Source organism: Enterobacter cloacae complex sp. SHL021 (genome assembly GCF_049237765.1).
Lineage (GTDB): Bacteria > Pseudomonadota > Gammaproteobacteria > Enterobacterales > Enterobacteriaceae > Enterobacter > Enterobacter cloacae.
Map to the genome: position 1 here is coordinate 56,970 of NZ_JBMKJG010000001.1, position 115,343 is coordinate 172,312.

Annotated in this window: 91 protein-coding genes and 1 pseudogene (1 of these 92 only partly in view); 59 read left to right on the plus strand and 33 right to left on the minus strand. The window is 55.2% G+C overall.

What is annotated here, in order from left to right:
* The first annotated feature begins 4 nt into the window (after window positions 1-4).
* The 13 genes from gspE (at window position 5) to ACOTZF_RS00340 (ending at window position 13,634) form a co-directional block, all read left to right on the plus strand.
* Window positions 5-1,483: a type II secretion system ATPase GspE gene (gspE, locus tag ACOTZF_RS00280; RefSeq protein ID WP_013097351.1), complete on the plus strand. Its 1,479-nt coding sequence runs from the start codon at window positions 5-7 to the stop codon at window positions 1,481-1,483.
* On the plus strand, window positions 1,483-2,691 hold the full coding sequence (gspF, locus tag ACOTZF_RS00285) for a type II secretion system inner membrane protein GspF (RefSeq protein ID WP_020689910.1): 1,209 nt from the start codon (window positions 1,483-1,485) through the stop codon (window positions 2,689-2,691). The genes gspE and gspF overlap by 1 nt, the downstream gene beginning before the upstream one ends.
* A 2-nt stretch (window positions 2,692-2,693) precedes the next feature.
* The gene (gene gspG, locus ACOTZF_RS00290) at window positions 2,694-3,143 is read left to right on the plus strand and encodes a type II secretion system major pseudopilin GspG (RefSeq protein WP_013097349.1); all 450 of its coding nucleotides are present in this window, start codon (window positions 2,694-2,696) and stop codon (window positions 3,141-3,143) included.
* The gene (gene gspH / locus ACOTZF_RS00295; RefSeq protein ID WP_020689911.1) at window positions 3,143-3,628 is read left to right on the plus strand and encodes a type II secretion system minor pseudopilin GspH; all 486 of its coding nucleotides are present in this window, start codon (window positions 3,143-3,145) and stop codon (window positions 3,626-3,628) included. Before gspG ends, gspH begins: the two co-directional genes overlap by 1 nt.
* Window positions 3,621-3,995: a type II secretion system minor pseudopilin GspI gene (gspI, locus tag ACOTZF_RS00300; protein ID WP_038984447.1), complete on the plus strand. Its 375-nt coding sequence runs from the start codon at window positions 3,621-3,623 to the stop codon at window positions 3,993-3,995. Before gspH ends, gspI begins: the two co-directional genes overlap by 8 nt.
* The gene (gene gspJ, locus ACOTZF_RS00305) at window positions 3,992-4,663 is read left to right on the plus strand and encodes a type II secretion system minor pseudopilin GspJ (protein WP_038984449.1); all 672 of its coding nucleotides are present in this window, start codon (window positions 3,992-3,994) and stop codon (window positions 4,661-4,663) included. The genes gspI and gspJ overlap by 4 nt, the downstream gene beginning before the upstream one ends.
* Window positions 4,660-5,676, plus strand: coding sequence for a type II secretion system minor pseudopilin GspK (gspK, locus tag ACOTZF_RS00310; RefSeq protein ID WP_013097345.1), 1,017 nt, complete (start codon window positions 4,660-4,662; stop codon window positions 5,674-5,676). The genes gspJ and gspK overlap by 4 nt, the downstream gene beginning before the upstream one ends.
* Before the next feature lie 15 nt (window positions 5,677-5,691).
* Complete coding sequence (gene gspL / locus ACOTZF_RS00315) at window positions 5,692-6,822, plus strand: type II secretion system protein GspL (RefSeq protein ID WP_038984452.1); 1,131 nt, start codon at window positions 5,692-5,694, stop codon at window positions 6,820-6,822.
* Window positions 6,819-7,304, plus strand: a complete 486-nt coding sequence (locus ACOTZF_RS00320; protein ID WP_013097343.1) for a type II secretion system protein M — start codon at window positions 6,819-6,821, stop codon at window positions 7,302-7,304. The genes gspL and ACOTZF_RS00320 overlap by 4 nt, the downstream gene beginning before the upstream one ends.
* Window positions 7,301-8,098, plus strand: a complete 798-nt coding sequence (locus ACOTZF_RS00325) for a prepilin peptidase (RefSeq protein ID WP_038984454.1) — start codon at window positions 7,301-7,303, stop codon at window positions 8,096-8,098. The genes ACOTZF_RS00320 and ACOTZF_RS00325 overlap by 4 nt, the downstream gene beginning before the upstream one ends.
* 263 nt (window positions 8,099-8,361) lie before the next feature.
* Entirely contained in the window at window positions 8,362-11,064 is a 2,703-nt protein-coding gene (locus ACOTZF_RS00330; protein WP_038984456.1) for a glycosyl hydrolase family 18 protein, read from the plus strand.
* A gap of 138 nt (window positions 11,065-11,202) precedes the next feature.
* On the plus strand, window positions 11,203-11,655 hold the full coding sequence (iagB, locus tag ACOTZF_RS00335) for a type III secretion system invasion protein IagB (RefSeq protein ID WP_038984458.1): 453 nt from the start codon (window positions 11,203-11,205) through the stop codon (window positions 11,653-11,655).
* A gap of 137 nt (window positions 11,656-11,792) precedes the next feature.
* The gene (locus ACOTZF_RS00340) at window positions 11,793-13,634 is read left to right on the plus strand and encodes a glycoside hydrolase family 19 protein (protein WP_013097339.1); all 1,842 of its coding nucleotides are present in this window, start codon (window positions 11,793-11,795) and stop codon (window positions 13,632-13,634) included.
* A 96-nt stretch (window positions 13,635-13,730) separates the two neighbouring features.
* Here ACOTZF_RS00340 and ACOTZF_RS00345 read toward each other — a convergent pair whose 3' ends face one another.
* From ACOTZF_RS00345 to poxB, 4 genes are all read right to left on the minus strand, one after another.
* A complete protein-coding gene (locus tag ACOTZF_RS00345; protein WP_013097338.1) occupies window positions 13,731-14,744 on the minus strand; it encodes an NAD-dependent epimerase/dehydratase family protein in 1,014 nt (337 codons plus the stop codon).
* Window positions 14,745-14,836: 92 nt separating this feature from the next.
* Complete coding sequence (locus ACOTZF_RS00350; RefSeq protein ID WP_038984460.1) at window positions 14,837-16,273, minus strand: SDR family oxidoreductase; 1,437 nt, start codon at window positions 16,271-16,273, stop codon at window positions 14,837-14,839.
* Between the two features lie 10 nt (window positions 16,274-16,283).
* Complete coding sequence (ltaE, locus tag ACOTZF_RS00355) at window positions 16,284-17,285, minus strand: low-specificity L-threonine aldolase (RefSeq protein ID WP_038984462.1); 1,002 nt, start codon at window positions 17,283-17,285, stop codon at window positions 16,284-16,286.
* 38 nt (window positions 17,286-17,323) lie between these two features.
* Window positions 17,324-19,042, minus strand: a complete 1,719-nt coding sequence (gene poxB, locus ACOTZF_RS00360) for a ubiquinone-dependent pyruvate dehydrogenase (RefSeq protein WP_023622154.1) — start codon at window positions 19,040-19,042, stop codon at window positions 17,324-17,326.
* Window positions 19,043-19,194: 152 nt separating this feature from the next.
* Between poxB and ACOTZF_RS00365 the strand changes: the two genes are divergently transcribed.
* The gene (locus ACOTZF_RS00365; RefSeq protein ID WP_029883004.1) at window positions 19,195-19,629 is read left to right on the plus strand and encodes a DoxX family protein; all 435 of its coding nucleotides are present in this window, start codon (window positions 19,195-19,197) and stop codon (window positions 19,627-19,629) included.
* A gap of 90 nt (window positions 19,630-19,719) precedes the next feature.
* Here the strand turns inward: ACOTZF_RS00365 and hcr are convergent, their stop codons facing one another.
* The 4 genes from hcr to aqpZ all read right to left on the minus strand — a co-directional run bounded on the left by hcr (window position 19,720) and on the right by aqpZ (window position 24,248).
* Complete coding sequence (gene hcr, locus ACOTZF_RS00370) at window positions 19,720-20,688, minus strand: NADH oxidoreductase (protein WP_038419017.1); 969 nt, start codon at window positions 20,686-20,688, stop codon at window positions 19,720-19,722.
* A gap of 10 nt (window positions 20,689-20,698) precedes the next feature.
* On the minus strand, window positions 20,699-22,351 hold the full coding sequence (gene hcp, locus ACOTZF_RS00375; protein WP_023622157.1) for a hydroxylamine reductase: 1,653 nt from the start codon (window positions 22,349-22,351) through the stop codon (window positions 20,699-20,701).
* A gap of 144 nt (window positions 22,352-22,495) precedes the next feature.
* Window positions 22,496-23,395, minus strand: a complete 900-nt coding sequence (locus tag ACOTZF_RS00380; RefSeq protein ID WP_013097331.1) for a lysine exporter LysO family protein — start codon at window positions 23,393-23,395, stop codon at window positions 22,496-22,498.
* Window positions 23,396-23,552: 157 nt separating this feature from the next.
* Entirely contained in the window at window positions 23,553-24,248 is a 696-nt protein-coding gene (gene aqpZ, locus ACOTZF_RS00385) for an aquaporin Z (RefSeq protein ID WP_013097330.1), read from the minus strand.
* A gap of 371 nt (window positions 24,249-24,619) precedes the next feature.
* Here aqpZ and ACOTZF_RS00390 point away from each other — a divergent pair, with 371 nt between their 5' ends.
* Window positions 24,620-26,278, plus strand: a complete 1,659-nt coding sequence (locus ACOTZF_RS00390) for an ATP-dependent endonuclease (RefSeq protein ID WP_013097329.1) — start codon at window positions 24,620-24,622, stop codon at window positions 26,276-26,278.
* Here the strand turns inward: ACOTZF_RS00390 and ACOTZF_RS00395 are convergent.
* A complete protein-coding gene (locus ACOTZF_RS00395) occupies window positions 26,275-27,231 on the minus strand; it encodes a VirK/YbjX family protein (RefSeq protein ID WP_038419018.1) in 957 nt (318 codons plus the stop codon). The genes ACOTZF_RS00390 and ACOTZF_RS00395 overlap by 4 nt on opposite strands.
* A 159-nt stretch (window positions 27,232-27,390) precedes the next feature.
* Here ACOTZF_RS00395 and macA point away from each other — a divergent pair, with 159 nt between their 5' ends.
* Together macA and macB are read left to right on the plus strand one after the other, a co-directional pair.
* Window positions 27,391-28,506, plus strand: coding sequence for a macrolide transporter subunit MacA (gene macA, locus ACOTZF_RS00400; protein ID WP_023622163.1), 1,116 nt, complete (start codon window positions 27,391-27,393; stop codon window positions 28,504-28,506).
* The gene (macB, locus tag ACOTZF_RS00405) at window positions 28,503-30,443 is read left to right on the plus strand and encodes a macrolide ABC transporter ATP-binding protein/permease MacB (protein ID WP_020689930.1); all 1,941 of its coding nucleotides are present in this window, start codon (window positions 28,503-28,505) and stop codon (window positions 30,441-30,443) included. The genes macA and macB overlap by 4 nt, the downstream gene beginning before the upstream one ends.
* Window positions 30,444-30,513: 70 nt before the next feature.
* On the opposite strand, the gene cspD is transcribed toward macB, so the two are convergent.
* The gene (gene cspD, locus ACOTZF_RS00410) at window positions 30,514-30,735 is read right to left on the minus strand and encodes a cold shock-like protein CspD (RefSeq protein WP_008499993.1); all 222 of its coding nucleotides are present in this window, start codon (window positions 30,733-30,735) and stop codon (window positions 30,514-30,516) included.
* 267 nt (window positions 30,736-31,002) lie between these two features.
* Between cspD and clpS the strand changes: the two genes are divergently transcribed.
* The gene (gene clpS / locus ACOTZF_RS00415) at window positions 31,003-31,323 is read left to right on the plus strand and encodes an ATP-dependent Clp protease adapter ClpS (protein ID WP_006174393.1); all 321 of its coding nucleotides are present in this window, start codon (window positions 31,003-31,005) and stop codon (window positions 31,321-31,323) included.
* Window positions 31,324-31,350: 27 nt separating this feature from the next.
* On the plus strand, window positions 31,351-33,630 hold the full coding sequence (gene clpA / locus ACOTZF_RS00420) for an ATP-dependent Clp protease ATP-binding subunit ClpA (RefSeq protein WP_023622164.1): 2,280 nt from the start codon (window positions 31,351-31,353) through the stop codon (window positions 33,628-33,630).
* Between the two features lie 288 nt (window positions 33,631-33,918).
* On the opposite strand, the gene infA is transcribed toward clpA, so the two are convergent.
* From infA to trxB, 5 genes are all read right to left on the minus strand, one after another.
* The gene (gene infA, locus ACOTZF_RS00425; RefSeq protein WP_002211347.1) at window positions 33,919-34,137 is read right to left on the minus strand and encodes a translation initiation factor IF-1; all 219 of its coding nucleotides are present in this window, start codon (window positions 34,135-34,137) and stop codon (window positions 33,919-33,921) included.
* A 284-nt stretch (window positions 34,138-34,421) separates the two neighbouring features.
* Window positions 34,422-35,126 carry a leucyl/phenylalanyl-tRNA--protein transferase gene (gene aat, locus ACOTZF_RS00430; protein ID WP_013097324.1) on the minus strand — a complete coding sequence of 235 codons (705 nt, stop codon included), beginning with the start codon at window positions 35,124-35,126 and terminating at the stop codon, window positions 34,422-34,424.
* 45 nt (window positions 35,127-35,171) lie between these two features.
* Complete coding sequence (gene cydC / locus ACOTZF_RS00435) at window positions 35,172-36,893, minus strand: heme ABC transporter ATP-binding protein/permease CydC (RefSeq protein ID WP_129252571.1); 1,722 nt, start codon at window positions 36,891-36,893, stop codon at window positions 35,172-35,174.
* Entirely contained in the window at window positions 36,893-38,659 is a 1,767-nt protein-coding gene (cydD, locus tag ACOTZF_RS00440; RefSeq protein WP_129252573.1) for a heme ABC transporter permease/ATP-binding protein CydD, read from the minus strand. The genes cydC and cydD overlap by 1 nt, the downstream gene beginning before the upstream one ends.
* Before the next feature lie 114 nt (window positions 38,660-38,773).
* Window positions 38,774-39,742, minus strand: coding sequence for a thioredoxin-disulfide reductase (gene trxB, locus ACOTZF_RS00445; RefSeq protein WP_013097321.1), 969 nt, complete (start codon window positions 39,740-39,742; stop codon window positions 38,774-38,776).
* Between the two features lie 545 nt (window positions 39,743-40,287).
* On the opposite strand from trxB, the gene lrp reads away from it, so the two are divergent.
* The 10 genes from lrp to ACOTZF_RS00495 all read left to right on the plus strand — a co-directional run bounded on the left by lrp (window position 40,288) and on the right by ACOTZF_RS00495 (window position 54,305).
* The gene (lrp, locus tag ACOTZF_RS00450; RefSeq protein WP_000228469.1) at window positions 40,288-40,782 is read left to right on the plus strand and encodes a leucine-responsive transcriptional regulator Lrp; all 495 of its coding nucleotides are present in this window, start codon (window positions 40,288-40,290) and stop codon (window positions 40,780-40,782) included.
* Between the two features lie 135 nt (window positions 40,783-40,917).
* Window positions 40,918-44,604, plus strand: coding sequence for a DNA translocase FtsK (locus ACOTZF_RS00455; RefSeq protein ID WP_129252575.1), 3,687 nt, complete (start codon window positions 40,918-40,920; stop codon window positions 44,602-44,604).
* A gap of 129 nt (window positions 44,605-44,733) precedes the next feature.
* The gene (gene lolA, locus ACOTZF_RS00460; RefSeq protein WP_013097319.1) at window positions 44,734-45,345 is read left to right on the plus strand and encodes an outer membrane lipoprotein chaperone LolA; all 612 of its coding nucleotides are present in this window, start codon (window positions 44,734-44,736) and stop codon (window positions 45,343-45,345) included.
* 9 nt (window positions 45,346-45,354) lie between these two features.
* Complete coding sequence (gene rarA, locus ACOTZF_RS00465; protein ID WP_062729156.1) at window positions 45,355-46,698, plus strand: replication-associated recombination protein RarA; 1,344 nt, start codon at window positions 45,355-45,357, stop codon at window positions 46,696-46,698.
* 92 nt (window positions 46,699-46,790) lie between these two features.
* The gene (gene serS / locus ACOTZF_RS00470) at window positions 46,791-48,083 is read left to right on the plus strand and encodes a serine--tRNA ligase (protein ID WP_008499983.1); all 1,293 of its coding nucleotides are present in this window, start codon (window positions 46,791-46,793) and stop codon (window positions 48,081-48,083) included.
* A 210-nt stretch (window positions 48,084-48,293) separates the two neighbouring features.
* Window positions 48,294-50,738, plus strand: a complete 2,445-nt coding sequence (gene dmsA, locus ACOTZF_RS00475; RefSeq protein WP_013097317.1) for a dimethylsulfoxide reductase subunit A — start codon at window positions 48,294-48,296, stop codon at window positions 50,736-50,738.
* Window positions 50,739-50,748: 10 nt separating this feature from the next.
* Complete coding sequence (gene dmsB, locus ACOTZF_RS00480; protein ID WP_029882994.1) at window positions 50,749-51,366, plus strand: dimethylsulfoxide reductase iron-sulfur subunit DmsB; 618 nt, start codon at window positions 50,749-50,751, stop codon at window positions 51,364-51,366.
* 1 nt (window position 51,367) lies between these two features.
* On the plus strand, window positions 51,368-52,231 hold the full coding sequence (locus tag ACOTZF_RS00485) for a dimethyl sulfoxide reductase anchor subunit family protein (protein WP_058682858.1): 864 nt from the start codon (window positions 51,368-51,370) through the stop codon (window positions 52,229-52,231).
* Window positions 52,232-52,505: 274 nt separating this feature from the next.
* A complete protein-coding gene (locus ACOTZF_RS00490; RefSeq protein WP_038981312.1) occupies window positions 52,506-53,654 on the plus strand; it encodes an MFS transporter in 1,149 nt (382 codons plus the stop codon).
* Window positions 53,655-53,777: 123 nt separating this feature from the next.
* Entirely contained in the window at window positions 53,778-54,305 is a 528-nt protein-coding gene (locus ACOTZF_RS00495) for an anti-virulence regulator CigR family protein (RefSeq protein ID WP_040022911.1), read from the plus strand.
* A gap of 36 nt (window positions 54,306-54,341) precedes the next feature.
* Here ACOTZF_RS00495 and pflA read toward each other — a convergent pair whose 3' ends face one another.
* From pflA to ycaO, 4 genes are all read right to left on the minus strand, one after another.
* Window positions 54,342-55,082 carry a pyruvate formate lyase 1-activating protein gene (gene pflA / locus ACOTZF_RS00500; protein WP_014831281.1) on the minus strand — a complete coding sequence of 247 codons (741 nt, stop codon included), beginning with the start codon at window positions 55,080-55,082 and terminating at the stop codon, window positions 54,342-54,344.
* Between the two features lie 198 nt (window positions 55,083-55,280).
* Window positions 55,281-57,563: a formate C-acetyltransferase gene (pflB, locus tag ACOTZF_RS00505; protein WP_013097311.1), complete on the minus strand. Its 2,283-nt coding sequence runs from the start codon at window positions 57,561-57,563 to the stop codon at window positions 55,281-55,283.
* Between the two features lie 51 nt (window positions 57,564-57,614).
* Window positions 57,615-58,472, minus strand: a complete 858-nt coding sequence (gene focA, locus ACOTZF_RS00510; protein WP_102752528.1) for a formate transporter FocA — start codon at window positions 58,470-58,472, stop codon at window positions 57,615-57,617.
* 406 nt (window positions 58,473-58,878) lie between these two features.
* A complete protein-coding gene (ycaO, locus tag ACOTZF_RS00515) occupies window positions 58,879-60,639 on the minus strand; it encodes a 30S ribosomal protein S12 methylthiotransferase accessory factor YcaO (protein ID WP_129252577.1) in 1,761 nt (586 codons plus the stop codon).
* Window positions 60,640-60,767: 128 nt separating this feature from the next.
* On the opposite strand from ycaO, the gene ACOTZF_RS00520 reads away from it, so the two are divergent.
* The 13 genes from ACOTZF_RS00520 to ACOTZF_RS00580 all read left to right on the plus strand — a co-directional run bounded on the left by ACOTZF_RS00520 (window position 60,768) and on the right by ACOTZF_RS00580 (window position 75,694).
* The gene (locus tag ACOTZF_RS00520) at window positions 60,768-61,460 is read left to right on the plus strand and encodes a DUF421 domain-containing protein (protein WP_013097308.1); all 693 of its coding nucleotides are present in this window, start codon (window positions 60,768-60,770) and stop codon (window positions 61,458-61,460) included.
* Between the two features lie 162 nt (window positions 61,461-61,622).
* Entirely contained in the window at window positions 61,623-62,711 is a 1,089-nt protein-coding gene (gene serC / locus ACOTZF_RS00525; RefSeq protein ID WP_045902750.1) for a 3-phosphoserine/phosphohydroxythreonine transaminase, read from the plus strand.
* A gap of 68 nt (window positions 62,712-62,779) precedes the next feature.
* The gene (gene aroA / locus ACOTZF_RS00530; RefSeq protein ID WP_013097306.1) at window positions 62,780-64,063 is read left to right on the plus strand and encodes a 3-phosphoshikimate 1-carboxyvinyltransferase; all 1,284 of its coding nucleotides are present in this window, start codon (window positions 62,780-62,782) and stop codon (window positions 64,061-64,063) included.
* Between the two features lie 185 nt (window positions 64,064-64,248).
* Window positions 64,249-64,932, plus strand: coding sequence for a (d)CMP kinase (cmk, locus tag ACOTZF_RS00535; protein ID WP_013097305.1), 684 nt, complete (start codon window positions 64,249-64,251; stop codon window positions 64,930-64,932).
* A gap of 111 nt (window positions 64,933-65,043) precedes the next feature.
* Entirely contained in the window at window positions 65,044-66,717 is a 1,674-nt protein-coding gene (gene rpsA, locus ACOTZF_RS00540; RefSeq protein WP_008499966.1) for a 30S ribosomal protein S1, read from the plus strand.
* A 170-nt stretch (window positions 66,718-66,887) separates the two neighbouring features.
* Window positions 66,888-67,175 carry an integration host factor subunit beta gene (gene ihfB, locus ACOTZF_RS00545; RefSeq protein WP_003858233.1) on the plus strand — a complete coding sequence of 96 codons (288 nt, stop codon included), beginning with the start codon at window positions 66,888-66,890 and terminating at the stop codon, window positions 67,173-67,175.
* Between the two features lie 214 nt (window positions 67,176-67,389).
* Window positions 67,390-69,654, plus strand: coding sequence for a ComEC family protein (locus ACOTZF_RS00550; protein ID WP_129252579.1), 2,265 nt, complete (start codon window positions 67,390-67,392; stop codon window positions 69,652-69,654).
* Between the two features lie 36 nt (window positions 69,655-69,690).
* Window positions 69,691-71,439, plus strand: coding sequence for a lipid A ABC transporter ATP-binding protein/permease MsbA (gene msbA, locus ACOTZF_RS00555; protein WP_023621029.1), 1,749 nt, complete (start codon window positions 69,691-69,693; stop codon window positions 71,437-71,439).
* The gene (lpxK, locus tag ACOTZF_RS00560) at window positions 71,436-72,413 is read left to right on the plus strand and encodes a tetraacyldisaccharide 4'-kinase (protein ID WP_038981307.1); all 978 of its coding nucleotides are present in this window, start codon (window positions 71,436-71,438) and stop codon (window positions 72,411-72,413) included. The genes msbA and lpxK overlap by 4 nt, the downstream gene beginning before the upstream one ends.
* A 44-nt stretch (window positions 72,414-72,457) precedes the next feature.
* Window positions 72,458-73,687: a winged helix-turn-helix domain-containing protein gene (locus ACOTZF_RS00565; protein WP_013097301.1), complete on the plus strand. Its 1,230-nt coding sequence runs from the start codon at window positions 72,458-72,460 to the stop codon at window positions 73,685-73,687.
* 45 nt (window positions 73,688-73,732) lie between these two features.
* Entirely contained in the window at window positions 73,733-73,915 is a 183-nt protein-coding gene (ycaR, locus tag ACOTZF_RS00570) for a protein YcaR (RefSeq protein ID WP_013097300.1), read from the plus strand.
* Complete coding sequence (gene kdsB, locus ACOTZF_RS00575; RefSeq protein WP_013097299.1) at window positions 73,912-74,658, plus strand: 3-deoxy-manno-octulosonate cytidylyltransferase; 747 nt, start codon at window positions 73,912-73,914, stop codon at window positions 74,656-74,658. Before ycaR ends, kdsB begins: the two co-directional genes overlap by 4 nt.
* Window positions 74,659-74,800: 142 nt before the next feature.
* Window positions 74,801-75,694, plus strand: coding sequence for a YcbJ family phosphotransferase (locus tag ACOTZF_RS00580; RefSeq protein ID WP_013097298.1), 894 nt, complete (start codon window positions 74,801-74,803; stop codon window positions 75,692-75,694).
* Here the strand turns inward: ACOTZF_RS00580 and elyC are convergent.
* Entirely contained in the window at window positions 75,671-76,450 is a 780-nt protein-coding gene (elyC, locus tag ACOTZF_RS00585) for an envelope biogenesis factor ElyC (RefSeq protein WP_062934908.1), read from the minus strand. The genes ACOTZF_RS00580 and elyC overlap by 24 nt on opposite strands.
* 124 nt (window positions 76,451-76,574) lie before the next feature.
* Here elyC and cmoM point away from each other — a divergent pair, with 124 nt between their 5' ends.
* From cmoM to ACOTZF_RS00620, 7 genes are all read left to right on the plus strand, one after another.
* The gene (gene cmoM, locus ACOTZF_RS00590) at window positions 76,575-77,354 is read left to right on the plus strand and encodes a tRNA uridine 5-oxyacetic acid(34) methyltransferase CmoM (RefSeq protein ID WP_013097296.1); all 780 of its coding nucleotides are present in this window, start codon (window positions 76,575-76,577) and stop codon (window positions 77,352-77,354) included.
* A gap of 3 nt (window positions 77,355-77,357) precedes the next feature.
* The gene (gene mukF, locus ACOTZF_RS00595; protein WP_013097295.1) at window positions 77,358-78,680 is read left to right on the plus strand and encodes a chromosome partition protein MukF; all 1,323 of its coding nucleotides are present in this window, start codon (window positions 77,358-77,360) and stop codon (window positions 78,678-78,680) included.
* Window positions 78,661-79,365 carry a chromosome partition protein MukE gene (gene mukE, locus ACOTZF_RS00600; protein WP_013097294.1) on the plus strand — a complete coding sequence of 235 codons (705 nt, stop codon included), beginning with the start codon at window positions 78,661-78,663 and terminating at the stop codon, window positions 79,363-79,365. The genes mukF and mukE overlap by 20 nt, the downstream gene beginning before the upstream one ends.
* The gene (mukB, locus tag ACOTZF_RS00605; protein WP_062934907.1) at window positions 79,365-83,813 is read left to right on the plus strand and encodes a chromosome partition protein MukB; all 4,449 of its coding nucleotides are present in this window, start codon (window positions 79,365-79,367) and stop codon (window positions 83,811-83,813) included. Before mukE ends, mukB begins: the two co-directional genes overlap by 1 nt.
* 179 nt (window positions 83,814-83,992) lie before the next feature.
* On the plus strand, window positions 83,993-85,816 hold the full coding sequence (gene ldtD / locus ACOTZF_RS00610) for a L,D-transpeptidase (RefSeq protein WP_038981304.1): 1,824 nt from the start codon (window positions 83,993-83,995) through the stop codon (window positions 85,814-85,816).
* Window positions 85,817-85,990: 174 nt separating this feature from the next.
* Window positions 85,991-86,542 (plus strand): YcbK family protein, encoded by a 552-nt coding sequence (locus ACOTZF_RS00615; protein ID WP_013097290.1) that lies wholly within the window; start codon window positions 85,991-85,993, stop codon window positions 86,540-86,542.
* Window positions 86,543-86,562: 20 nt separating this feature from the next.
* Window positions 86,563-87,210: an MBL fold metallo-hydrolase gene (locus ACOTZF_RS00620; RefSeq protein WP_013097289.1), complete on the plus strand. Its 648-nt coding sequence runs from the start codon at window positions 86,563-86,565 to the stop codon at window positions 87,208-87,210.
* Between the two features lie 58 nt (window positions 87,211-87,268).
* On the opposite strand, the gene ACOTZF_RS00625 is transcribed toward ACOTZF_RS00620, so the two are convergent.
* The 4 genes and pseudogenes from ACOTZF_RS00625 to pncB form a co-directional block, all read right to left on the minus strand.
* Window positions 87,269-88,459: an amino acid aminotransferase gene (locus tag ACOTZF_RS00625; RefSeq protein WP_029882979.1), complete on the minus strand. Its 1,191-nt coding sequence runs from the start codon at window positions 88,457-88,459 to the stop codon at window positions 87,269-87,271.
* Window positions 88,460-88,643: 184 nt separating this feature from the next.
* A pseudogene (locus ACOTZF_RS00630) lies at window positions 88,644-89,732 on the minus strand (porin).
* A 605-nt stretch (window positions 89,733-90,337) separates the two neighbouring features.
* On the minus strand, window positions 90,338-91,738 hold the full coding sequence (gene asnS / locus ACOTZF_RS00635; RefSeq protein ID WP_129317739.1) for an asparagine--tRNA ligase: 1,401 nt from the start codon (window positions 91,736-91,738) through the stop codon (window positions 90,338-90,340).
* Window positions 91,739-91,903: 165 nt separating this feature from the next.
* The gene (gene pncB / locus ACOTZF_RS00640) at window positions 91,904-93,106 is read right to left on the minus strand and encodes a nicotinate phosphoribosyltransferase (protein ID WP_029882976.1); all 1,203 of its coding nucleotides are present in this window, start codon (window positions 93,104-93,106) and stop codon (window positions 91,904-91,906) included.
* Between the two features lie 255 nt (window positions 93,107-93,361).
* On the opposite strand from pncB, the gene pepN reads away from it, so the two are divergent.
* Window positions 93,362-95,974 (plus strand): aminopeptidase N, encoded by a 2,613-nt coding sequence (gene pepN / locus ACOTZF_RS00645; protein WP_058661619.1) that lies wholly within the window; start codon window positions 93,362-93,364, stop codon window positions 95,972-95,974.
* 51 nt (window positions 95,975-96,025) lie between these two features.
* On the opposite strand, the gene ssuB is transcribed toward pepN, so the two are convergent.
* The 5 genes from ssuB to ssuE are packed head-to-tail and all read right to left on the minus strand — an operon-like array spanning window position 96,026 to window position 100,266.
* Complete coding sequence (gene ssuB, locus ACOTZF_RS00650) at window positions 96,026-96,796, minus strand: aliphatic sulfonates ABC transporter ATP-binding protein (protein WP_129252581.1); 771 nt, start codon at window positions 96,794-96,796, stop codon at window positions 96,026-96,028.
* Entirely contained in the window at window positions 96,793-97,584 is a 792-nt protein-coding gene (ssuC, locus tag ACOTZF_RS00655) for an aliphatic sulfonate ABC transporter permease SsuC (protein ID WP_095452837.1), read from the minus strand. The genes ssuB and ssuC overlap by 4 nt, the downstream gene beginning before the upstream one ends.
* Window positions 97,585-97,593: 9 nt before the next feature.
* Window positions 97,594-98,739 carry an FMNH2-dependent alkanesulfonate monooxygenase gene (gene ssuD, locus ACOTZF_RS00660; protein WP_058661615.1) on the minus strand — a complete coding sequence of 382 codons (1,146 nt, stop codon included), beginning with the start codon at window positions 98,737-98,739 and terminating at the stop codon, window positions 97,594-97,596.
* Window positions 98,736-99,698, minus strand: a complete 963-nt coding sequence (locus ACOTZF_RS00665; RefSeq protein ID WP_129252583.1) for a sulfonate ABC transporter substrate-binding protein — start codon at window positions 99,696-99,698, stop codon at window positions 98,736-98,738. Before ACOTZF_RS00665 ends, ssuD begins: the two co-directional genes overlap by 4 nt.
* Window positions 99,691-100,266, minus strand: coding sequence for an NADPH-dependent FMN reductase (ssuE, locus tag ACOTZF_RS00670; protein ID WP_129252585.1), 576 nt, complete (start codon window positions 100,264-100,266; stop codon window positions 99,691-99,693). The genes ACOTZF_RS00665 and ssuE overlap by 8 nt, the downstream gene beginning before the upstream one ends.
* 249 nt (window positions 100,267-100,515) lie before the next feature.
* Between ssuE and pyrD the strand changes: the two genes are divergently transcribed.
* Both pyrD and zapC read left to right on the plus strand, forming a co-directional pair.
* Entirely contained in the window at window positions 100,516-101,526 is a 1,011-nt protein-coding gene (gene pyrD / locus ACOTZF_RS00675; RefSeq protein ID WP_013097269.1) for a quinone-dependent dihydroorotate dehydrogenase, read from the plus strand.
* Between the two features lie 165 nt (window positions 101,527-101,691).
* Complete coding sequence (gene zapC / locus ACOTZF_RS00680) at window positions 101,692-102,234, plus strand: cell division protein ZapC (protein ID WP_013097268.1); 543 nt, start codon at window positions 101,692-101,694, stop codon at window positions 102,232-102,234.
* Here the strand turns inward: zapC and ACOTZF_RS00685 are convergent.
* Window positions 102,231-103,340, minus strand: coding sequence for a YcbX family protein (locus ACOTZF_RS00685; protein ID WP_048972448.1), 1,110 nt, complete (start codon window positions 103,338-103,340; stop codon window positions 102,231-102,233). The two genes, zapC and ACOTZF_RS00685, sit on opposite strands and share 4 nt — an antisense overlap.
* A 100-nt stretch (window positions 103,341-103,440) precedes the next feature.
* Here ACOTZF_RS00685 and rlmKL point away from each other — a divergent pair, with 100 nt between their 5' ends.
* From rlmKL to rmf, 6 genes are all read left to right on the plus strand, one after another.
* A complete protein-coding gene (gene rlmKL / locus ACOTZF_RS00690; protein WP_038419040.1) occupies window positions 103,441-105,549 on the plus strand; it encodes a bifunctional 23S rRNA (guanine(2069)-N(7))-methyltransferase RlmK/23S rRNA (guanine(2445)-N(2))-methyltransferase RlmL in 2,109 nt (702 codons plus the stop codon).
* Between the two features lie 12 nt (window positions 105,550-105,561).
* Window positions 105,562-107,469, plus strand: coding sequence for an ABC transporter ATP-binding protein (locus tag ACOTZF_RS00695; protein ID WP_029883226.1), 1,908 nt, complete (start codon window positions 105,562-105,564; stop codon window positions 107,467-107,469).
* 13 nt (window positions 107,470-107,482) lie between these two features.
* Window positions 107,483-108,736 carry a membrane integrity-associated transporter subunit PqiA gene (pqiA, locus tag ACOTZF_RS00700; protein WP_028027912.1) on the plus strand — a complete coding sequence of 418 codons (1,254 nt, stop codon included), beginning with the start codon at window positions 107,483-107,485 and terminating at the stop codon, window positions 108,734-108,736.
* Between the two features lie 4 nt (window positions 108,737-108,740).
* On the plus strand, window positions 108,741-110,381 hold the full coding sequence (gene pqiB / locus ACOTZF_RS00705) for an intermembrane transport protein PqiB (RefSeq protein WP_013097263.1): 1,641 nt from the start codon (window positions 108,741-108,743) through the stop codon (window positions 110,379-110,381).
* The gene (gene pqiC, locus ACOTZF_RS00710; protein ID WP_020689691.1) at window positions 110,378-110,944 is read left to right on the plus strand and encodes a membrane integrity-associated transporter subunit PqiC; all 567 of its coding nucleotides are present in this window, start codon (window positions 110,378-110,380) and stop codon (window positions 110,942-110,944) included. Before pqiB ends, pqiC begins: the two co-directional genes overlap by 4 nt.
* 256 nt (window positions 110,945-111,200) lie before the next feature.
* Window positions 111,201-111,368: a ribosome modulation factor gene (gene rmf / locus ACOTZF_RS00715; protein ID WP_013097261.1), complete on the plus strand. Its 168-nt coding sequence runs from the start codon at window positions 111,201-111,203 to the stop codon at window positions 111,366-111,368.
* 72 nt (window positions 111,369-111,440) lie between these two features.
* Here rmf and fabA read toward each other — a convergent pair whose 3' ends face one another.
* A complete protein-coding gene (gene fabA, locus ACOTZF_RS00720) occupies window positions 111,441-111,959 on the minus strand; it encodes a bifunctional 3-hydroxydecanoyl-ACP dehydratase/trans-2-decenoyl-ACP isomerase (protein ID WP_000227926.1) in 519 nt (172 codons plus the stop codon).
* 68 nt (window positions 111,960-112,027) lie between these two features.
* Window positions 112,028-113,788, minus strand: a complete 1,761-nt coding sequence (locus tag ACOTZF_RS00725; protein ID WP_038985584.1) for an AAA family ATPase — start codon at window positions 113,786-113,788, stop codon at window positions 112,028-112,030.
* A 186-nt stretch (window positions 113,789-113,974) separates the two neighbouring features.
* Here ACOTZF_RS00725 and matP point away from each other — a divergent pair, with 186 nt between their 5' ends.
* Window positions 113,975-114,427: a macrodomain Ter protein MatP gene (gene matP, locus ACOTZF_RS00730; RefSeq protein ID WP_013097258.1), complete on the plus strand. Its 453-nt coding sequence runs from the start codon at window positions 113,975-113,977 to the stop codon at window positions 114,425-114,427.
* A 63-nt stretch (window positions 114,428-114,490) separates the two neighbouring features.
* On the opposite strand, the gene ompA is transcribed toward matP, so the two are convergent.
* On the minus strand, window positions 114,491-115,343 hold the 3' portion of the coding sequence (ompA, locus tag ACOTZF_RS00735) for a porin OmpA (RefSeq protein ID WP_028027914.1). It continues 203 nt past the right edge of the window; the window shows 853 of its 1,056 coding nt (coding positions 204-1,056); the start codon falls outside the window, past its right edge — the gene reads right to left on this strand; the stop codon is at window positions 114,491-114,493.

Sequence of the window (115,343 nt, forward strand, 5' to 3'; positions counted from 1 at the left end):
ACGCGTGGATGAACTGACGAAACAGCTTTGCACCAGCGGCTTTGCGAAGGAGAACGGCATCCTTTTCTGGAACGACACGGTCTATATCCGTGATGACGTCCCCGCGTTTGCGCTACTGGAGATGCGCCGGGTACTGGGGCGCGCCTTTGTGCCCCAGACGCTGAGCGCGGAGGCGTTTGATGAGATGCTGGCCAAAATCTGGCAGCAGAACAGCGGCGTTTCGCAGCAACTGGTGGACGATATGGATGCGGATATCGATCTGATGGCGTTAACCGAGGAGATCCCGGACAACGAAGATCTACTGGATAACGACGAAAACTCGCCGGTGATCCGCCTGATCAACGCCATTCTCGGCGAAGCGGTAAAAGACGGTGCATCGGATATCCATATCGAAACCTTTGAACGCACGCTGAGCATCCGTTTCCGCGTTGACGGCGTGCTGCGCCCGGTGCTCCAGCCCGCACGTAAACTGGCCCCGCTGCTGGTCTCGCGTATTAAGGTCATGTCGAAACTCGACATCGCCGAAAAACGACTGCCGCAGGATGGCCGTATCTCCCTGCGCATTGGCCGCAAGGCGATTGACGTGCGTGTCTCGACCATTCCGTCGCAGTACGGCGAGCGCGTGGTCATGCGTCTGCTCGACAAGAGCAACCTGAAACCGGATATCAACAAGCTCGGACTCATTGATGAAGAGCTGGAAAAACTGAAAGGGCTGATTAACCGCCCGCACGGCATCATCCTGGTCACCGGGCCGACAGGCTCCGGTAAAAGTACCACCCTGTATGCCATTCTGTCGGCCCTGAACGGACATGAACGCAACATTCTGACCGTCGAAGATCCGATTGAGTACGAACTGGAAGGGGTGGGGCAGACGCAGGTCAACCCGCGCGTGGACATGACCTTTGCCCGCGGCCTGCGCGCCATTTTGCGTCAGGATCCGGACGTGGTGATGATCGGGGAAATTCGTGACGGTGAAACCGCGCAAATCGCGGTGCAGGCGTCGCTCACCGGTCACCTGGTCATGTCTACGCTGCACACCAACAGTGCGGCGGGGGCCATCACCCGTCTGCGGGATATGGGGCTGGAGTCCTTTTTAATTGGTTCGTCGCTACTCGGCGTCATTGCCCAGCGTCTGGTGCGTCGGCTGTGTCCGCACTGCCGTACCACCAGTCCGCTGGATGACAATGAAAAAGCGCTGTTTAGCTTTATGGATAAGCCACCAAAGGCCATCTATCGCGCCGTTGGTTGCGACCAGTGCCGCCAGAGCGGGTATCAGGGACGCGCGGGCATTCACGAGTTTCTGGTGGTCGACAGCGCCATGCGTCGCGCCATTCATGAAGACAAAGATGAGATGTCCATTGAGACCGAGCTGTTCAAACAGGCCTACAGCCTGCGCGAAAACGGGCTGATGAAGGTCATCAGCGGTATCACGTCCCTTGAAGAGGTGATGCGCGTGACCGCCGAGCGTGGAGGCGATGAATAATGGCTTTCTACGCGTGGACCGCGACCGATGCCGCCGGGAAAACCCAGCGCGGCACGCTGCAGGCGGAAGGACCTAAGCAGGTGCGCCAGTCGCTGCGTGAGCAGAAGCTGATGCCGCTCACCATCACCGAAACCCGTGAAAATGCGGCCAGCGCTAAAGCCAAAACCGGCGCCAGACTCTCTGTGCCGGTGCTGTCGATGTTCACCCGTCAGCTGTCAACGCTGGTTAACGCGTCGCTGCCGCTGGAAAGCGCCCTGAAGGCCATTTCAAAGCAGACGGAAGACAAAAAGCTGGCGGCTATGGTGACGGAGATCCGCGAGAAAGTGGTGGAAGGCCATACGCTGTTTGATGCCTTCAGCCAGTTCCCGCGCACCTTTGACAAGCTGTACTGCACGCTGGTGATGGCCGGGGAAAAAACCGGCCACCTCGGCGATGTGCTGGAGAAGCTGGCGGAGTACAACGAGCAGCGCCAGAAGATGAAAAGCAAGCTGACGCAGGCGATGGTCTACCCGATCACCCTGACGGTGGTTGCCGTGGCGGTGATCAGCATCCTGCTGGTGGCGGTGGTGCCGCAGGTCATCGAGCAGTTCGTGCACATGAAACAGCAGCTGCCGATCACCACCCGCACGCTGATTGCGGTGAGCGATTTTCTGCAGGCGTACGGGATCTACATTGCCGGGGGGCTGTTCGGTGCAATCGTGGGCTTTAAGACGTGGGTGAAGAAAACCACAAACCGCTTTCGCTGGCACAGCTGGCTGGTGAATGGCTCGCCGATTAAAAAGCTGGTTTGCGCCATCAACAGCGCCCGCTATATCCGTACGCTCAGCATACTGCAGGCCAGTAGCGTCCCGCTGCTGGAGGGGATGTATATCGCGATGGACGGGATCGAAAACCTCTATGCCCGGCAGGTGCTGGAGCAGGCGGCGGATACCGTACGTCAGGGCGCTTCTCTGTATAACGCGCTGGACCAGGCGAAGCTCTTTCCGCCGACCATGCTGTACATGATTGCCTCCGGCGAAGAGAGCGGGGAATTAGGTTCATTGATGGATCGCGCCGCGGAAAACCAGGAATCGGCATTACAGCATCGAATTACGTTAACGCTGTCGGTATTTGAACCGGCACTGGTGGTGACAATGGCGACAGTGGTTTTATTTATCGTGCTGTCAATATTACAACCGCTTCTTCAGCTCAATAATATGGTGGGTTAAATATGTCTTTAAAACGAAATAGCCTGAAAGGTCAGGCTGGCTTTACCTTGCTCGAATTAATGGTGGTGATCGTTATTCTCGGTGTGCTCGCCAGTATGGTGGTACCAAATTTAATGGGGAATAAAGAAAAAGCCGATGCCCAGAAAGCAACCAGCGATATTGTGGCGCTGGAAGGTTCGCTGGATATGTACAAGCTGGATAACCACCGTTACCCCACGACGGAGCAGGGGTTGCAGGCGCTGGTCACCAAACCTGATATCGCGCCAATCCCGAAAAACTACCGTGATGATGGCTATATTCGCCGCCTGCCGGAAGATCCGTGGGGCAATGATTATATTCTGGTTAGCCCGGGCGAACATGGCGCAGTGGATGTTTTCTCTGCGGGCCCGGATGCCGAAGCGAATACCGCGGATGATATTACCAACTGGTCTTTAGATAAAAAAGAGAAGTAATGAATAAGCAACGTGGGTTTACCTTGCTGGAAATTATTCTGGCGCTGGTGATATTTGCCTCCTGCGCCATGATGGTGGTGTCGACAATCCCCTCGCGCAGCGGCGCGGATATTTTCGGTCAGCAGTTAAAAGCCCTCGTTGAATATGGTTCAGACCGTGCAGTAATGGACGGAAATATCGTTGGGCTGGTGATCACCACCTCAGAATATCAGCTGGTGACCTGGGCCGAAAAAGAGGGCGAACGACACTGGGAACCCTTAACCGCCGGGCGCATTGTCACCCATGGCCAGTTCCCGGAAGAGATGCACGTGTCGCTGTCACCGCAGCGCATTGCTGCCACAACCGACGCCACGCCGCAGATTGTCTTTTTGCCGGACGGGGAGATAAGCCGCTTCACGCTGTCCCTGCAGAGTTTCGATAAAAAGCAGCGCTTTCGCGTGGTGTCGCAGGGGGCATCACCGGTTTCGGTAGAGAACGATGACTAAACGCAAAGAACAGGGGATGACCCTGCTGGAAGTGATGGTCGCTCTGGTCATCTTCTCCACCGCCGCGCTGGCGCTGATGAACTCCGTCTCGCTGAACGTGCGCTTTACCCATGGCCTGGCCGATTCGCTGCAGGCGAGCTGGGTGGCGGAAAACCAGCTGGCGGAAGCAAAGCTGAGCAACACGCCGTTCCCGGATGCCCTGCAGACAGGTACAGAAATCATGGGGGGGCGAAGCTGGATCTGGCGCAAGCAGCGGGTGAAAACCGCCGAAAATCGCTTTGCCGATGAAGTGCAGGTGTACGCCGAGGATGATGAAGACAAACCGGTGTTGACCCTGCAGATACCGGAACCCGGAGAGGTGAAATGAGTAAGCACATTCAGCGTCAGCAGGGCTTTACGCTGCTGGAGATCATGATTGCGCTGACCATCTTCGCGGTTATCAGCACGCTTGCCTGGCAAATTCTGGACGGGGCGATGCGCACCTCGAACGCCACCGACGTGGCGGCGACTCAACTCAACCAGCTTCAGCGCGCCTATAACCTGCTGGAGCGGGATTTCTTTCAGCTTCAGGCACGCGCGCCACGCAACGAGCCTGACGTATTTGTCCAGCACGACGATGCGCTGGAGCTGACCACGCTGAACGGCGTGAGCGGTCAGGTCCAGCTGGAGCGCGTGCGCTGGCGGCTTGAGGACAAAAAACTGTGGCGCGATATCTGGCCGGTTATCGACAGCCCTGCCGATGTGAAGCCGGAAGAGGTGCCGATCCTCAGCGATGTCAAAGAGATGACGTGGCGCTTCTGGAAAGAGGGCTGGCAGGACAAATGGACCGACACGGCGCATCAGCCGGACGGCGTAGAGCTTCTGCTGACCATGGAGAATGGCGATACCTGGCGCTGGGTATTTACCACGCCGGGTGATATGCCGGTCGCCCCGGCGGCTCCAGCAGAACAAACGCCTGGGCCATCGGGGGATGCGGCCACGCCAGCGCAGCCACAACCGCAGCCGGTGCCCGCTCCGTCAGGAGAGAACAAATGAGCGGAAAATCGGTTCGAAAACAGCGCGGTGTCGCGCTGCTGGTGGTGCTAATTTTGCTGGTCATGATGTCGGCGCTGGCGGCCAAAATCAGCCAGCAGTTCTGCCGCAATCTGCAGAAAACCCGTTATCAGGTAAGCCAGCAGCAGCTGCGCTGGGCCATTCAGAGCCAGCAAAAAACCATTGAAGGTCTGCTTCAGACCTACGCCAGCGGTGACAGCCAGGGGCTGTCGCCCAAAGGGGAGTGGACAGAGCCGGTGGAGACAGAGGGTGAACACTACACCGTGGTGAGCCAGATTGAGGATGCCCAGACCTGCTTTAACGTCAATAACCTGCTGGCGGCCGATCCGACCCCCGCGGTACAGACCGCAGGGGCGCTGCCGGAAAAACCGGTCAAAGCGCGCATCGTTGAGCAGCTTCTGACCGACAGCGGCATTTCCGCCGGTGACGCAGAAGAGATTTACCAGCAGCTGATGGACTATCTCGACGGTGATACCACAACGGCAAAAGAGGGGCTGGAGACAGATGCCTGGGCCGGCGTTGAGCCCGCGCGGCTGCCTGCGAATCAGATGATGCGCACCCCGGGCGAGCTAAAGCTGCTGCCTGCGTTTCCGGTGGCGGCCTACGGCAAGGTCAGTAAAGTGCTGTGCGCCTTACCCGACACCGCCAGCAAGGTGGATGTCAACACCCTGACCGAAGAACAGGCACCGCTATTGGCAGCCCTGTTTATCGGCTCGCTGAGCGAGGACGAGGCCGCCCGTCTGATCGCCTCCCGCCCGGAAGAGGGCTGGGAGTCGATGGAGGCATTCCAGAAAGAGCTTGAGACAAATTATCCGCAGACCAAAGACGCCCTCAAGCAGGTTCAGGCGTTTCTTGCGGTAAACAGTCACTATTTCCGGGTCAACAGTACCGGCAATACCGATGATTTAACGCTGCGCGTCGTCAGCCAGCTTCATGTTGATAATGAAGCCGGGAAGGTGATTACCTGGCAACGTCGCTACCGAATGGTTGAATAACACAAGACGAATTCTATGAAACAGGTGCTTTTTATTCGTCCCGACACGCATGAGGACGGGAACATAATGTGGTGCGAGTCCGGTAGCGACCAGGTGGAACAGCGTCAGGGCGGGGCGTCACTGGCGGCGCTTGCCGGTCACGCGTTAGCCGCACGCGTCTGCCTGCTACTGCCGGCCAGCGAAATGATCTTCCGTCGCTTCACGTTGCCCAAAAAAGGCAGCGTTGAGTTCTCCTGGCTGGCAGAAGAGACGCTGATTGGCGATGTGGACACGCTTCACTGGACGGTGCTCAACAAGAAGGGGCGGGAAGTGGATGCGGTGGCCATTGATGCGGCGCGTCTGCAGTACTGGCTGGAGCGCTGTGCCGATGCCGGGCTGACGGTGGTGCAGGTGCTGCCCGATGCGATCCTTCTGCCGGTAACCGAAGGCGGCAGCACGCTGGTCTCCACCGACAGCGGCTACTGGATGCGCTATTCGCCGTTTGGCGCCTGTGAAACCGACGCCGCCCTGTTGCCGCTGCTGTTGAGCCAGCAGTGCGCCGGTAACCTCGTCTGTTACGGCGATGCGCCAGCGGACGTGCAGGTGGATGAGCAACGGGCCTGGCAGCATCCGCTGGTGCTGATCCAGCCGCAGTGGAAAAGCAGCAAAGCAAACCTGCTGCACGGCGTTTTTAGCGCCACGGGTGCACAGACCGGTTTCCGTTATGCGAAACCGGCCCTTGCCGCCATGGCGGTGCTGAGTCTCGGGTTGCTGGTTGGCCCTCGTATCGGCATGGCCTGGATGCTCTCTAACCAGGAAAACCTGGCCCAGCAGCAGATGGTGGAATTGGCCCAGCACTATTTCCCCACGCTGCGCCAGACCACCAACCTGAAGTACCACTTCGGGCAGAACATCAAGAAAGAGAAGAAAGGGATCTTTCTTCAACTGGACGCACTGGAGCAGGTCAAGCAATCGCTCCCGGCGGTCGAACTGAGTGAAGTGGGATACGACGACACCCAGAATCAGCTCACGCTGAACATCCGTTCGATGGATCCCACGGCGTTGCAGGCGTTCGTCAATAAGGCGAGTGATACCTTCGACTTTACGCTGCAGCCGGTCTCCAGTGAAGCGCCTTATACCGCTATCATCACAGGGAAATATAAATGAAAGAGAAAATTGGACAATTAAAAGCACGCTATTTGCGTTACAGCCCGCGCGAACGAACGCTGATTAAACTCTGTGGTTCGGCGCTCTGTTGCGCCATTATCTGGTACGGTGTGATGACCCCGCTGGATAATATTATTAAAAATGAGAAAGCCACGCTGCAAAAACAGAAACAGACCCTGAACTGGATGCGTGCAGAAATTAATAAAAATCACCTTCAGGCGAAAGTCTTAAAAACCAGTAACCCGAGAAGCGTGGTGGAAGAGAGCGCCAAAGAGATCCACGTTGCGCTGAGTAATATCCAGCAGGACGGGCAAACCCTGACGTTTAATATTGATCGGGTCAACGTCTATGAGCTTAAAAACTGGCTTCGGGAGGTGAATTTAACCACCGGGGTTCGTCTGGAGAAAATGGATCTCACGCCGGTTGATCACCTTAGCGATGTAAAGGCCCAGATTAAGCTCTCCTGGGCGAAAGTGGCATGAACTCGCTGACGCTGCTTCAGGGCAGCCAGATGTCCGCCCTTTGCCTGCTCAGCGGCACGCTTGGCGGCATTATCGGCAGCTTTCTGGGGGTGGTGGTCGAACGCATTCCCCCGCTCATTAAAGAGGAGGAGGGCGCCGGAAACCTGCTGTTTCCGGCCTCCCACTGTCCCGCATGCTCCCACACGCTCGCCTGGTGGGAAAATATCCCGGTTCTGAGCTGGTGTTGCCTGCGTGGTCGCTGCCGCTGCTGCCAGACCGCGATCCCGCTGCGTCTGCTGTTGCTTGAACTTTCCAGCGCCCTGTTTTTTGCCCTGACGGCGGCGTACGCCCCGTCTGCGGCCGCATTGATGTCGCTATGGGTGCTCTGGTGTGGACTGCTGCCGCTGGCGACGATAGACGCAAAACACATGCTGCTGCCGGACTGCCTGACGCAGCCGCTGCTGTGGGCGGGCCTGCTGAATCATGCGCTTTTTCATACCTTACCGTTGTCGGATGCCCTGTTTGGCGCAGCGGCGGGCTACCTGTCGCTGTGGCTTCTCTACTGGGCCTTTCGCCTGACAACAGGACGCGAGGGATTGGGCTACGGTGATTTTAAGCTGCTGGCTGCGCTGGGCGCGTGGTGCGGCTGGCAGGCGTTACCTTCGTTATTGCTCGCGGCGGCATTAAGCGGTATCGCATTGTATTTTGTTTTTTATAAAGCGGTTAAAGAAAATAGCGTTATTCCGTTTGGCCCTCTGTTGTCACTCGCCGGTTTGGTTATTTTTATTCTGCAGACCTTGCAATTCACATTCTGATTTATGTGGTCAAGTTTTTTTTGAAATTATTTCGCTGAGGGAATAAAAGGACATCAATTAATTCCCGGAGTATTGTAAGAAACATAAGCTGTAAGGATTGCCGCTCATGTCTTTTTATGGAGGGTATATTAGCACTATACATGGTTAGTAAAATTAAATTGGGTTTGTGGTTTTAATTAAATAGCTTATTCAGTACTCGCCCATGTTATATGGAATACATGGTCCTTTTCATTTATCAAAAATAAGATTATCAGGAATTAATAATGAAATTTATGAAGCCAACCTATCTGGCACTCTTTGTCGCAGCCGTTTCCGGCTCTGCGTTCGCCGCAGCGCCAGGTACGCCTTCAATCAGCAGCGGTAACGATAAATTTGCCATCGTTGAAGTGGACCAGGCCGTAGTGGACTACGGTAATCTTGTTAAGGTTCATAACGACGGTGTCGACGTAAAAGTCGAGTGGAACGTCTGGAGCGGCGACGCGCCGACCTCCGGTAAAGTGCTGCTGGATGGCAAGACCGTCTGGTCCGGTGCTGCCGGTGCATCCGGTTCTGCCACCTTTAAAGTGAAAAAAGGCGGTCGCTACCAGGAGCAGGTTGAACTCTGTAACAACAGCGGCTGTACCAAAAGCGCAAGCAAGCTGATCATCGTGGCGGATACTGACGGTAGCCACCTCCTGCCGCTGAATGCGCCTCTGCAGGAAAACAACAAAACCTTCGCAAAACATACCGATAAAGTGGTTGCCGCCTACTTCCCTGAGTGGGGCGTTTATGGCCGTAACTTCCCGGTCGATAAAATCCCTGCCGCTAACCTGAACCACATCCTGTACGGCTTCATTCCAATCTGTGGCGGCGACGGCATCAACGACGGCCTGAAAACCGTTGAAAACGGCAACAGCTTCGCCAACCTGCAGAAAGCCTGTGCTGGCCGTCCTGACTACACCGTGGCGATCCACGACCCGTGGGCTGCGCTGCAGAAACCACAGTCCGGCGTATCTAACTGGGACGACCCGTACAAAGGTAACTTCGGCCAGTTGATGGCGCTGAAAAAAGCCCATCCTGACCTGAAAATTCTGCCATCCATTGGCGGCTGGACCATGTCCGATCCGTTCTATCACATGAATGATTCCGCGATCCGTGCACGTTTCGTGGCCTCTGTTAAAGACTTCCTGAAAACCTGGAAATTCTTCGACGGCGTGGATATCGACTGGGAATTCCCGGGCGGCGGCGGTGTGAACGAATCACTGGGTAACCCGCAGCAGGATAAGGCAACCTATACTGCCGTGATTCGCGATCTGCGTACCATGCTGAACGAACTGTCCGCTGAAACCGGACGCACCTATGAACTGACCAGCGCCATCGGTGCCGGTAAAGATAAGATTGAAGACGTGGATTACACCACGGCGCAGCAGTACCTCGATCACATCTTCCTGATGAGCTACGACTTCTACGGCGCGTGGAGCATGACCGATCTGGGCCACCAGGCTGCGCTGCATGCACCAGCATGGCGTCCGGACACCAACTACACCACCGAAAATGGCGTTAACGCGCTGCTGGAGCAGGGCGTACAGCCAGGCAAAATCGTGGTGGGTACCGGCATGTACGGTCGTGGCTGGACTGGCGTTCACGGCTATACCGGCAACAACCCGTTCACCGGTACCGCGACTGACGGCGTGAAAGGCACCTGGGAACCAGGCGTTGTTGACTATCGTCAGATTGTGAACGAGTACAAAGGCAAGCCAGGCTGGGAATATGGCTATGACGCAGACGCTGAAGCGCCATACGTCTTCAACAAATCCACCGGCGAGCTGATCTCTTATGAAGATGCCCGTTCCGCAACCGCAAAAGGTAAGTACGTTCTGGCGAAAAACCTGGGCGGCCTGTTCGCGTGGTCTATCGACTCCGATAACGGCGATATCCTGAACGCGATGAACGAAAGCCTGCTGGGCAGCTCCACGCCAGATCCGGTAGTGACCAACCATGCGCCGGTTGCTTCTGCGGCGGATCAAACCGTGACCGGCCCTGCGACCGTGACTCTGGATGGCTCTGCCTCCACCGATCCTGATGGCGATGCGCTGACCTACAAATGGACCCAGATCTCTGGCCCAAGCGTTACCCTGACCAACAGCACCAAAGCGAAGGCGACCTTCTCCGTTGGCGCTGTGACCAGCAACCAGACCCTGGCATTCCGTCTGACCGTGACCGATCCAAAAGGTCTGAGCAGCACCGCTGACGTACAGGTTCTGAACAAAGCGCCGAAAGCCAACCAGGCCCCTGTGGTTAACCAGATGCAGAACGTCACTCTGGAAGCCGGTCAGACCTACGCCCTGAACGTGCAGGCAGCGGATCCAGACGGTGATGCACTGACCTACGCCTGGAGCGTACCATCTGATATGCACGCGACCGGTACTGATACCTCCAGCGTACAGATCACCGCGCCGGACGTTACAACTGACTCAACCTACACCCTGAGCGTTGTCGTAAGCGACGGTAAAACCAGCGTACAGTCTAACGTACAGGTTACCGTAACGCCGAAAGCCACCCCGGTTGTGCCTGATGAAGACAATACCCCGTCTGACGAAGGCAACACGCCATCTGATGAAGGTAACACTCCATCTGATGAAGGCACTGCAACCGGCAGCTGCGATAACCCGGTAGATGCCAATGCCAGCAAATACGCGGCATGGGAATCCAGCAAAATCTACAACAACGGCGACATGGTCAGCTCCGATAATCTGGTATGGAAAGCGAAGTACTGGACTCAGGGCAACAAACCTGGCTTTAACGCCGATGCATGGGAACTGGTCAGCCAGGTGAAAATGAACTGGCGCTCCGACATGGTCTACAACGGTGGTGACAAGACAACCTATCAAGGTTTCGAGTACCGCGCGAAATGGTGGACAAAAGGTGACAAACCAGGCAACAGCGATGTATGGGTGAAAGAAGGCGCGTCAGCAGACTGCAAATAATCTTCTGAGCTTGAAATTGTGGGTGTGATATCAGCCCACAATCACTGGTCACACCCCGCTTCGGGTGTGGCCAGTACCTTCCACTAATTTAACAGGACGTGTTTGAGGAGAATAAAAAAACGGCCACGCAGGTGAAGAATGAAAAGGTTTCTGTTTTTGTTATTGATATTAAGTCATAGCACATTTGCAAATTGCTGGAATAAAGCGGCGCATTATTATCATATTGATCCGTTTTTACTTTATGCCATCGCGAATGTGGAATCGAGAATGAACCCGTACGCCATTGGCATCAATCATGACGGAACGCGCGATGTCGGATTAATGCAAATCAACAGCTCGCACTTTCCTGAACTTGAACGCAAAGGCATTAATGAAAACCGTCTGATGACAGAGCCCTGCACCTCTATTATGGTCGGCGCCTCTATATTGTCAGGCATGATTAAGGTTTATGGATACAACTGGGAAGCGGTAGGTGCGTATAACGCCGGGCTTAAAAAAGAAAATTACCCTAAGCGCATGGTCTATGCCCATAAGGTCTGGAAAAAGTATCAGCAGTTAAAATTAGCCGCCCGCGACAGAACCAACTGGTGAGTTTTTTTGTTTTTTGAAGAGTACCCACCCGTATTCTTCAGAAAATGAAAAGCAGCTGTCTGAAGTTTATTTATTAACGGATTAATAAATGAATTTAGATTTATTTAACTTTATCGAAATTAACAGGAATAACCGAGATGAATAAAAGGACATTACTGAGCGTGCTTATTGCCGGTGCCTGCGTAGCGCCGGTGATTGCTCAGGCCACCATGCTGAAGGCGGAAAGCAGTGTGCCTTACACCATGAAAGCCAGCGATCTGGCTAAAAAGGAAAAAGAGCTCACCGATTTCCCACTGATGAAATCCGTGAAGGATACCATCCGTACGCTGGACAACGCTCAGGTCGAGCAGATTGAGCCAGGCCGTGCAGCCAACCCGGTAAACGTGAAACGCGTTGAAGGGATCCTTAAAGAGAGCGACTGGGAATACCTGTTCCCGCTGCGCGCGAAGGATTACAGCTACAGTAACTTCCTGAAAGCTGTGGGTAAATTCCCGGCGCTGTGTGATACCTACAACGATGGCCGCGACAGCGAAGCTATCTGCCGTAAAGAGCTGGCAACCATGTTTGCTCACTTCGCACAGGAAACCGGCGGCCACGAAAGCTGGCGTCCGGAGCCGGAATGGCGTCAGGCACTGGTCTATGTGCGTGAGATGGGCTGGAGCGAAGGCCAGAAGGGCGGCTATAACGGGGAGTGTAACCCGGACGTCTGGCAGGGTCAGACCTGGCCGTGCGGTAAAGACAAAGATGGCGACTTCCTGAGCTACTTTGGCCGCGGCGCTAAGCAGTTGTCTTACAACTACAACTACGGTCCATTCTCTGAAGCAATGTACGGCGATGTCCGCACGCTGCTCGACAAACCTGAGCTGGTGGCCGACACCTGGCTGAACCTGGCGAGCGCCATCTTCTTCTTCGCTTATCCACAGCCGCCAAAACCAAGCATGCTTCAGGTTATCGACGGCACCTGGCAGCCGAACGACCACGATAAAGCCAACGGTCTTGTCCCTGGCTTCGGCGTGACCACCCAGATCATCAACGGCGGCGTAGAGTGCGGTGGCCCGACTGAAATTGCCCAGTCTCAGAACCGTATCAAATACTACAAAGAGTTCGCTAACTACCTGAAAGTCCCTGTACCGGCTGACGAAGTGCTTGGCTGTGCCAACATGAAGCAGTTCGATGAAGGTGGCGCAGGCGCCCTGAAGATCTACTGGGAACAGGACTGGGGATGGAGCGCGGATACCCCTGATGGCAAGACCTACGCTTGCCAGCTGGTGGGTTACCAGACGCCATTTAGCGCGTTCAAAGACGGCGACTACACCAAGTGTGTACAGAAGTTCTTTAACGTGAACATCGTTAACGACGACGGTTCCGCGGTCGTGCCGGATGAAACACCGGCTCCTGCTCCAGCCCCGTCTGAAGATGAGACGCCAGCGCCGACACCAACACCGGATGAAACCCCGGCACCTGTGCCAGACGACATCCCGGCGGTGGTAAACCATGCGCCTGTAGCGCAGATTGCCGGTCCGATCGGTGCGGTTGAAGCCGGTGCGCAGGTCTCCCTGAGCGCAGAAGGCTCTACCGACGAAGACGGCAACAAGCTGACCTACACCTGGCGTTCCCAGGACGGCCAGACCGTTACCGGCGACGATAAAGCGGTAGTGACCTTCAACGCGCCTGAAGCCGCGACGGCGCAGCAGTATGAAATCAGCCTGACCGTCAGCGACGGCGAGCTGAGCAGCACCACCACATACCTGCTGAACGTAAAAGCCAAAGCAGCCACCCCGTCTCAGGACGAAGGCACTTCCGGCTCTTACCCGGCGTGGAGCGCGAACAGCAAGTACAGCGCAGGCGATATCGTGAACAACCACGGTAAACTGTTCCAGTGCAAACCGTTCCCGTACAGCGGCTGGTGTAACAACGCACCAATGTACTATGAACCAGGCGCAGGTCTGGCATGGTCTGAGGCCTGGACGGCATTATAAACAGCAAACGGCAACCGAAAGGTTGCCGTTTTAATCTTTACTCCCTCTCCCTGTGGGAGAGGGCCGGGGTGAGGGCATCAGGCCGCACCCAATTAACTACCGATGCAACTTCCCATGGTCCCGCAGCCACGCCGCGGTGCGCACAATCCCTTCATCCAGCGTCACAATCGGCTTATACCCCAGCTCATTCTCCGCGCGCGAAATATCCAGCGTGAAATCAAAATTCAGCTTCGACACGCCGTAATGCGTCAGCGCAGGCTCTTTGGCGGTTTTGCTGCCAAAACGCTCCATGCTGCGGGCAATCATATCCAGCATGGGATAAGGCACCGAGCGAATGCGGCAGTCGATGTGCAGCTCGTCGATCAGGCGCTGCACAATGGTGCGAAGGCGGCAGGGTTCGCCGTTGGTGATGTTATACGCGCGACCGGACGCCAGTTTATCGCTGTCCGGCTGGCTCGCCAGCCACATGGCGTACACGGCATTTTCGTAATAAGTCATGTCCACCAGCGCATCACCGCCGCGCGGCAGCAGCACGCTGCCGTAGTGGTGCATCATCTGCGCCAGGCGCGGAATAAACACTTTATCGTGCGGTCCGAAAAGACTTTGCGGGCGCAGGATCGTAAAGCGCGTATGCGGGTTCGACTGCGCCAGCAGGTCGATCACCTCTTCGCTGGCCGCCTTGCTGCGGGCAAACTCACAGGCAAAACGGGCCGGACGGAACGTTTCCTGGATATCCCGGTGGTGGTGATAGTCGAAGTAGAGCGACGGAGAGGAGATATGAATAAAGTTACGCACGCCCCAGGCAACGGCCCACTCGCCCAGACGGCGCGTGGCGCGCACGTTGGCGAGATCAAAGGCTTCCTGGGTTCCCCACGGAGAGGTAAAACTGGAGCAGTGCCACAGGGTGTCGATTCCGGCGAGCATCACTTTCGCCTGAGAGGAGACCAGCTCCGTCAGGTCGGCATGGACAAACTCTGCGCCCATTTTTTGCAGCAGCTTACCCATCGCCTCGTTGCGACCGGTAGCCCTGACGCTAATGCCTTTGTTGCGCAGAAATTCGACCGCATTTCGGCCTAAGCCGCTGGTCGCCCCGGTAACCAGTACCTTCATAACAATCCACTGTGTTGAAAAGAATTTCGTGCGCATTCTTTCGTGAATTACGGCGGGTTGCAATGGGAAAGGTGAAAGAAAGCGAGTTTTATTTAGTTCTTTTCCGTTTTTTGTTCTGCCAGTTGCGCAATCCGTTTTGCCATCCCGCGGAAGATAAACAGATGTGCGGGGATCATCAGTAACCAGTAGAACAGACCGGGCATCCCATGTGGGTGCCACCAGGCGCGGACGTCCAATTCACGGCAATCGCCTTTGTCTTTTAGCGTGAAGCAGAGCCGTCCCAGCCCCGGCGCTTTCATGCCGAACAGCAGCGCCAGCTGTTTTTCCGGTTCGACGATGATGACTTTCCAGCTGTCGACCGTATCACCCACTTTGAGGTACGGCTGCGCAGGGCGGCCTTTCGCCAGCCGGTGGCCCACCAGCAGATCCATCGCTCCGCGTGTCTGCCAGAGAATATTGCCGAAGAAATAACGCTCTTTGCCGCCGATCTGGTTCACCACCTCCCACAGCGATGCCAGGCTGGCCGAGGTTTTCACCGTGCAGCCCGCCTGTTTCGGGTAATAACCGTACTCCGGCCGCCAGCGGGCAAACGCCTGCGCGTCGTAGCCCCAGTCGCTGGAGTTCACCAGCTTCTCTTCTTCTTTCAGGGTATGGCGTACCGCGTCGTCAAAACGGATCAGCGTCTGCGGAATTAATGCGCGCAGTTCGCCATCGTCCGCCAGCAGATCGTGCTTCAGCCCCTGGATCAGCGCTTTCGCTGTCGTCGGCGGCACTGAGGTAATAACGTTTAAAAACCACACGGAGATCCAGCGGGTCGGAAAGGGAACGGGGATGAGCCAGCGTCGGCGGCCGCTGACGCGCATAAAATGCTCGAACTGTTCCTGATAGCTCAACACCTCCGGCCCCGCGGCCTCAAGCACGCGATGCTGTTCGGCGGGATGGTCCAGCAGCGCCACCAGGTAATGCAGCAGGTTTTCCAGGGCAATCGGCGTGGTGCGCGACCGCACCCAGCGCGGTGGGGTGAGCACCGGCAGGTTGTAGACCATATCGCGCATCACTTCGAAGGCGGCAGAGCCCGCGCCGACGATGATCCCCGCCCGCAGTTCGGTGACGGGGATATCCGCACTGCGCAAGGTGTCCGCGGTAAGCTGACGGGCGCGCAGGTGGTCCGACTGCTCATTTTCGGGCGCCTGGAGCGAGCTTAAAAAAATCACCTGCTTAACCGGCGTTTGCCGCAGGGCATCGCGGACGTTCAGGGCCACCTGACGTTCGTGGGCGATAAAATCGCCGCCTTCGCCCATGCTGTGCACCAGGTAATACAGCGTGTCGATATCTTCCAGCAGCACTGGCAGCGACTCTGGCCAGTTAAGGTCGACGTTGTGGCAGGTGACGCCAGGCAGGTTTAGTTTTTGCAGGCGTTCCGTGTTGCGTGCCGCCGCCAGCACCTGATGCCCTTGCTGGCTTAACGCCGTGGTCAGATGCTGACCGATATACCCGCTGGCACCAAGCACCAGAATACGTTGCGGCACGTTCTGCTCCTTAACGCTGTAAAAACGCCTGCCAGTGTTTCACGACGTCCAACAGCTGCTCGCGGCTGACGTCGAGATGCATCACCAGACGCACAACGGATGACGCGTTGATCAGTACGCCACGCGCTTTCATGAATTCCCCAAGCGCAGCGGCGTGCTCATCACCCACGCGAACAAACAGCATGTTGGTGTCGTGTCGCATCACGTCGGCGCCAATTTCACGCAGTTGCCCGGCCATCCACGAGGCGTTGTCGTGATCGTCCTGCAGACGTGCCACGTTGTTTTTAAGGGCATACAGACCCGCTGCGGCCAGAATACCGGCCTGGCGCATGCCGCCGCCGGTCATCTTACGCCAGCGGTTGGCGCGTTTGATGTAGTCCGCATCGCCCACCAGCAGAGAACCCACGGGGGTGCCCAGCCCTTTTGAGAGGCAGATGGTGAACGAGTCACAATATTGCGTAATCTCGTTCAGCTCGCAGCCGTAGGCCACCACGGCGTTAAAGATTCGTGCGCCGTCCACGTGCAGGCCGAGCCTGCGCTCGCGGGTAAATTCCCACGCCGCTTTGAGGTACTCGCGCGGCAGGACTTTGCCGTTGTGGGTGTTTTCAAGGCTGAGTAATTTGGTGCGGGCGAAGTGGATGTCGTCGGCTTTGATTTTTGCGGCGACCTTGTCGAGCGGGAGAGTGCCGTCCGGTGCGGCGTCGATCGGCTGCGGCTGAATGCTGCCGAGCACCGCCGCGCCGCCCGCTTCGTACAGGTAGTTATGCGCTCCCTGGCCGACGATGTACTCTTCACCGCGTTCGCAGTGGCTGAGCAGCGCCACCAGGTTGGCCTGCGTTCCGGTGGGCAGGAACAGGGCGGCCTCTTTACCGCTGAGTTCTGCGGCATAGCGCTGCAGTTCGTTGACCGTTGGATCGTCACCGTAGACGTCGTCCCCGACCGGGGCGGCCATCATCTCTTCGAGCATGGCGCGACTCGGACGGGTAACGGTATCACTGCGTAAATCAATCATTTCACATCCCTTTATTTTAAGAGGTCATGCGAAATGTTTTACCTGAGCCAGTTAGTTTTTGCCAGTTCGATCACTTCATCGCCGCGGCCGCTGATGATCGCCCGCAGCATGTAGAGGCTGAAGCCTTTGGCCTGCTCCAGCTTGATCTGCGGCGGGATGGCCAGCTCCTCTTTAGCGACCACCACATCCACCAGCACCGGGCCGTCGATGGAAAACGCCCGTTGCAGAGCTTCATCCACCTCGGAGGCTTTCTCCACGCGGATACCGGTTATGCCGCAGGCTTCGGCAATGCGGGCAAAGTTGGTGTCGTGCAGCTCGGTGCCGTCCGTCAGATAGCCCCCGGCCTTCATCTCCATCGCCACAAAGCCCAGCACGCTGTTATTGAAGACCACGATTTTCAGCGGCAACTTCATCTGCACCACCGACAGGAAATCGCCCATCAGCATGCTGAATCCGCCGTCACCGCACATCGCCACCACCTGACGCTCCGGAGCGGTGGCTTTGGCGCCCAGCGCCTGCGGCATGGCGTTGGCCATCGAGCCGTGGTTGAACGAGCCGAGCAGGCGGCGTTTGCCGTTCATCTTCAGGTAGCGTGCCGCCCAGACGGTTGGCGTGCCGACGTCGCAGGTAAAGATGGCATCGTCGTCCGCGAAGTGGCTGATCTGCTGCGCGAGATACTGCGGGTGGATCGCTTTGTCGCTCGGTTTGGCGAGATCGTCCAGCCCCTTACGCGCATCGCGGTAATCGCTCAGGGCTTTGTCGAGGAATTTACGATCCGTTTTCTCTTCCAGCAGCGGCAGCAGGGCGGCAAGGGTGGATTTAATGTCGCCCACCAGCGCCATATCGACCTTGCTGTGTGCACCGATGCTGGCCGGGTTAATATCGATCTGAATGATTTTGGCATCTGTCGGGTAGAACGCGCGATAGGGGAACTGGGTACCGAGCAGGATCAGCGTGTCGGCATTCATCATGGTATGGAAGCCGGACGAAAAACCGATCAGCCCGGTCATGCCCACGTCGTAGGGGTTATCGTACTCAACGTGCTCTTTGCCGCGCAGGGCATGAACCACTGGGGCTTTTAGCTTACCTGCAAATTCAAGGAGTTCCTTGTGCGCGCCAGCACAGCCGCTGCCGCACATCAGGGCGATATTGCTGGCGTAACGCAGCAGTTGCGCCAGTTTTTTCAGCTCCTCTTCAGCTGGGGTAACGACCGGCTGGGGGGCGTGATACCAGTGGGTGCTGGCCCCTTCGGGCGCAGCCTTGAGCGCCACATCCCCCGGGATCACAACCACAGAAACACCGCGGTTCAGCACCGCCTTGCGCATGGCTATCGCCAGAACCTGCGGGATCTGCTCCGGCGAGGACACCAGCTCGCAATAGTGGCTGCATTCACGGAACAGCTCCTGCGGATGCGTCTCCTGAAAATAGCCACTGCCGATTTCAGATGAGGGAATATGGGCGGCAATTGCCAGCACCGGCACGTGATTGCGGTGACAGTCGAACAGCCCGTTAATCAGATGCAGGTTCCCTGGACCACACGACCCGGCGCAGACGGCCAGCTCCCCGGTGAGCTGTGCTTCGGCCCCGGCGGCAAAGGCGGCGACCTCCTCATGACGGGTCGGCATCCATTCAATGGTTTTCATCTTGTTGAGGCTGTCGCTCAGCCCGTTCAGTGAATCGCCGGTTACGCCCCAGATACGTTTTACACCTGCCTGTTCAAGGGTCTTCGCTATGTATGCAGCCACGGTTTGTTTCATGGTTGTCCGTCTCCTTTTTGTGATATCGCTTACAAGCTTAGAAGAAAGTCACTGTATTGCCTGCACAATACCCCTCATTTCAGGGTGGTTTTCACCGGCAATGATTCGGCATAATCTGGCGACAGATTGGGTGAAAACGGGAATCATTTCAGATGGTTAAATCATTGTTAATTGCTGTAAACGAAAAGCTAACGTGCGACGATCTCGGCAAACTCTTGTTACGACTTGCCGTCGGTGGGCTGATGTTGTTTCACGGATTACACAAGTTATTTGGCGGTGTGGGCTTTATCAGCGGCCTGCTGGTGGAAAAAGGGCTGCCGGGGTTTATTGCTTACGGCGTATTGATTGGCGAAGTGGTGGCACCGATCCTGATTATTGTCGGCCTCTTTACGCGCCCGGCGGCGCTGGTTCTGGCGTTTACCATGATTGTGGCATGGCTGATGGTGGGCACGGGCAAAACCTTTGCACTCGATGCCGTCGGTGCGTGGGCCATTGAGAGCCTGGTGTATTTCTTTATCGGCTCGCTGGCGGTGGCGTTTTTAGGGGCAGGGCGGTACGCGGTAGGGAAAGGTCCTGCGTGGCGATAGGGTTGTTGTAGGTCGGGTAAACGTAGTGCCACCCGACAAAAAGCCCGGTGGCGCTGACGCTTACCGGGCCTACGATCGAACATTTAACGTTTATGCAAGGACCAGGTCCCCCTGCGGATGACATGAGCACGCCAGCACATAACCTTCAGCAATTTCTGCATCGGTCAGCGTCATGGTGCTGGTCACGCTGTACTCCCCGGAGACTACCTTCGTTTTACAGCATCCGCATACGCCCGCGCGACAGGCAGCCACCACGGGCACCTTATTGCTTTCCAGCGCCTCCAGCAGCGTGGTGCCCACGTGGCCAAAGAAGGTTTGTGCCGGTTGCAGTTTGGTGAACTGAATCCCGCTGGTTGCCGCCTCCGCCACCGGCGTGAAGAACTGCTCTTTGAAGAAGCGGGTTACGCCCAGGGCTTTCACTTCCTGTTCCACAATCTCCATATACGGTGCCGGGCCGCAGGTCATCACGGTACGGTTCGCTATATCGGGCACGCGTTGCAGCAGCTCGCGGCTCAGACGTCCCTCGACAAAACCGTGCGTCGCGTTGTGCTCTGCCACCAGCGTCACCGGATAGTTGTGCCACTCATCGGCAAAGATCACATCGTCCGGCGAGCGCACGCTGTAGATCACCTGCACGTCAGCCTGCGGGCGGTTTTTGGCCAGCCAGCGACGCATTGACATGATCGGCGTGACGCCACAGCCTGCGGCCAGCAGCAGGAATTTATCTTCGCTTTTGTCGTCACAGGTAAATTCCCCCTGCGCGTCAGACAGCCAAATGTAATCCCCGCGCTTGACGTCACGCGTGAGCCACTGCGAGCCTGCACCGTCACCGATGCGGCGGATAGTGAGCGTAATGTATTCGCTCACGCCCGGCGTCGAGGAGATCGTATAGGCGCGCAATGTGTCCGCGGAGTTGCGGACGCTGACCAGCGCATACTGACCGGCACGGTACGGGTAGTAGTCATGGCACAGCAGCGACAGCGTCCACACATCCGGCGTCTCCTGCTGGATGTGGTGAACCTGCATCCGCCACGGGCACTGAGAGGTTGGCATGGTCATGAAATACTCCTTACGCGCTCAGCAGTTGCTGCATATCTTCTTCTACGGTGGTCACGGAACGCAGACCGAATTTCTCGTTCAGCACGGCCAGCAGGTCCGGCGTCAGGAAGCCTGGCGCGGTTGGGCCGGTGACGATATTGGTTACGCCCAGAGAGAGCAGGGTCAGCAGGATCACAATCGCTTTCTGCTCGAACCAGGAGAGCACCAGCGACAGCGGCAGATCGTTCACGCCGCAGCCCAGTTTCTCCGCCAGCGTGACCGCCAGAATGATGGCTGAATAGGCATCGTTACACTGACCAGCATCCACCAGACGCGGCAGCCCTTCAATGTTACCGAAGTCCAGCTTGTTGAAACGGTATTTACCGCAGGCCAGCGTCAGGATCAGGCAATCTTCCGGCACGCGGGTGGCGAAATCGGTGAAGTAGTTACGCTCACCGCGCGCGCCGTCACAGCCGCCAATCAGGAAGATGTGGCGCAGTTTTTCACGGCTGACGAGGTCAATCAGCGAATCTGCGGCGCCGAGCAGCGTTTCGCGACCAAAACCGACAGTGATCAGGTGCGGAATTTCGCTGTACGGGAAGCCCGCCATCTGCTGCGCCTGGGCGATCACCGGACCGAAATCGTCACCTTCAAGGTGGCTCACGCCCGGCCAGCCGACGATGCTGCGGGTCCAGATGCGGTCATCATACGCGCCGACGGTCGGGTCGATGATGCAGTTAGAGGTCATCACAATTGGGCCCGGGAAGCGGGCGAACTCAACCTGCTGATTCTGCCAGCCGCTGCCGTAGTTCCCGATCAGATGTTTGAATTTACGCAGTTCCGGGTAGCCGTGTGCGGGCAGCATTTCGCCGTGGGTATAGACGTTAACGCCGGTGCCTTCGGTCTGCTTCAGCAGGTTGTAGAGATCTTTCAGGTCGTGGCCGGAAATGAGAATACATTTGCCTTCGGTCGCTTTCACATTGACCTGCGTTGGCGTTGGATGACCGTAGGTGCTGGTTTCACCGGCATCCAGAATGCTCATCACTTTGAAGTTCATCTGGCCGATTTCCATAGAGCACTCAAGCAGCGCATTCATATCGGCAGGCCAGGTGCCCAGCCACGCCATGATTTTGTGGTACTGCGCGTAGATGTCGTTATCGTACTGGCCAAGCACGTGCGCGTGCTCCATATAGGCTGCGGCACCTTTCAGGCCGTACAGGCACAGCAGGCGCAGGCCGAGAATGTTCTCGCCAATCGCCGCTTTGTCTTTGTTCGGGGTAAATTCTGCGGCCTGACGCTGTAATTCGCCCAGGTCGTCACTCACCAGTTGCAGTTCTGACATCGGGTTGTCCACGCGGGCGCTGGCATCGGCATTCAGGCACTGCGCTTTCAGCGCTTCGCGCAGGGCAATCGCTTCACGGGCGTACCCGACAATGCGCGGCGAATCAAAGTTAACGTTAGTCAGCGTGGAGAAAAAGGCGCGCGGCGCAAAGCTGTCTACGTAGTGGTCGACAATACCGTACTCGCGGGCTTTGAATGCCCAGGCGGAAAGTCCCTGCAGGGCAGCAATCAGCAGATCCTGCAGGTCTGATGTTTCTGCGGTTTTACCGCACATACCCTGCGCGTAAGAACAGCCATTGCCTGCCGGGGTACGGATAGTTTGTTCACATTGCACACAAAACATAATCACACCTTTTAAAGTTATATTTGATATACATGTTTAAGGTTATGCCTGTGTCCGGGCGGTGAAAAGGGCTTTTTTTGACAAAGTAGAGGGAGATTGATTTAGCGCAATTTTGGCGGCAGGAACCCTACCGCCAGAGAGGTATCAGGCGGAGAAAAAGGCCATCAGAACAGGCACCAGCAGGCTCAGAATAAAGCCGTGTACGATGGCGGCGGGCACCATTTCCAGCCCGCCAGAGCGTTGTAATACCGGCAGGGTAAAGTCCATCGACGTCGCCCCGCTCAGACCCAGCGCGGTAGAGCGGCTGCGGCGAACCAGGCCCGGGATCAGCATGATGGCGATTAACTCCCGCGCCAGGTCGTTAAAGAAGGCGGCGCTGCCAATAACAGGGCCAAACGACTCGGTTAGCAGAATACCGGAGAGGGAATACCAGCCAAATCCGGAGGCCATGGCCAGGCCGGTTTTGAGCGGCAGGTCGAGAATCAAGGCGTTAATGACGCCTGCTACCATTGAACTGGCGACCACAATAACGGCAACAATCATTCCCCGACGATTCAGGACAATCTGTTTCAGGGTCATGCCATTATTGCGTAGCTGGATACCAATAAGGAACAGCAGGAAGATCAGGGTATATTCGCTGGCTTCGGTGGCGTGCTGCAAAAAAGGCCATCCGGTGAGCCCAAGGACAAAACCGAGCACCACGACGCCGCACAGTTTTAATGATTCCAGCGCCATCGCAATTCGGGAAGGCAGTTTTTCCTGATGGTGATGGTTTTTCCACGGAATAGTGCGCTCAAGCCAGAATAAGGCGGCGATATTGCAGAGCAAAATAACCACAACAGTGACAGCAGAATAATGCAGGATGGAAAGCAGATTGGTCGCCAGGTTATCCAGAAAGGCCAGGCTAATCCCCATAAAGAACAGAATGACGTAAACAATCCAGCTGAGAAAACGGTTGATAAGCCGTAATGCCGATGCCTGATGCAGCGGGATAAGATAGCCCACAATCAGGGGCAGCAGAATAATGAGGAGTCCTGAGAACATGAACAACCGGTCCTTGTGAGTAGCTGTTGAGCGCCAGAGACACTACCCAATAAAGGCTGTTCAGTAAAGCGGCAAAAGAAAGCCGGGTGGCGGCTGCGCCTTACCCGGCCTGTTGCCCTCACACTGGCCCTCTCCCACAGGGAGAGGGAGGGAAAGATTAATCGCGTTTTTCCAGCAGGGTGCGATACAGCACGCCGCCCAGAATACCGCCGACGATCGGCATTACCCAGAACAGCCACAGCTGCTCAAGTGCCCAACCGCCCTGGAAGATGGCGACGGCGGTGCTGCGCGCCGGGTTCACCGAGGTGTTGGTCACCGGAATGGAGATCAGGTGAATAAGCGTCAGTGCCAGACCAATGGCGATAGGCGCGAAGCCCGCAGGGGCGTATTTGTCGGTCGCGCCGTGGATCACCAGCAGGAAGCCGGCGGTCAGCACAATTTCAATCACAATGGCAGAGAGCATAGAGTAGCCGCCAGGCGAGTGCTCACCGAAGCCGTTGGAAGCAAAACCGCTGGCTGCGGCGTCAAAGCCGGCTTTACCGCTGGCAATCACGTACAGCACCGCGGCAGCAATAATACCGCCCACAACCTGAGCGACAATATAGCCAATGACCTCTTTGGCCGGGAAGCGACCACCAGCCCATAAGCCTAATGTCACGGCCGGGTTAAAATGACCACCGGAAATATGTCCTACGGCGAAGGCCATGGTTAATACCGTTAAACCAAATGCCAGCGCGACGCCGACAAAACCAATGCCGAGTTCCGGAAATGCTGCTGCCAGAACGGCACTACCGCAGCCACCAAACACCAGCCAGAATGTACCAAAGCATTCTGCTGCTAATTTTCTGAACATAACCACCTCAATTAACTACCGCACGCTTTCCCGCGCGCGGGATATATCGCCATAAAGGGATGACGACTCAAAGAGCCATTATTTTAGAAACCAACAACACCCCTTCGCCACTTAAATAAATTCGGATAATTTGATTTAAGGCAATGTGATGTCAATCCTTGTTCAAACTGGAGGTGAATAGATCATAGTCCAATTTGCGGGCGATAGTTTGTGGTGCTATTGAGACTATTTCAAATGAAACCTTGCACGTAAATTCTGAATTTTTCGTGCTGAGACAAAATAATCAGGAGGCCTGACAGTGTTCTGTGCGGCATCCTCCCGCTATACTGCTGATAACTTAAAGGAAAAAGTGATCATTTCTCGGGGGATGTATGCTTCTCGAACGTGTGGAAATTGTCGGGTTTCGCGGTATAAACCGTCTGTCACTCCAGCTGGAGCAGAATAACGTCCTCATCGGCGAGAACGCCTGGGGTAAGTCCAGCCTGCTGGACGCGCTGACGCTGCTGCTTTCGCCCGAGGGCGATTTGTATCACTTCGTTCATGATGATTTCTGGTTTCCGCCCGGCGATGTCAACGGCCGTGAGAAGCATCTCCATATCATTCTGACGTTCCGCGAATCCGAGCCGGGGCGTCACCGGGTGCGTCGCTTCCGCCCGATGTCACCGTGCTGGGTTCAGAGCGACGATGGCTTCCACCGTATTTTTTATCGTCTGGAAGGCGAGATGTCAGAGAATGAAGGGGTGCTGACCCTGCGTGAATTTCTCGACCAGAAAGGCAACCCCATCCCACTGGACAATATCGACGAGCTGGCCCGGCATCTGATTCGTTTGATGCCGGTGCTACGCTTGCGCGATGCGCGTTTTATGCGGCGTATCCGTAACGGTACTGTGCCGCATATGCCGGAAGTAGAAGTCACCGCCCGCGAGCTTGATTTCCTGGCACGCGAGCTGGTTTCGCGTCCGCAAAATCTCACCGATGGGCAAATCCGCCAGGGGCTTTCTGCCATGGTGCAACTGCTGGAGCACTATTTTTCCGAGCAGGGGACCTCGCAGTCGCGCCATCGTCTGATGCGCCGTCGGTCCCATGATGAGCAACGAAGCTGGCGCTATCTCGATATCATTAACCGGATGATCGACCGGCCCGGCGGACGCACTCATCGGGTGATTTTGCTGGGGCTGTTTTCCACCCTTCTGCAGGCCAAGGGAACCGTCCGTCTGGATCGCGATGCGCGTCCGCTGCTGCTGGTGGAAGATCCGGAAACACGTCTGCACCCCATCATGCTCTCCGTTGCCTGGCACCTGTTGAATCTGCTGCCGCTTCAGCGCATTACCACCACCAATTCCGGCGAGTTGTTGTCGCTGACGCCGGTCGAGTATGTTTGCCGCCTGGTGCGTGAATCATCGCGCGTTTCTGCTTACCGGTTGGGGCCGGGAGGGATGAATGCCGAGGATGGTCGCCGTATTGCGTTTCATATCCGCTTTAATCGCGCCTCGTCGCTTTTTGCCCGCTGCTGGCTTCTGGTGGAGGGGGAAACCGAGACCTGGGTCATCAACGAGCTGGCGCGCCAGTGCGGCCACCATTTTGATGCGGAGGGGATTAAGGTCATCGAGTTTGCGCAGTCAGGGTTAAAGCCGCTGATCAAATTCGCCCGGCGGATGGGCATAGAATGGCACGTGCTGGTCGACGGCGATGAGGCGGGTAAAAAATACGCATCCACCGTGCGCAGCCTGTTGAACGATGAGCGAGAAGAAGAGCGGGATCATTTAACCATGCTGCCCGCCATGGACATGGAGCACTTTATGTACCGCCAGGGGTTTGACGACGTGTTCCACAGGATAGCGATGGTGCCGGTCGATGTGCCGATGAACATGCGGCGCGTGATCGCCAAAGCGATCCACCGCTCTTCAAAACCGGATTTAGCCATTGAAGTGGCAACAGAAGCAGGGCGGAGAGGGATCGAATCGGTGCCTACGCTGCTGCGTAAAATGTTCTCCCGCGTCCTGTGGCTGGCACGCGGGAAAGCCGATTAACGCCGGGTTGCCTGGGTGACCTGCTCCGTCAGGCTATCCAGCAGCTCATAGCGGCGGCGATATTCCGCGCGTTTTTTACTGGCAATCTCTTCCATGGACTTACGCGGCATGGCAAGCGGCAGTTCAAAGTTACCGTTATCCTGTTTGTGTCCGCCGAGGGAGATCCAGAAGCTGTCGTAATCCGCCAGCAGTTTCCCCTCTTTTTTCTTGCGATATCGCCAGCTGCGATAGATGTGGGTGGCATTACTCACCGCCACAATCTGCTCCACCGGGAAGGCGCTGCCAAGCGTCATGACAGCTTCAACCAGCAGACGTTTCGGGAAAAGGCCATGGCACGCCTTGGTTGCCTTCTGGATCAGCTCATGCGGAACGTGGGCTTTCGCCCCCTGCAGACCGCCGATAAAGAGTGTGCTTTTGCCTTCAAACGGGCACAGCGTAAACGTTATTTCCGCCAGCACGGTATCCTGATGGTCACTGAAAAAGAGGGTAGCTTCTCCCTCTTTATCCAGGAACGCATCGGCGCACAACCGAACGGTAAACTGCTGTTCATCCTTACCGGTTAAGGTCAGGAGCGTCACGCCCTGCTTAGAAAGATAGCCTTTGAGCAGCGCGGCTGGCAGGTGGTGACTCATGGTCTGGTAGTGCCAGTTCAGGGCTTCCAGCGCATGCGGGCGATCCATATTCACGGTCAGCCAAGGGCGATGCAGGCGACAGGGCAGGCCAGGCTGGACCTGCAGCATTTGCATCAAACGGGGCTGCTTTGCCAGGCTTGAGAGCAGACGTGCGGTGCTGAGCGGTGTGGCCAGCGTGCGAAGCGCAAACTTACGTCGATAGGCGGGATTTTGCCATGCCAGGCCCGGCGTAATGGTGCCAGTGACCAGGCTTTTAAACAGCTGCCAGCCGGATTTAGGCTGCGACAGAGTGGAATACGGTGTATCGACGATGGAAGACATGTGAGATCCTGCTTCTTATGGAATGGCGTTATTTCAGCAGGCCCTTTGTCAACGTTGTGTCAACAAATCCAGGCATTTCCTGAATTCAGGGGTTTCGTTGAGGAGTGGTTTAGATAGAATCGACGTTGATGTAAGCCAGAATAATTATTTGGAATATTTATGAACCTTAAGGGAAAACGCAGAAAGTGGTTTCTGCTGCTGGCGATAGTGGTGATAGCGGCCGGATACTGGTTATGGCAAGTGCTCAACGCGCCGGTTCCGCAGTATCAAACGCTGATCGTCCGTCCGGGTGAATTGCAGCAAAACGTACTGGCGACCGGCAAACTTGATGCGCTGCGCAAGGTTGACGTGGGCGCACAGGTTAGCGGGCAGTTAAAAACGCTGTCCGTTGAGATTGGCGATAAGGTGAAAAAGGGGCAACTGCTCGGCGTTATCGACCCGGAACAGGCTGAAAACCAGATCCGGGAAGTGGAAGCCACGCTGATGGAGCTGCGCGCGCAGCGTGCGCAGGCGCTGGCGGAACGTAATCTTGCCCAGGTGACCCTGACGCGTCAGCAGGCGCTGGCCAAAACGCAGGCGATCTCGAAACAGGATCTCGACACGGCCGCCACCGAACTGGCGGTGAAACAGGCGCAGATTGGCACCATTGACGCGCAAATCAAGCGCAACCAAGCCTCGCTGGATACGGCGAAAACCAACCTCGATTATACGAAGATTGTGGCGCCCATGGCCGGGGAAGTGACCCAGATCACCACGCTTCAGGGTCAGACGGTGATTGCCGCCCAACAGGCGCCGAACATTCTGACGCTGGCGGATATGAGCACTATGCTGGTGAAAGCGCAGGTTTCCGAGGCGGATGTTATCCATCTTAAGCCGGGGCAGAACGCCTGGTTCACCGTACTGGGCGATCCGCAGACGCGCTATGAAGGCGTGCTGAAGGACATTCTGCCTACGCCGGAAAAAGTGAACGACGCGATCTTCTACTATGCCCGTTTTGAAGTCCCCAACCCGCAGGGCGTGCTGCGTCTGGATATGACCGCGCAGGTCCATATTCAGCTGACCGGCGTAAAAAACGTGCTGACCGTTCCGCTCTCTGCGCTGGGGGAATCCGCCGGGGATAACCGCTATAAGGTGAAGGTGTTACGCAACGGCGAAACGCGCGAGCGTGAAGTGGTGATTGGCGCACGCAACGATACCGACGTGGTGGTGGTGAAAGGGCTGGAAGAGGGTGACGAGGTGGTCACCAGCGAAACCCTGCCCGGAGCGGCGAAATGACGGCGTTGCTTGAGCTGACTGATATTCGTCGCAGCTATCCGTCGGGCGATGGTCCGGTGGAGGTGCTGAAGGGCATCTCCCTGCGCGTGGAAGCGGGCGAGATGGTGGCGATTGTTGGCGCGTCGGGTTCCGGTAAATCGACGCTGATGAACATTCTTGGCTGTCTGGATAAACCGACCAGCGGTACCTACCGCGTGGCCGGAACGGACGTTTCCACTCTGGACGGCGACGCGCTGGCAAAGCTGCGTCGGGAACACTTCGGCTTTATCTTTCAGCGTTACCATCTGCTCTCTCACCTGAGTGCGGCGCAGAACGTGGAGGTCCCGGCGGTCTATGCAGGCGTGGAGCGCAAGAAACGCCTTGCGCGCGCGCAGGCGCTGTTAACGCGTCTTGGTCTGGCGGAGCGGGTAGATTATCAGCCCTCGCAGCTTTCTGGCGGTCAGCAGCAGCGCGTGAGTATTGCCCGTGCGCTGATGAACGGCGGGCAGGTGATCCTGGCCGATGAACCCACCGGAGCGCTCGACAGCCATTCCGGTGAAGAGGTGATGGCGATCCTCCATCAGCTTCGCGATCAGGGGCACACGGTCATTATCGTGACTCACGATCCGCAGGTGGCGGCGCAGGCTGAGCGCATTATCGAGATCCACGACGGCGAGCTGGTGAGCAACCCGCCACCGCGTGCGTCCAGAGCGGCCGCGCCAAAAGAAGCCTTGCCTGCTGCAACCGGCTGGGGACAGTTTTCCAGCGGTTTTCGCGAGGCGCTGACCATGGCCTGGCTGGCGATGGCGGCCAATAAAATGCGCACCCTGCTGACCATGCTTGGGATCATCATCGGTATTGCATCGGTGGTGTCGATTGTGGTGGTGGGCGATGCAGCCAAACAGCTGGTGCTGGCGGATATCCGCGCTATCGGGACCAACACTATTGACGTCTATCCCGGGAAAGACTTTGGTGATGACGAACCGCAGTATCAGCAGGCGTTGAAATACGACGACCTGGCGGCCATTCAGAAACAGCCGTGGGTCAACTCGGCGACGCCTGCCGTGTCGCAAAACCTTCGCCTGCGCGTGGGTAACGTGGACGTTGCCGCCAGCGCGAACGGTGTCAGCGGAGATTATTTCAACGTCTACGGCATGACCTTCAGCGAAGGGGCGACCTTCAACGCCGAACAGCTGGCGGGCAGGGCGCAGGTGGTGGTACTGGACGCGAACTCGCGCAGACAGCTCTTCCCCAATAAAACCAACGTCGTGGGCGAAGTGATCCTCGTAGGGAACATGCCAGCCACCGTGATTGGCGTGGCGGAAGAGAAGCAGTCCATGTTTGGCAGCAGCAAGATCCTGCGGGTCTGGCTACCGTACAGCACCATTTCCGGGCGGATTATGGGGCAGTCATGGCTGAACTCCATCACCGTGCGCGTCAAGGAGGGTTATGACAGCGCGCTGGCCGAACAGCAGCTTGAGCGGCTGTTAACCCTGCGTCACGGGAAGAAGGATTTCTTCACCTGGAATATGGACGGCCTCTTGAAAACGGCGGAAAAGACCACACGTACTCTTCAGCTGTTCCTCACGCTGGTGGCGGTGATTTCGCTGGTCGTTGGCGGTATCGGGGTGATGAATATCATGCTGGTCTCGGTGACGGAACGTACCCGGGAAATTGGTATTCGCATGGCGGTTGGGGCCAGAGCCAGCGACGTGCTGCAGCAATTTTTGATTGAAGCGGTGCTGGTGTGTCTGGTGGGCGGCGCCATGGGGATTGCGCTGTCGATGATGATCGCCTTTGCCCTGCAGATTTTCTTACCCGGCTGGGAGATTGGGTTTTCACCGGTGGCCATTCTTACCGCATTTTTATGCTCGACCTTTACCGGCATCTTGTTTGGCTGGCTGCCAGCCCGCAACGCGGCGCGGCTGGATCCGGTGGATGCGCTGGCTCGGGAATAACCCGAAAATAAAAATGCCAGCCGATCGGGCTGGCATTTTGACTGCGGGATGTACACAATAAAACAGAGAGCTAAGCAACCGTTTCTGCTTCAATCGGTACGATAAGGCTTGCGTGATTGCCTTTGGGTCCCTGATGTACATCGAACCGGACGGACTGCCCGGCTTTGAGCGTTCTGTAACCATCCATCTGAATGGTGGAATAGTGAGCGAATATATCCTCGCCGCCGCCTTCGGGGCAGATGAAGCCAAACCCTTTGGCGTTGTTGAACCACTTAACAGTACCCATTTCCATGCTTCGACATCCTTCGTAAATCTTATAAGTTAAGATGGAATGAACCGGTGGTGGAGTGGGGGCTGTTCAAAACCTCGCCATCTCACGCTTGTACAATTTAGAGAATCGAAAGACATCGTCAAGCGTTTGGCGCTGGAGATGGGACAATAATCAACCAAAGTTTGAAGCAGTTAACGCTATTGCAACAGTTTGTGACAGACATCGCGGATGACAGTAATAGATGATTGTTATCTAACATCTGAGGTAGATTCAAAGTGGTTATGCAAAATGGGTAAGACCAACGACTGGCTGGATTTTGACCAGCTGGCGGAAGACAAAGTGCGTGACGCGCTAAAACCGCCATCTATGTATAAAGTTATGTTAATGAACGATGATTACACGCCGATGGAATTTGTTATTGACGTGCTACAAAAGTTCTTTTCTTATGATGTAGAACGTGCAACGCAACTGATGCTTACCGTTCATTATCGTGGCAAAGCTATCTGCGGCATCTTTACCGCCGAGGTGGCAGAAACCAAAGTGGCGATGGTGAACGACTATGCGAGGGAGAACGAGCATCCGTTGCTGTGTACGCTGGAAAAGGCCTGATAAGGCATAAAATTGGGGGAGGTGCCTATGCTCAATCAAGAACTGGAACTCAGTTTAAATATGGCTTTCGCCAGAGCGCGTGAGCACCGACATGAGTTTATGACCGTCGAGCATTTACTGCTCGCACTGCTTAGCAACCCATCTGCCCGCGAAGCGCTGGAAGCCTGCTCCGTGGATCTGGTGGCGCTACGTCAGGAACTCGAAGCCTTCATCGAACAAACGACACCGGTGCTGCCAGCCAGTGAAGAAGAGCGCGACACACAGCCGACGCTCAGCTTCCAGCGTGTGCTGCAGCGCGCGGTATTCCACGTCCAGTCTTCCGGACGTAGCGAAGTGACGGGCGCAAACGTCCTGGTCGCCATCTTCAGCGAGCAGGAGTCGCAGGCGGCCTACCTGCTGCGCAAACACGAAGTCAGCCGACTCGATGTGGTTAACTTTATTTCCCACGGCACGCGCAAAGACGAGCCTAACCAGGCATCGGATCCCAGCAATCAGGTCAATAACAATGAAGAGCAAGCAGGCGGGGAGGATCGTATGGAAAACTTCACCACCAACCTTAATCAGCTTGCTCGCGTTGGCGGTATCGACCCGCTGATTGGTCGCGATAAAGAGCTGGAGCGCGCGATTCAGGTGCTGTGCCGTCGCCGCAAAAATAACCCACTGCTGGTGGGGGAGTCGGGCGTGGGTAAAACCGCGATTGCCGAAGGTCTCGCCTGGCGCATTGTGCAGGGCGACGTACCGGAAGTGATTGCCGATTGCACCATCTACTCGCTGGATATCGGCTCTTTGCTGGCGGGCACCAAATACCGTGGTGATTTTGAAAAACGCTTCAAGGCGCTGTTAAAACAGCTGGAGCAGGATACCAACAGCATCCTGTTTATCGATGAAATTCATACCATCATCGGTGCGGGTGCCGCTTCGGGTGGGCAGGTGGACGCCGCTAACCTGATCAAACCGCTGCTCTCCAGCGGCAAGATCCGGGTGATTGGCTCGACCACTTACCAGGAGTTCAGCAACATTTTTGAGAAGGATCGTGCCCTGGCGCGTCGCTTCCAGAAAATCGATGTCACTGAACCGTCCGTCGAGGAAACGGTGCAGATCATCAACGGCCTGAAACCGAAGTATGAAGCGCACCACGACGTGCGTTACACCGCGAAAGCGGTGCGTGCGGCGGTGGAGCTGGCGGTGAAATACATCAACGATCGTCATCTGCCGGATAAGGCGATTGACGTGATTGACGAGGCAGGGGCGCGTGCGCGTCTGATGCCAGCCAGCAAGCGTAAGAAAACCGTCAACGTGGCGGATATTGAGTCCGTAGTGGCTCGTATCGCGCGCATTCCTGAGAAGAGCGTTTCTCAGAGCGATCGCGACACGCTGCGTACCCTTGGCAATCGTCTGAAGATGCTGGTCTTTGGTCAGGATAAAGCCATTGAGGCCTTAACCGAAGCGATCAAGATGGCCCGTGCCGGACTTGGGCATGAGCATAAGCCTGTCGGTTCGTTCCTGTTCGCCGGTCCAACCGGTGTCGGGAAAACCGAAGTAACGGTGCAGCTCTCCAAAGCGCTGGGCATTGAACTGCTGCGCTTTGATATGTCCGAGTATATGGAGCGTCACACCGTCAGCCGCTTGATTGGTGCGCCTCCGGGATACGTGGGCTTTGACCAGGGCGGTCTGCTCACCGACGCGGTGATCAAGCATCCACATGCGGTACTGCTGCTCGATGAAATCGAGAAAGCTCACCCGGATGTGTTCAACATCCTGCTGCAGGTGATGGACAACGGGACGCTGACCGACAACAACGGGCGCAAGGCGGACTTCCGTAACGTGGTGCTGGTGATGACCACCAACGCCGGGGTACGTGAAACCGAGCGCAAATCCATCGGCCTGATCCACCAGGATAACAGCACCGATGCGATGGAGGAGATCAAGAAGATCTTCACGCCGGAGTTCCGCAACCGTCTGGACAACATTATCTGGTTCGATCACCTGTCTACCGAGGTGATCCATCAGGTGGTAGACAAGTTCATCGTCGAACTGCAGGTTCAGCTTGATCAGAAAGGCGTGTCGCTGGAAGTGAGCCAGGAGGCCCGCAACTGGCTGGCTGAGAAAGGCTACGACCGTGCGATGGGTGCCCGTCCGATGGCGCGTGTGATTCAGGACAACCTGAAGAAACCGCTGGCGAACGAACTGCTGTTTGGCTCGCTGGTGGACGGCGGCCAGGTGACAGTGGCACTGGATCAGGCGAAGAACGAACTGACGTACGATTTCCAGAGCGCGGCGAAGCACAAGCCGGAAGCGGCTCACTGATTTCTTACTTAGGTCTAAAAACCGGGCAACAGCCCGGTTTTTTTATGCCTGCTTTTCTGCCTCTCCTGGTGGGAGAGGGGCGGGGTGAGGGCAACAGCCTACAGAGGAATTTTGCAAGGCGCTTTCCAGTTTCGTTCGATGTTGGTTCTGGATAAATCCACAGCCATAAATTGGCGCCTCTGTACAACCGTGGAAGACAATACACCAACACTAAAGCCATGAATAAAAAAAAGGCCGGGATTATCCCGGCCTTTTTTAATATTCATCTGCCATTACAGGCGAAAACAATTAGCGACTACGGAAGACAATGCGGCCTTTGCTCAGGTCGTACGGGGTCAGTTCAACAGTCACTTTGTCGCCCGTCAAAATGCGGATATAGTTTTTGCGCATTTTACCGGAGATGTGCGCAGTTACCACGTGACCGTTTTCCAGCTCTACGCGAAACATGGTGTTAGGCAACGTATCAAGTACGGTACCCTGCATTTCAATATTGTCTTCTTTGGCCATCTAATCCTCTGGGGTATCACTACCAAGTTTTGAACCGGCAAGATAATGCCGAAATTCATCAATTAAGTAAAGAATTGCGCGTTTAAAACGCAGCAAAACAGTTTCGGCGCATTGCCCAAGCGTCACGGTACAACCGAACGGAAAGCGCATTCGTAAAGGGGATACAACAGGATAAACGTCAGGACGTTATCTGAAGCGAAGGTCCCAAACGGCGGCGGGGCAACAGGCAGAAGCTACTCTGCGGCATAATTATAACACCCTCATAAAAAATATGCGGAAAACATTTAGACATTGGGCATAAAGAGTGTCCGCGGTACCCAAAAATCGCGCGGCAGCTTCTCCTGACGGCAGTTATCCAGGTGCTCAATGTAGTGGCGGCGGGAGATTTCAACCGCACCGAGGGAGGCGGTATGCTCGTTCAGAACCTGACAATCCAGCAACTGCCCGCCGCGCTGAGCAAACTCCTGGCAGAAAACCAGCAGGGCCGTTTTCGAGGCGTTTACCGCCCGGGAGAACATCGACTCACCGCAGAACAACGTCCCCTGCGCGACGCCGTACATACCGCCAACAAGCTCGCCACCCTCCCACACCTCAATGGAGTGGGCGTAGCCAAGCTCGTGCAGTTGATGATAGGCAGTGATGATATCGCGGGTGATCCATGTCCCTTCATGACGGTCTTCCGCACACCCTTCTATCACCTGACCGAAGGCGTGATTCAATGTGACCCGGTACGGTGATTTTGCGTGGAAACGCTTCATGCTGCGGCTCAGGTGAAACTGCGTGGGCCAGAGCACGGCGCGCGGATCAGGAGACCACCATAAAATAGGGTCGCCAGGTGAAAACCACGGGAATATGCCGCGCTGGTAGGCCATCAGGAGCCGGGCAGGGCTGAGATCGCCGCCAAGTGCCAGCAGCCCATTGGGTTCACGCAGCGCTCCCTCTGGCGACGGGAACGCAATGTTATGACGAGAAAGCTGGACCAGGCGCATGACAGCAAAACTCCAGTACGCGAGTGAGGACGCTACAAATATAGTCTACAGACGCTGTTTAAACTGGTAGTAGCGACCCTGTTTCGTCAACAGCTCTGCGTGACTACCTTGCTCAATAATGTGTCCGTTGTCCATCACAATTATCCGATCAAAACTTGCCAGTCCACGCAGGCGGTGTGTCACCATCAGTACGGTTTTACCGGCCATAACATTCGCAAGTAAATCAAGGATCTGGCTTTCAGTTGTCGCATCAAGCCCTTCTGTGGGCTCGTCGAGCAACATTAGCGGCGCATCATGCAGCAGCGCGCGCGCAATCGCCAGACGACGCAGCTCACCGCCAGAGAGTTGACGACCGCCTTCACCCAGCCAGCTGTTCAGGCCATCGTCTTCAAGCAGCTTATGCAGCCCGACCTGCTCCAGCATGGCGCGGAGTACGTCATCAGTGGCCTCCGGTGCAGCCAGCAGCAGGTTATCGCGCAGCGTGGCGCTGAAGAGATGAACGCGCTGTGGAACCACGCTGACGGTTTTGCGCAGCGCCTGTTCGCTGAAGTCTGCCAGCGGAGTTCCGTTAAACTGAATCTGACCTTGCTGTGGATCCCAGGCTCGCGTTAACAACTGCAAAAGCGTGGATTTGCCGCAGCCGGTACGGCCGAGGATCGCAATCCGCTGACCCGCATCCACAGTGAGGCTGATGCCTTCCAGCGCATTCTGTGCCTGCTTGTCATAGGCGAAGGTGACGTTATTGAGCGTCAGGGTAACCTGCTCAGGCGTGGCCGTTTGCTCTGCGGTGAACTTCACCTCCGGATCCTGCTCTGCAATCTCCGTGATGCGCAGGGCGGAGGCGATGACCTGGCCTAGATGCTGGAAGGCACCCGTCACCGGCGCCAGCGCTTCAAAGGCCGCCAGGGCACAGAATACGAACAAGGCAATCAGAGGGCCCGGCTGTGCGTTATTGCCAACGCCACCGGACGCCATCCAGAGCATGGCGATGACCGCGACACCCCCGATTAACATCATAAGCGCCTGAGAAAACGCGGTAAGCTCAGACTGACGGCGCTGGGCTTCATGCCAGTTCAGTTCTGTATTCTCCATTCGCGCACGGTAGCGCTCGCTGGCGCCAAATATCGTCAGTTCGGCCTGCCCCTGTAACCAGGAGGTGAGCTGCTGGCGGTACTCCCCGCGCAGACGCGTCAGGTTCTCTCCGGTAGATTTACCCGCGCGGTAAAATAGCGGCGGCAGGATAATGAGCGTCAAAAGCATGATCCCGCCCAGCGTCAGCGCAACAGCGACATCCAGCACCGACAGGCCCAGCGTGACCACCACAATCACCACAAACGCGCCGACTATCGGGGAAATCACGCGCAGGTAGAGGTGATCCAGGGTGTCGACATCCGCAACCACACGGTTGAGCAATTCCCCCTGACGAAAACGCGCCAGTCCGGCAGGGGAGAGGGGCAGCAGTTTACTGAAGGTGTAAATGCGCAGATGTTGCAGCACGCGGAATGTCGCGTCATGGCTGACCAGTCGCTCGAAGTACCGTCCAGCCGTACGGGTAATGGCGGTGCCGCGGACGCCCGCCGCCGGAAGCATGTAGTTGAAGCTGTAGAGCCCGGCAACCCCCGCCACGGCAGAGGCAGACAAGAACCAGCCGGAAAGCGTGAGCAGGCCGATGCTGGCAAGCAGGGTCACAATGGCCAGCACGATGCCCAGCGTCAGCATCCATTTATGGCGTTTATAGAGCGCGAGATAGGGAAGCAGGGCACGCATCAGATGTCCTCCTGACGATTCGCCAGCAGGGCAGCGAAGGGGCCCTGCGCGGTAACGAGAGAGGCGTAATCGCCTTGCTCAACAATACGACCGTTTTCCATGACCCAGATCTGGTCCCAGTCGGCAATGCCTTCCAGCTGATGAGTGACCATCAGGGCGGTTTGCTGCCGCGAGGCGGCGTTCAGGGCCGCCATCACGCGCTGTTCACTGTGCGCATCCAGGCTGGCCGCCGGCTCGTCCAGCAGCATTAACTGGCATGGATTAAGCAACGCGCGGGCGACCGCCACGCGTTGCGCCTGGCCCACGGATAACCCGGCAGACTGATCGCCGACAACGGTATCGACGCCATGCGGAAGCAGCGGCAGAAACTCGCTGACCCAGGCGCGGTCGAGAACAGATTGCAACTCGTCTTCACGTGCATCCGGGCGAGCCAGCAGGACGTTTTCCCGCAGCGTCGGGGCTGGCAGCTGCGGGTTTTGCCCCACCCAACTGAGCTGTTTTCGCCAGGCGTTCGGATCGAGATCGCGCAGTTCGGTTTTGTTGATGCGCAGTGAGCCGGTATAAGCCATAAAACCGGATAACGCATTAATCAGCGAGCTTTTCCCTGAACCACTGGTCCCTACCAGCACCACCCGTTGCCCGGCGGGTAAGGTAAAGTTCAGTGGGCCAGCCAGCACTTTCCCTTCCGGTGACAGGATAGAGAAATCACGTGCTTCAATGGTCACGGGTTCATTGGCGTTCAGCGTTACCTCTCCCCGCTCCGGATGCGCCAGCGGCGTCTCCAGGCACGTTTTCAGGCTGTCAGCCGCGCCAACGGCCTGCGCTTTGGCATGGTAGAAGGTGCCAAGATCGCGAAGCGGCTGGAAAAATTCCGGAGCCAGAATAAGCGCCAGGAAACCGGCCGACAGCGTTACCGCCGTGCCGTAATGACCAAAATCCAGCGCGCCGAGATACGAGAAACCAAAATAGACCGCCACGAGGGCGATAGAGAGCGAGGTAAAGAATTCCAGTACGCCAGACGACAGAAACGCCAGACGTAACACTTCCATCGTGCGCTGACGGAAATCCTGCGACGCCAGGCGAATGTTTTCCGTTTCGGCTTCACCCCGGCCAAAAATGCGTAACGTCTCCATGCCGCGCAGACGGTCAAGGAAATGGCCGCTCAGTCGACCCAACGCAAGGAAGTTACGGCGGTTCGCATCGGCCGCTCCCATCCCCACCATCGCCATAAACAGGGGGATCAGCGGGGCGGTACCCAGCAGGATCAGCGCAGCTACCCAGTTGACAGGGAAAATGGTTATCACAATCAGCAGCGGGACGCAGACGGCCAGCGCCATCTGCGGAAGGTAGCGGGCGTAGTAGTCGTGCATATCGTCAATCTGTTCAAGGATTAACGTTGCCCAGCTTCCGGCTGGTTTTCCCTGGATCCATGCGGGCCCGGCTTCCTGAAGACGATCAAGCACCTGTCGGCGAATTTCGTAGCGAATATGCTGCCCCGCGTGAAAACCAACGCGTTCGCGCAGCCAGACAACCCAGGCGCGCAGAATGAAAACCAGGATCAGGACGATGAAGGGCAGCAGAAGCGCTTCACGCGGAATGTTCTCCATGATCATATGATTGAGAATGCGGGCCAGCAGCCATGCCTGGGCAACAATCAACAGACCACTGATCAGTCCCAGAAGACGGGAAATCATGAGCCAGCGGCGGGAAAGAACGCTCTGCTGTTTTAGCCAGCGTGTTAACTCTTGTTGACGGGTTTTTTCCATTGCGTGCTTTGCAGGTGATGTTATTAGAAAGTGGGCAGCGCAATGTTACAACGAGGAGACAATAAAGGCGACTTATCGCCGCCTTTATTTACGTTTGTTACTGACTTGTAAAGATTATTTACCTTGTTCAGCCAGCCCATCAAGGTAGCGTTCAGCGTCCAGCGCGGCCATGCAACCGGTGCCTGCGGAGGTGATCGCCTGACGGTAAATGTGGTCCATGACGTCACCAGCAGCGAACACACCCGGGATACTGGTCTGGGTCGCGTTGCCGTGAATACCGGACTGCACTTTGATGTAGCCGTTTTCCAGCTCCAGTTGCCCCTCGAAGATCGCCGTGTTCGGGCTGTGACCGATAGCCACAAACAGGCCCGCCACTTCCAGCGTTTCGACGTTATCGGTGTTCTGGGTATCACGAATACGCAGACCGGCAACGCCCATCTGATCGCCCGTCACTTCTTCCAGCGTACGGTTGGTGTGCAGCACAATGTTGCCGCTCGCCACTTTATCCATCAGACGTTTGATCAGGATCTTCTCGGCGCGGAAGGTGTCGCGACGGTGGATAAGGTGCACTTCAGAAGCGATGTTCGCCAGATAGAGCGCCTCTTCTACGGCAGTGTTACCGCCACCGATGACCGCGACTTTCTGGTTGCGATAGAAGAAACCATCGCAGGTTGCGCAGGCAGAAACACCGCGACCTTTGAACGCCTCTTCTGACGGCAGGCCGAGGTAGCGGGCAGAAGCGCCCGTTGCGATGATCAGCGCATCGCAGGTGTACTCGCCGCTGTCGCCCGTCAGGCGGAACGGACGGTTCTGCAAATCGACCTTGTTAATATGGTCGAACAGAATTTCGGTTTCGAATTTAGCCGCATGCTCGTGCATACGCTCCATCAGCAGCGGCCCGGTCAGGTCGTTAGGGTCGCCTGGCCAGTTTTCCACTTCAGTGGTGGTGGTCAGCTGACCGCCTTTTTCCATACCGGTAATCAAAACCGGTTGCAGGTTAGCGCGTGCAGCATAGACCGCCGCGGTATATCCCGCAGGTCCAGAACCAAGAATTAGCAGCTTACTGTGTTTGGCCGTGCCCATGAGATCCCCATTGTTGTTGGCAGACAGTTGGCTGGATTGTAGGGAATTTGTTGCCGTAAAAAAAGAGCACAGCAATGTTGATCTCAATCTGTACGATAGGCAATGACGATAAATTGAGCGCTATAACATCAGGCTTACTTCTTAAATTCGCTTGTTTATAAGGCAATAAAATGAGGATTAATACCCCACCGAAATGAATATCCGGCATGTTGTACTAAAAATCGATGTTTTGCTTTGACAATCCCCTGCGCTTTTGCGAAAACATTCAAGGAAGAAAAAAAAACCGCGTTAACCGTGTGCCGCATAGGCATGCATGTAAATGCCATTTTTACCGGGTCAGTGAAATCTACGCATGGCGTGGACAGACGCCATACGTGATGTCGGTGACTGCCTTCGGGCAACGGTCTTCTTACCAACAGAACCCGAATCCGCATCGCGTCTAATAGATAACCAGGCGATGTGATGACTAACGGGTACAGGCTCTGAACAGTGATGTGCACAGGGTCCAGGCAGGAGTAGGGAAGGAATACAGAGAGACAATAATAATGGTAGATAGCAAGAAGCGCCCTGGCAAAGATCTCGACCGTATCGATCGTAACATTCTTAATGAATTGCAAAAGGATGGGCGTATTTCCAACGTCGAGCTTTCAAAACGTGTGGGACTTTCCCCGACGCCGTGCCTTGAGCGTGTGCGCCGACTGGAAAGACAGGGTTTTATTCAGGGCTATACGGCTCTGCTGAACCCGCATTATCTGGATGCCTCACTTCTGGTATTTGTTGAGATTACTCTGAATCGTGGTGCACCGGATGTGTTTGAGCAATTTAACGCCGCTGTACAAAAACTTGAAGAAATTCAAGAGTGTCATCTGGTTTCTGGCGATTTCGACTACCTGTTGAAAACCCGCGTACCAGATATGTCCGCCTACCGTAAGCTGCTGGGTGAAACCCTGCTGCGTCTGCCAGGCGTGAACGACACCCGTACCTATGTGGTGATGGAAGAGGTCAAACAGAGCAATCGTCTGGTTATTAAGACGCGCTAACACGGAACAGGTGCAAAATCAGTGTAGTTTGATTACACTCCTGTTAATCCATACAGCAACAGTGCCGGGGTGTCCCGGCGCTGTTGTCCGTTTTAGCAAACAGGCAGGATATGCCTGATACCTGGAGAGCCTTTCTTGAGCCAGGAATACACTGAAGACAAAGAAGTCACATTATCGAAGCTAAGCAGCGGACGTCGGCTCCTTGAGGCGTTGCTGATTGTTATTGCCCTTTTTGCCGTCTGGCTGATGGCAGCCTTACTCAGTTTCAACCCCTCAGATCCCAGCTGGTCACAAACTGCATGGCATGAGCCTATCCATAATTTAGGCGGCGTTCCCGGTGCCTGGCTTGCGGACACCCTGTTTTTCATTTTCGGTGTGATGGCCTATACCATTCCCGTCATTATTATTGGCGGATGCTGGTTTGCCTGGCGCCATCGTCAGAACGACGACTACATCGATTATTTCGCGGTTTCGCTGCGCCTGATAGGCGCGCTGGCGTTGATCCTCACCTCCTGCGGGCTGGCAGCCATCAACGCCGATGACATCTGGTATTTCGCGTCTGGCGGGGTCATCGGTAGCCTGCTGAGCTCTGCGTTACAGCCTATGCTTCACAGCAGCGGCGGTACCCTGGCCTTGCTGTGTATCTGGGCGGCAGGATTAACGCTGTTCACCGGCTGGTCGTGGGTGAGCATTGCCGAGAAGATCGGCAGTTTTGTCCTCACTATTCTGACCTTTGCCAGCAACCGTACCCGTCGTGACGACACATGGGTCGATGAAGACGAATATGAAGATGAGTACGAAGAGGAAGACGATGCGCCAGTACAGCGTCGTGAATCTCGTCGTGCACGTATTTTACGTGGAGCACTGGCACGCCGTCAGCGCGTCGCCGAGAAATTTGCCAACCCGCTGGGCCGTAAAACCGATGCGGCGCTCTTCTCCGGTAAACGCATGGACGAAGACGATCATGTTGAGTACCGTTCAGCCGGTGCCGCCGTCGATCCTGATGATGTGCTTTTCTCTGGCAGTCGCGCCACGCCAGGCGATTTTGATGAATACGATCCACTGCTAAACGGTCACTCTGTTACCGCACCGGTTGCCGCCGCGGCAGCCGCGACCACGGCGGCGCAGGCTTATGCAGCACCAGCGGAAGCCGTTATGCCGTCTGCGTCGGTTCCCGCTCCCGAGTCCGCTATTCAACAGCCTCAGGTAGAGTGGCAAACGGCGCCTGGCGTTCATACGCCAGAGCCGGTTATCGCACCAGAGCCAGAAAGCTATGCGCCGGTCCAGCAGGAACCGTGGCAGCAACCTTATCAGCCTGAGCCCGTTCATGAGCCGCAGGGGTACCCGTACGACGAGCAGCCCGTCGCGCAACCGTATCAGGAGTATGTCCCTGAGCCTGTTCAGCCTGCTGAGCCTTATGTCGCTCCTCAACCAGAACTTGAGGTGGTGGAAGAGGTCAAACCGTCTCGTCCGCCAATGTACTATTTCGAAGAGGTCGAAGAGCGCCGTGCCCGTGAGCGCGAGCAACTGGCAGCATGGTATCAGCCTGTTCCCGAGCCGGTGCAGGAGCCTGTTGTGAATACACCTTCTGTCTCCCCACCGCCGGTTACTCCAACGCCTGCGGTTGCACCAGTGGCAGAGAGCGTGAAACAGGCTACAGCAGCCGCTTCGGCTGCGGCGCCGGTCTTTAGCCTGGCGACAGGTGGAACACCACGTCCTCAGGTAAAAGAGGGGATTGGCCCGCAGTTGCCGCGTCCTAACCGCGTGCGTGTGCCAACCCGCCGCGAGCTGGCATCCTATGGCATTAAACTGCCTTCTCAGCGTATGGCTGAGGAGAAAGCCCGTGAATCTGATTACGACGATGATGCAGATGAAATGCAGCAGGACGAACTGGCGCGTCAGTTCGCCGCACAGCAGCATCAGCGCTATGGCGAGGAGTATCAGCACGATCATCCTGCTCAGGCGGACGATGATGATGCAGCAGAGGCAGAATTAGCACGCCAGTTTGCGGCCACCCAGCAGCAACGCTATTCAGGTGAGCAACCTGCTGGTGCGAACCCGTTCTCGCTGTCGGATTTCGAATTCTCACCGATGAAAGATCTGGTGGATGATGGTCCGAGCGAACCGCTGTTCACGCCGAGCGTCATGCCGGAAGCCGAGCCGGTGCGTCAGCAGCCGGCCCCTGCGCCACAGGCTTACGCCCAGCCGCAGCAGCCTGCGCCACAATCTTATGCGCAGCCACAGCAGCCACGGTTCCAGCAGCCTCAGGCACAGCCGCAGGAAAGTCTCATTCATCCGCTGCTGATGCGTAACGGTGACAGTCGTCCGTTGCAACGTCCGAGCACGCCTCTGCCGTCGCTGGATCTGTTAACGCCGCCGCCAGCAGAAGTTGAGCCGGTCGATACCTTCGCGCTGGAGCAAATGGCCCGTCTGGTAGAAGCGCGTCTGGCTGACTTCCGCATTAAAGCGGACGTGGTCAACTACTCTCCAGGCCCTGTCATTACCCGTTTCGAACTCAACCTGGCGCCTGGCGTTAAAGCCGCGCGTATTTCAAACCTGTCCCGCGACCTGGCGCGTTCTCTGTCGACCGTTGCGGTTCGTGTGGTTGAAGTCATACCTGGTAAACCTTATGTCGGTCTTGAGTTGCCGAACAAAAAACGTCAGACCGTTTACCTGCGTGAAGTGCTGGACAACACCAAATTCCGCGACAACCCTTCACCACTGACCGTGGTGCTGGGTAAAGATATCGCGGGTGAGCCGGTGGTAGCCGATCTGGCGAAAATGCCTCACCTGCTGGTCGCGGGTACAACCGGTTCCGGTAAGTCGGTGGGTGTGAACGCCATGATCCTCAGCATGCTCTACAAAGCGCAGCCGGAAGATGTCCGTTTCATCATGATCGATCCGAAAATGCTGGAACTGTCGGTCTATGAGGGGATCCCGCATCTGCTGACGGAAGTTGTGACCGACATGAAAGACGCGGCCAACGCTCTGCGCTGGAGCGTCAACGAGATGGAGCGCCGTTACAAGCTGATGTCGGCTCTGGGCGTGCGTAACCTTGCCGGATATAACGAGAAAATCGCCGAGGCGGCGCGGATGGGTCGTCCAATTCCCGATCCATACTGGAAACCGGGCGATAGCATGGATGCCCAACATCCGGTGCTGGAAAAACTGCCTTACATCGTCGTGCTGGTGGATGAGTTCGCCGACCTGATGATGACCGTCGGTAAGAAAGTGGAAGAGCTGATTGCCCGTCTGGCACAGAAAGCGCGTGCGGCCGGTATTCACCTCGTCCTGGCGACGCAGCGTCCTTCTGTGGACGTCATTACGGGTCTGATTAAAGCCAACATTCCGACCCGTATCGCCTTTACCGTATCAAGCAAAATTGACTCGCGTACCATCCTTGATCAGGGCGGTGCTGAATCGCTGCTGGGGATGGGGGATATGCTCTACTCCGGCCCGAACTCCACCTCTCCGGTGCGCGTTCACGGCGCATTCGTTCGCGACCAGGAAGTGCATGCCGTGGTGCAGGACTGGAAAGCGCGCGGTCGTCCACAATACGTTGACGGCATTACCTCCGACAGCGAAAGCGAAGGCGGCGGCGGTGGCTTTGACGGCGGCGAAGAGCTGGATCCGTTATTCGACCAGGCGGTTAATTTTGTTACCGAAAAACGCAAAGCGTCGATCTCCGGCGTTCAGCGTCAGTTCCGTATTGGCTACAACCGCGCGGCGCGCATCATTGAGCAGATGGAAGCCCAGGGCATTGTCAGTGAGCAGGGGCATAACGGTAACCGTGAGGTGCTGGCTCCGCCGCCGTTTGATTGATCTTCAGCGTGTGCAAAGAAGGGTAAATCAGCCAAATTTAAGCATTTTCTTCTGTCACCTGCCTGCGGGCAGGTGACAGAATAGAAAACGGAAACCCCATTTCGGGATGACGTATTTTAAGGAACAACAATGAAAAAAATCGCAATCGCCTGTGCATTACTCACCAGTTTTGTCGCCAGCAGCGTCTGGGCTGATGCGGCCAGCGACCTTAAAAGCCGCCTGGATAAAGTGAGCAGCTTCCACGCCAGCTTCACGCAAAAAGTGACTGACGGCAGCGGTAATGCGGTGCAGGAAGGCCAAGGCGATCTGTGGGTAAAACGCCCAAATCTTTTCAACTGGCACATGACTCAGCCGGATGAGAGCATCCTGGTCTCTGACGGCAAAACCCTGTGGTTCTTCAACCCGTTTGTTGAGCAGGCAACCGCCACCTGGCTGAAAGATGCGACCAGCAACACGCCCTTTATGCTGATAGCCCGTAACCAGGCCAGCGACTGGCAGCAGTATAATATTAAGCAGAACGGTGATGAGTTTGTCCTGACGCCAAAAGGCAGCAACGGCAACCTGAAGCAGTTCACCATCAATGTAAGCACCAACGGTACCATCAATCAGTTCGGCGCCGTTGAGCAGGACGATCAGCGCAGCAGCTATCAGCTCAAATCACAGCAAAATGGCGCTGTCGATGCATCTAAATTTACCTTTACCCCGCCGCAGGGCGTAACGGTGGACGACCAACGTAAGTAAGAGGCATGAGTGGGCAACCTGTCGCTCGATTTTTCAGATAATGCGTTTCAACCTCTGGCCGCGCGTATGCGGCCAGAAAATTTAGCTCAGTATATTGGCCAGCAGCACCTGCTGGCTGCGGGGAAGCCGTTGCCGCGGGCCATTGAAGCCGGGCATCTGCACTCGATGATCCTCTGGGGACCACCCGGTACCGGTAAAACCACACTTGCTGAAGTGATCGCCCGCTACGCTAACGCGGACGTCGAGCGCATCTCGGCCGTCACATCCGGTGTGAAGGAGATCCGCGAAGCAATCGAGCGCGCGCGGCAGAACCGTAACGCCGGGCGACGAACCATCCTCTTTGTGGACGAAGTCCATCGCTTTAATAAAAGTCAGCAGGATGCATTCCTGCCGCACATCGAAGATGGCACCATCTTCTTCATCGGTGCCACCACCGAAAACCCGTCATTTGAACTCAACTCGGCACTGCTTTCCCGGGCGCGCGTCTACCTTCTTAAATCGCTCACCACCGAGGATATTGAAAACGTCCTCACCCAGGCGATGGACGACAAAGACCGCGGCTATGGCGGACAGGACATTATCCTGCCTGACGACACGCGTCGGGCAATTGCGGAGCTGGTCAACGGCGATGCGCGGCGGGCACTGAATACCCTGGAAATGATGGCCGATATGGCCGAAGTCGACGACGCCGGCAAACGGGTATTAAAACCGGAACTGTTGACCGAAATTGCCGGTGAGCGTAGCGCCCGTTTTGATAACAAAGGCGATCGCTTTTACGATCTGATCTCGGCGCTGCATAAGTCGGTACGCGGCAGCGCGCCGGATGCCGCGCTTTACTGGTACGCTCGCATTATCACTGCCGGTGGCGATCCGCTGTACGTCGCGCGTCGCTGTCTGGCGATTGCCTCAGAAGATGTTGGCAATGCCGATCCGCGCGCCATGCAGGTGGCGCTTTCGGCCTGGGATTGTTTTACTCGCGTCGGGCCGGCAGAAGGTGAGCGCGCTATTGCCCAGGCGATTGTCTATCTGGCCTGCGCGCCGAAAAGTAATGCCGTCTATACCGCATTCAAAGCGGCCATGTCGGATGCGCGTGAGCGTCCGGACTACGATGTGCCGGTGCATCTGCGTAATGCGCCAACGAAGCTGATGAAAGAGATGGGGTACGGGCAGGAGTATCGTTACGCTCACGATGAACCCAACGCTTACGCGGCCGGGGAGGAGTATTTCCCGCAGGAAATGGCACAAACCCGCTATTATCACCCCACAAACAGAGGTCTTGAAGGCAAGATTGGCGAAAAGCTCGCCTGGCTCGCCGGACAGGATCAAAATAGCCCTATAAAACGCTACCGTTAGTTCAGTCGTTGCGGTAATGTTGGCATTGTATCCCTGTGGCCGCAGGCTGTGGCCACATTTTCCTATTTTAATTCGATAAGCACAGGATAAGCATGCTCGATCCCAATCTGCTGCGTAATGAGCCAGACGCAGTCGCTGAAAAACTGGCACGCCGGGGCTTTAAGCTGGATGTAGATAAGCTGCGCGCTCTTGAAGAGCGTCGTAAAGTTCTGCAGGTACAAACTGAAAATCTGCAGGCAGAGCGTAACTCTCGATCGAAGTCCATCGGCCAGGCGAAAGCGCGCGGGGAAGACATTGAGCCATTACGCCTGGAAGTGAACAAACTGGGTGAAGAGCTGGACCAGGCGAAAGCTGAGCTGGATGTTCTTCAGGCCGAAATTCGTGATATCGCCCTGGCTATCCCGAACATTCCTGACGACAGCGTTCCTGTCGGTAAAGACGAAAACGACAACGTTGAAGTGAAACGCTGGGGTACGCCTCGTGAGTTCGACTTCGAGGTTCGCGATCACGTTACTCTGGGCGAAATGCACGCGGGCCTGGACTTTGCGGCAGCCGTGAAGCTGACAGGTTCTCGCTTCGTGGTAATGAAAGGTCAGATTGCTCATCTGCACCGTGCGCTGGCACAGTTCATGCTGGATCTGCACACCGAGCAGCACGGTTACAGCGAAACCTACGTTCCATATCTGGTTAACCACGATACTCTGTACGGTACCGGACAACTGCCGAAATTTGCCGGCGATCTGTTCCATACCCGTCCGCTGGACGAGGAAGCCGACAGCAGCAACTACGCGCTGATCCCAACCGCGGAAGTGCCGCTGACCAACCTCGTGCGTGATGAGATCATTGACGAAGACGACCTGCCAATCAAACTGACGGCGCACTCTCCGTGCTTCCGCTCTGAAGCGGGTTCTTACGGCCGTGACACGCGTGGTCTGATCCGTATGCACCAGTTCGATAAAGTTGAGATGGTACAGATCGTTCGTCCGGAAGAGTCCATGGACGCGCTGGAAGAGATGACCGGCCACGCGGAGAAAGTGCTGGAGCTGCTCGGCCTGCCGTACCGTCGTATGGCGCTGTGCACCGGTGATATGGGCTTTGGCGCCTGCAAAACCTTCGATCTGGAAGTGTGGGTACCTGCGCAGAACACCTACCGTGAAATCTCCTCCTGCTCTAACGTCTGGGATTTCCAGGCGCGTCGTATGCAGGCACGCTGCCGCAGCAAGTCCGACAAGAAAACCCGTCTGGTGCATACCCTGAACGGTTCTGGTCTGGCTGTTGGCCGTACGCTGGTTGCCGTGCTGGAAAACTATCAGCAGGCAGACGGACGTATTGAGATCCCTGAAGTACTGCGCCCATACATGAAAGGCCAGCAGTACATCGGCTAATTCTTTGCCTTACAACAAAAAAGCGCCTTTTGGCGCTTTTTTTATACCCTCGGTTTGATACGACGCAATACCCCCTCCCTCTAAAGTAGTAATACTCCTGCGAATGAAAGCCAGCATAAAACACGCATAACGCATTAGCTCGTTATATATAAAACTATATCGCGGTTAATTCCGCCCCTTATTCTTTGTGAGCAACCAAAGTGAGTCTTTATGAAAATCAAAGCGCCTGAAGCGTTAATGGCTGCCGAGGTCACTCGCCGTGGGTTGATGAAAACCACGGCAATTGGCGGTCTCGCCGTTGCCAGCAGTGCCTTCACTCTCCCTTTTACCCGACTGGCGTCGGCGGCGGATGCGTTGTCCCCGGCTACGGCCCCGGAAAACGTGGTGTGGAGCGCCTGTACCGTAAACTGTGGTAGCCGTTGTCCATTACGTATGCATGTGGTGGATGGCGAGATCAAATACGTCGAAACCGACAATACCGGTGACGATAACTACGACGGCTTGCATCAGGTTCGCGCCTGTCTGCGTGGCCGCTCAATGCGCCGCCGGGTTTATAACCCGGACCGTCTGAAGTACCCGATGAAACGCGTCGGTAAGCGCGGGGAAGGGAAGTTCGAGCGCATCAGCTGGGATGAAGCTTACGATATCATCGCCAGCAATATGCAGCGTCTGATAAAAGAGTACGGTAACGAATCCATCTACCTGAACTATGGCACCGGAACGCTCGGGGGAACGCTGACCCGCTCCTGGCCACCGGGCAAAACGCTGGTGGCGCGCTTGATGAACTGCTGCGGCGGTTATCTCAATCACTACGGTGACTACTCTTCTGCACAGATTGCTGCCGGCCTGAACTACACCTACGGTGGCTGGGCAGACGGTAACAGTCCGTCCGATATCGAAAACAGTAAACTGGTGGTGCTTTTCGGCAACAACCCTGGTGAAACGCGGATGAGCGGCGGTGGGGTAACCTATTACCTTGAGCAGGCTCGCGCAAAATCTAACGCCCGGATGATCATCATCGATCCGCGTTATACCGATACGGGGGCAGGCCGGGAAGATGAGTGGATCCCTATTCGCCCGGGTACCGATGCGGCGCTGGTCAGTGCGCTGGCGTGGGTCATGATCACCGAGGACCTTGTCGATCAGCCATTCCTCGATAAATACTGCGTCGGATATGACGAGAAAACCCTGCCCGCCAGTGCCCCTGCCAACGGGCATTACAAGGCGTATATTCTGGGTCAGGGCAGTGACGGCGTGGCGAAGACCCCGGAGTGGGCATCAAAAATCACCGGGATACCGGCGGAACGTATTGTCCAGCTGGCGCGTGAAATCGGTTCAGCGAAACCGGCCTATATCAGCCAGGGATGGGGGCCACAGCGTCACGCGAATGGCGAAATCGCCACTCGCGCTATTTCGATGCTCTCCATTCTGACCGGTAACGTGGGTATTAATGGTGGGAATAGTGGCGCGCGCGAAGGTTCCTATTCGCTGCCGTTTGAACGGATGCCAACCCTGGAAAACCCGGTTCAGACCAGTATCTCCATGTTTATGTGGACCGACGCCATTGAGCGCGGGCCGGAGATGACCGCCCTGCGCGATGGCGTACGGGGCAAAGACAAGCTGGATGTGCCGATCAAGATGATCTGGAACTACGCCGGTAACTGCCTTATTAACCAGCACTCGGAGATCAACCGCACCCACGAAATCCTGCAGGATGACAAGAAGTGCGAGATGATTGTGGTGATCGACTGCCACATGACCTCATCGGCGAAATATGCGGATATTCTGCTGCCGGATTGCACCGCCTCGGAGCAGATGGATTTCGCGCTGGATGCCTCCTGCGGCAACATGTCCTACGTGATCTTCACCGACCAAGCCATCAAACCGCGTTTCGAGTGCAAAACCATCTATGAGATGACCTCTGAGCTGGCGAAACGTCTTGGTGTCGAACAACAGTTCACAGAAGGCCGCACTCAGGAAGAGTGGATGCGTCATCTGCATGAACTTTCCCGTAAAGCGATCCCTGACCTGCCGGATTTCGATACCTTCCGCAAGCAGGGCATCTATAAACAGCGCGATCCGCAAGGGCACCACGTGGCGTACAAAGCCTTCCGCGACGATCCGCAGGCGAATCCGCTGACCACGCCATCGGGCAAAATCGAGATTTACTCCGAAGAGCTGGCAAACATTGCCGCAACCTGGGAATTGCCGGAAGGGGATGTTATCGATCCCCTGCCGATCTACACGCCCGGGTTTGAAAACTATAACGATCCGCTGACCGCAAAATTCCCGCTGCAACTGACCGGATTCCACTACAAAGCGCGCGTTCACTCCACCTACGGCAACGTTGATGTGCTGAAAGCCGCCTGCCGCCAGGAGATGTGGATTAACCCGATGGATGCGAAAGCGCGAGGTATCAGCAATGGCGATCGCGTGCGTATCTTTAACGGTCGCGGCGAGGTGCATATCGAAGCCAAAGTGACGCCCCGCATGATGCCTGGTGTTGTCGCGTTGGGGGAAGGCGCGTGGTACAGCCCGGATGCAAACCGCATCGACCAGGCTGGCAGTATTAACGTACTGACCACGCAGCGCCCATCGCCGCTGGCGAAAGGCAACCCGTCCCACACAAACCTTGTTCAGGTTGAGAAGGTGTAAGGAGTAACCGATGACAACCCAGTATGGATTTTTTATTGATTCCAGCCGTTGCACCGGGTGCAAAACCTGCGAGCTGGCCTGCAAGGATTACAAAGACCTGACCCCGGACGTCAGCTTCCGCCGGATCTACGAATACGCGGGCGGCGACTGGCAGGAGGATAACGGCGTCTGGCATCAGAACGTCTTTGCCTATTACCTGTCGATTGCCTGTAACCACTGTGAAGATCCGGCCTGCACCAAAGTGTGTCCGAGCGGGGCAATGCACAAGCGTGACGACGGGTTTGTGGTGGTGAATGAGGATGTCTGCATCGGCTGCCGCTACTGCCATATGGCCTGCCCGTACGGTGCGCCGCAGTACAACGCTGCCAAAGGCCACATGACCAAGTGCGACGGCTGCCATGACCGCGTCGCAGAGGGCAAAAAGCCGATTTGCGTGGAGTCCTGTCCGCTGCGCGCGCTGGACTTCGGCCCGATTGACGAGCTGCGTAAAAAACACGGCCAGCTTGCGGCCGTCGCGCCACTGCCGTCCGCGCACTTCACCAAGCCGAGCATTGTGATTAAACCTAACGCCAACAGCCGCCCGACGGGAGATACCACCGGCTATCTGGCAAACCCGAAGGAGGTGTGAGATGGGAAGTGGATGGCATGAATGGCCGCTGATGATCTTCACGGTCTTTGGGCAGTGCGTGGCGGGGGGCTTTATTGTGCTCGCGCTGGCGTTACTGAAAGGCGATTTGAAAGCTGAACAGCAGCAGCGCGTGGTGCTGAGTATGTTTGGTCTGTGGGTGTTGATGGGGATCGGTTTTATTGCCTCTACGCTGCACCTCGGCTCGCCAATGCGCGCGTTCAACTCTCTCAATCGCGTGGGGGCATCCTCACTGAGTAACGAAATTGCCAGCGGGGCGATCTTCTTTGCCGTCGGTGGGCTGGGGTGGCTGCTGGCAGCCCTGAAAAAGCTTCCTGCGGGGCTGCGCAACGTGTGGCTGATCGTGACAATGGTGCTGGGCGTGGTCTTCGTGTGGATGATGGTGCGGGTTTATAACACCATCGATACCGTTCCCACCTGGTATAGCGTCTGGACGCCAATGAGTTTCTTCCTGACGATGTTTATCGGTGGGCCGCTGCTGGGCTACCTGCTGCTGCGCGTAGCGGGTGTGGACGGCTGGGCGATGCGTCTGCTCCCTGCCGTTTCGCTGTTGGCGCTGGTGGTGAGCACGATGGTTGTGCTGATGCAGGGCGCTGAGCTGGCAACCATTCACAGCTCCATTCAGCAGGCCTCAGCCCTGGTGCCAGAGTACGGTTCTCTGATGGCCTGGCGTGTGGTGTTGCTGGCTGTTGCGCTGGTGTGCTGGATTGCCCCTCAGCTTAAAGGTTATCAGCCCGCACTGCCGTTACTGTCAGTGGCCTTTGTGCTGGTGCTGGCAGGGGAGTTGATCGGTCGCGGTGTGTTTTACGGCCTGCATATGACGGTAGGCATGGCTATCGCCAGCTGATTTGATTTTTCGTTATAAAAAGCCGGGACATAGCGCCCGGCTTTTCTTTTTTCCATCATGAAATTTTTCGACTGATGTTTGGTATTAAAAATCCCCTGAAATAAATAAAAACAACCAGATAATTAATATCAGTAGCAGACTTTGCATTAGCAGGATGAGTTTTTTAAATCGACATGGCACATATCGTGCGTGACGCCTGAATCGGTGGATTGACTTTGTTTTTGCCAGTGGCATGATGCGCACGAAATCTGAACTTCCTCACGGTTTTTAATCCATGACCATCTATACCCGGCCAGTGCTCCTGTTGCTCTGTGGCCTGCTTTTGTTGACCCTGGCGATCGCAGTGTTGAATACGCTCGTCCCGCTATGGCTTGCCCATGAAAACTTACCAACCTGGCAGGTGGGTATGGTCAGCTCGTCCTTTTTCACGGGGAACCTGCTGGGCACCCTGATGACGGGGAGCCTGATTAAACGCGTTGGCTTTAACCGTAGCTATTATCTGGCCTCGCTGATTTTCGCTGCCGGCTGTGCCGGGCTGGGCCTGATGGTCGGCTTCTGGAGCTGGATGATCTGGCGCTTTATCGCTGGTGCAGGCTGCGCGATGATTTGGGTCGTGGTGGAAAGTGCGCTGATGTGCAGCGGTACCTCGCGCAACCGGGGACGTCTGCTGGCAGCGTATATGATGGTCTATTACGTCGGAACCGTGCTTGGGCAATTAATGGTCAGCAAACTGCCGACCGACCTGATGAGCGTTCTGCCGTGGGTAACGGGCATGGTCCTGGCGGCGATCCTGCCGCTGCTCTTTACACGTATTGTGAATCAGAACAGTGAGCATCAGGAAGCGACCCACGTCTGGCCGATGCTGAGACTGCGACAGGCGCGTCTGGGCGTGAACGGCTGCATCATCTCCGGGATTGTTCTGGGGTCGCTTTATGGTCTGATGCCGCTCTACCTGAACCATCAGGGCGTCAGTGATTCCGGGATCGGCTTCTGGATGGCGGTAATGGTCAGCGCGGGCATCGTCGGACAGTGGCCGATTGGCCGTCTGGCAGACCGTTTTGGGCGTCTGCTGGTGTTGCGCGTTCAGGTCTTCGTGGTGATCATGGGTTGCCTTGCCATGCTCAGCAATGCCGCGATGGCGCCTGCGCTGTTTATTCTGGGGGCGGCAGGCTTCACACTTTATCCGGTCGCGATGGCCTGGGCCTGTGAAAAAGTTGAACATCACCAACTGGTGGCGATGAACCAGGCGCTGTTATTAAGCTATACCATTGGCAGTTTGCTGGGGCCGACATTCACCGCGATGCTGATGCAGAATTATTCCGACAATTTGCTGTTTATCATGATTGCCAGCGTGTCGTTTATTTATCTCTTAATGCTGCTGCGCAAAGCGGGCGAACATCCCACGCCAGTGGCGCATGCCTGATGAATTAAAAGCCAGTCGTTGACTGGCTTTTTTGTCCCCATCACATATAAGAATTTTACGCATTGTTTGTTTATCACGCCAGGCGATAATTCAGGTGAGTTCTAACACTAAAAGGCAGCAATCATGGCTACACGTCGTTTAACCACTACCGCACTGGCAGTAGTGTTGTCTTTAACGTTTGCTACAGCACCGGTCATGGCTAACCCTGGAAACGGGAATGGCGGTGGTGGTCACGGTAACAGTGGCGGACAAGGTAATGGCGGTAATCACGGCAACGGGAATTCCGGCAATCATGGCAACGGAATGTCCGATACTCATGGCAATAAAAAAAGTGGTCTGGACAATCCGGGTAAATCGAATAAAAGCGTCAGCGATGATGTCGATGCTCGCGTGAGCTTCGATCATGCTCGCCATCTGGCAGTGAACTATGGATTAACGGGGTATGAATCGCTGCCTCCGGGCATTGCTAAAAACCTCGCACGTGGCAAACCACTGCCTCCAGGTATTGCGAAGAAAACCGTGCCAGCCTCCATGCTGGGCCAGCTCCCTAACTATCCTGGCTATGAATGGCGCGTGGTCGGTGACGATCTGGTCCTGGTTGCGCTGAGTACTGCGATTGTGACTTCCATTATTAATGGTGTCTTTAAATAAAATACAAAAAGGCCCGGTTCTCACCGGGCCTCTTCTTTAATACATGACCTTGTGTCCGTATTGTTCCAGAATACCTTTCACGCGCTCCATCGTCTCTTTCTTCGGCGGCTTAACGCCATCAAGCTTATATTCTTCACCCATCGCCACCCATTTATGTTTACCCAGCTCATGGTAGGGCAGAAGCTCAATTTTCTCGACGTTGCCCATATCGCGGGTAAATTCGCCCAGGCGATGTGCGGAATCATCATCATCAGACCAGCCTGGAACCACGACATAGCGGATCCAGGTTTTGATGCCCTTGGCTGAAATATATTTGGCGAACTCCAGCGTACGGTGGTTGGATACGCCAACCAGGTTCTGGTGGATCTCATCATTCATCTGTTTGAGATCGAGCATGACCAGGTCGGTGACTTCAAGCAATTCATCGATGACCGGATCGTAGCGGCGCACAAACCCGTTCGTGTCGAGGCAGGTGTGTATGCCTTCTTTGTGGCAGGCGCGGAACCAGTCGCGCACAAATTCCGCCTGAAGAATGGCTTCACCACCGGATGCGGTGACGCCTCCGCCGGACGCGTTCATAAAGTGGCGGTAAGTCACCACCTCTTTCATCAGATCTTCAACGGTCACTTCTTTGCCGCCGTGCGTATCCCATGTGTCACGGTTGTGGCAGTACAGGCAGCGCATCAGGCAGCCCTGGAAAAAGGTGATAAAACGGATGCCCGGGCCATCAACAGTGCCACAGGATTCAAAGGAGTGAATGCGACCAATAATTGACATTGCGGTGATATCTCCGAATTTGGCCCATCCCGGGGCCTGTGTTGATGCACAGCTCAAAGGCTATGTCGAGTCTGTTTTGGCTGTTATCCATTCAGTATAGATAGCGGCCAAAAGAGACTGGGGTGGGGAAGAAAAAGGCCCCACTGACGTGGAGCCTTTATTGTACGCTTTTTAACGCGTGATTTCAGTCAATTCCAGTTACATGGACTGAGTGAAAGTACGGGTGATAACGTCCTGCTGCTGTTCTTTAGTCAGGGAGTTAAAGCGTACTGCGTAGCCAGATACACGGATGGTCAGCTGAGGATATTTCTCAGGGTGTTCCATCGCATCAAGCAGCATTTCACGGTTCATGACGTTCACGTTCAGGTGCTGACCACCTTCGATGGACGCTTCGTGGTGGAAGTAACCATCCATCAGACCCGCGAGGTTGGTTTTACGCACTTCGTCGTCTTTACCCAGCGCGTTTGGCACGATAGAGAAGGTGTAAGAGATACCATCTTTCGCGTAAGCAAACGGCAGTTTTGCAACGGAAGTCAGAGAGGCAACCGCACCTTTCTGGTCACGACCGTGCATTGGGTTAGCACCTGGGCCAAATGGCGCGCCAGCACGACGACCGTCTGGGGTGTTACCGGTTTTCTTACCATACACAACGTTAGAGGTGATGGTCAGAACAGACTGAGTCGGGATAGCGTTACGGTAAGTGGTCAGTTTCTGAATTTTCTTCATGAAACGTTCAACCAGGTCAACCGCCATGTCATCAACGCGAGCGTCGTTGTTACCAAACTGCGGATATTCGCCTTCGATTTCGAAGTCGATAGCCAGACCGTCTTCGTCACGAATTGGTTTAACTTTCGCATATTTGATAGCAGACAGGGAGTCAGCAGCAACGGACAGACCTGCGATACCACACGCCATGGTACGGATAACGTCACGGTCATGCAGCGCCATCAGAGAGGCTTCGTAGCTGTACTTGTCGTGCATGTAGTGGATAACGTTCAGTGCAGTAACGTACTGTTTCGCCAGCCAGTCCATGAAGTGATCCATGCGATCCATGACTTCGTCATAGTTCAGCACATCGCCTTTGATTGGTTCAGACTTAGGACCAACCTGCATTTTCAGTTTTTCATCAACGCCGCCGTTGATAGCGTACAGCATGGTTTTCGCCAGGTTTGCACGCGCACCGAAGAACTGCATTTGTTTACCAACAACCATTGGGCTTACGCAGCATGCGATAGCGTAGTCGTCGTTGTTGAAGTCCGGACGCATCAGGTCATCGTTCTCATACTGTAGAGAAGAGGTGTCGATGGACACTTTAGCGGCGAATTTCTTGAAGTTCAGAGGCAGTTTTTCAGACCACAGAACGGTGATGTTTGGCTCCGGAGAAGGACCCATGGTGTACAGGGTGTTCAGGAAGCGGAAGCTGTTTTTGGTAACCAGAGTACGGCCATCTACGCCCATACCACCGATAGATTCGGTTGCCCAGATCGGGTCACCAGAGAACAGTTCATCATACTCTGGGGTACGCAGGAAGCGAACCATACGCAGTTTCATGACCAGGTGGTCAATCATTTCCTGAGCGTCTTGCTCGGTGATTTTACCTGCTTTCAGGTCACGTTCGATGTACGCATCCAGGAAGGTGGATACACGACCGAAGGACATTGCTGCACCGTTCTGAGACTTAACTGCGGCCAGGTAGCCGAAGTAGGTCCACTGGATAGCTTCCTGAGCGTTAGTTGCAGGACCAGAGATATCGCAGCCATATTTAGCAGCCATCTCTTTGATCTGACCCAGCGCACGGTGCTGTTCAGCGATCTCTTCACGCAGACGGATAGTCGCTTCCAGGTTTACGCCGTTTTCCAGATCGGACTGCAGGGAAACGAACTGCGCGTATTTGTCTTTCATCAGGAAGTCGATACCGTACAGCGCAACGCGACGGTAGTCACCGATGATACGGCCACGGCCGTAGGCATCTGGCAGACCAGTCAGAACACCGGATTTACGGCAGTTCAGAATGTCTTTGGTGTAAACATCGAATACACCCTGGTTGTGGGTTTTACGGTATTCGGTGAAGATTTTTTTCAGCATTGGGTCCAGCTCGCGGTTGTACGCTTTGCAGGAACCTTCAACCATTTTGATACCACCGAACGGGATGATCGCACGTTTCAGTGGTGCTTCAGTCTGCAGACCAACGATTTTCTCAAGGGCTTTGTTGATGTAACCAGCATCGTGAGAAGTGATGGTGGAAGCAACGGAGGTGTCAAAATCAACTGGCGCGTGAGTGCGGTTTTCCAGTTTTACGCCTTCCATTACGCTGTCCCACAGCTTGGTGGTCGCTTCAGTTGCGCCAGCCAGGAAGGATTCGTCACCTTCATACGGGGTATAGTTTTTCTGAATGAAGTCACGTACGTTTACTTCATTCTGCCAGTCACCTTTTGCAAAACCTTCCCAGGCTGTGGCTAACTTTTCATTAAGCTCGGACATGTAACACCTACCTTCTTAAGTGGATTTTTTATTTACTGCCTGAGATAACCATCAATGATGATCGTCGCCACGCAGGTAAATGACCCAGTATGTCAACCCAACTAACAGACCCCCACCGATAATGTTCCCGATAGTGACAGGGATCAGGTTATCAGTAATGAAATTCATAATAGTCAGGTGAGAGAAACTTTCCGGGGTTGAACCAATTGCAGTCCAGAACTCCGGGCTCGCAAAGTTGCGGATTACAATACCCATTGGGATCATAAACATGTTCGCGATACTGTGCTCGAAGCCGCTGGCAACAAACATCGCAACCGGCAGAACCATAATCATGGCTTTGTCCATCAGGCTACGGCCGGAGTAACTCATCCATACCGCCAGACAGACCATCAGGTTCGCGAGGATGCCAAGTGCAACCGCTTCGATAAATGTGTGGTGCATTTTGTGGTCCGCGGTCTGCAGGACGTTCAGTCCCCAGCCACCGTTGGCGGTCATATACTCGCCAGAGAGCCACATCAACAAAACAAAGAGCAGACAGCCAATCAGGTTACCAACATAGACGTTAAGCCAGTTGCGCGCCAGTTGACCCCAGGTAATTCTTCCGCTGGCTTTTGCTACGACAATCAGCACCGTTGAGGTGAAGAGGTCGGCGCCGCAGATAACGCACAGAATCAGACCCAGTGAGAAGCAAATGCCGCCAATCAGTTTGGCCATGCCGTAAGGCATCGCGGCAGTACCGGTGGTGGCAGTGATGTAGAAGACGAACGCGATAGAGATGAACACACCAGCCGTGATCGCCAGATAGAACGTCTTCATCGGGTGTTTCGTTGCTTTATAGACACCTGCTTCTTCGGCCACTTTGGCCATCGCAGCAGGGAGTAAAAGATCAAAAGGGTTGTCAGCTTTCACACTAACTCTCTCTTTATTAAGTCGGCGACGAGATACTAACAAAGCATTATAGAAGAGAAATTGATATAGATCATATCTCGCCTGGCTTATAGGCCCGCAGTGTGTATGGTTTTACGACAAATGCGGTGTAAGTTTTTGATTATCCGTATAAAAATAAATTTTAAAAGTTATGAAAAGAGTTGAATTTTTTCGGTCGGCCACCTCTGAAACAGTTAATTAATATGGAGTATTTGCCATAAAAAGTAACAGTAAAGCCCAGGTAAATATTATTATATTTACCCATATTTAACTTTATTATTACATTCAACGTTCATTGCCGAAAAAAATAAAAAACGGGGCAATGAAATTGCCCCGTAATATAGCCCAGACGATTAAATACGCCTACTGCTGATAATGTTATATGCGCTTATTTTGACCAGTAAGCGGCTTTTGCTTTCTGCAGTTTTTCATAGGCCTTCAACAGCGACTGATGCGCAGGGAAGGCTTTCAGATCGCTGTCGACCGCCTGCAGTCCGTAGAATGGCGCTTCGCCGCTCAGGGCCGCGCTGGCGGCTTCTACCGCCTCGGCACCGTACATGCGCACGAAGGCATTCAGGTACTGCAGTGGCTCACGATCCTCTTCCTGCGCAAGAAGCAGGAGGGTTTGCAGGCAGCGGTAGTAGTTGGTGCGCTCGGCAGAGAACACTGACTGGTTGAATTCCATGGTCCACTCGGTCCAGGCCAGGGCCTGATCCAGATCGCCGCCAGCCAGCGCCAGCATCGCTTTCAGCTCGCCGATGCGCAGGGTATACCAGCCGTTATCTTTACCGGTAGCCAGACCCAGCAGTTCACGTACGCGCGTGAAGTCATCATGGCCTTCGTCGTCCAGCTGGGCGATCAGGTTCAGATAATCCTCTTTTTCCCACTCGCTGCCCGGCAGGGCCAGCAGCGTTTCACGCAGGTGCGCACCCATGCTGTTGTTTGCCAGCCACAGATCTTCAGCCGGATAGATATCGGACATGCCCGGCACCAGAATACGGCAGGCGTAAACACCCAGGTGTTCGTAGTCAGCAATGTAGACTTCTTTATCTTCCGCGTTGAAGATGGTCATCAGGGTAGCGAACTCTTCTTCGGTCGTACCGGCAAAGCTCCAGTCGACGAATGGATAGTCTGCGTCCTGCTTGAACATGTCCCAGGAGATCAAACCGCTGGAGTCGATGAAGTGGGTTTCGAGGTTGGTATGCTCGGCCACTTCTTCGTCGTCAAAGGTTGGTGGAGTAAATACATCGAGATCTTTCAGGCTACGGCCCTGCAGCAGCTCGGTGACGGTACGCTCCAGCGCCACGCCGAAGTCAGGATGCGCGCCGAAGGAGGCGAAGCAGGTGCCGTTTGTCGGGTTAAACAGCACAACGCAGATAACCGGGTATTTACCGCCCAGCGAGCCATCATACGCAAAGATAGGGAAGCCTTCTGCCTCCAGCTTAGCAATGGATTCCACCACGCCCGGATAGCGTGCCAGCACGTCGGCCGGAATTTCAGGCAAACTGATGGATTCAGCAATGATGCGGTTTTTAATGTGGCGCTCAAACACTTCTGACAGCCCCTGCACACGCGCTTCATTGCGGGTGTTACCGGCGGACATGCCGTTAGACACATACAGGTTACCGACAATGTTCATCGGGATGTAAACGGTCTGTTCATCAGACTGACGGGTGAACGGCAGGGCACAGATCCCACGCTCTTCATTACCCGACTGCAGATCGATCAGCATGCTGGCGGTCAGTTCATTTTCCGGATCGTAGAACGCACGCAGACGCGCATCCAGAATGCCTTCCGGCAGTTCATCGTCTTCGGTCAGCGGAAACCATTTTTCATTGGGATAGTGAACGAACGGGCCGTTAGCGATGGTTTCACCCAGCCAGAAATCGGCGAAGAAGTAGTTGGTCGACAGACGTTCAAAATACTCACCCAGCGCAGAAGCCAGCGCCGCTTTTTTCGTCGCGCCTTTACCGTTGGTAAAGCACAGTGCACAGTCTTTATCGCGAATATGCACGGACCAGACGTGAGGCACTGGATTAAGCCAGGAGGCTTCTTCGATATTAAAGCCCAGGTCGGTCAGTTTCTGCTGGAAGCGAGCGATGGAATCTTCCAGGGCGGCGTCTTTGCCGGGGATAAACGTTTGAGTCATGGCGTTCACTTTTATCGTACGTAAAGCGCGCAATGATACGGGTTTTGCGTGACGGGTGCTATCTCCGGCGAAAATAAAAGACTGGGCTATGCTTACTGTCAGTAACTGACTGTTAAGGCATAAAAAAAATGAAAGCATTCGATCTGCAAAGGATGGCGTTTGATAAAGTCCCACCTGAATTTTTAGGCGAAGTAGCGCTGCGTAGTCTGTATACCTTCGTCCTGGTCTTCCTGTTTCTTAAAATCACCGGTCGGCGTGGCGTACGGCAGATGTCGCTGTTTGAGGTGCTGATCATTCTGACGCTGGGTTCAGCGGCGGGGGATGTCGCTTTTTACGATGATGTGCCAATGGTGCCGGTGTTTATTGTCTTCGTCACGCTGGCGCTGCTTTACCGGCTGGTCATGTGGCTGATGTCGAAAAGCGAAAAGCTGGAAGACATGCTTGAAGGGAAACCCGTCGTTATCGTTGAGAACGGACAGCTGGCCTGGGAAAATGTCCAAAGCGCCAATATGACCGAATTTGAGTTCTTTATGGAGCTGCGGCTGAACAGCGTGGAGCAGCTTGGGCAAGTGCGTCTGGCGATAATGGAAACGAATGGGCAAATCAGCGTGTATTACTATCCTGACGACGAGGTTAAGCCAGGGCTCTGTATTCTGCCGGATATGTTAATCGAGCGGTTTAAAACGGTACCGGAATCCGGCGAATATGCCTGTGTAAGATGTAGCCATGTCGTTGCCATGCACGTGGGCGATCATCAATTATGTCCCCGCTGTACAAATCCGGAATGGTCGAAGGTTAGCCGGGCCAAACGCCTTGTCTGACAGCCATTTTGTCGGTTTTGTGACAGCGAGGCGACAGATTGTATTGTGTGACGAAGGGCACATTTCACCGGTCATAAGTTTTAGACATTGCGGCGCGTGTCACTGAATGATAAAACCGATATCCACAGTTATAACTTATGGCTTTTAGCGTGGTGAGGGGAAATGGCTCAAGTCTTTAATTTCAGTTCAGGTCCGGCAATGTTACCGGCAGACGTGCTTAAACAGGCTCAACAGGAACTTTGTGACTGGAACGGTCTGGGTACGTCGGTGATGGAAATCAGCCACCGAGGTAAAGAGTTTATTCAGGTGGCGGAAGAGGCAGAAAAGGATTTTCGCGATCTGCTGAACATTCCCTCGAACTACAAAGTATTGTTCTGCCACGGTGGTGGGCGCGGCCAGTTTGCTGGCGTACCGCTGAATATTCTGGGTGACAAAACCACGGCAGACTATGTTGACGCTGGCTACTGGGCTGCCAGCGCGGTGAAAGAGGCGCATAAATATTGCACGCCAAACGTCATCGACGCCAAAGTGACCGTTGATGGCCTGCGTGCCGTGAAGCCAATGAGCGAGTGGCAGCTCTCTGACAACGCCGCGTATCTGCACTACTGCCCGAACGAAACCATTGACGGGATTGCCATCGACGAGACGCCGAACTTCGGTAAAGACGTGGTGGTTGCCGCTGACTTCTCCTCCACCATTCTCTCTGCGCCGATTGACGTCAGCCGCTACGGTGTCATCTATGCGGGTGCGCAGAAAAATATCGGCCCTGCAGGCCTGACTATCGTCATCGTACGTGACGATCTGCTGGGTAAAGCGCATAAATCCTGCCCGTCGATTCTTGATTACACTGTGCTGAACGATAACGACTCCATGTTCAACACCCCACCGACGTTTGCCTGGTATCTCTCCGGCCTGGTCTTTAAATGGCTGAAGCAAAACGGCGGCGTGGCGCAGATGGACAAGATCAACCAGCAGAAAGCTGAACTGCTGTACGGCGTCATTGATAAGAGTGATTTTTATCGTAACGATGTGGCGAAAGCCAATCGTTCCCGCATGAACGTGCCATTCCAGCTGGCGGACAGCAACCTGGATAAAGTTTTCCTGGAAAAGTCCTTCGCCGCAGGTCTGCATGCGCTGAAAGGTCACCGTGTGGTAGGCGGCATGCGCGCCTCCATCTATAACGCCATGCCGCTGGAAGGCGTTAAAGCCCTGACCGATTTCATGATTGACTTCGAACGTCGCCACGGTTGATTGCGCTGTTTTCACCCCCGTAGCCCTGCTGCGGGGTTTTTATTATGTTGAGTTGAGAGTTAAGTTTCATGGAATCCCTGACGTTACAACCTATCGCGCGGGTAGATGGCACCATCAATCTGCCTGGTTCAAAAAGTGTCTCGAACCGCGCTCTGCTGCTGGCAGCTCTGGCAAACGGCACCACCGTCCTCACGAACCTCCTGGACAGCGATGACGTGCGCCATATGCTCAATGCGCTGAAAGCGTTGGGAGTTCACTACACGCTGTCTGACGACCGTACCCGCTGTGAAGTGACGGGGAACGGCGGTGCGCTACGTTCAGCCGAGGAACTGGAGCTGTTTCTGGGTAACGCGGGAACCGCCATGCGCCCACTGGCGGCAGCTCTGTGCCTGGGCAGCAACAATATTGTTCTGACCGGCGAGCCGCGCATGAAAGAGCGTCCGATCGGTCATCTGGTGGATGCCCTTCGTCAGGGCGGTGCCCAGATTGACTATCTGGAGCAAGAAAATTACCCACCACTGCGCCTTCGCGGTGGCTTTACCGGCGGCAACGTCGAGGTGGACGGCAGCGTCTCCAGCCAGTTCCTGACGGCACTGCTGATGACTGCACCGCTGGCACCGCAGGATACGGTCATCACCATCAAGGGCGACCTGGTGTCTAAGCCGTACATTGATATCACCCTGCATCTGATGAAAACCTTTGGTGTGGAGGTGGAAAACCAGGCGTATCAGCGCTTCGTGGTTCGCGGTGCGCAGCAGTATCAGTCTCCGGGTAACTATCTGGTTGAAGGTGACGCCTCATCTGCGTCTTACTTCCTGGCGGCAGGTGCTATTAAAGGCGGTACGGTGAAAGTGACCGGTATTGGCCGTAACAGCGTGCAGGGCGATATTCGTTTTGCTGATGTGCTGGAGAAAATGGGTGCGGTAGTGACCTGGGGGGAGGATTTCATCGCCTGTACACGTGGTGAACTCAACGCCATCGACATGGACATGAACCACATTCCTGACGCGGCAATGACCATTGCTACCGCTGCGCTCTTTGCAAAAGGCACCACGACGCTGCGTAACATCTACAACTGGCGCGTGAAAGAAACCGACCGTCTATTCGCGATGGCCACCGAGTTGCGTAAAGTAGGCGCCGAAGTGGAAGAGGGCGAAGATTACATTCGCGTAACGCCTCCGGCAAAACTGCAGTTCGCGGAAATCGGAACTTACAACGATCACCGTATGGCGATGTGCTTCTCGCTGGTGGCGTTGTCCGATACACCTGTCACGATCCTCGATCCGAAATGTACGGCGAAAACCTTCCCGGACTATTTCGAACAGCTGGCCCGCATCAGTACACTGGCCTGATGACATAACGCCGCATCACCCGATGCGGCATTTCCTTACGTTTTCTGACGTTTGTTCCCGCACATTTCTTCTACACTCTGCTTCATTAATTCCGTAATTTACACGCAAAGGTAACAGTTGCGCACGTTGGCGCGTATAATGCGCGGCGTTCATGTTAACGGTATGCCTTTATTAAGGAGAAAAAGATGACGGCAGTTGCCCCGGTAATCACCATTGATGGGCCTAGTGGCGCAGGGAAAGGAACTCTGTGCAAGGCGATGGCGGAAGCATTGCAATGGCATCTTTTAGATTCGGGAGCTATCTATCGCGTGCTGGCGCTGGCAGCGCTGCATCACCATGTTGATGTTGCGTCTGAAGAGGCGCTGGTTCCGCTGGCTGCGCATCTGGATGTGCGTTTTGTCTCGACCGATGGAAACCTCGAAGTGATCCTGGAAGGGGAAGATGTGAGCGGCGAAATTCGTACGCAGGAGGTTGCTAACGCTGCCTCTCAGGTAGCGGCTTTCCCGCGCGTTCGTGAGGCCCTGTTACGCCGTCAGCGTGCTTTCCGTGAAGCACCCGGCCTGATCGCTGACGGGCGAGATATGGGGACGGTGGTATTCCCTGATGCGCCAGTGAAAATTTTCCTTGACGCCTCCTCGGAAGAACGGGCTCAACGCCGCATGCTTCAGTTGCAGGAGAAGGGGTTTAGTGTTAACTTTGATCGCCTTTTATCCGAGATAAAAGAGCGCGATGACCGCGACCGTAACCGCGCCGTCGCCCCACTTGTTCCTGCAGAAGATGCATTAGTTCTGGATTCCACCAGTTTAACTATTGAGCAAGTGATTGAAAAAGCGCTACAATATGCGCGCCAAAAACTGGCACTCGCGTAATTGCGACCGATTTAGCAGTACCCCCGCTGCAATGGATTGACGGCGGGTATGTGAAACAACCCCATCCGGCACGGAGCCAGGTGGACGTTAATATTAACCTGAAGATTAAACATGACTGAATCTTTTGCTCAACTGTTTGAAGAATCCTTAAAAGAAATCGAAACCCGTCCGGGTTCCATCGTTCGCGGTGTTGTTGTTGCTATCGACAAAGACGTAGTACTGGTTGACGCCGGTCTGAAATCTGAGTCCGCCATTCCGGCAGAGCAGTTCAAAAACGCCCAGGGCGAGCTGGAAATCCAGGTAGGTGACGAAGTTGACGTTGCTCTGGACGCAGTAGAAGACGGCTTCGGCGAAACCCTGCTGTCTCGTGAAAAAGCTAAACGTCACGAAGCATGGATCACGCTGGAGAAAGCTTACGAAGAAGCTGAAACTGTGGTCGGTGTTATCAACGGCAAAGTTAAAGGTGGCTTCACTGTTGAGCTGAATGGTATTCGTGCGTTCCTGCCAGGTTCTCTGGTAGACGTTCGTCCAGTCCGTGACACCCTGCACCTCGAAGGCAAAGAGCTTGAGTTCAAAGTAATCAAGCTGGACCAGAAGCGTAACAACGTTGTTGTTTCCCGTCGTGCCGTTATCGAATCCGAAAACAGCGCAGAACGCGATCAGCTGCTGGAAAACCTGCAGGAAGGCATGGAAGTCAAAGGTATCGTTAAGAACCTCACTGACTACGGCGCATTCGTTGACCTGGGCGGCGTTGATGGCCTGCTGCACATCACCGACATGGCGTGGAAACGCGTTAAGCACCCAAGCGAAATCGTGAACGTGGGCGACGAAATCACTGTTAAAGTGCTGAAGTTCGACCGCGAGCGTACTCGTGTATCCCTCGGCCTGAAACAGCTGGGCGAAGATCCATGGGTAGCTATCGCTAAGCGTTACCCAGAAGGTACCAAACTGACTGGCCGCGTGACCAACCTGACTGACTACGGCTGCTTCGTTGAAATCGAAGAAGGCGTTGAAGGTCTGGTACACGTTTCCGAAATGGACTGGACCAACAAAAACATCCACCCATCCAAAGTTGTTAACGTTGGTGACGTAGTGGAAGTTATGGTTCTGGATATCGACGAAGAACGTCGTCGTATCTCCCTGGGTCTGAAGCAGTGCAAAAACAACCCATGGCAGCAGTTCGCGGAAACCCACAACAAGGGCGACCGTGTTGAAGGTAAAATCAAGTCTATCACTGACTTCGGTATCTTCATCGGCCTGGACGGCGGCATCGACGGCCTGGTTCACCTGTCTGACATCTCCTGGAACGTTGCAGGCGAAGAAGCAGTTCGTGAATACAAAAAAGGCGACGAAATCGCAGCAGTTGTTCTGCAGGTTGACGCAGAGCGTGAGCGTATCTCTCTGGGCGTTAAACAGCTCGCAGAAGATCCGTTCAACAACTGGGTTGCACTGAACAAGAAAGGCGCAATCGTAAACGGTAAAGTGACTGCAGTTGACGCTAAAGGCGCAACCGTAGAACTGGCTGACGGCGTTGAAGGTTACCTGCGCGCTTCTGAAGCTTCACGTGACCGCGTTGAAGATGCCACTCTGGTTCTGAACGTTGGCGACGATGTTGAAGCTAAGTTCACCGGTGTTGACCGTAAGAACCGTGCAATCAGCCTGTCTGTTCGTGCGAAAGACGAAGCTGACGAGAAAGATGCAATCGCTACTGTTAACAAACAGGAAGATGCAAACTTCTCTAACAACGCAATGGCTGAAGCTTTCAAAGCAGCTAAAGGCGAGTAATATCAAGTCCTCAGCATCCTTTGAGCGGTAACGCATTTATCGCGCGAAGGATGAGGAGCAAACTTGACAGATTGCAGGATTCGTCCTGTAATCAATAACAAAGGGCGGCTACGGCCGCCCTTGTTTAATGAGCTGTTCAGCTAATTGGTTTGAAAGGAACCGGAGGAATCATGACCAAGTCAGAATTGATTGAAAGACTTGCCAGTCAGCAACCGCATATCCCAGCTAAAGCAGTGGAAGATGCCGTAAAAGAGATGCTGGAGCATATGGCCACCACTCTTGCCCAGGGCGAGCGCATTGAAATCCGCGGTTTCGGTAGTTTTTCTCTGCACTATCGTGCTCCACGTACCGGGCGTAACCCGAAGACTGGCGATAAAGTCGAGCTGGAAGGTAAGTACGTTCCACACTTTAAGCCGGGTAAAGAACTGCGCGATCGCGCCAATATTTACGGCAACTGAGTTTAGCCATCAGGTTAAACTGGGTTCAAAAGAAAGCACCTCCGGGTGCTTTTTTTGTACTTATCGTTTTTATTCTGAAGCCGTGCCGCAATCCCCGTGTCGTTTTCTGCAAACCGACAAAAACAGTGCAGCGTGCGCTGTAACCTGCATTTTATTCAACTGACGCCTCTCTCCCTCTTCTTACATACTGCCGCCCTGAAACAGGGAGGTCGTAATGGGAATTCCCACACTAAGTCTGTGCGCCATTCTGGCGATAGTGCCGCTACTCTGGTTACCTGAACTACCTGCACGGCATACTTTATGGATCATGGTTGCCGGCGGGTTGGTGCTGGGCTTACAGCGAAGCATCAGTCTGAAGTGTATCGGTATGGGGTTGTTATTTTGCGCGTGGGGCATTCTGGCTGCGCAGGAAAGCGTCTGGCCGATGCAGCATTTAACCACCGGTGCAGTCAAGGCAGAGGTGGAGATCACCGCCACCGATGGCGCAACAGTCCATCAGGGTAAAATCGTTGCACTTAATGGCAAACGCTGGTGGGCATCGACGGGCATCGTGTTGTATGGCAATTACCTGCCGCAAAAGGGCTGCGCGGGTCAACGCTGGGCCATGACGCTCAGGCTAAGGCCTGTACATGGTGAACTGAACGACGGAGGATATGATCCTCAGCGAAATGCTTTTGCCCGGCATCAAACGTTGAGCGGACGTTTTACACGGGCAGAAATCATTGATGAACGCTGCAGCTTGCGTGCCCGCTATCTGTCATCGCTGCACGACACCCTTTCAGCCTATCGTTGGGGAGCGGTGATCCTGGGGCTGGGGATGGGCGAGCGCCTGGATGTGCCCCGGGAAATAAAAACACTGATGCGTGAAACCGGCACGTCGCATCTGATGGCGATCTCGGGTTTGCATATCACGCTGGCGGCTTCCATCATCTGGACGCTTGCCAGGGGTTTTCAGTTTTTATTGCCGTGTCAGTGGATCCGCTGGCAGATGCCTCTGCTTGCGGGACTGTTTTTTGCGGCCTTCTACGCATGGCTAACGGGTCTGCAGCCGCCTGCATTACGCACGGTCATCGCGCTTGCGGTGCTGGCCGCTCTGCGGATCGGCGCGCGTCAGTGGTCTGCATGGCAGATCTGGTGTAGCTGTATTGCAGCGATACTCATCGTTGATCCGCTGGCGGTGCTTTCTCAAAGCCTGGTGTTGTCAGCGTTTGCTGTCGCGGCGTTGATTTTCTGGTATCAGTGGCTGCCACTCCCCAGCTGGCGCTGGACTCGCCGGGTGCGACCCCTGGTAAATTTACTCTATCTGCAGGTTGGGATGTTGCTGCTGCTCCTGCCTTTGCAGGTGTTGATGTTCCATGGCTTCAGCGTCTCTTCGCTGGTAGCCAATCTCTTTGCCGTTCCGCTGGTGACCTTTATCTCGGTTCCGCTGATCCTGCTCGGTATGCTACTGCACCTGCTCCCGCTGGTCTCTCTGGAAACTGGCGTATGGTTTGCGGCAGATAAGTCCCTGGCCGGTTTGTTCTGGCTGCTGCAGCGTCTGCCTGATGGCTGGCAGGACGTCGATGAGCGCTGGCAGTACCTGACATTACTGCCCTGGCTGGCCATTATCGGCTGGCGTTTTCGCTCCTGGAAAAGCATGCCGGCGGTGTGTCTGACAGGAACTGTCGTGCTGGCATCCCCATTCATGCGAACGGAGAAAACCGATAGCTGGACGTTGCATATGCTGGATGTGGGGCAGGGGCTATCAATGGTTATTGAGCGGCAGGGTAAAGCGCTTCTATACGACACCGGTCCCGGCTGGCCTGGGGGAGACAGTGCGCAGCAGTTGATCATTCCGTGGTTACGCTGGCATCACCTGCAACCAGAGGGCGTTATTCTCAGTCACGAGCACCTGGACCATGCTGGTGGTCTGGCATCGCTGCAGGCGGCATGGCCCGGCTTATGGGTACGAAGCCCGCTGGGGTGGGCGCAGCATCTTTCCTGCTTTCGCGGGCAGCAGTGGAAATGGCAGGGGTTAACATTCACCGTCCACTGGCCACCGGCTGGATCCACTGCCCAGGGTAACAATCGCTCCTGCGTGGTTAAAATTGATGACGGTGAGCAGAGTGTTTTGCTGACAGGGGACATTGAAGCGCAAGCGGAACAGGCTATGCTTAGCCATTACTGGCGTTATCTGACGTCAACGGTGATACAGGTGCCGCACCATGGCAGTAATACCTCCTCATCGTTGCCGCTGGTACAACGGGTGGGAGGTGAAATCGCGCTGGATTCTGCGGCCCGTTACAATGCGTGGCGATTCCCGTCAGTGAAGGTGGTGAAGCGTTATCGAAAGGAGGGCTATGTCTGGCACGATACCCCTCATTCGGGCCAAATATCGGTGACGTTTTCGCAACATGCCTGGCAAATCCGACGGTTGCGGGAGCAATATTTACCGCGTTGGTATCATCAGTGGTTTGGCGCGCCCGTCGATAACGGGTAGAATATGCGGCTATTTCAACAGATGCTGGTTTTTTGAATGCATAACGACAAAGATCTCTCCACGTGGCAAACCTTCCGCCGACTCTGGCCGATGATTGCACCTTTTAAAGCAGGTTTAATCGTGGCGGGTATAGCGTTAGTTCTCAACGCAGCCAGCGATACTTTTATGTTATCGCTCCTCAAACCGTTACTGGATGACGGTTTTGGTAAAACGGATCGCTCAGTGTTGCTATGGATGCCTCTGGTGGTGATCGGACTGATGATCTTACGCGGTATCACCAGCTATATTTCCAGTTATTGCATCTCCTGGGTGTCAGGAAAAGTGGTCATGACAATGCGCCGTCGGCTGTTCAGCCACATGATGGGCATGCCGGTGGCCTTCTTTGACAAACAATCGACAGGTACGTTGTTGTCACGTATCACCTATGACTCAGAACAGGTGGCATCCTCTTCCTCCAGCGCACTGATTACCGTTGTGCGTGAAGGTGCGTCAATTATCGGTCTGTTCGTGATGATGTTCTATTATAGCTGGCAGCTGTCGCTGATCCTCATCGTGCTGGCTCCGGTTGTTTCTGTCGCGATCCGCGTCGTCTCAAAGCGTTTTCGCAATATCAGTAAGAATATGCAGAATACGATGGGGCAGGTGACCACCAGCGCTGAACAGATGCTGAAAGGACATAAAGAGGTGTTGATTTTCGGTGGGCAGGAGGTCGAAACAAAACGCTTCGATAAAGTCAGCAACAAAATGCGTCTGCAGGGGATGAAAATGGTCTCGGCCTCTTCAATCTCTGACCCCATTATTCAGCTGATTGCCTCTCTGGCTCTGGCATTCGTCCTGTATGCGGCGAGCTTCCCGAGCGTAATGGAAACGCTGACGGCGGGGACCATCACCGTTGTGTTCTCTTCCATGATTGCGCTGATGCGTCCGCTGAAGTCGCTGACCAACGTTAACGCCCAGTTCCAGCGCGGGATGGCAGCATGCCAGACGCTGTTCAGCATTCTGGATTCCGAGCAAGAGAAAGACGAAGGTACTCGCGTCATTGAGCGCGCAAAGGGCGATGTCGAATTCCGCAACGTGACCTTCACTTACCCTGGCCGTGAAGTTCCAGCATTACGTAACATCAATCTGACCATTCCGGCAGGCAAAACCGTTGCGCTGGTCGGCCGTTCTGGTTCGGGTAAATCGACGATTGCCAGCCTGATTACCCGTTTCTACGACATCGATCAGGGTGAAATTCTGTTAGACGGTTACGACCTGCGGGAATACACCCTGCAGTCGCTGCGTAACCAGGTTGCGCTGGTGTCTCAGAACGTGCATCTGTTCAACGATACTGTTGCGAACAACATTGCCTATGCGCGCACTGAAGAGTACAGCCGCGAGCAGATTGAAGAAGCCGCTCGCATGGCCTATGCCATGGACTTTATTAACAAGATGGACAACGGCCTGGATACCATCATCGGTGAGAATGGAGTTCTGCTCTCCGGTGGTCAACGCCAGCGTATCGCCATCGCCCGTGCATTGCTGCGTAACAGCCCTATTCTAATCCTCGACGAAGCAACCTCTGCTTTGGATACAGAATCTGAACGTGCAATTCAGTCTGCGCTAGATGAACTGCAAAAGAACCGTACATCACTGGTGATTGCGCACCGCCTGTCAACGATTGAACAGGCAGACGAAATCGTCGTTGTGGAGGATGGGGTCATTGTAGAACGCGGTAGCCATACCGATTTACTGGCACAGCGTGGTGTTTACGCTCAGCTCCATAAGATGCAGTTCGGCGAATGATTGCCCGTATCTGGTCCGGTGAGTCCCCGCTATGGCTGCTGCTTCTGCCGCTCTCCTGGCTGTATGGTCTGGTGAGCGGCATTATTCGTCTGCTTTACCGTCTGGGGCTAAAGCGGGCGTGGCGTGCGCCGGTGCCGGTTGTCGTGGTGGGCAACCTCACGGCAGGGGGGAACGGTAAAACCCCGGTGGTCATCTGGCTGGTTGAGCAACTGCAAAAGCGCGGCATCCGCCCCGGCGTGGTGTCGCGAGGTTACGGCGGCAAAGCGGCGCACTATCCACTGCTCCTGACGCCGGACACGACGACCGCCGAGGCGGGGGATGAGCCGGTATTGATTTATCAGCGTACTGGCGCGCCTGTCGCAGTCTCTCCGGTGCGTAGTGATGCTGTTAAGGCGTTGCTTGCCGAACGCGACGTGCAAATAATTATTACCGATGACGGTCTGCAGCATTACGCGCTGGCGCGTGATAAAGAGATCGTGGTCATTGATGGCGTCCGCCGTTTTGGCAACGGCTGGTGGCTGCCTGCAGGCCCCATGCGTGAACGCGCTTCGCGCCTGAAGTCCGTGGATGCGGTGATTGTTAACGGCGGTGCGGCACTGCCGGGGGAGATCCCGATGCAACTCCAGCCAGGCATGGCTATTAACCTGTTGACCGGTGAACGACAGGCCGTTTCCCGGCTACCCGCGCTGGTCGCGATGGCAGGTATTGGTCATCCTCCGCGTTTCTTCGCAACGCTGGAACAGTGTGGTGCCCGCCTTGATAAACGTGTTCCGCTGGCCGATCACCAGGCGCTGGTGGCGGAGCAGGTAGACGCGTTGACAACATCCGGTCAGACATTAATCATGACCGAAAAAGATGCGGTGAAATGCCGCGCTTTTGCGAAAGAAAACTGGTGGTATCTGCCGGTTGACGCTGAACTCAGCGGCGAGCAGCCGGAACACTTGCTCCAGGAACTGATTGCGTTGGTGCATTAAGAGCTTACGCGGTTCTGGTGGCGCTTTGACTGACAGGAAAACGCATGTCTTTACCGCAACTCTCGCTTTCAGCCGCACGTAACTTGCACCTTGCCGCGCAAGGACTTCTTAAAAAGCCCCGTCGCCGCGCGCAGCCTGCCGATATCCTCACTACCGTGCAACGCATGTCGTTGTTGCAAATCGACACCATCAACATTGTGGCTCGTAGCCCCTACCTGGTGCTGTTCAGCCGGCTGGGCAATTATCCGCCTCAGTGGCTCGATGATGCGCTCAGCAAGGGAGAGCTGATGGAATACTGGGCACATGAAGCCTGTTTCCTGCCCCGCAGCGATTTTGCCCTGGTTCGCCATCGTATGCTTGCCCCGGAAAAAATGGGCTGGAAATACCGGCAGGCGTGGATGCACGAGCATGCGGCTGAAATTGAGCAGCTCATTGCCCATATCGCGGAAAAGGGGCCAGTACGTTCCGCGGATTTTGAACATCCGCGAAAAGGGGCAAGCGGCTGGTGGGAATGGAAACCGCACAAGCGTCATCTGGAAGGGTTGTTTACATCAGGCAAGGTGATGGTAGTCGAGCGGCGTAATTTTCAACGGGTGTACGACCTGACGCAGCGGGTGATGCCTCACTGGGACGACGAGCGCGACCTGCTCACACAGGAGGCAGCCGAAGCCGTCATGCTTGAAAACAGCGCCCGCAGTCTGGGTATTTTCCGTCCGCAATGGCTGGCCGATTATTACCGTCTCCGACAGCCCACGCTGAAACCGTTGCTGGATAACTGGCAGCGCGAGCAGCGGGTTATCCCGGTCTCTGTAGAGAGGTTGGGCGATATGTGGCTGCATGTGGATTTACTCCCGCTACTGCCACAAGCTGAAGCAGGTAAACTTCAGGCAACCCATAGCGCGGTGCTGTCACCTTTTGATCCGGTGGTCTGGGACAGAAAACGGGCCGAGCAGCTGTTTGATTTCAGCTACCGGCTGGAGTGCTACACTCCCGCGCCAAAGCGCCAGTACGGTTACTTTGTTTTGCCCCTGCTGCACAAGGGACAACTGGTAGGGCGCATGGATGCCAAAATGCACCGTAAAACCGGCACGCTAGAGGTCATTGCGCTGTATCTGGAAGAGGGCGTCAGGATAACCGCGACCCTGGAAAAAGGGTTAACATCCGCCATCAATGATTTCGCCTGCTGGCAGAAGGCCTGCGAAGTGACGCTGGGCCGCGTGCCTGACGGACTCTTTACATCCTGTCGAAGTGGCTGGGAAACAGGCACGCCCTGAAAAGGGAATGTGATAAGCTTTAGCGATTACCCATACGGAGGAACTATGGATCACCGTTTACTTGAAATTATTGCCTGCCCGGTGTGCAACGGCAAACTCTACTATAGCCAGGACAAACAAGAGCTGATTTGCAAACCGGACAGCCTGGCTTTCCCGCTGCGTGACGGTATTCCGGTACTGCTGGAAAACGAAGCCCGTTCCCTGGTGGCTGAAGAGAGCAAACCATGAGCTTTGTCGTCATTATTCCTGCCCGTTACGCCTCAACGCGTCTGCCGGGTAAGCCGCTGGTAGATATCAACGGCAAGCCAATGATTGTGCATGTCCTTGAACGCGCCCGTGAGTCCGGCGCTGACCGTATTATCGTGGCCACCGATCATCCTGATGTTGCGCGTGCGGTTGAAGCCGCAGGCGGGGAAGTATGCATGACCCGTGCCGATCACCAGTCTGGTACTGAACGTCTGGCTGAAGTGGTTGAGAAATGCGCATTCAGCGACGATACGGTAATCGTTAACGTGCAGGGCGACGAACCGATGATCCCGGCGGCGATTATTCGTCAGGTGGCGGAAAACCTGGCGCAGCGTCAGGTTGGCATGGCAACTCTCGCGGTACCTATCCACCACGCGGAAGAAGCGTTCAACCCGAACGCGGTGAAGGTTGTGACGGATGCGGAGGGCTATGCGCTTTATTTCTCCCGTGCCACCATCCCGTGGGATCGCGATCGCTTTGCGGTGTCCAAAGAGACCATTGGCGATACCTTCCTGCGCCATATTGGCATCTACGGCTATCGCGCTGGCTTTATTCGCCGGTATGTAACCTGGACACCGAGTCCGCTGGAGCATATTGAAATGCTGGAACAGCTTCGTGTGCTCTGGTACGGCGAAAAGATCCACGTTGCCGTCGCCGAAGAGGTGCCTGGTACAGGCGTAGACACCCCAGAAGATCTTGAGCGCGTTCGCGCTGAATTGCGTTAATCCTTGCGGCATCCCTCTTTTGGGAGGGATGCACTCCGCCGTTTATTTTCTCTTATCTTTTCCATAATTGATCTCCGCAGGGTGACATCTGCGTCCTGCGCGCTCATTATAAAAGCAGTAGTCTTAATGGGGGTAATCTCATATGGAACAGCTGCGTGCCGAACTGAGTCACCTGCTTGGCGAGAAGTTAAGCCGGGTGGAATGTGTAAGTGAAAAGGCAGATACCGCGCTCTGGTCGTTGTACGACAGTCAGGGAAACCCAATGCCGCTGATGGCCCGAAGCTTTACCTCGCCGGGTGTGGCCAGGCAGCTCGCCTGGAAAATTTCAATGCTCGCGCGGCAAGGAACCGTGCGTATGCCGACGGTTTACGGAGTGATGACGCATGAAGAGCACCCCGGTCCGGATGTTCTGCTGATTGAGCGTTTACGCGGAGTATCCGTTGAAGCCCCGGCGCGTACACCGGAGCGCTGGGAACAGCTGAAAGACCAGATTGTGGAGGCTCTGCTGGCCTGGCACCGGCAGGATAGCCGTGGTCTTGTGGGACCCGTCGACAGCACTCAGGAAAATCTTTGGCCGCTGTGGTATCGCCAGCGGGTGGAGGTGCTGTGGGGAACGCTTAATCAGTTCAACAACACCGGCTTGACCATGCAGGATAAACGTATCCTGTTCCGCACCCGGGAGTGTTTACCGGCGCTGTTTGAGGGCTTTAACGACAACTGCGTGTTGATACACGGTAATTTTACCCTGCGTAGCATGCTTAAAGATTCTCGTAGCGATCAGCTTCTGGCGATGCTGGGGCCAGGGGTCATGCTGTGGGCTCCACGCGAGTATGACCTGTTCAGGCTCAGCGATAGCGCGGCCGCTGAAGGCTTGCTGTGGCACTATCTGCAGCGCGCGCCCGTTGCGGAGGCGTTTCTCTGGCGGCGCTGGCTTTATTTATTGTGGGATGAAGTGGCGCAGCTGGTGAATACCGGACGTTTCAACCGCGCCAACTTTGACCTTGCGACAAAATCACTCCTGCCCTGGCTCGCCTGAGGAGCCTTTCAGCCACTGCCAGATGCGTCCCAGCGTCTCATAGCCGACGCGATCGCTATGCATCAACCACATCGGGGACGGGATCACCCGTTCCCATGGGTTTAGCGGGGCGTTAATGGCCATCTGGTTCGCCGGCGCGGGAAGCGGGTGCAGTCCTTGTTTTTCGAAGAAAATCATTGCCCTTGGCAGATGCGAAGCAGATGTAACCAGTAAGAACGGAACATCGCCAATAGCCTGTTTCACCGCCGCGGCTTCTTCTTCGGTATCTTTCGGACTGTCCAGCGTGATAATAGCGGAGCGCGGAACGCCGAGGGATTCTGCCACCCTGGCGCCGGCTTCAGCCGTGCTGACCGGGTTGGTTTTGGCTGGCGCGCCAGTGAAGATCATTTTCGATCCCGGATTAGCCAGCCACAGGCGAATACCTTCGTTCAGGCGCGGCAGGCTGTTATTGATCAGGTTAGAGCTGGGGGCCCAGTTTGGATCCCAGGTATACCCGCCGCCCAGCACCACGATGTAGTCCACTTTCTGGTTTCCTTGCCAGGTTGGGTAGGTGTTTTCGATGGGACGTAACAGTTTGTCTGCAACGGGTTGCAGGCTCAGCAGCAGCAGTACCAGCCAGCCGAAGGTGATCAGCGTTTTGCCACTTTTCTGAAAGCGACTAAACCACACCAGCCCCAGCCCCAGCGCGATGATGAGCAGCAGTAGCGGAAGGGGAAGCATCATGCCTCCAATGTATTTCTTCAGGGTAAAAAGCATCCTTTTTGGTTCCTTTTTTAACCATATAGCAGGCGAATGCCCGTGATATTACACCAGAGAGGTTCATTCTCCGCGCGGGTGTGACAGAATAGCGGTTTTGCAGTTAGCGAGTGGAACTCTCCCAATGCGGGATCGCAATTTTGATGACATCGCGGAAAAGTTTTCGCGCAACATATACGGCACCACAAAAGGGCAGTTACGTCAGACGATCCTCTGGCAGGATCTGGACACCATTCTGGCCACGTATGGCGGTCAAACGTTGCGCGTGCTTGACGCCGGAGGCGGTGAAGGGCAGACGGCCATAAAAATGGCTGAGCGCGGTCATCACGTCACACTTTGCGATCTTTCTGCTGAGATGGTTGCGCGTGCCACGCGTGCAGCAGAGGAGAAAGGTGTGAGCGACAACATGCATTTTGTACAATGCGCCGCTCAGGACATCGCACAGCATTTGGAAACCCAGGTTGATCTGATATTGTTTCATGCGGTGCTGGAATGGGTAGCCGATCCGTTAAGCGTGTTACAAACTCTGTGGTCGATGCTACGCCCGGGCGGTACGCTGTCGCTGATGTTCTACAATGCTAACGGCTTCCTGATGCACAACATGGTTGCGGGCAACTTCGACTATGTTCAGGTCGGAATGCCGAAAAAGAAAAAGCGCACGCTTTCCCCGGACTATCCGCGCGATCCCCAGCAGGTTTACGGCTGGCTGGAAGAGATTGGCTGGCAGATAACCGGGAAGACGGGCGTCAGGGTGTTTCATGATTATCTGCGTGAAAAACACAAACAGCGTGACTGTTTTGACACCTTAACAGAATTAGAAACGCGGTATTGCCGTCAGGAACCGTTTATCAGTCTTGGCCGCTATATTCACGTCACCGCGCACAAGCCGCAGATGCAAGGATAACCTATGAGTGAATTTTCCCAGACAGTCCCCGAACTGGTTGCCTGGGCCAGGAAAAATGATTTCTCCATCTCGCTGCCGGTAGACAGACTCTCTTTCCTGCTGGCGGTTGCCACGCTGAACGGCGAACGGCTCGATGGCGAAATGAGCGAGGGTGAACTGGTGGATGCGTTCCGCCATGTGAGTGATGCGTTTGAGCAAACCAGCGAAACCATTAGCGTGCGTGCCAACAACGCAATCAACGATATGGTGCGTCAACGTCTGCTGAACCGCTTTACCAGCGAGCAGGCGGAAGGTAACGCCATTTATCGACTGACGCCACTGGGCATCGGCATTACCGATTACTACATCCGCCAGCGTGAGTTTTCCACGCTGCGTCTTTCCATGCAGCTCTCCATTGTGGCGGGTGAACTCAAGCGTGCAGCCGATGCTGCGGATGAAAACGGTGATGAATTCCACTGGCACCGTAACGTCTACGCGCCGCTGAAATATTCGGTAGCGGAGATTTTTGACAGTATCGATCTGACCCAGCGTCTGATGGACGAACAGCAGCAGCAGGTGAAAGATGATATCGCGCAATTGCTGAATAAAGACTGGCGTGCGGCCATCTCCAGCTGTGAGTTGCTGCTGTCGGAAACCTCCGGCACGCTGCGTGAACTGCAGGATACGCTGGAAGCCGCTGGCGATAAGCTCCAGGCCAACCTGCTGCGCATTCAGGATGCGACCATGGCACATGACGATCTGCATTTTATCGACCGTCTGGTCTTTGATTTGCAGAGCAAGCTCGATCGCATCATTAGCTGGGGCCAGCAATCGATTGACCTGTGGATCGGTTACGATCGTCATGTACATAAATTTATCCGTACCGCCATCGATATGGATAAAAACCGCGTCTTTGCTCAGCGTCTGCGTCAGTCTGTTCAAACCTACTTCGATGCGCCGTGGGCGCTAACCTACGCCAATGCCGATCGTCTGCTCGATATGCGTGACGAAGAGATGGCGTTGCGTGATGAAGAGGTAACCGGTGAGCTGCCACCGGATCTGGAGTACGAAGAATTCAACGAAATTCGTGAGCAACTTGCGGCCATGATCGAAGAACAGCTCGCTGTCTACAAAACCAGACAGGTACCGCTGGATCTTGGTCTCGTGGTGCGCGACTATCTGGCGCAATATCCTCGCGCGCGCCACTTCGACGTTGCCCGCATTGTGGTAGACCAGGCGGTTCGCCTGGGTATCGCGCAAGCAGATTTCACCGGACTGCCGCCGAAGTGGCAGCCGATTAACGATTACGGAGCCAAGGTACAGGCGCATGTCATTGACAAATATTGAACAAGTGATGCCATTAAAGCTGGCACAGGCGCTGGCGAATCCGTTATTTCCGGCGCTGGACAGCCAGCTGCGTGCCGGTCGTCATATTGGCCTCGACGAGCTGGATAATCACGCCTTTTTGATGGACTTCCAGGAGTATCTGGAAGAGTTTTACGCACGCTATAATGTTGAGCTTATCCGCGCGCCGGAAGGTTTCTTCTACCTGCGTCCGCGTTCCACCACGCTTATTCCGCGCTCCGTGCTCTCCGAGCTGGATATGATGGTCGGCAAAATTCTGTGCTACCTCTACCTCAGCCCGGAACGTCTGGCAAATGAAGGGATCTTCACCCAGCAGGAGCTTTACGATGAGCTGTTGACGTTGGCAGACGAAAGCAAGCTGCTGAAGCTTGTGAACAACCGTTCTACGGGGTCGGATCTCGATCGTCAGAAATTGCAGGAAAAAGTTCGCTCTTCTCTGAACCGTCTGCGTCGTCTGGGGATGGTCTGGTTTATGGGCCACGACAGCAGCAAATTCCGCATTACGGAATCTGTTTTCCGCTTCGGTGCCGACGTGCGTGCGGGCGACGACGCGCGTGAAGCGCAGCTTCGCATGATCCGCGACGGTGAGGCGATGCCGGTGGAAAACCATTTGCAGCTCAATGACGAGCCTGAAGACAATCAGCCGGATAGCGGGGAGGAAGAGTAATGATTGAACGCGGTAAATTTCGCTCACTAACGCTGATTAACTGGAACGGCTTTTTTGCCCGAACCTTTGATCTCGATGAGCTGGTGACAACGCTCTCCGGCGGTAACGGTGCGGGTAAATCCACCACCATGGCGGCCTTTGTGACGGCGCTGATCCCTGATTTGACGCTGCTGCACTTCCGTAACACCACCGAAGCGGGCGCGACAAGCGGCTCCCGCGATAAAGGCCTGCACGGTAAGCTCAAAGCTGGCGTCTGTTATTCGGTGCTGGATGTGATCAACTCCCGTCACCAGCGAGTGGTGGTGGGCGTGCGTCTGCAGCAGGTCGCCGGTCGCGATCGAAAAGTGGATATCAAACCGTTCGCGATTCAGGGGCTGCCAACCTCAATGCAGCCAACGGCGCTGCTGACGGAAACGCTCAATGAGCGTCAGGCGCGCGTACTGACGCTGCAGGAGCTGAAAGACAAGCTCGAAGCTATCGAAGGCGTGCAGTTCAAGCAGTTCAACTCGATTACCGATTACCACTCCCTGATGTTCGATCTGGGCGTGGTGGCGCGTCGTCTGCGTACTGCATCCGACCGCAGCAAATATTACCGTCTGATTGAAGCCTCCCTGTACGGCGGGATCTCCAGCGCCATTACCCGCTCCCTGCGCGACTACCTGTTGCCGGAAAACAGCGGCGTGCGTAAGGCCTTCCAGGACATGGAAGCCGCGCTGCGTGAAAACCGCATGACGCTGGAAGCGATTCGCGTTACCCAGTCTGACCGCGATCTGTTTAAACACCTGATCAGTGAAGCCACCAACTATGTGGCGGCGGATTATATGCGTCACGCCAACGAGCGTCGCGTGCATCTCGATCAGGCATTAGAGTACCGCCGCGAGCTGTTCACCTCCCGTAAACAGCTGGTGGCCGAGCAGTATAAGCACGTTGAAATGGCCCGTGAACTGGGCGAACACAACGGGGCTGAAGGCGATCTGGAAGCCGATTATCAGGCCGCCAGCGATCACCTGAACCTGGTTCAGACCGCGCTGCGCCAGCAGGAAAAAATCGAGCGCTACGAAGCCGATCTCGATGAACTGCAAATTCGTCTCGAAGAGCAAAACGAAGTGGTGGCCGAAGCCGCCGACATGCAGGAAGAGAACGAAGCGCGTGCCGAAGCCGCCGAACTGGAAGTGGATGAGCTGAAAAGCCAGCTCGCCGATTACCAGCAGGCGCTGGACGTACAGCAGACGCGAGCGATTCAGTACAACCAGGCCCTGCAGGCATTGCAGCGTGCGAAAGAGCTATGCCATCTGCCTGACCTGACGCCGGACAGCGCCGATGAATGGCTGGACACCTTCCAGGCGAAAGAGCAGGAAGCCACGGAAAAACTGCTCTCCCTGGAACAGAAAATGAGCGTCGCGCAGACCGCGCACAGCCAGTTTGAACAAGCTTATCAGCTGGTGGTGGCGATTAACGGCCCGCTGGCGCGAAACGAAGCGTGGGACGTAGCTCGCGAGTTGCTGCGCGACGGCGTCAACCAGCGTCATCTGGCCGAGCAAGTGCAACCGCTGCGTATGCGTCTGAACGAGCTGGAACAGCGTCTGCGCGAGCAGCAGGAGGCCGAGCGTCTGCTGGCCGAGTTCTGTAAGCGTCAGGGTAAACATTACGATATTGACGATCTCGAGGCTCTGCACCAGGAGCTTGAAGCCCGTATCGCCGCCCTTTCCGATACAGTATCCAGCGCCAGCGAACAGCGGATGACGCTGCGTCAGGAGCTGGAGCAGCTTCAGTCCCGCTCGCAGACGCTGTTGCAACGCGCACCCGTCTGGCTGGCGGCGCAAAGCAGCCTGAACCAGCTCAGCGAACAGTGCGGTGAAACGTTCGAATCCAGCCAGGAAGTGACCGAATATCTGCAACAGCTGCTTGAGCGCGAGCGCGAGGCGATTGTTGAGCGTGATGAAGTTGGCGCGCGCAAGCGCGAGGTTGACGAAGAGATTGAACGCTTAAGCCAGCCGGGCGGTGCGGAAGATGCACGCCTGAATACGCTGGCGGAGCGTTTCGGTGGCGTACTGCTGTCAGAAATTTATGATGACGTGGGCCTGGACGATGCGCCGTACTTCTCCGCGCTGTATGGCCCGTCGCGTAACGCGATTGTGGTGCCGGATCTGTCTCTGATTGCCGAACAGCTCGAAGGGCTGGAAGATTGCCCGGAAGATCTCTATCTGATCGAAGGGGATCCGCAGTCGTTCGATGACAGCGTGTTCAGCGTTGACGAGCTGGAAAAAGCGGTAGTGGTGAAAATCGCTGACCGTCAGTGGCGTTACTCGCGCTTCCCGGAACTTCCTCTGTTTGGCCGCGCCGCGCGTGAAAGTCGTATTGAGAGCCTGCACGCTGAGCGTGAAACACTGTCTGAACGTTTTGCGACGTTGTCGTTTGACGTGCAGAAAACCCAGCGCCTGCATCAGGCATTTAGCCGCTTTATCGGTAGCCATCTGGGAGTGGCCTTTGAGGCTGACCCGGAAGCGGAAATTCGCAAGCTTAACACCCGCCGTGGCGAGCTTGAGCGCGCGATTGCCAGCCATGAAAATGACAACCAGCAGAGCCGCGTTCAGTTTGAACAGGCGAAAGAGGGCGTTGCTGCCCTGAACCGCATTCTGCCGCGTCTGAATCTGCTGGCGGACGATACGCTGGCTGACCGTGTGGATGAAATCCAGGAACGTCTGGATGAAGCGCAGGAAGCCGCACGCTTCGTGCAGCAACACGGTAATCAGCTGGCGAAGCTGGAGCCGGTCGTTTCGGTGCTTCAGAGCGATCCAGAGCAGTTTGAGCAGCTAAAAGAAGATTATGCCTGGTCCCAGCAGGTGCAGCGTGAAGCACGCCAGCAGGCGTTTGCCCTGACGGAAGTGGTGCAGCGTCGCGCTCACTTCGGCTACTCTGACTCGGCAGAAATGCTGAGCGGTAACAGCGATCTGAACGAGAAATTACGCCAGCGCCTTGAGCAGGCTGAAGCGGAACGTACGCGTGCCCGTGAAGCGATGCGTAGCCACGCGGCCCAGTTGAACCAGTACAACCAGGTTCTGGCCTCGCTAAAAAGCTCCTTTGATACCAAGAAAGAGCTGTTAAACGATCTGCAAAAAGAGCTGCAGGATATCGGCGTCCGTGCCGACAGCGGGGCAGAAGAGCGGGCGCGTGTTCGTCGTGATGAGCTGCACAGCCAGCTCAGCAATAACCGCGCGCGTCGTAATCAGCTGGAAAAAGCGCTGACCTTCTGTGAAGCGGAGATGGATAACCTGACCCGCCGCCTGCGCAAGCTGGAGCGCGACTATCACGAAATGCGCGAGCAGGTGGTATCTGCGAAGGCAGGCTGGTGCGCGGTGATGCGCATGGTGAAAGACAATAATGTTGAACGCCGTCTGCATCGTCGTGAACTGGCGTACCTCTCTGCTGATGAACTGCGATCGATGTCGGATAAGGCGTTGGGTGCGCTGCGTCTGGCGGTGGCCGATAACGAACATCTGCGCGATGTGCTGCGTATGTCTGAAGATCCGAAGCGTCCTGAGCGTAAAATTCAGTTCTTCGTGGCGGTATACCAGCATCTGCGTGAGCGTATTCGTCAGGACATCATCCGTACCGACGATCCGGTCGAAGCCATTGAACAGATGGAAATTGAACTGGGGCGCCTGACGGAAGAGCTGACCTCCCGTGAGCAGAAGCTGGCTATCAGCTCCCGTAGCGTGGCGAACATCATCCGCAAGACCATTCAGCGCGAGCAGAACCGTATTCGCCAGCTGAACCAGGGTCTGCAGAGCGTATCGTTTGGTCAGGTGAACAGCGTACGTCTGAATGTAAACGTCCGTGAAGCGCACTCTACGCTGCTGGATGTGCTCTCTGAGCAGCATGAACAGCATCAGGATCTGTTTAACAGCAACCGTCTGACCTTCTCCGAAGCGCTGGCGAAGCTGTATCAGCGTCTGAATCCGCAGATTGATATGGGGCAACGTACGCCGCAAACCATCGGTGAAGAGCTGCTGGACTACCGTAACTACCTGGAGATGGAAGTTGAGGTTAACCGTGGTTCAGACGGCTGGCTGCGTGCGGAATCCGGCGCACTGTCGACCGGTGAAGCTATCGGTACCGGGATGTCGATTCTGGTGATGGTCGTACAGAGCTGGGAAGATGAAGCGCGTCGTCTGCGCGGCAAAGATATTTCCCCATGCCGTCTGCTGTTCCTTGATGAGGCAGCGCGTCTGGATGCCCGCTCCATCGCCACGCTGTTTGAGCTCTGCGAACGTCTGGATATGCAGCTCATCATTGCGGCACCGGAAAATATTAGTCCGGAAAAAGGCACAACCTATAAACTGGTGCGTAAAGTGTTCCAGAACAGCGAGCACGTTCACGTTGTAGGCCTGCGTGGCTTTGCTCCTCAGCCGCCGGAGTCCTTACCGGGCACAGCAGACGCCTCCTGAGGCGTGTTGTTACAAAGCGCGGCGCATTCGCGCCGCTTTTTTTTACGCTTAACTTATGCTTACGGCTGCGTTATCTTTAAACTTCTTTACATAAGGTAAGGCAACTGCGTTTGTGCCTTCCTATAATGAATAAAAGCCCCAGTGTGATGGGCATGTCGTGAGAAAACAGGGGGCAAGGGATGTTGCTAAAGAAAAATCGTGGTCATCAGCTGTCAGCGTTGAGTTTGTGTCTGGCGGTGATGTTTGCTCCACTGTTAAGCGCTCAGGCCGATGAGCCTGAAGTTGTACCGTCAGACAGTTCCGCGACGATGGGTGCGCAGCCGACGTCGCTGTCACAACCGCTGGATCAATCTCCGGCGACGGCCATTTTAGCGGGTATCAGACCGCTACCCGAAGGTATCGACACCGGCGCGCTCCGCCAGCAGCTTCTTACCGGGCTTCCTGCAGGATACACGCCTGCTTACATTAACCAGCTTACGCTGCTTTATGCCGCGCGTGATATGAAGCCGATGTGGGAAAACCGGGACGCCGTGCGCGCTTTTCAGCAGCAGCTGGCGGAAGTCGCCATTGCAGGTTTTCAGCCGCAATTCACCACCTGGGTTGAGCTCCTCACCGATCCAGCCTTTACCGGTCAGGCGCGTGATGTGGTGCTGTCTGATGCCATGATGGGCTACCTCCAGTTCGTGGCGGGCATTCCGGTCAATGGCAACCGCTGGTTATACAGTCAAAAACCGTACAAGCTGGCGACGCCGGCGCTGTCGGTCATTAACCAGTGGCAACTGGCGCTGGATAACGGTGACCTGCCGCGCTTTATCGCAAGCCTGGCACCGGCCCATCCGCAGTATGCCACCATGCATCAGTCGCTGCTTGAGCTGGTTGCGGATTCCCGCCCGTGGCCTCAGGTGCGTGGCACAACCACGCTTCGTCCGGGACAGTGGAGCAGCGATGTCCCGGCGATCCGCGAAATTATGAAACGCTCCGGCATTCTCGAAAGCGGTCCTAAGATTGCGCTGCCCGGCGACGATACGCAAAGCGCGGTCGTCAGCCCGTCGGCCCCGGTAAAAGAGAAAAAGGCCGTTGCACAGAGCAACAAACCCGCCGCCTACGATCGCGAACTGGTCGCGGCGGTTAAGCAGTTCCAGGCCGCGCAGGGGCTGGGCGCAGACGGAGTGATCGGTCCATCCACCCGCGACTGGCTGAACGTCTCGCCTGCCCAGCGTGCTGGGGTGCTGGCGCTGAATATCCAGCGTTTACGTCTTCTGCCGGGAACACTGTCTACCGGGATTATGGTGAATATTCCAGCGTATTCGCTGGTTTATTATCAGAACGGTAGCGAAGTGCTGGCGTCGCGCGTGATTGTCGGACGTCCTGACCGTAAAACGCCGATGATGAGCAGTGCCCTGAATAACGTAGTGGTAAACCCGCCGTGGAACGTGCCGCCGACGCTGGCGCGCAAGGATATTCTGCCTAAGGTCTGGAACGATCCTGGCTATCTGGAGCGTCATAACTATACGGTGATCCGCGGCTGGAACAGCAAAGAGACGATCGATCCGTGGATGGTTGACTGGTCAACAATTACGCCGTCGAACCTGCCATTCCGTTTCCAGCAGGCACCGGGTGCGCATAACTCGCTGGGGCGCTATAAATTCAACATGCCAAGTTCGGACGCTATCTATCTGCATGATACGCCGAACCATAACCTGTTCCAGAAAGATGCCCGCGCGCTCAGCTCAGGCTGCGTTCGTGTGAATAAGGCATCGGAACTGGCGAATATGCTGTTGCAGGATGCGGGCTGGAACGACACGCGGATTTCCGATGCCCTCAAGCAGGGGGACACCCGTTACGTTAACATTCGACACAATATACCGGTCAATCTTTACTATCTGACGGCGTTTGTTGGTGAAGATGGACGTACCCAGTATCGTACAGATATTTACAATTATGATCTCACGGCGCGATCCGGCGCACAAATTTTGCCAAAAGCTGAACAATTAATCAGGTAAATGAAGCAGTTCGGGAAAATAGGTTGTCGTAAGTTAGGGCAAATACGTGGCGATATGGCTGGAAGCCGCGTATTTGCTGGGGTTGGGTGCCTTGACGTCGTCGGCTTTGCCAGTTAAGGTGCCCTTCGTGCGCTAAGCATATTACGATTTCTTTGACCTGTAGACCTGATTATCATGGACAAATTTGACGCTAATCGCCGCAAACTGCTGGCGTTAGGTGGCGTTGCGCTCGGCGCAGCGGCCATCCTGCCGACGCCAGCATTTGCCACCCTCTCGACACCTCGTCCGCGTATTTTAACGCTCAACAATCTGCATACTGGTGAGTCGCTAAAAGCGGAATTCTTCGATGGCAGAGGCTATATTCAGGATGAATTAGCAAGACTTAACCATTTTTTCCGTGATTTCCGCGCGAATAAAGTAAAAGCCATCGACCCAGGATTATTTGACCAGTTGTTCCGCCTTCAGGGCCTGCTGGGTACCAGCAAGCCGGTGCAACTCATTTCCGGTTATCGTTCCATTGATACCAATAATGAATTGCGCGCCCGCAGCCGTGGGGTAGCGAAAAAAAGCTATCACACCAGGGGACAGGCAATGGATTTCCATATTGAAGGCGTTTCGTTAGCCAATATTCGCAAAGCCGCGTTATCTATGCGCGCAGGTGGTGTAGGATATTACCCAAGTAGTAACTTTGTGCATATTGATACCGGTCCAGTTCGGCACTGGTAATAACGAAACACAGGAGCAGTATGAACTATCGTATTATTCCGGTTACGGCGTTCTCCCAGAATTGTTCATTGATCTGGTGTGAGCAAACCAAACTGGCCGCGCTTGTCGATCCCGGCGGTGACGCTGAGAAGATCAAACAGGAAGTTGCAGAAAGCGGTGTGACGCTGATGCAGATTTTACTGACGCATGGTCACCTTGACCATGTCGGCGCAGCGGCGGAGCTGGCACAGCACTATGGAGTGCCGGTGATCGGTCCGGAAAAAGAAGATGAGTTCTGGCTGCAGGGTTTGCCAGCCCAAAGCCGCATGTTTGGCCTCGATGAGTGTCAGCCATTGACGCCCGATCGCTGGTTAAACGAAGGAGAGCGTGTGAACGTAGGGAATGTGACTTTACAGGTGTTGCATTGTCCTGGGCATACGCCAGGCCATATTGTCTTCTTTGATGACCAGTCCCGTCTGCTGATTTCCGGAGATGTGATTTTCAAAGGTGGCGTAGGGCGCAGCGATTTTCCGCGTGGCGACCACGGACAGCTGATCCAGTCGATTAAACAGAAGTTATTGCCACTGGGTGATGACGTGACGTTTATCCCTGGACACGGCCCGATGTCGACGCTGGGCTACGAGCGGGTGCATAACCCCTTCCTTCAGGATGAAATGCCTGTCTGGTAAATCCGGATAATAAAAAAAAGCCTGCATCGTGCAGGCTTTTTTGTGGGCGCTAATTACATTACAGTACGGCGACAATCGCTTCACACAGTGGCGCCATGTTGTCAGGGGTCATACCTGCAACGTTCACGCGGCCAGAGGCCACGGCGTACACGCCAAACTCTTCACGCAGACGCAGAACCTGTTCTTTGGTCAGGCCACTGAAAGAGAACATACCGTTTTGCTTAGTAATAAAGCTGAAATCACGGTCTGCACCTTTCTCTGCCAGGGTGTTCACAAACAGCAGGCGCATGCGCTGAATACGCTGACGCATATCGTTGAGCTCTTGCTCCCAAATCGCGCGGAGCGCATCGTTGCTCAGGATGGTGGCAACGACAGAGGCACCGTGTGCTGGTGGGTTAGAGTAGTTAGCGCGGATAACTGATTTCATCTGGCTGAACGCACGATCGGCAGTCTCTTCGTTTGCTGCGACCAGCGTACAGGCACCAACACGCTCATTGTACAGGCCAAAGTTCTTGGAGTAGGAGCTAGCAACGATCAGCTCCTGATGGACGGCTGCGAAAGCGCGCAGACCTTCAGCATCTTCTTCCAGACCACGGGCGAAGCCCTGGTAAGCGAAGTCAAACAGCGGCAGCCAGCCTTTTTCGACAGACAGTTTCGCCAGCTGTTCCCACTGTTCAAGCGTTGGATCAATGCCGGTTGGGTTGTGGCAGCAGCCGTGGAACAGGACCACGTCGCCCGCCTGGGCTTCACTCAGGCTCGCCAGCAGACCGTCGAAGTCCAGAGCGTGGTTTGCGGCGTCGTAGTAGGCATATTCGCGCACTTCCAGACCCGCAGAGTTAAAGACGCTCTTATGGTTCGGCCAGCTTGGGTTGCTTACCCATACGCGCTTAACAGCGGTATTTTTTGCAAGGAAATCCGCCGCCACGCGCAGTGCGCCGGTACCTCCAGGCGTTTGTGCTGTGCGCGCGCGTTTGTCGCTCACAATTGTACTACCTTTACCGAACAGCAGCTCCTGCGTGCAACGACCAAACTCAGGGATACCATCAATACCGAGGTAGTTCTTGGTGGTTTCATTTTCCAGCAGATACTGCTCAGCTTTTTTTACGCTGGTCAGTACCGGGGTTTTGCCGGTTTCATCTTTATATACACCAATACCCAGGTTGATTTTGCCAGGGCGGTCGTCGGCACGAAACAGATCGGCCAGGCCCAGAATAGGGTCGGCAGGAGCGGCGGTAATGTTCTCAAACATGACGAAGTTCCATTGTGATTACAGAAGTGAAATCCGCTATCAGGTTAACGGTAGATTTACAAAATGCCAACCGTTTGCGACGAAAAGCGTGCGGCTTTTCAAAAGTCGCCATTATTTTCTGTCAGGCATAAAAAAACAGGGCCGAAGCCCTGTTCATTAAGCATATAACAAAGTGGTGTACTGATTAGAACTGGTAAGTTACAGCCATTGCAACCTGGTCGTCTTTACCGTTCACGATACCCACGCTACGAGAGTAGTCGGTGTCGTCGATCAGGTTCAGCTGGTAGTCAACATAGATGTTGAAGTTTTTGTTGAAGTAGTAAGTCGCACCGAGTTCAACAAATTTCTGCAGGTCAGCATCACCGCCCGCGAAGGTGCCGCGCTGAGCCAGGTTTTTACCTTTAGACTGAACGTAGGACACGGATGGACGCAGACCGAAGTCGAACTGGTACTAAGCGATAACTTCGAAGTTCTGAGTTTTGTTTGCGAATGAACCGTCTTCTTCACGGGTCATGTTGCGGGTTTCAGCGTAGGTGGTTGCCAGGTAGATGTTGTTCGCGTCGTACTTAGCACCAACAGCCCATGCTTCCGCTTTCTCGCCTTTACCGTCAGCGGTCTGCAGGTTAGTACGGTCAGAGTTGCTGTATGCGCCGATCAGGCCGAAACCTTCGCCGAATTCATAACCAACAGAGGTACCAAAACCGTCACCGTTAGCGGTTCTAACGTCGGTACGATCGTTTTTACCCTGATACTGCAGGCCCAGGCTCAGACCATCAACCAGACCGAAGAAGTCAGAGTTACGATAGGTCAGAACGCCAGTAGTACGGCCGGTCATGAAGTTATCAGAGTAGTTAGCCCAGGTCATACCTGAGTAGGATGGCGCCATATCGGTGTAAGATTCTACATCGTAAACGATACCGTAGTTACGGCCGTAGTCGATGGAACCTGCATCACCAGCTTTCAGGCCAGCGAACGCCAGACGGGTACGCTGAGTCTGGCTGCTTTCTGGCTGGCTTGCCAGAGCACGGTATTCCCACTGGCCGTAACCGGTCAGTTGGTCATTGATTTGGGTTTCGCCTTTGAAACCGATCTGAGCATAGGTCGCATCGCTGCTGTCTGTGTTGTCACCGGAGGTCACGAAATCGTGCTCACCAACCACTTTCCCGTACAGATCCAGTTTGTTGCCGTTTTTGTTATAGATTTCTGCAGCGTTAGCTGCACCGGCTACCAGCAGGGCAGGGATTACCACTGCCAGAATATTGCGCTTCATCATTATTTATTACCCTCATTGGTTTTTTTATGACACTCGCCACTGCCGCCAATAAATTCCGTCAATAAATATTTCCGGAACTATTGATGAGAGTTTGGTGTCTTTATGTATCTGTCAGGCATCTTTCCATTCATAGAACCGTTTCGCTAGCCTGAAAGTGCTACAGTTTTCAAGATTGAGTAACAAAAAGAAATTATATGTAACTAAATGTGTATTTTTCGGAACTTTGTGAACCACCTCAAATTTCAGAAAGACCTGGCGATTTAAACGGCAAGCAGATTCCTATATATATGAATTCCTTATAATTAATTTAGATAAAGGCAATTCGTATACGCGCACCTTCAACGACTCATTTTTTCTTATGACCCAAAAAGGACTTCTGGATGGCTGTGATTTTGGTTGAAATTTGTGCTATTGCTTGAGGATTAAATAATCGCAATAAGAATAGGGTTTATTTTTTGTTCGTAGATATTTCGTGGAAACAAAACGTAACAACTAGTGGTTGTGACGGGGTCAAAGTTGAAAGGTGCTTACTTTACGCTGACGAAAATTGACAGAGCAGAATAAAATAATGGCCAGCAAATGCTGGCCATTATGATTTTGGTTACTTAGAAGCTGGCATTACGCGGCGTACGTGGGAACGGAATAACGTCACGTACGTTCTGAACACCTGTGACGTAGGCGATCAGACGTTCGAAGCCCAGACCAAAGCCTGAGTGTGGCACAGTACCGTAACGGCGCAGATCGCGATACCAGCTGTAATCCGCCGGATTGAGCCCCATCTCTTGCATGCGTGCATCCAGCACGTCCAGACGCTCTTCACGCTGGGAACCACCGATAATTTCACCAATGCCCGGCGCCAGTACGTCCATTGCGGCAACGGTTTTAACGTCTTCGTTAAGGCGCATATAGAACGCCTTAATGTCTTTCGGGTAGTTTTTCACAACAACCGGTGCTTTGAAGTGCTTCTCAGCCAGGTAACGCTCATGCTCGGAAGAGAGATCCACGCCCCAATAAACCGGGTTCTCAAACTTCTCACCGCATTTCTCGAGAATAGAGACCGCATCGGTGTAATCCACCTGGGCAAAGTCGGAGGAAACAAAGCGCTCCAGACGTGCAATCGCTTCGTTATCGACACGCTCAGCGAAGAATTTCATATCATCAGCACGTTCTTCCAGTACCGCTTTGAAGACGTACTTGAGCATGGCTTCCGCCAGGCCAGCGACATCGTTCAGATCTGCGAAAGCCACTTCAGGCTCCAGCATCCAGAATTCTGCCAGGTGGCGGCTGGTGTTGGAGTTTTCCGCTCGGAAGGTTGGGCCGAAGGTATAGATTTTAGACAGCGCACAGGCGTAGGTTTCGCCGTTGAGCTGGCCGGATACCGTCAGGAAGGCTTCTTTACCAAAGAAGTCTTTGTCAAAGTCCACTTTACCTTCCGGCGTGCGCGGCAGGTTTTCCAGATCCAGCGTAGAAACGCGGAACATCTCGCCAGCGCCTTCGGTATCGGAGGCGGTGATCAGCGGGGTAGATACCCAGAAATAACCCTGCTCATCGAAGAAGCGATGCAGTGCCTGCGCCAGCGTGTGGCGGACACGGGCCACCGCACCAATCAGGTTGGTGCGTGGACGCAGGTGAGCCACTTCACGCAGATATTCGATGCTGTGACGTTTTGCGGCCATCGGGTAGGTATCAGGATCTTCAACCCAGCCGGTTACTTCAACGGCAGTGGCCTGAATTTCGAAACTCTGACCCTGGCCCGGTGATGCGACAACCACGCCGGTAACAATTACGGAACAACCGGTTGTCAGGTGCAGAACGTCATCATTGTAATTGGGCAGAGAATTATTAATGACGGCCTGTACAGGATCAAAGCAGGAACCGTCATAGACGGCAAGGAAGGAGATGCCAGCTTTAGAATCTCGGCGGGTACGCACCCATCCGCGCACGGTGACTTCTAGGTCTTCGGCGACACGGCCCTGGAGTACGTCGGCTACAGGCACAACGCTCATAATATTCTCTCTGTTAATAGTCGGAAAAAATAAACACTTGTCCACCCAAATGGGGGGATATCTATGTTACCTGCCATCCGCTATCAGACAAGTAAATTTCGCAGTCAAAAGAGAAGAATTAAGAAATAAATAAGAAGTAGGGAGCCATTTGGCTCCCTTAAGCGCTTAACTGGCTTTTTTGACCTGAGGGAGATCGAAAGCTTTGCGTAACGCGCGGACAAACGCTTTGTCATGACAGATGGTTTTACCCGGGCTATCGGAGAGCTTGGCTACCGGCTTGCCGTTACATTCCACCAGTTTTATCACGATATTCAGCGGTTTTACCTGAGGGATGTCGCAGGTTAAACGGGTGCCAATCCCGAAGCTCAGGTTTACTCGGGTACTGAAATGGCGATAGAGTTCAACCGCTTTCGCGAGATCGAGGTTGTCGGAGAAGACCAGCACCTTGCTCATCGGGTCAATGCCGAGTTTTTCGTAATGCGCGATCGCCTTCTCACCCCATTCAACCGGATCCCCGGAGTCATGACGTAACCCCTGGTAACGCTCAGCGAACTCAGGGCCGAAATCACGCAGGAACGCATCCATGGTGATGCAGTCGGTCAGGGCGATGCCGAGTTGATTCGGATACTCGTCAAGCCACGCGGCCAGTGCGGCGCGTTGGCTGTTGGCCAGATCAGGGCTGATCTGCTGATGCGCCTGGAACCATTCGTGTGCCTGGGTACCCATTGGTGTCAGGTTCAGACGACGTGCCAGATCGTAATTACTGGTGCCCACGAACCACGACTCTTGCTGCAGACGCTGAACAATGGCCTGCTGAACGTCGCGGGAGAAACGGCGACGCGTGCCAAAGTCCATCAGACGGAAGCGGGACATATCCAGCCCATCCGTCAGGGTGGCAAACCCCGCGAGTTTGTTTTCCAGCGCGGCCAGTGCCTGAGTCACCCCTGTTTCCGGCGAACGGTAGCGGTGAGCCAGCTCGCTGATCACAGCCAGCAGCGGAACTTCCCACATGATCACTTCACGCCATGGGCCTTCAAGGCGAATATCCAGCTTGCCGTTATCATTCGTGACGGTGACCTGCTCTGGCTTATAACGGAAGTCGCGCAGCCAGTTCAGATAGTCCGCTTTAAAGAAAGGCAGGCCGGAAAGCCACTGGTATTCGTCGTCCTGCAACGTCAGATGCTGCATAGCATCGACCTGTTCACGAATGGAATCTGCGTAGATACCGAGCAAGTCGTCGCCACGGCAGCGGAATTCCGCCGCAACATCAACATCATAGTAATGGTGGAAAACGGCTTGCTGCATGTGCAGTTTATACGCGTCGGTATCCAGCAACGTATGCAGAACAGGAGAAGCGAATCGAGTCATAGGTGCGCAGTAGCATCCTCTCACAGGAGCGTTTAGTACAATAAACAACTCCGGAGTATACCTTGTTTAGTGATTTATTGAACCCCGATCACAACATAAGCGCTCTTTATGGTCGAGGGCATTTTGTGCCCCGTGTTATACAAATGTAGCAAAAAGGGTGTTTGTACCTGAAAAGATGAACATTCTGCATAGCGCGATCTACACAACAGGAATAGACTGGAATCGTTATTCGACAAACGATGCATAAGGTTTTCTATGACACAACAGCCACAAGCCAAATACCGCCACGACTATCGTGCGCCGGATTACCTGATTAGCGATATCGATCTGACTTTTGACCTGGATGCCACTAAAACCGTTGTGACGGCGGTAAGCCAGGTGACGCGCCAGAGCGCGACGGCAGTGCCGCTGCGTCTGGATGGTGAAGACCTGACGCTGGTCTCCCTGCATATTAATGATGCAGCCTGGACTGACTATAAAGAAGAAGACAACCAGCTGGTGATCGATAACCTGCCGGAACGCTTTACGCTGCGCATCGTGAATGAAATCAGCCCTGCCGCCAATACGGCGCTGGAAGGGCTCTACCAGTCTGGCGTGGCGCTGTGCACCCAGTGTGAAGCGGAAGGTTTCCGCCACATCACCTGGTATCTTGACCGTCCGGACGTGCTGGCGCGCTTTACCACCAAAATCATCGCGGATAAAACGCTTTATCCTTTCCTGCTCTCTAACGGTAACCGCGTGGGTGAGGGTGAGCTGGAAAACGGCCGTCACTGGGTACAGTGGCAGGATCCGTTCCCAAAACCATGCTACCTGTTTGCGCTGGTGGCGGGTGATTTCGACGTCTTACGTGACACCTTCAAAACCCGTTCTGGCCGCGAAGTGGCGCTGGAACTGTTCGTTGACCGTGGTAACCTCGATCGCGCGCCATGGGCGATGACCTCGCTCATCAACTCCATGAAATGGGACGAAGAGCGTTTTGGTCTGGAATACGATCTCGACATCTATATGATTGTCGCCGTCGACTTCTTCAACATGGGCGCGATGGAGAACAAAGGTCTTAACATCTTTAACTCCAAATACGTGCTGGCCCGTACCGATACCGCCACCGATAAAGACTACCTCGATATCGAGCGCGTTATTGGCCACGAATATTTCCATAACTGGACCGGTAACCGTGTCACCTGCCGCGACTGGTTCCAGCTGAGCCTTAAAGAAGGCCTGACCGTATTCCGTGACCAGGAGTTCAGCTCCGATCTGGGCTCGCGGGCGGTTAACCGCATCAACAACGTGCGCACCATGCGTGGGTTGCAGTTCGCGGAAGATGCCAGTCCGATGGCGCACCCAATTCGTCCGGACAAAGTCATTGAGATGAATAACTTCTACACCCTGACGGTGTATGAAAAAGGGGCGGAAATTATCCGTATGATCCACACCCTGCTGGGCGAGGAGAACTTCCAGAAAGGGATGCAGCTCTATTTCGAGCGTCACGACGGCAGCGCCGCCACCTGCGATGATTTTGTGCAGGCAATGGAAGATGCGTCGAATGTGGATCTCTCTCACTTCCGCCGCTGGTACAGCCAGGCCGGTACGCCGATTGTCACCGTTAAAGACGATTACAATCCGGAGACCGAGCAGTACACCCTGACCATCAGCCAACGCACGCCGCCAACGGCTGAGCAGGAAGAAAAATATCCGCTGCACATTCCGTTCAGCATTGAACTGTATGATAACGAAGGCAAAGTGATCCCGCTGCAGAAGGGCGGCCACCCGGTACACAACGTGCTGAACGTGACCCAGGCAGAGCAGACCTTTATCTTCGATAACGTCTATTTCCAGCCGGTGCCTGCGCTGCTGTGTGAATTCTCTGCACCAGTAAAGCTGGAGTACAAGTGGAGCGATCAGCAGTTGACGTTCCTGATGCGTCACGCGCGCAACGATTTCTCCCGCTGGGATGCCGCGCAAAGCCTGCTCGCGACATACATCAAGCTGAACGTTAATCGTCATCAGCAGGGCCAGCCGCTGTCGCTGCCGGTTCACGTGGCTGACGCGTTCCGTGCGGTTCTGCTGGATGAACAGATTGATCCGGCCCTCGCGGCTGAAATCCTGACGTTGCCGTCCGCGACCGAAATCGCCGAGCTGTTCGAGACCATCGATCCTATTGCCATCGTGGCTGTGCGTGAAGCGCTGACCCGCACGCTGGCGGCCGAACTGGCGGATGAGTTCCTGGCGATCTACAACGCCAACAAGCTGGATGCGTACCGCGTGGAACATGGCGACATTGGTAAACGTTCCCTGCGCAATACCTGTCTGCGCTACCTGGCCTTTGGTGAAACAGACCTGGCGAACACGCTGGTGAGCAAGCAGTATCACGAAGCGGATAATATGACCGACGCGCTCGCAGCCCTGGCGGCAAGCGTGGCAGCCGAGTTACCGTGCCGTGATGCGCTGATGCAAGAGTATGACGACAAGTGGCACCAGGATGGCCTGGTTATGGACAAGTGGTTCATTCTGCAGGCGACTAGTCCGGCAGCCGATGCGCTCAGCAACGTGCGCAGCCTGCTGAAGCATCGCTCCTTTACCATGAGCAACCCGAACCGCGTCCGCTCCCTGATTGGCGCGTTTGCCAGCAGCAACCCGGCTGCGTTCCACGCGGAAGACGGCAGCGGTTATCAGTTCATGGTGGAAATGCTGACCGAGCTGAACAGCCGTAACCCGCAGGTGGCATCACGTCTGATTGAGCCGCTGATCCGCCTGAAACGCTACGATGCGCAGCGCCAGGCGAAGATGCGTGCCGCGCTTGAGCAGCTTAAAGGGCTGGAAAATCTCTCTGGCGATCTGTACGAGAAGATTTCGAAGGCGCTGGCGTAATATAAACGTTAATCCCACCCTCTCCCCGTGGGAGAGGGCCGGGTGAAGGCATCAGGCATTAGCCGTAATCAAGGCGCGCTCATTCACACCGCGCCTCATCACTCGCTCCAGCACCTCCGCTTCCAGCTCTGCCAGTCTGGCCGATCCCACACGGCGAGGGCGTGGAATATCTACCGTCAGATCCAGACCAATTTTTCCCTCTTCTATCAACAGCACCCGGTCGGCCATGGCGACGGCTTCGCTCACGTCGTGCGTCACCAGCAGGACCGTAAAACCGTGCTCCTGCCAGAGCGAGGCAATTAAATCCTGCATTTCAATCCGCGTCAGGGCATCAAGTGCCCCGAGCGGCTCATCGAGCAGCAGCAGGCCTGGACGATGTATCAATGCCCGCGCCAGCGCTACGCGCTGTTTTTGCCCGCCAGATAGGGCAGCAGGCCAGTCACCGGCGCGATCCTCCAGCCCGACGGCGGCCAGCGCCTGACGCGCCTCCTCCAGCCAGTGACCTTTCAGCCCCAGCCCGACGTTATCGATCACCGTTTTCCAGGGCAGCAGGCGCGCATCCTGAAACATCATGCGGGTATCATCCTGAATATTGGCCAGCGGCGTTGTCCCTGCCAGAATCTCCCCTCCATTCGGCGCTTCCAGTCCGGCTAACAGACGCAGCAGCGTACTCTTGCCGCCGCCGCTGCGGCCGACAACGGCCACAAATTGTCCGGCGGGGATATGCAGATCCAGGGCGTTAAGAATGGTTTTGTCGCCGTAGCGTTTCGTGACGCCGTTAAGTAACAGCGGTGTCCCCTGAGTGAGTCGGGCGGTATTCATGCTTTCGCCTCCTGAGAGAAATAGGCCGGGTTCCAGCGCAGCCAGCTGCGTTCCAGCCACTGGGCGCTGACGTCAGCAAGTTTGCCCAGCAGGGCATAAAGGATAATGGCGACTACCACCACGTCCGTTTGCAGGAATTCGCGGGCGTTCATTGCCAGATAGCCAATGCCGGAGTTGGCTGAAATGGTCTCCGCGACGATCAGCGTCAGCCACATCAGGCCGAGCGCAAAGCGAACGCCAACCATAATGGAGGGCAGGGCGCCCGGCAGCAGCACGTGGATAAACAGGGCAAATCCTGATAATCCGTAGCTGCGTGCCATCTCAACCAGCCCGCGATCGATATTGCGGATCCCATGCCAGGTATTGATGTAAATCGGGAACAGCGTGCCCAGCGCCACGAGGAAAATTTTGGCGCTCTCATCAATACCAAACCACAGAATGACCAGGGGGATCAGCGCCAGATGCGGTACGTTGCGCAGCATCTGAATGGAGGTATCCAGCAACCGTTCCCCCCAGCGGGACAGGCCGCTGATCAACCCCAGCGTCAGGCCGATGCTCCCGCCGATGGCAAACCCAATCACCGCGCGCCAGGAGCTAATGGCCAGGTGCTGCCACAGCTCGCCGCTGGCACTCAGCGACCAGAAGGCTTCGATTACGCCCTCCGGAGAGGGCAGGATACGGCTCGACAGCCAGCCGGTGGAGGAGGCCAGTTGCCAGATAAGGACGATGCCGACAGGTAAAAACCACGGGGCGGCGCGCAACAGCCATTTTTGTGAGGTGAGAGACATAGCCACTCCTTAGCTTTGCGCGACTTTACGCGGAATAAACTCGTTGGCCACGGCTTCGCCCTGAAGCTGCAGCTGGCGGGGCTGCGGAATGTCCGGGATAGCGACATCCAGATGCGGGAACAGCAGTTCACCCACTTTGTATGCCTCCTCAAGATGCGGATAGCCCGAGAGGATAAAGCTGTCGATACCCAGCTCAGCATATTCATTGATACGCGCCGCCACGGTCGGGCCGTCACCCACCAGCGCAGTACCCGCACCACCACGTACCAGGCCGACACCCGCCCAGAGATTGGGGCTGATCTCCAGATTCTCGCGTTTGCCGTTATGTAACGAAGCCATCCGGTGCTGTCCTACGGAGTCGGTTTTCGCAAATGCCGCCTGCGCTTTGGCGATGGTCTCATCGTCCAGATGCGAGATCAGCCGGTCAGCGGCCTGCCAGGCCTCTTCGTTGGTTTCACGCACAATCACGTGCAGGCGAATGCCAAAGCGCACCTTTCGGCCGTGGGCGGCGGCTTTGGCCCGCACCTGGGCAATTTTCTCTTTCACCAGTTCAGGTGGCTCCCCCCAGGTCAGATAGAGATCGACCTGTTCTGCCGCCAGATCCTGTGCCACATCCGACGATCCGCCGAAGTAGAGCGGTGGACGCGGCTGCTGTACCGGAGGAAAGTAGAGTTTCGCGTCGCGAACATGAATATGCTTGCCATCAAAGGTGACCGTTTCCCCCTCAAGCAGACGTCGCCAGACGCGGGTAAACTCGGCGGAGGCCTCATAGCGTTCCGTATGATCGAGGAATACGCCGTCACCGGCCAGTTCCTGCGGATCGCTGCCGGTGACCAGGTTAAACAGCGCGCGTCCGTTGGAGAGCCTGTCGAGCGTTGCCGCCTGACGTGCGGCAACGGTCGGGGAAACCACGCTCGGACGTAATGCCACAAGGAATTTCAGGCGCTGGGTGACCGGGATCATCGACGCGGCGACCAGCCAGGCGTCTTCGCACGAGCGTCCGGTGGGGATCAGCACGCCGGTGAAACCGATTCGGTCTGCCGCCTGCGCAATCTGCTGCAGATAGCCGTGGTCAACCGGGCGCGACCCCTCTTCGGTGCCAAGATAGTGTCCATCGCCGTGGGTGGGTAAAAACCAGAAAAGATTCAGACTCATGATTTGGCTCCTTCTTTAGCTGCGGGTTGCCAGATGCGTTCGCGAATGTTCACCTGTTTTGGGACTAAGCGGTTTTGATAAAAGAGGTCGGCAGTCTGTTGTTGCAGGGCTGCGACATGTGCGTCCACCGGGATAATGGTGGTGGGTGGACGGTGGTTGAGGTAGCTCGCGATCACCGCCTCCGGTAAGCCCATGGTTTTCGCCAGCAGGGTGATGCTCTCCGGGCGCTGGCTTTGCGTCAGGGTATCGGCCTCGGTAAAGGTATTCAGGACCTCCTGAACAAAGGCACCGTTTTTCTCTGCATACGGACGGGCTGCCAGGTAGAACGAACCGGTCTGTTTCAGGGTAGTGCCATCTTTCAATACCCGTACGCCGCCCTGAAGTAATGCCGCGGAGTAGTAAGGATCCCAGATAGCCCACGCATCGACATTGCCTTGCTGGAAGGCGGCGCGGGCATCAGCTGGGGTCAGATAGACGGGCTGAATATCGGTGAACTTTAGCCCGGCCTCCTGCAGAGCGCGGAGTAGCAGGTTGTGCGAGCTGGAACCTTTCTGGAATGCGACTTTGTGACCTTTAAGTTCGGCGACATTTTTAATGGCGCTATTTTCCGGCACCAGAATCACCTCGGCTTTGGGTTTCGGTGGCTCAACGCCAACGTAGACCAGATCGGCCCCGGCCGCCTGCGCAAAGATCGGTGGAATATCGCCAGTACTGCCTAAATCAATGCTTCCAACGTTCAGCGCCTCCAGCATTTGTGGCCCTGCAGGAAACTCCACCCAGGAGAATTTGGTCTGTGGGAAGCGTTTTTCCAGAAGCTGGTGGTTTTTTGCCAGCACCATACTGACGCTGCCTTTCTGGTAACCAATGCGCAAACTGTCAGGTACCGTCTCTGCTGCATGGGTCAGGGACGAGAGTGCGAGCAGACCAGCCAGGCTGATACGGGTAAGTGTTTTAAACATGTGCGACTCCTTGTGGCTGTCCAAACGCAGGTGCCTGAATATCGCGACGGTGCAGGGCATGCCAGAATGTCTCCAGCGCACTGTCGAGTCGGGTTTGCAGATTCGGTGTGAAATGCGGTTTGTGCTGGTAATCGATAACCTGCGAGTCATCGGCAAAAACGCCGTGCAGGATCTCCTGCGCCTTCAACGCGTTCAGTACTGGCTTCAGGGCGTAATCCACGGCCAGTAAATGCGCAACCGTACCGCCCGTAGCCAGCGGCAACACCACTTTTCCATCAAGTGCACGTTCAGGCAGCAGATCGAGCAAGGTTTTCAGTGCGCCGGAAAATGAGGCTTTATAAATCGGGGTCGCGACGATAAGCCCGTCAGCACTTTTTAGCTGTTCAATCAGGGTTTTCAATGCCGGACTGTCAAAGCGCGCGTAGAGCAGATCCTCAGGTTCAAAGTTGTGCAGATTCCAGTGGCACACTTCCACATCCAGAGCATTAAGCCTTTCGCGGGCATATTCCAGCAGGGCGCTGGAACGAGAAGGGAAACGTGGACTTCCGGCCAGGGTGATGACGCGCATGTGTGCTCCTTATAACTAATTGTTTGCTTTTATCTAACATTCATAACAATTTTCAGGAGTGTGACACTGCGTGGTTATTCCACTAAATGATTTATCCGCAATTAAAATGCGAAAAAGCGCATAAGAAGTGTACGGGGAAGTAAACGTTTGCGTTTTACGCTGATTTTTTTGCCGCAGGTCAATTCCCTTTCCGGGCAGGATCGCACATAATCCCCTCCCGGTTTGCACACCGGGAATCCAGGAGAGTTCATGTACTACCCCTTCGTTCGTAAAGCCCTTTTCCAGCTCGACCCTGAGCGCGCTCATGAATTTACATTCCAGCAATTACGCCGTATTACGGGAACGCCGCTGGCCGCGCTGGTGCGTCAGAACGTGCCGGAAAAACCTGTGCAGTGCATGGGTCTGACCTTTAAAAACCCGCTGGGTCTGGCGGCAGGTCTGGATAAAAATGGCGAGTGCATTGATGCCCTGGGCGCGATGGGCTTTGGTTCCATCGAAATCGGTACCGTCACGCCGCGTCCACAGCCGGGTAATGATAAGCCGCGTTTGTTCCGCCTGGTCGAAGCCGAGGGGCTGATCAACCGCATGGGCTTTAATAACCTCGGCGTGGATCATCTCGTAGAAAACGTTAAAAAAGCCCATTTTGATGGTGTATTAGGCATCAATATTGGCAAAAATAAAGACACGCCGGTTGAGCAGGGTAAAGATGACTACCTGATTTGTATGGAAAAAGTCTATGCCTATGCCGGTTATATCGCCGTGAATATTTCATCGCCGAATACCCCAGGGCTACGTTCTCTGCAATATGGTGAAGCGCTGGACGATCTTCTCAGCGCCATTAAAAATAAACAAAATGAGCTGCAGGCGATCCATCATAAATATGTTCCGGTGGCGGTTAAGATCGCACCGGATCTTTCTGCTGAAGAATTGATCCAGGTTGCCGACAGCTTAGTTCGCCATAATATTGATGGTGTGATTGCGACCAATACGACGCTCGATCGATCCCTCGTCCAGGGAATGAAAAACTGTGACGAAGCGGGTGGGTTAAGTGGACGTCCGGTACAATTAAAAAGTACGGAAATTATTCGGGCGCTCTCCGCCGAATTAAAAGGTCGTCTGCCAATAATCGGTGTCGGTGGTATCGATTCGGTGATTGCTGCGCGCGAGAAGATGGCTGCGGGCGCCTCACTGGTGCAAATCTATTCCGGCTTTATTTTTAAAGGCCCGCCGCTCATAAAAGAAATCGTTACTCATATCTAATCTTTTCTCTTAATCAGACAACCAGGGCTTTATTTCCAGCCCTGGTTGTTTTATATTCCATCACTGTTGCTTATTTAGACATTATAGTCTTTTATTAATGGTGTTATAAACGAAGCGGCGAATGGGACATTTTTAGTACAGGACGTTTGGGTACGGGAGAGACACATGCGAATTAAACCTGACGATAACTGGCGCTGGTATTTTTGTGAAGAGCATGACCGAATGATGCTCGATTTAGCCAATGGCATGTTGTTCCGTTCTCGTTTTGCGCGTCGAATGTTAACCCCGGACGCTTTCTCCCCGTCTGGCTTTTGTGTAGACGATGCTGCGCTTTATTTCTCCTTTGAAGAGAAATGCCGTGACCTGCTGCTCTCAAAAGAACAGCGTGCCGAACTGATATTAAACGCGCTGGTGGCGATTCGTTTTCTGAAACCGCAAATGCCGAAAAGCTGGCATTTTCTGCCGCATGATATGAACTGGACGCCGGCCACGGGCGATGCGGCCAGCGTCAACCTGAGCGATACCGCAGAAGAGGTGAGTTTACTGGTGGTGGAACCTGGCGAAAATGCCGCGCTTTGTCTGCTGGCCCAGCCCGGCGTGACCATTGCCGGGCGGACGATGCAGCTCGGGGATGCCATTAAGGTCATGAATGACAGGCTGAAACCGCAGCTGCGCGTGGATTCATTCAGCCTGGAACAGGCGGTTTAAGCTTCCAGCTGTATCGACGTTTTTGGAATACAGCTACAGCACAGGATCGTCCCGTCATCACCGATTGCGGATTTCTTCAGCGCACTGACGTCGCCCCCGACTAGCTTGATTCGACAGCAACCACAGATACCCGCCCGACAGGAATACGGGATACGGATCCCGGCTTGCTCCAGCTGCTCAAGTATCACCTGCTGATTGTTACCCCGTATAACGCGGCCCTGCCAGTGAATATCCACTGCCGAACTGGCTTGCGTCTCAACGTCTACCATTTCTTCTTCCTGACCCGCACCGTACACGCGCGCAGGCCCACGGGTGAGAATTTCCACCTCGTCACCCACGCGGATCACTCCGCTTGAGCGCGGAATAAGATTCTGGCCGAAATCCACGTCGCCATTATCCTGCGCGGTACGGAATGATTGCAGGGTTTTCAGCGGCTCGCCGGAAGGATGCTTCAGGCCTTTCTCCGGACTTACGGTGGTGAAAATGCAGCGGCTGCACGGCTTCACGACATCAAAAATGACGCTGCCGATGCGGATCACTTTCCAGGTATCTTCCTCCCAGGCTTCCGTACCGGTCACCACCAGATTCGGGCGAAATTGCTCCATCTGCACGCTGGCCTTACAGCGACGCTGCAGGTCACGCAGCGAGGCTTCGCTGGTTAACAGGAACGGGAAACCATCGGCAAACGAGAGGGGAACCGCGTCGTGGCGCTTGACGCGTCGTGTCAGCGCCGGACCCACCCAGCGCAGCTGTACCTCACGGGAGAAGAAGCCGCTCAGCCAGCGGTTAATCTCGTCCGGAGCGATGCGAGCGGTAAAATGATTGCCCCACACTTCCGTTGGCGCATCGACAGGCGCAAAATCAGCAAAGCGAATCAATACGCTTGAGCCATCCGGGGCGGTGAGGTGCAGGCCGTCATGCAGCGGTGAAGGCGTAAAGCGCACCATCTGCGGGAACTGGCGTGCGGTAATGAACGTACCGTCAGGCTCGGTGACCATAAAAATACGATCGAAGGCAAATCCACTGATGTCAGCCAGGGCGTGAGAAACGCCGATACCGCGCATGGATTTCACCGGATGAATAAAAAGCCTGGATAACGTCGCCACTGTGCACAGTCCCTCGAATGAAAATAAGCCTTCAACTTTATGACATACACGTCATATTAGCTATAATGCGCGACAATTTTCTTAGAGTAAAAGTGACGATATGAATTCTCTGTTTGCCAGTACGGCCCGTGGGCTGGAAGAGCTGTTAAAAACTGAACTGGAAGCCCTGGGCGCGCAAGAGTGCCAGGTGGTTCAGGGTGGTGTCCATTTTGAGGGCGACACACGGCTTATTTACCAGAGCCTGATGTGGAGCCGCCTGGCGTCGCGCATCATGCTGCCGATGAAAGAGTGCAAGGTCTATAGCGATCTTGATCTCTATACCGGCGTACAGATGATCGACTGGACAGAGATCTTCACGCCAGACGCGACCTTCGCGGTGCATTTTAACGGTGTAAACGATGAGATCCGCAACAGCCAGTACGGCGCGCTGCGTGTGAAAGATGCCATCGTGGACTGCTTTACCCGTAAAAACAAAGAACGACCAAACGTCGATCGTGAAAACCCGGATCTGCGCATTAACGTCTGGCTCAATGGCGATACCGCCAGCATCTCTCTGGATCTGAGCGGGGCAGGTCTGCATCTGCGTGGCTACCGCGATCGCACCGGTATGGCGCCCATCAAAGAAACGCTGGCCGCCGCCATCGTGATGCGCTCCGGCTGGCTGCCGGGCACGCCGCTGCTCGACCCAATGTGTGGTTCCGGTACGCTGCTGATTGAAGCCGCGATGCTGGCCACCGACCGCGCTCCCGGCCTGCATCGTGGCCACTGGGGCTTTAGCGGCTGGGCGCAGCACGATGAAACACTCTGGAAAGAGGTCAAAGCCGAAGCGCAGGCCCGTGCGCGTAAAGGCCTGGCGGAGTACACCTCCCATTTCTATGGCTCTGACAGCGACCCGCGCGTCATTGAACGCGCGCGCAGCAATGCCCGTCGCGCGGGTATCGGTGAGCTGGTGACCTTTGAAGTGAAAGATGTCGCGAACCTGACCAACCCGCTGCCGAAAGGCCCGTACGGTACCGTTATCAGCAACCCGCCATACGGCGAGCGTCTGGATAGCGAACCGGCGCTGATTGCCCTGCACAGCCTGCTGGGTCGCAATATGAAAGACTACTTTGGCGGCTGGAATCTTTCCCTGTTTAGCGCTTCACCAGAACTGCTGAGCTGTCTGCAGCTGCGCGCCGATCGCCAGTTTAAGGCGAAGAACGGCCCGCTGGACTGTGTGCAGAAAAACTACCATCTGGCAGAGAAAGCGGCGGACAGCAAACCGTCGGGCGTGGCGGAAGATTACGCTAACCGTCTGCGCAAGAACCTGAAGAAATTTGAAAAATGGGCCAAACAGGAAGGCATTGAATGCTATCGCCTGTATGACGCCGATCTGCCGGAGTACAACGTGGCGGTTGACCGCTATGCAGACTGGGTGGTGATTCAGGAATATGCTCCACCAAAAACCATTGATGCGCAAAAAGCGCGCCAGCGCATGCTGGACGTGATCGCAGCGACGATTGCCGTGCTTGGCATCGCGCCAAACAAACTGGTGCTGAAAACCCGCGAGCGTCAGAAAGGGAAAAACCAGTATCAGAAGATGGGTGAGAAGGGCGACTTTATTGAAGTGGGCGAATACAACGCTCGCCTGTGGGTTAACCTGACGGATTACCTCGATACCGGGCTGTTCCTCGACCACCGCATTGCCCGTCGTATGCTGGGCCAGATGAGCAAAGGTAAGGACTTCCTTAACCTGTTTTCCTACACCGGTAGCGCCAGCGTGCATGCGGGCCTGGGCGGCGCGCGCAGCACCACTACGGTGGATATGTCGCGCACCTATCTGGAGTGGGCGGAGCGCAACCTGCGTCTCAATGGCCTGACCGGACGCCAGCATCGCCTGATGCAGGCCGATGTCCTGGGCTGGCTGCGTGACACCGATGAACAGTTCGATCTGATCTTCATCGATCCGCCAACATTCTCCAACTCCAAGCGTATGGAGGATAGCTTTGATGTACAACGCGATCACCTGCGCCTGATGACCGACCTGAAGCGCCTTCTGCGTAAAGGCGGCACGATTATGTTCTCGAATAACAAACGCGGTTTCCGCATGGATCACGACGGCCTGGCCGCTCTGGGACTGAAAGCACAAGAAATTAGCCAAAAAACGCTGTCTCAGGACTTTGCCCGTAATCGTCAGATCCATAACTGCTGGCTTATCACCGCGGCCTGAAAGGAAAAATAAATGTCTTTAATTAGTATGCACGGTGCGTGGCTCTCCTTCAGCGACTCACCGCTTCTCGACAATGCCGAACTGCACATCGAAGACAACGAACGCGTCTGTCTGGTGGGCCGTAACGGCGCGGGTAAATCCACGCTGATGAAAATCCTCAACCGCGAGCAGGGTCTGGATGACGGGCGTATTGTTTACGAGCAGGATCTGATTGTCTCCCGCCTGCAGCAGGATCCGCCGCGTCATGTCACCGGCAGCGTGTACGATTTCGTAGCGGAAGGGATTTCGGAGCAGGCTGAATACCTGAAGCGCTATCACGAGATTTCTCATCTGGTGATGACCGACCCGAGCGACAAAAATCTTAACGAACTGGCGAAAGTCCAGGAGATGCTCGATCATCACGGCCTGTGGCAGCTGGAGAACCGTATTAACGAGGTGCTGGCTCAGCTGGGCCTGGAGCCGGATATGCAGCTGTCTGCGCTATCTGGCGGCTGGTTGCGTAAGGCGGCACTGGGCCGCGCGCTGGTCAGCGGGCCGAAGGTGCTGCTGCTGGATGAACCAACCAACCACCTGGACATTGAAGCGATCGACTGGCTTGAAGGGTTCCTGAAAACTTTCAGCGGTACCATTATCTTCATCTCCCACGACCGTTCCTTCATTCGCAATATGGCGACGCGCATTGTCGATCTCGATCGTGGCAAGCTGGTCACCTATCCCGGCGATTACGATACTTATCTGCTGGAAAAAGAAGAAAACCTGCGCGTGGAAGAGCTGCAAAACGCCGAATTCGACCGCAAACTGGCGCAGGAAGAGGTGTGGATCCGTCAGGGTATCAAAGCCCGCCGTACCCGCAACGAAGGCCGCGTTCGTGCCCTGAAAGCGATGCGTCGTGAACGCAGCGAACGTCGCGAAGTGATGGGCAGCGCCAAAATGCAGGTAGAAGAGGCCTCCCGTTCCGGGAAGATCGTCTTCGAGATGGAAAACGTTAACTACCAGGTTGACGGGAAAGTGCTGGTGAAAGACTTCTCCGCCCAGGTTCAGCGCGGGGATAAAATCGCCCTGATTGGCCCCAATGGCTGCGGTAAAACCACGCTGCTGAAGCTGATGCTGGGCCAGTTGCAGGCGGATAGTGGCCGAATTCACTGCGGCACCAAACTGGAAGTGGCCTATTTTGACCAGCACCGTGCAGAGCTGGATCCGGACAGAACGGTGATGGATAACCTTGCCGAAGGTAAGCAAGAGGTCATGGTAAACGGTAAGCCGCGCCATGTGCTGGGCTATCTCCAGGACTTCCTGTTCCACCCTAAACGGGCGATGACCCCGGTGCGTGCGCTGTCTGGCGGTGAGCGAAACCGTCTTCTGCTGGCGCGGTTATTCCTGAAACCAAGCAACCTGCTGATTCTCGATGAACCAACCAACGACCTGGATGTCGAAACGCTCGAACTGCTGGAAGAGCTGATCGATGGTTATCAGGGCACCGTGATGCTGGTGAGCCACGACCGTCAGTTCGTTGACAACACCGTGACCGAATGCTGGATCTTCGAAGGCGAAGGGCGGATTGGTCAATATGTGGGTGGCTACCACGACGCGAAAGGGCAGCAGGCACAGTCGCTGGCGCAAAAACAGGCGAAGTCTAAAACAACGACTGAACCTGTTGTAACAAAAGCAGAAACTGTCAAGAAAACCTCGGCTAAACTAAGCTATAACCTGCAGCGCGAACTGGAGGGTTTGCCTCAGCGTCTTGAGGAGCTGGAGGCCGCGCTGGAGGCGCTGCAAGCGCAGGTTGCCGATGCATCCTTCTTCACCCAATCGCACGACTATACTCAAAAAGTCCTGGCCGAATTGTCCGCAGCTGAAAAAGCTCTGGAAGAAGCATTTGAGCGCTGGGAGTACCTTGAGTCTCTGAAAAACGGCGCATAAACAGGGATAACATATGTGTGACCAGCACCATGCCGACAGGCATATATTATGCTCGCAATGCGATATGCTCGTGGCGTTGCCAGAGCTTGGTCACGGACATAAGGCCCTGTGCCCGCGTTGCGGCACAACGTTGACAACCGAATGGGACGCGCCAAGACAGCGTCCCACGGCGTATGCGCTGGCCGCGTTGTTCATGTTGCTGCTCTCTAATCTCTTCCCCTTCATCTATATGAAGGTGGGAGGGATGACAAGCCAGGTTGATCTGCTTGAAATTCCGGGGGTGATGTTCTCGGAAGATTACGCCAGCCTCGGCACCTTCTTCCTTCTGTTTGTGCAGATCGTTCCGGCTTTTTGTCTGGTTGTCATCCTTTTGCTGGTCAACCGCGTAAAAATGCCCGCAGCCCTGAAAATCAAACTGGCGCGAGTCCTGTTTCAGCTTAAAAGCTGGGGGATGGCCGAGATTTTTCTGGCGGGTATTCTGGTCAGCTTCGTAAAGCTGATGGCCTACGGTGACGTGGGGATTGGCAGCAGCTTTATCCCGTGGTGTCTCTATTGTGTGCTGCAGCTGCGCGCATTCCAGTGCGTTGACCGGCGTTGGGCATGGGATGATATCGCTCCGGCTCCCACACTTGCCCAGACGGTGAAGGTTGGCGTGCCGGGGATCCGCCAGGGACTGCGCTCTTGCTCCTGCTGTACTGCCGTGCTGCCCGCGGATCTGGACGTCTGCCCACGCTGTGAAACCAAAGGCCATGTGCGACGCAAAAATAGCCTGCAGTGGACCATGGCGCTGCTGGTGACCTCTGTGATGCTGTATCTTCCCGCGAATATTCTGCCGATCATGATCACCGATTTGCTCGGTGACAAAATGCCCTCGACGATCCTCGCCGGGGTGATATTGCTGTGGGGCGAGGGATCTTATCCGGTGGCTGGGGTGATTTTTATCGCCAGTATTATGGTGCCTACCTTAAAAATGATCGCGATTGCCTGGCTCTGCTGGGATGCGAAAGGGCACGGCAAACGCGATAGCGAACGCATGCACCTCATTTATGAAGTTGTCGAGTTTGTTGGACGCTGGTCAATGATTGACGTGTTTGTCATTGCCGTTCTCTCTGCATTGGTGCGGATGGGCGGTTTGATGAGTATTTATCCTGCGATGGGGGCTTTAATGTTTGCGCTGGTCGTGATTATGACCATGTTTGCGGCCATGACCTTCGACCCTCGTTTATCGTGGGATCGTGAGCCTGAATCAAGCCATGAGGAAGAGTAAGAGCATGGAAAATAAGAGTGGAGAGGCGAAAGTGCAGAAGGTCAAAAACTGGTCACCGGTGTGGATTTTTCCCATCGTGACGGCGCTGATCGGTGCATGGATCCTGTTTTATCATTACAGCCATCAGGGACCGGAAGTGACGCTCATCACCACCAATGCCGAGGGGATTGAGGGCGGTAAAACGACCATCAAAAGCCGCAGCGTGGATGTAGGGGTGGTTGAAAGCGCCACCCTGACGGATGATTTAACGCATGTAGAAATTAAAGCGCGGTTAAATGCCGGGATGGAAAAGCTGCTTCACGGTGACTCCGTTTTTTGGGTGGTTAAACCGCAGGTCGGACGGGAAGGGATCAGTGGTTTAGGCACGCTGCTCTCGGGCGCGTATATTGAGCTACAGCCGGGGGCAAAAGGGGCGCAGCCAGCCCAGTATCAGCTTTTAGACTCTCCACCGCTTGCGCCGCCTGATGCAAAAGGGATCCGCGTGATTCTCGACAGTAAAAAAGCGGGCCAGCTCTCACCTGGCGACCCGGTGTTGTTCCGCGGCTATCGTGTTGGCTCAGTCGAGACCAGTACCTTTGATCCGCAAAAAAGGACCATCAGCTATCAGCTGTTCATCAATGCGCCAAACGATCGTCTGGTGACCAGCAACGTACGCTTCTGGAAAGACAGCGGGATCGCGGTCGATCTCACCTCAGCAGGTATGCGCGTTGAAATGGGGTCGCTGACCACCCTGTTTGGCGGCGGCGTCAGCTTTGACGTGCCGGAAGGACTGGATCTGGGGCAGCCGGTGGCCGAGAAAACGGCCTTCAGGCTCTTTGACGATCAAAGAAGCATTCAGGACGCGCTCTATACCGATCATATTGATTACCTGATGTTCTTTAAAGATTCCGTCCGCGGCCTGCAGCCAGGGGCGCCCGTTGAGTTCCGCGGTATTCGTTTGGGTACGGTCGGACAGGTGCCGTTCTTTGTGCCGGGACTTCAGCAGGTACTTGATGATGACTATCGTATTCCGGTGCTGATCCGCATTGAGCCAGAGCGTCTGGTTAACCAGATTGGCGAGAATCAGGATATCGGCGCGCATATTACCGATTTAATGAACCGTGGCCTGCGCGGCTCGCTGAAGACTGGCAACCTGGTGACTGGTGCGCTGTATGTGGATATGGATTTCTATCCAAAAGCTCCGCCGATTACTGGTATCCGTGAATTTGGCGGCTACAAGATCATTCCAACGGTGAGCAGCGGTCTGGCTCAAATCCAGCAGCGTCTGATGGAAACACTGGATAAGATCAACAATCTGCCACTGAATCCGATGATTGAAGCGGCGACAGGCTCGTTGCATCAGAGCCAGGAGACGATGCAGCGTCTGCAAACCACGCTGGATAACATCAATAAGCTCACGGCAAGCCAGAGCATGCAGCAGTTGCCGCAGGATATGCAGAAAACGCTGCGTGAACTGAACCGTAGCATGCAGGGCTTCCAGCCTGGTTCAGCGGCCTACAACAAGATGGTGGCAGATATGCAGCGTCTTGACCAGGTCTTGCGTGAACTGCAGCCCGTACTGAAAACGCTCAATGAGAAGAGCAACGCGCTGGTGTTTGAAGCAAAAGATAAAAAGGATCCTGAGCCGAAGAGGGCGAAACAATGAAAAAATGGCTAGCGATTGTAGGTGCGATGGTGCTCACGGCCTGTAGCTCAGGGAGTGAAACGAAAAGCTACTATCAGCTGCCGCTGATGGCGCAGGCGGGTACGCAGAGCACCGCCTCGCAGGGCAACCGTCTGCTGTGGGTTGAGCAAGTGGCTGTGCCAGATTATCTGGCCGGCAACGGGGTGGTTTACCAGACCAGCGATGTGCAGTATGTGATTGCGAATAATAACCTGTGGGCCAGCCCGCTGGATCAACAGTTACGCAATACGCTGGTGGCGAATCTCAGCAGCCAGCTTCCGGGCTGGGTTGTCGCCTCCCAGCCTCTTGGAAGCGACCAGGACACGCTGAACGTGACGGTAACGGGCTTCCATGGTCGTTATGACGGTGCCGTTGTCATCAGCGGAGAATGGCTGCTTAACCATCAGGGACAGCTGATTAAGCGTCCGTTCCATCTGGAGCTCAAGCAGCAAAAAGATGGCTATGATGAAATGGTGAAAGTGCTTGCCCAGGGGTGGGCACAGGAATCGGCCAACATCGCGAGAGAAATCTCCCGGCTGCCATAAGTAAAATTCATCATAAAAAACCGCAATCGGTCTGCCACTGATTGCGGTTTTTTTTTCGTTTTCACGTCAGACCGTTACTTGTCCCGGGTCACAATTTTTGTACAAATGATCTTCTGGCTAGCTCACAAATATGACATCCGTATGAATTTTGAACGTTGACGCTACGACTAATTCGGGGTATTCGTTATCTGTGCCTGCACGCATTGTGCAGTCACTGTTTTCTTTCCACCAGACAAAAGAATGAGGGAAACGAGGCATGAAGAGACAGAAACGAGATCGCCTGGAACGGGCTCATCAACGTGGTTATCAGGCCGGCATCGCTGGACGATCTAAAGAAATGTGTCCTTATCAGACGATTAATCAAAGGTCACAATGGCTGGGAGGCTGGCGAGAAGCCATCGGCGACAGGGCACTCATAGCCTGATAACGTCTCTTTAAAAACAGAAACCTCCGCAATGCGGAGGTTTCGCCTTTCTGAAGCCGCGTATAGCAGCGTTTAGAAAGCAGATGTATCCTGGAACAGGCCCACTTTCAGGTCGTTCGCGGTATAGATCAGACGGCCATCTACCAGCACTTCGCCATCCGCCAGGCCCATAATCAGGCGGCGGTTAACAATGCGTTTGAAGTGAATACGATAGGTCACTTTCTTCGCAGTTGGCAGAACCTGACCCGTGAATTTCACTTCACCCACGCCCAGCGCACGGCCTTTACCTTCGCCGCCCAGCCAGCCCAGGTAGAAGCCAACCAGCTGCCACATCGCATCCAGGCCCAGGCAGCCAGGCATTACCGGATCGCCAATAAAGTGGCAACCGAAGAACCACAGGTCCGGATTGATATCGAGTTCTGCTTCTACGTAACCCTTATCGAAGTTGCCGCCGGTTTCGGTCATTTTCACGACACGGTCCATCATCAGCATGTTCGGGGCCGGTAACTGTGGGCCTTTCGCGCCAAACAGTTCACCGCGACCAGAGGCAAGAAGATCTTCTTTTGTATAGGATTCGCGTTTATCTACCATGTTCTCAGTAAGCCTTATTTTAGTGAAGGACGCAGGATAGCTAACACGTGTACGCTGAACAAGTCCGATCAGTTTGAACTAAACCAACCTAACCAGCGTAACGGCCACGGATAACGATGACGAGCATCTTGCTGGGTCGCCTGAGCAATGCGCTCCTGGATGGTCTGCATCAGGGTCGTTTGTCCCTCGCCGTCCCATACCAGGTTTGTCAGTAAGGGTAGTGCATCCTCGACGCCTTCGATGGCCCAGAGGGAGAATTGTCCCTGCTCTACCGCATCCAGCAGTGCCTGGCTGAGGCTTAAATGGCGTGCGTTGGGTGCTGGAATAATCACACCCTGTTTGCCGTTTAACCCGCGTTGCTGACAAATAGAGAAGAAGCCCTCAATCTTTTCATTCAGGCCCCCCACTGGCTGGGCACGACCAAATTGATCGACCGAACCGGTAATGGCGATGTTCTGATTGATCGGGACTTCCGCCAGGGCGCTGATTAAGGCACACAGCTCGGCCATAGAGGCGCTATCACCATCCACTTCGCTGTAGGATTGCTCAAACGTCAGCGAGGCAGAGAAGGGGATTTGTTGCTCAAGCTGCAGCTCTGACATCAGGAACGCCTGCATGATCATCATGCCTTTGGCGTGGATGTTTCCACCCAGCTCGGCTTTCCGTTCGATGTCGGTAAACTCGCCATCGCCAATATGGACGACGCAGCTGATGCGTGAAGGCTCGCCAAACGCACGCGGATGCCCGGGAAATTCAATCACCGACAGGGCATTGATCTGTCCGATGCGCTCGCCTTCGGTCTCGACCAGAATTTGCTCCAGCAGAATTTCATCCTGCATACGATCGGCCAGATAGCCTTCCCGCCACTCTCTTTGGGCCAGCATCTGGGAAAGTTGCTCACCGGTAAATGCGCCATTCCCACTGATCGCACCCACTTCACGCAGCTGTTTGCTGATCCAGAGCGGACACAGCGGCAGCGTCTCCTGGTCACCGGTATAGCGAACCGCTTCGCGGATAAGTCCCGGCCAGGCGTCAGCCGCAGGCGTCGGCAGGGCAAAGCGGGCAGCAACGGCCATCACCCACTGACACCACTGCGCCATGTCATCGGCATCAGCAATCTGAATATTGTCTTCGTACTCGCTGTACACCGCCTGTGCAGCCAGCTCCGGCTCCATTTCCTGGAAATCAGCCAGCGATTCACGGTCACCCGTCAGCACCACGGTCAACGACAGCGGCATGGAAGGGACAGAGACCGGCAGAGGACGAGACTCGTCATAGCCCACCCAGTCAAATCGTTGCTGGCTCACAATCGTTTTCAGGCGCATCCATAACAGCGGCTGGGAGAGCAGGGTACGCAGGGAAATGATCAGTACGCCGCCATTGGCGCGATGCACCAGGCCCGGTTGCAGCGATAACTCACCGTTGAACTGGCGAAGGCAACCAAAGAGTTGTTCGGCCTCGGCCCAGTTAGCGGATACCACTTCGCCCTTTACCGCAAAACGGCCATCAGCCTGTTCTGCGGGTTCGAAAGAGACATCATGTCCTGAAATACGATACTGGCCGCCGTAAATAGCATTGGCTTCCGGCTGCAACTGGCGCATGGCATCACCCAGAAGCGTTAAATACTCGGCTTCTTCCGGGGCTTTGAGCAGCATGAAGGGAGATGTCGCCCACGGGCTTAACACCTGCTCCAGTGCGTAATGCAAACGCGGTTGTGTATCGCTAAGTATGAATTCGTGTTCTTGTGCGAGGTCTGGCTGTGCAAACAATTCCTGATAGCTTTCGGTATCCGGAACAAGGTCACGCCATGCAAGTTTCGTAATGGTCAAAGTTGATGTTTTTTAGTCAGATGTAAAACCGTGGAGTATACCGTAAGCGGGGGGCTCTTCCCAAGCAGGATTGGGGTTTTCGGGAAGCGAATCGCCTGCAATGCTTCACAGGATATGATTTCTTTTCAGCAGATTGCTAAAAAACTGATATTCTGAACAGAGTTACGTGGTAACACTGAGATCGCAATGAAATATCAACAACTGGAAAATCTCGAAAGCGGCTGGAAATGGAAGTACTTGGTCAAGAAGCACCGAGAAGGGGAGCTGATTACCTGCTACATCGAAGCCAGCGCCGCACAAGAGGCCGTGGATATTTTGCTGACCCTCGAAAATGAACCGGTACAGGTGAATGGCTGGATTGAGAAACATATCAATCCGGCACTGTTGAACCGGATGAAGCAAACTATCCGCGCACGACGCAAACGGCATTTTAATGCTGAGCATCAGCACACCCGTAAAAAATCCATCGACCTGGAATTCATGGTCTGGCAGCGTCTTGCAGGGCTTGCGCAACGGCGGGGAAAAACGTTGTCAGAAACGGTGGTGCAGTTGATTGAAGATGCCGAGCATAAAGAAAAATACGCCAACCAGATGTCTACGCTGAAGAACGATCTTCAGGCGCTGCTGGGTAAAAAATAACTTTTGAGTTTCTTCAGATAATAAAAAACCCCGCATCGCGGGGTTTTTTTATAAGACGATAACTTAAGCCGCTGGCTGAGTTACAACGTCTTTAACGCCTTTAACTTCGATCTCTACGCGACGATCTGGTGCCAGGCAGTCGATCAGAGCAGCGCGAGCTTTAACGTTGTCACAGGTGTTGCCAGTAACTGGGTTAGATTCGCCCATACCACGTGGGGAGATCTTGTTAGCTGGGATACCTTTAGAGATCAGGTAATCAACAACAGACTGAGCACGTTTCTCAGACAGTTTCTGGTTGTAAGCGTCAGAACCGATACGGTCGGTGAAGCCCAGAACCACTACAGAACCGTCTTTAGGATCCAGGTTGCTCAGCTGGGTGTACAGCTGATCCAGTGCCTGCTGACCTTCTGGTTTCAGGGTCGCTTTGTTGAAGTTGAACAGAACGTCAGACTTCAGAGTGAAGTGCTTGGTCTGTACTTCTGGAGCTGGAGCCGGCGCTGGAGCAACAACTGGTGCTGCATCTTCCTGCTGGCCGAAACGGTAGGAAACACCTACGCTCAGCATGCCGTTGTCTGGACGAACACCAACGGTAGCACCGTCACCGATGTTGTTAACCCACTGGTATTCCAGACGGGTAGCGATGTCACGGGTCATAGCCCACTCAACGCCACCAGCGAATACTGGGGAAACACCAGTGTCGTGGTCGTCGCCAGCGATGCTGTTGCTGGAGTCAGCGCGCCATACCATGCCGCCCAGACGGGTGTACACGTCCAGATCGTCAGTTACTGGGTAACCCAGTTTAGCGGTCAGCTGAACGCCCTGAGCTTTGAAAGCGCCGTTTACGGTGTCGCCTTTGTATGGCATACGACCTAACCAGTCGTAACCCATTTCAAAGCCAACATACGGGTTAACCTGA

What these genes read in the sequence shown, in the direction of transcription:
- gspF (WP_020689910.1), top strand. Translation starts at nt 1,483, where the DNA reads ATGGCTTTCTACGCGTGGACCGCGACCGATGCCGCCGGGAAAACCCAG.
- fabA (WP_000227926.1), bottom strand. Translation starts at nt 111,959, where the DNA reads ATGGTAGATAAACGCGAATCCTATACAAAAGAAGATCTTCTTGCCTCT.
- ACOTZF_RS00620 (WP_013097289.1), top strand. Translation starts at nt 86,563, where the DNA reads ATGAACTATCGTATTATTCCGGTTACGGCGTTCTCCCAGAATTGTTCA.
- aqpZ (WP_013097330.1), bottom strand. Translation starts at nt 24,248, where the DNA reads ATGTTCAGAAAATTAGCAGCAGAATGCTTTGGTACATTCTGGCTGGTG.
- ACOTZF_RS00365 (WP_029883004.1), top strand. Translation starts at nt 19,195, where the DNA reads ATGGTTAAATCATTGTTAATTGCTGTAAACGAAAAGCTAACGTGCGAC.
- ACOTZF_RS00565 (WP_013097301.1), top strand. Translation starts at nt 72,458, where the DNA reads ATGTCTTTACCGCAACTCTCGCTTTCAGCCGCACGTAACTTGCACCTT.
- pepN (WP_058661619.1), top strand. Translation starts at nt 93,362, where the DNA reads ATGACACAACAGCCACAAGCCAAATACCGCCACGACTATCGTGCGCCG.
- gspK (WP_013097345.1), top strand. Translation starts at nt 4,660, where the DNA reads ATGAGCGGAAAATCGGTTCGAAAACAGCGCGGTGTCGCGCTGCTGGTG.
- gspG (WP_013097349.1), top strand. Translation starts at nt 2,694, where the DNA reads ATGTCTTTAAAACGAAATAGCCTGAAAGGTCAGGCTGGCTTTACCTTG.
- ACOTZF_RS00550 (WP_129252579.1), top strand. Translation starts at nt 67,390, where the DNA reads ATGGGAATTCCCACACTAAGTCTGTGCGCCATTCTGGCGATAGTGCCG.
- ACOTZF_RS00625 (WP_029882979.1), bottom strand. Translation starts at nt 88,459, where the DNA reads ATGTTTGAGAACATTACCGCCGCTCCTGCCGACCCTATTCTGGGCCTG.
- ACOTZF_RS00330 (WP_038984456.1), top strand. Translation starts at nt 8,362, where the DNA reads ATGAAATTTATGAAGCCAACCTATCTGGCACTCTTTGTCGCAGCCGTT.
- infA (WP_002211347.1), bottom strand. Translation starts at nt 34,137, where the DNA reads ATGGCCAAAGAAGACAATATTGAAATGCAGGGTACCGTACTTGATACG.
- ssuE (WP_129252585.1), bottom strand. Translation starts at nt 100,266, where the DNA reads ATGCGCGTCATCACCCTGGCCGGAAGTCCACGTTTCCCTTCTCGTTCC.
- hcr (WP_038419017.1), bottom strand. Translation starts at nt 20,688, where the DNA reads ATGACCATGCCAACCTCTCAGTGCCCGTGGCGGATGCAGGTTCACCAC.
- ltaE (WP_038984462.1), bottom strand. Translation starts at nt 17,285, where the DNA reads ATGATTGATTTACGCAGTGATACCGTTACCCGTCCGAGTCGCGCCATG.
- trxB (WP_013097321.1), bottom strand. Translation starts at nt 39,742, where the DNA reads ATGGGCACGGCCAAACACAGTAAGCTGCTAATTCTTGGTTCTGGACCT.
- ssuB (WP_129252581.1), bottom strand. Translation starts at nt 96,796, where the DNA reads ATGAATACCGCCCGACTCACTCAGGGGACACCGCTGTTACTTAACGGC.
- msbA (WP_023621029.1), top strand. Translation starts at nt 69,691, where the DNA reads ATGCATAACGACAAAGATCTCTCCACGTGGCAAACCTTCCGCCGACTC.
- ACOTZF_RS00320 (WP_013097343.1), top strand. Translation starts at nt 6,819, where the DNA reads ATGAAAGAGAAAATTGGACAATTAAAAGCACGCTATTTGCGTTACAGC.
- pflB (WP_013097311.1), bottom strand. Translation starts at nt 57,563, where the DNA reads ATGTCCGAGCTTAATGAAAAGTTAGCCACAGCCTGGGAAGGTTTTGCA.
- zapC (WP_013097268.1), top strand. Translation starts at nt 101,692, where the DNA reads ATGCGAATTAAACCTGACGATAACTGGCGCTGGTATTTTTGTGAAGAG.
- macA (WP_023622163.1), top strand. Translation starts at nt 27,391, where the DNA reads ATGAACCTTAAGGGAAAACGCAGAAAGTGGTTTCTGCTGCTGGCGATA.
- ACOTZF_RS00490 (WP_038981312.1), top strand. Translation starts at nt 52,506, where the DNA reads ATGACCATCTATACCCGGCCAGTGCTCCTGTTGCTCTGTGGCCTGCTT.
- ssuC (WP_095452837.1), bottom strand. Translation starts at nt 97,584, where the DNA reads ATGTCTCTCACCTCACAAAAATGGCTGTTGCGCGCCGCCCCGTGGTTT.
- lolA (WP_013097319.1), top strand. Translation starts at nt 44,734, where the DNA reads ATGAAAAAAATCGCAATCGCCTGTGCATTACTCACCAGTTTTGTCGCC.
- pqiC (WP_020689691.1), top strand. Translation starts at nt 110,378, where the DNA reads ATGAAAAAATGGCTAGCGATTGTAGGTGCGATGGTGCTCACGGCCTGT.
- aroA (WP_013097306.1), top strand. Translation starts at nt 62,780, where the DNA reads ATGGAATCCCTGACGTTACAACCTATCGCGCGGGTAGATGGCACCATC.
- ACOTZF_RS00390 (WP_013097329.1), top strand. Translation starts at nt 24,620, where the DNA reads ATGCTTCTCGAACGTGTGGAAATTGTCGGGTTTCGCGGTATAAACCGT.
- lrp (WP_000228469.1), top strand. Translation starts at nt 40,288, where the DNA reads ATGGTAGATAGCAAGAAGCGCCCTGGCAAAGATCTCGACCGTATCGAT.
- serC (WP_045902750.1), top strand. Translation starts at nt 61,623, where the DNA reads ATGGCTCAAGTCTTTAATTTCAGTTCAGGTCCGGCAATGTTACCGGCA.
- ihfB (WP_003858233.1), top strand. Translation starts at nt 66,888, where the DNA reads ATGACCAAGTCAGAATTGATTGAAAGACTTGCCAGTCAGCAACCGCAT.
- gspH (WP_020689911.1), top strand. Translation starts at nt 3,143, where the DNA reads ATGAATAAGCAACGTGGGTTTACCTTGCTGGAAATTATTCTGGCGCTG.
- dmsB (WP_029882994.1), top strand. Translation starts at nt 50,749, where the DNA reads ATGACAACCCAGTATGGATTTTTTATTGATTCCAGCCGTTGCACCGGG.
- poxB (WP_023622154.1), bottom strand. Translation starts at nt 19,042, where the DNA reads ATGAAACAAACCGTGGCTGCATACATAGCGAAGACCCTTGAACAGGCA.
- clpS (WP_006174393.1), top strand. Translation starts at nt 31,003, where the DNA reads ATGGGTAAGACCAACGACTGGCTGGATTTTGACCAGCTGGCGGAAGAC.
- kdsB (WP_013097299.1), top strand. Translation starts at nt 73,912, where the DNA reads ATGAGCTTTGTCGTCATTATTCCTGCCCGTTACGCCTCAACGCGTCTG.
- ssuD (WP_058661615.1), bottom strand. Translation starts at nt 98,739, where the DNA reads ATGAGTCTGAATCTTTTCTGGTTTTTACCCACCCACGGCGATGGACAC.
- aat (WP_013097324.1), bottom strand. Translation starts at nt 35,126, where the DNA reads ATGCGCCTGGTCCAGCTTTCTCGTCATAACATTGCGTTCCCGTCGCCA.
- ACOTZF_RS00485 (WP_058682858.1), top strand. Translation starts at nt 51,368, where the DNA reads ATGGGAAGTGGATGGCATGAATGGCCGCTGATGATCTTCACGGTCTTT.
- lpxK (WP_038981307.1), top strand. Translation starts at nt 71,436, where the DNA reads ATGATTGCCCGTATCTGGTCCGGTGAGTCCCCGCTATGGCTGCTGCTT.
- ACOTZF_RS00615 (WP_013097290.1), top strand. Translation starts at nt 85,991, where the DNA reads ATGGACAAATTTGACGCTAATCGCCGCAAACTGCTGGCGTTAGGTGGC.
- matP (WP_013097258.1), top strand. Translation starts at nt 113,975, where the DNA reads ATGAAATATCAACAACTGGAAAATCTCGAAAGCGGCTGGAAATGGAAG.
- ACOTZF_RS00520 (WP_013097308.1), top strand. Translation starts at nt 60,768, where the DNA reads ATGAAAGCATTCGATCTGCAAAGGATGGCGTTTGATAAAGTCCCACCT.
- elyC (WP_062934908.1), bottom strand. Translation starts at nt 76,450, where the DNA reads ATGCTTTTTACCCTGAAGAAATACATTGGAGGCATGATGCTTCCCCTT.
- ACOTZF_RS00395 (WP_038419018.1), bottom strand. Translation starts at nt 27,231, where the DNA reads ATGTCTTCCATCGTCGATACACCGTATTCCACTCTGTCGCAGCCTAAA.
- ACOTZF_RS00325 (WP_038984454.1), top strand. Translation starts at nt 7,301, where the DNA reads ATGAACTCGCTGACGCTGCTTCAGGGCAGCCAGATGTCCGCCCTTTGC.
- pqiA (WP_028027912.1), top strand. Translation starts at nt 107,483, where the DNA reads ATGTGTGACCAGCACCATGCCGACAGGCATATATTATGCTCGCAATGC.
- ACOTZF_RS00340 (WP_013097339.1), top strand. Translation starts at nt 11,793, where the DNA reads ATGAATAAAAGGACATTACTGAGCGTGCTTATTGCCGGTGCCTGCGTA.
- mukF (WP_013097295.1), top strand. Translation starts at nt 77,358, where the DNA reads ATGAGTGAATTTTCCCAGACAGTCCCCGAACTGGTTGCCTGGGCCAGG.
- ACOTZF_RS00695 (WP_029883226.1), top strand. Translation starts at nt 105,562, where the DNA reads ATGTCTTTAATTAGTATGCACGGTGCGTGGCTCTCCTTCAGCGACTCA.
- pflA (WP_014831281.1), bottom strand. Translation starts at nt 55,082, where the DNA reads ATGTCAATTATTGGTCGCATTCACTCCTTTGAATCCTGTGGCACTGTT.
- serS (WP_008499983.1), top strand. Translation starts at nt 46,791, where the DNA reads ATGCTCGATCCCAATCTGCTGCGTAATGAGCCAGACGCAGTCGCTGAA.
- gspL (WP_038984452.1), top strand. Translation starts at nt 5,692, where the DNA reads ATGAAACAGGTGCTTTTTATTCGTCCCGACACGCATGAGGACGGGAAC.
- macB (WP_020689930.1), top strand. Translation starts at nt 28,503, where the DNA reads ATGACGGCGTTGCTTGAGCTGACTGATATTCGTCGCAGCTATCCGTCG.
- pqiB (WP_013097263.1), top strand. Translation starts at nt 108,741, where the DNA reads ATGGAAAATAAGAGTGGAGAGGCGAAAGTGCAGAAGGTCAAAAACTGG.
- cmoM (WP_013097296.1), top strand. Translation starts at nt 76,575, where the DNA reads ATGCGGGATCGCAATTTTGATGACATCGCGGAAAAGTTTTCGCGCAAC.
- asnS (WP_129317739.1), bottom strand. Translation starts at nt 91,738, where the DNA reads ATGAGCGTTGTGCCTGTAGCCGACGTACTCCAGGGCCGTGTCGCCGAA.
- cspD (WP_008499993.1), bottom strand. Translation starts at nt 30,735, where the DNA reads ATGGAAATGGGTACTGTTAAGTGGTTCAACAACGCCAAAGGGTTTGGC.
- ACOTZF_RS00345 (WP_013097338.1), bottom strand. Translation starts at nt 14,744, where the DNA reads ATGAAGGTACTGGTTACCGGGGCGACCAGCGGCTTAGGCCGAAATGCG.
- ldtD (WP_038981304.1), top strand. Translation starts at nt 83,993, where the DNA reads ATGTTGCTAAAGAAAAATCGTGGTCATCAGCTGTCAGCGTTGAGTTTG.
- gspI (WP_038984447.1), top strand. Translation starts at nt 3,621, where the DNA reads ATGACTAAACGCAAAGAACAGGGGATGACCCTGCTGGAAGTGATGGTC.
- ACOTZF_RS00380 (WP_013097331.1), bottom strand. Translation starts at nt 23,395, where the DNA reads ATGTTCTCAGGACTCCTCATTATTCTGCTGCCCCTGATTGTGGGCTAT.
- dmsA (WP_013097317.1), top strand. Translation starts at nt 48,294, where the DNA reads ATGAAAATCAAAGCGCCTGAAGCGTTAATGGCTGCCGAGGTCACTCGC.
- cydC (WP_129252571.1), bottom strand. Translation starts at nt 36,893, where the DNA reads ATGCGTGCCCTGCTTCCCTATCTCGCGCTCTATAAACGCCATAAATGG.
- rmf (WP_013097261.1), top strand. Translation starts at nt 111,201, where the DNA reads ATGAAGAGACAGAAACGAGATCGCCTGGAACGGGCTCATCAACGTGGT.
- cydD (WP_129252573.1), bottom strand. Translation starts at nt 38,659, where the DNA reads ATGGAAAAAACCCGTCAACAAGAGTTAACACGCTGGCTAAAACAGCAG.
- hcp (WP_023622157.1), bottom strand. Translation starts at nt 22,351, where the DNA reads ATGTTTTGTGTGCAATGTGAACAAACTATCCGTACCCCGGCAGGCAAT.
- pncB (WP_029882976.1), bottom strand. Translation starts at nt 93,106, where the DNA reads ATGACTCGATTCGCTTCTCCTGTTCTGCATACGTTGCTGGATACCGAC.
- iagB (WP_038984458.1), top strand. Translation starts at nt 11,203, where the DNA reads ATGAAAAGGTTTCTGTTTTTGTTATTGATATTAAGTCATAGCACATTT.
- pyrD (WP_013097269.1), top strand. Translation starts at nt 100,516, where the DNA reads ATGTACTACCCCTTCGTTCGTAAAGCCCTTTTCCAGCTCGACCCTGAG.
- rlmKL (WP_038419040.1), top strand. Translation starts at nt 103,441, where the DNA reads ATGAATTCTCTGTTTGCCAGTACGGCCCGTGGGCTGGAAGAGCTGTTA.
- cmk (WP_013097305.1), top strand. Translation starts at nt 64,249, where the DNA reads ATGACGGCAGTTGCCCCGGTAATCACCATTGATGGGCCTAGTGGCGCA.
- gspJ (WP_038984449.1), top strand. Translation starts at nt 3,992, where the DNA reads ATGAGTAAGCACATTCAGCGTCAGCAGGGCTTTACGCTGCTGGAGATC.
- ACOTZF_RS00665 (WP_129252583.1), bottom strand. Translation starts at nt 99,698, where the DNA reads ATGTTTAAAACACTTACCCGTATCAGCCTGGCTGGTCTGCTCGCACTC.
- rpsA (WP_008499966.1), top strand. Translation starts at nt 65,044, where the DNA reads ATGACTGAATCTTTTGCTCAACTGTTTGAAGAATCCTTAAAAGAAATC.
- mukB (WP_062934907.1), top strand. Translation starts at nt 79,365, where the DNA reads ATGATTGAACGCGGTAAATTTCGCTCACTAACGCTGATTAACTGGAAC.
- mukE (WP_013097294.1), top strand. Translation starts at nt 78,661, where the DNA reads ATGTCATTGACAAATATTGAACAAGTGATGCCATTAAAGCTGGCACAG.
- ycaO (WP_129252577.1), bottom strand. Translation starts at nt 60,639, where the DNA reads ATGACTCAAACGTTTATCCCCGGCAAAGACGCCGCCCTGGAAGATTCC.
- ycaR (WP_013097300.1), top strand. Translation starts at nt 73,733, where the DNA reads ATGGATCACCGTTTACTTGAAATTATTGCCTGCCCGGTGTGCAACGGC.
- ACOTZF_RS00580 (WP_013097298.1), top strand. Translation starts at nt 74,801, where the DNA reads ATGGAACAGCTGCGTGCCGAACTGAGTCACCTGCTTGGCGAGAAGTTA.
- clpA (WP_023622164.1), top strand. Translation starts at nt 31,351, where the DNA reads ATGCTCAATCAAGAACTGGAACTCAGTTTAAATATGGCTTTCGCCAGA.
- ACOTZF_RS00495 (WP_040022911.1), top strand. Translation starts at nt 53,778, where the DNA reads ATGGCTACACGTCGTTTAACCACTACCGCACTGGCAGTAGTGTTGTCT.